A 115343-nucleotide genomic window follows, 5' to 3' on the forward strand; every position below is an offset into this window, starting at 1 on the left:
TGTCCAAGGCCGATTCCGGTAAGAAGGGCAGTGACAGCCAGACAAATGACGTCAAAGCTGATCTTGATCTTCGGGTAGGTGATGGAAGTGATCTGGGACAGCTCTCTTGGAAAAAGGTCTGTAGGCACGATTGGCATCTGGCAGCGGTTGGAAAGTGCGATCCCGATGCAGATCAGTATGTAGCTTGCCACAAAGTAAAGCACGCGCCAGCCGATGGCGGTAGGCAGAACATTGATCCACATTTCGTGCACATCCAGCAGCTCGCCGAACACAAATCCGACCACGAAGCTGAACAGGTACTGAGGAACAAATTTTTTGCGCAGGATCATCAGTGTCAGCACCAGAAGTCCCTGGAAAATATAGGTCCAGGTGCCAAGTGTGACTGCCGAAAATACGCAGGAAAATGCGTAGGGAACACTGGAGATCGCGGAGATTCCAGTTCCGGAATACAGCATCAGCACAACGCCGAAGCTGTTGATCGCAACTGCAACTAAGAGTGCAAGCTCGCCCCGAAAAACAGGGAGAGATTTTGATGTAGTTTGGGTATTCAAGACAAAAGCCTCCTGTTAAGTTTTTTGACAGAAAATAAGAGGAATATGTATGAATAGACATGTCCAATATTTCCTGCAAACGGTAATTATTATACTACGTATACATGAAAATACAATTGTGTTTTTATTGAAAACCCAATTTTATGGAAAAAAATGGAAAGAAAAATAAAGATGTTGTCAAAGCAACAGAATTTTGGGGGCAGCAGTGGTATAGTTACAGCATATTATGAAAAACTAATATATTAGGAAATTCATTTTCACTGAATCAGCTACAACAGGAGGTTTATACTATGGATAAGAGGTGGGGAAAATTAAGCGCTAAAAAGCCCTCCCTCGCCAATGAAAAATATTATCATTTAAATCTCTTGCCAACTCACTCTGATTAGTGTATACTAACCAAAGAGTTAGGAATAGCTAACCTAACGGTGTAAATCATTTGGACTCCTTTTTATTATGACAGAAAGACCGCTGGCATAATAAAAAAGGAGTTCCTTTGAAAAACGAAAGGAGTATACATACCATGGATTACTTAGAAATTGAGAAAGTCATTGGAAGAGAGATTATGGATTCCAGAGGAAACCCTACTGTAGAGGCTGAAGTTTACCTGGTAGACGGAACCATCGGCAGAGGAGCAGCACCAAGCGGTGCATCTACAGGAGAGTTCGAGGCTCTGGAGCTTAGAGATAATGATAAGAGCAGATACCTTGGAAAAGGCGTTACAAAAGCTGTTGAGAACATCAACACCTCCATTAACGATGTGATCGCAGGAATGGACGCATCTGACATTTATGCAATTGACAAAGCAATGATCAAGGCAGACGGAACAAAGGACAAATCCAACTTTGGCGCAAATGCCATCCTTGCTGTTTCCATCGCTTGCTGCCGTGCAGCTGCAGCCTCCCTTGACATTCCGCTTTACCGCTTCCTTGGCGGCATTTCCGGAAACCGTATGCCAGTGCCGATGATGAACATTGTAAACGGCGGCTGCCACGCACTTTCCTCCGGACTTGACGTTCAGGAGTTCATGATCATGCCGGTTGGTGCACCAAGCTTCAAAGAGTGCTTAAGATGGTGCGCAGAAGTGTTCCATGCACTTGCAGCAATCCTGAAATCCAGAGGACTTGCTACCTCCGTTGGTGATGAGGGCGGATTTGCTCCGGCATTAAAATCTGACGAAGAGGCCATTGAGACCATTCTCGAGGCTGTTAAGAATGCAGGCTATGAGCCAGGAAAAGACTTTATGATCGCTATGGACGCTGCTTCTTCTGAGTGGAAGACAGGCAAGCTTGGTGAGTACAAGCTTCCAAAGGCTGGTACTGTTTATACATCTGATGAGCTGATCGACCACTGGAAAAAGCTGGTTGACAAATACCCGATCATTTCCATCGAGGATGCCCTGGATGAGGAAGACTGGGAAGGCTGGAAGAAGCTTACCAAAGAACTTGGCGACAAGATTCAGCTGGTTGGCGATGACCTGTTTGTAACCAATACGGAGAGACTTTCCAAGGGTATTTCTCTTGGATGCGGAAACTCTATCCTGATCAAGCTGAATCAGATTGGTTCTGTTTCTGAGACCCTTGAGGCAATTAAGATGGCTCACAAGGCTGGATACACTGCAATTTCTTCCCATCGTTCCGGTGAGACTGAGGATACTACAATCGCAGACCTTGCAGTTGCCCTTAACACCTGCCAGATCAAGACTGGGGCTCCATCCAGAACAGAGCGTGTTGCCAAATACAACCAGCTTCTCCGCATTGAGGAAGAGCTCGGCGATGCAGCTGTTTACCCGGGAATGGGCGCATTCAATGTAAAAAGATAAAGAAAAGCTACGTATTCGATATACCTTCATATAATGCAAACAAAAAAACACCTCCTGCCAGGAAGCATATTTCCTGTCAGGAGGTATTTTAGCTTAATGCTATAAGAATACGTATTTCAGAATAAAGATAACAGCCAGTGCGTACATAAGACCGCTGATCTTTTTATCTTTTGCTTTTCCGGTACATACATTGATGATTACATAGGAGATAACGCCAAGTGCGATACCTTCGGAAATGCTGTACAGGAACGGCATTGCGATGATTGTGATAAATGCCGGAAGAGCTTCTGTAAGGTCATCAAAATCGATCTTTGTAACAGAAGTAAGCATCAAAAATCCAACCACGATCAGAGCCGGAGCAGTTGCAAATGATGGGATTGCAAGGAAGATCGGGGAAAGGAACAGGGAAAGGGCGAACAAAAGAGCGGATACTAAAGAGGTAAGACCTGTACGTCCGCCTTCTGCAACACCGGAAGCACTCTCAACAAATGTGGTAACAGTAGAAGTACCGCACATAGCACCAACTGTGGTACCAACTGCATCAGAGAGAAGAGCACCCTTAATCTTCGGAAGCTTGCCATCCTTATCCAGCATATCAGCCTTGGATGCAACACCGATCAAGGTTCCAAGTGTATCAAACATATCTACAAACAGGAACGCAAACATGATAACAACAAAATCCAGTGAGAACACCCCTGCGAAATCCATCTTCATAAAAGTAGGTGCCATGCTTGGTACGGAAATTCCGTTGGAGAAATCCGGGAGAAGGCTGAAGAAGCCAGCATCTGGATTTGGCACATAAAGTCCTACAAGCTGGCAGAGGATTCCAAGGATCCATGTAATCAGGATACCCCAAAGGATACCGCCCTTTACATTCTTAACAAGAAGAATGGCTGTGATAAGAACACCAAGAAGAGCCAGAAGAACAGTGATTCCCATGTAATTGAAGGAACCGTCTGCAAGAGAGCCCTTAAAGGAAAACATGCTTACCAGTGTGGAATCATTGTTTACAACGATTTTTGCGTTCTGCAGACCGATGAAGGCAATGAAAAGACCAATTCCTACGGAAACAGCATGCTTCAATGTCATAGGAATGGAGTTGAAGATCGCTTCACGCACGTTGGTAAGGGAAAGCAGAATGAAGATAATACCTTCTGCAAATACGGCAACCAGAGCCTGTTCCCAGGAATATCCCATGCCAAGGACTACGGTGTATGCAAAATAAGCATTCAGACCCATTCCAGGAGCAAGGACAAACGGATAATTGGATAACAGCGCCATCAGGCAGGTTGCGATAAAGGAAGACAGGGCAGTTGCGGTAAATACTGCGCCTCTATCCATTCCGGCTGCGGAAAGGATGTTCGGGTTGACTGCAAGAATGTAGGCCATGGTCATGAATGTGGTGATTCCAGCCATTACCTCAGTCTTCACGTCAGTTCGGTGTTCCTTCAGGTGAAAAAGTTTTTCTAGGTTCATAAATGTACCCCCTTCTTTTTACGGCACTTTGTGCCGGATTTTACATTTTAGTGTGCTTGTTAATATATTTCGCCTTATACTTAGAATATACAATAGTCTGATCTTTATACAGTCCGTAATATCCGGAAGCAGCATAGCTGATGGACACTGCGATCAGATAGAAAGAAACGCCCTTAAATCCAAACATTTCAAATGCGATCAGAATCGAAGTAATAGGGCAGTTGGTCACGCCGCAGAATACAGCCGCCATTCCGCAGGCTGCACAAAGAGACGGGGAGAGTCCCACAATCTGTCCCGCCATACATCCAAAGGTCGCTCCTACGCAAAAGGACGGCACGATTTCGCCTCCCCGGAAGCCTGCCCGCATAGTAAGTGCAGTAAGGATCATTTTCCAGAAGAAAGCCATGTAATCCGTCTCTCCGGTCTCAACAGCCTTCTCGATCAGCTCCGCGCCTGCGCCCATGTAATCCGTTGTTCCAAGAAGCAGTGTGATCACAATGACCAGAGCGGCACCAGCCACAACCCGGATGTATTTGTTTGGGAAAAATTTCCCATATAGTCTGGCTGTCTCATTTAAAATAATGCAGAATACAATGCTGATCACCGCGCATCCCAGTGCTGCCACGCCCATTTTCAGCCCGGTTTCCAGATTGAACGCCGGAATGTTCACCACATGGAAGGATTCCGGTGTAACACCCATGCCCGCTGCAAAACGGGAGGCAATCAAAGACGCGATCATACAGGGCATCAGCGCCGTATAGTACATTACTCCCACGCTGACCACTTCCATGGAGAAAACCGCTGCAGCCATAGGCGTGCCAAAAAGTGCGGAGAATGCGGCGCTCATACCGCACATCACGATCACATGACGGTCCTCCTCGTCCAGATGGATCCACCGTCCCAGAAGATTGGCAATGCTTCCTCCAAGCTGGATGGCTGCGCCTTCACGTCCTGCGGAACCTCCTGTCAGATGGGTCAGTGCAGTGGAAACAAAGATCAGCGGTCCGGAAAGCCAGGGCACATCGTCCTGGGAACGCACCGTGGAAAGCACCTGGTTGGTGCCCCCGTCGTCCTTGCCAAGCTTGTCATAAAGAAATACAATGCAAAGGCCGGAGAGCGGCAGCAGATAAAAAATACACTGATTGGCCTTGCGGTAACTGGTAACTGCCTTTAACACAAAGGAAAACAGTGTGCTGAATGCCCCTGCCACATAGCCTACGATGGCAGCAAGAATCAGCCATTTCAGCAGGTTTCCCATGTCACGGCGAATAGCGCTGGAGTAATAATGAAGCTTGTCCTCCGGTGTCTGTGTATTCTTTTCCATAAGTCTCTTTCATCCCCTTGTTATAAGTAATTTCATTATACTATATGTATGCAGAAAAAGCGACAAAAATTTTTGAGAATTTCAAAAATTGTCTATAAATTTGACGCAGATATGAAAATGCAAACATAATTTATTATAAGCTTTCTTTTTATTGGGGGAAATGATGGAAAAATCCTTTTATACGGGAAAAGGAGTCGGCGTTTGCATCCTGGATACCGGGATTTATGAGCATATAGATTTTGCAGGCAGGATCTGGGCGTTTTATGATTTTCTTTCTTTTAAAAGACGTCCTTATGACGACAACGGGCACGGCACTCATGTGGCAGGCCTGGCGGCAGGGGATGGCACTGCGTCCATGGGAAAATACAGGGGAGCGGCACCGGGATGCGGGATCATTGCCCTGAAGGTGTTGGACCGCTACGGAAACGGAAGCCAGGAGGACGTGCTGCGTGCCATCCGCTGGATCCGGGAGTACCGGCAGCAGTACCGAATTCGGGTGGTAAACATTTCCGTTGGCACCACCTGCAATTCCAAAAAGGATCATGTACGGCTTGTGGAAAGCGTGGAGCAGCTTTGGGATGAGGGCATGGTGGTGGTCACCGCGGCGGGCAACCAGGGTCCAAGGCCTGGCAGCATCACAGCACCAGGCAGCAGCAAAAAGGTGATCACAGTAGGCTCCAGCGACCTTCTGGAAGGGCGGAGCGCCATCTCCGGAAGAGGGCCTACCACAGAGTGCGTCTGCAAGCCAGATATCGTAGCGCCCGGAAACCGGATCATGTCCTGCGTCCCAGGCAAGCCGTTTTCCTACGGGGTGAAAAGCGGCACTTCCATGTCCACACCCCTGGTCACTGGCGCCATCGCCTGCGCCTTGGAAAAGGATCCCGCCCTTACCAACACGGATATCAAAACCATGCTGATGAACAGCGCAGACGACCTTGGCCTTCCCAGAAACCAGCAGGGCTGGGGACGGTTTAACCGCCGCCGTTTTCTTGGAATGTGAGGAGAATTGTACCGAGCCTGATAAAGAATTATCACTTTACAGTATAAAAGTACTTGACTGAATCACTTTAATTGAGTAAAATGGACAGCAAGTATAGTTTCAGAGCCGCTTTTTACAAAAGAAAAGTCAGGCTCCAGCCAACGAGGAGGAAATATCAATGGAAAACAGACGTGTTTCAATGAACCGCCACACTAATCTGCTTCAGTTAGAGGAGCATATGTACCCGCTTGTGGATGTTACCACTCCTAACGTATTCCGAAATCTTTTTCCATATTCCGAAGTACCGAAGATTGCGTTCAACGACAGGGTTGTACCGCATCATATGCCAGATGACATCTGGATCACAGACACCACATTCCGTGATGGACAGCAGTCCAGAGCACCGTACAGCACTGAGCAGATCGTAAGGATCTACGATTATCTGCATAAGCTTGGCGGACCGGAAGGAAGAATCCGTGCTTCCGAGTTTTTCCTTTACAGCAAAAAGGACAGGGATGCAGTAGAGAAATGTATGGAGAGAGGCTACGAGTTCCCGGAGGTTACCAGCTGGATCCGTGCCAACAAGAAAGACTTCCAGCTTGTCCGCGATATGGGTATGAGAGAAACCGGTATCCTGGTAAGCTGCTCTGATTATCATATTTTCTATAAGATGAAAATGACCCGTAAGCAGGCCATGGAGCATTATTTAAGCATTGTCAAGGAGTGCCTGGAAATCGGCGTTTCCGTGCGCTGCCACCTGGAGGACATTACAAGAGCAGATATCTACGGTTATGTCATCCCATTCTGCCTGGAGCTGATGAAGCTTCGCCAGCAGTACGGCATTCCGGTTAAGGTTCGCTGCTGCGATACCATGGGCTACGGCGTCAACTATCCTGGTGCCGTGATCCCACGTTCCGTACCTGGTATTATCTATGGTATTATGGTTCATGCGGGCGTGCCTTCCGAGCTGATCGAGTGGCACGGACACAATGATTTCTACAAGGCAGTGAGCAACTCCACCACAGCATGGCTGTACGGTGCCTGCGGCGTCAACACTTCCTTATTTGGTATTGGCGAGCGTACCGGAAATACACCTCTTGAGGCTATGGTATTTGAGTATGCACAGCTTCGCGGAAACCTTGGCGGCATGGATACCACGGTGATCACCGAGCTGGCAGAGTACTATGAGAAAGAGATCGGCTACCACATTCCGGAGAGAACACCTTTCGTAGGCAAGAACTTCAACGTAACAAGAGCCGGCATCCACGCAGACGGTCTTCTGAAAAACGAGGAAATCTACAACGTATTTGACACTGAGAAATTCCTGAACCGCCCGGTTGAGGTCGCCGTATCCAACACCTCCGGAGCAGCAGGAATCGCCCACTGGATCGACAGCCACTACCGCCTGAAAGGGGAGCAGAAGGTTGACAAGAACAGCGAGCTCGTGAAGATGATCAAAGCCTGGGTAGACAAACAGTACGAGGAAGGACGTGTGACCGTGCTCTGCGACGAGGAGCTTGAGAACATCGTGGCAGAGACTTGCACACGCCTTGGAATTACGTTAAAATAAAATGAAATGAGTGTCAAAAAGGCTTTTGCCACTCATTTGATACCCCGGATTGCTCCGCCGCTATGCGGCTCCCGCAATCCTCCAAATATGAGAAATCCGCTGATTTACTACGTAAATCGCTACTTTCTCATATTTGGCGTGTCGCAAGTTCAAACGCCTTATCGTGCAAGCACGAACGGCTTTTTGACCTTTTGACACTGGTATCATTAAATTACACTTCATATTTAGGAGGATATAATGGGAAAAATTCAGATGCAGACCCCTCTTGTTGAGATGGACGGGGATGAGATGACCAGAATTCTGTGGCAGATGATCAAGGATGAGCTTCTTCTTCCTTTTGTAGATCTGAAGACAGAGTATTATGATCTTGGACTGGAATACAGAAATGAGACAGACGACCAGGTTACCGTAGACGCAGCAGAAGCCACCAAGAAATACGGCGTAGCAGTCAAATGCGCGACCATCACCCCCAACAAGGCCAGAATGTCTGAGTATGACCTGAAGAAAATGTATAAAAGCCCCAACGGAACCATCCGTGCTATCTTAGACGGAACTGTTTTCCGTGCACCCATCGTGGTAAAGGGCATTGAGCCATGCGTCAAGAACTGGAAGAAGCCAATTACCATTGCACGTCACGCTTACGGTGATGTTTACAAGAACACAGAAATGTACATCGACAAGCCAGGAGATGCCATGCTGGTATTTAAAGGAGCAGACGGCGAGGAGAGAAGCGAGCTGATCCATCACTTTTACGCTCCGGGTGTGATCCAGGGCGTTCACAACCTTGACAAATCCATTGAAAGCTTTGCAAGATGCTGCTTTAACTACGCACTGGATACCAAACAGGATTTGTGGTTCGGCGGCAAGGATACCATCTCCAAGACCTACGATGGCAGATTTAAAGAGATTTTCCATGACATCTTCGAGGCAGAGTTCAAGGAGAAATTCCAGGCAGCAGGCATCACTTTCTTCTACAGCCTGATCGATGACGTAGTTGCCCGTGTTATGAAAGCAGAGGGCGGATTTATCTGGGCATGCAAGAACTATGACGGAGATGTTATGAGCGACATGATCTCCTCCGCATTTGGTTCCCTTGCCATGATGACCTCTGTTCTGGTTTCCCCGGACGGCTACTATGAGTATGAGGCTGCACATGGAACTGTTCAGAGACATTATTACCGTTATCTGAAGGGAGAGGAAACCTCCACCAACTCCGTTGCCACTATCTTTGCGTGGACAGGAGCACTTAGAAAGCGTGGAGAGCTGGACAATAACAAGGAGCTTATGGAGTTTGCCGATAAGCTTGAGAAGGCAACCCTTTCCGTGATTGAAGGCGGTCAGATGACCAAGGATCTGGCACTTATTACTACCTTAAAGGATGTAAAGGTTCTCAACAGCCGCGAATTTATTGTGGCAATCAGAGAGAAGCTTGAGAATATGTAAAAAGAAAACAGGAGCAGCTTTGGAAAATGAATTCCAATTCTGCTCCTGCTTTTCTTTGTATAAAAGGAGACTGGCAGTTTTACGCCAGCTCCTCCCATCTCTCATAAAGCCCTTCCAGTTCTTCTGCAATTGCCGCTTTTTCCCTGCTTAATTTGGTGCATTCGGCTACATTGGTACAAACATCCGGAAGAACCATAGTCTCGTCAATTTCCTTGTCCCTGGTTTCCAGCTCCTCAATGCGAGCCTCCACCTTCTTAAGCTCATTCTCACGCTTACGCTTTAGAGCCTGCTCCTCTTTTTGCTGTTGCCAGGTCAGCTTGGTTTCAGAAACCGCTTCCTTTATCTCTTGTGCAGCAGTTTCCTGTGCAGGAGCATAGATCTGGGTCATTTCATCCTTCTTTTCCAGATAGTAATCGTAATCCCCAATGTAATTTACAATGGCCTGATTGGTCAGATCCATGATCCTGGTAGCTGTCTGGTTAATAAAATAACGGTCATGGGAAACATACAGCACCGTACCGGTATAGCTGTTCAGTGCCTCCTCAAGGATCTCCTTGGAAGCAATATCCAGATGGTTGGTAGGCTCATCCAGGATCAGGAAGTTCGCCTCGGAAAGCATAAGCTTGGCAAGGGAAACACGACCACGCTCGCCACCGGATAAAGAAGAAATCAGCTTAAACACATCATCCCCTGTGAAAAGGAAGGCTGCAAGCATATTGCGGATTTCTGTCTCAGTCAGAGTCGGATAGGTGTCAGAAATCTCCTGGAAAATAGTTTTCTCCATATGAAGCACATGGTGCTCCTGATCATAGTATCCGATCTGCACCTTGGAGCCAAGGGCAAAACGACCTGCATCAGCCTCCACGATTCCGTTGAGAATCTTCAAAATGGTGGTCTTGCCAGTTCCGTTGTTTCCAATAAGAGCCACACGCTCTCCACGCTTGATCTCAAAGCTGATATCCGTAAACAGGATCTGTCCCGGGAATGCCTTGGAAAGACCTTCTACAGTAAGCACATCATTTCCGCTGATAAATCTTGGTTCCAGGGAAATGCGCATCTGGTTGTCAATTTCAACAGGCTTTTCGATCCTCTGGATCTTATCCAGCATTTTCACACGGCTCTCTGCTCGCTTAATGGATTTCTCCCGGTTAAAGGAGCGCAGCTTTGTGATAACTGCTTCCTGATGCTTGATTTCACGCTGCTGGTTCAGATAGGCCTTGTACTGGGCATCGCGAAGCATGGCCTTCTTAAGGGCGTAGGCGGAATAATTGCCATCGTACATGCGCATCTGTCCGGCTTCGATCTCCACGATTTTGGTAACCACCTTATCCAGGAAATAACGGTCGTGGGAAACGATAAATACGGCTCCTGGATAGTTGAGAAGATAGGTTTCCAGCCAGGCAATGCTCTCCATATCCAGATGGTTGGTAGGCTCATCCAGAAGCAGGATGTCCGGCTTGGAAATCAGAAGCTTGCCAAGAGCCACACGGGTTTTCTGACCACCTGAAAGGTTCTCAATCTGCTTGCTGTAATCCTCTTCCTCAAAGCCAAGACCCTTAAGCACGCCTACGATCTCGCTTTTGTAGGCGTAGCCGTTCTCCAGCTCGAACTGATGGGTCAGACGGGTATAGCTGTTCATAAGGCTCTCCAGCTTTTCTCCGGCCACATATTTCATTTCCTGCTCAAGGGTACGGATCTTCTCCTCCATATCCAGAATGTACTGCTTGGTGGTCAACAGCTCTTCGTAGATGGTGTGATGGCCGTGAATGTCCTGATACTGGGCAAGATAGCCGATCTTTTTGTCCTTTGCAATAACCACATTACCGGAATCTGCGGAAATCTCCTGCATGATAATGCGAAGGAGAGTGGTCTTTCCGGCACCGTTATTGCCGATCAGGGCAGCCTTTTCCCGTTCTTCTATGTGAAAAGAGGCATCCTGCAAAATGACCTTCTCCCCAAAGGATTTGCAGATGCTCTGACATGATAAAATCATAAGTTCCTCCTTAACTGTAGGTGCTGGATGTGGGCAGATATAATCATTCCTGCCGTCATCCAGACCCTTATTCTTAATATTATACTTGAAATCCTGCATTTTTGAAAGAATAATTGTCGAATTACAAAAAAATATGCAAAAATTTGTAAGACTGCACAAGTAATCCCATGAAAGCACTGAAAAATATAGCATTTCTGCATTTTCTGCTTATTACAAACTTATCGCCATTTATCGTAAAATATCGTATTTTGATGTTAAATTGGTGTAGTAATTGGTACAGTAACGGAAAATCAGATAGCTTTTATGCTCTTTTTTTGTCCTTTTTTCTAAATTACACATGAAGTTTATGTGATAGGCAAAAAGTTATCTATGAGAAAATTAGCTTTAAGCGATGAAAATTTGTATAAACAAAAAGTTACACAAAATATAAGCACATTTAGAAATATAATATTAGCAATAATTGTATGTACTGAAGATAGGTAGGTCTGTTTAGGATTGCCCTTTATAGAATTAGAAATTGAAGAATTTCCACCTGTTTTTATAGGGAGACATTAATTATGGAAAATCTAAATGCTTTTCTTTGACACAGTTTATCGCGCAAACCTATGGGATTATGCCAGGGTACCACATGAATAAGGCGCATTGGATATCTGTGATATTAGATTGCTCTGTTGGAGATGGTAAAACGCTGGATTTTTTAGATATGAGTTATGATTTAACTGATACGGGAAGAAAATAATTTTTTTAAATACCCTTTAGGAATAGAAATAAACCTAAAGGGTATTTTCCTCTTAAGCGACATACAAGGGAGGGTTTGGTAGTTTCTATCTTAAGAGGGAAGCTTCCTGGTTGCAGTAAATACATCTGTATTTTCCACTGGAGGACAATTTAAAGATGTGCTCACAGTTTGCTTCCGTACTGGTAATGCAGCGGGGATTTTTGCATTTGATTACATTTTTTAAGGTTCTTGGCGGAACAGGGTGGTATTTTTTTACCACCTTTCCATCACAGATCACGATCAATGTGACACCCTCATTTAAGTAACCAAGGACTTCAAGACGCTTAGGCTCTGTAAGTCCTTCTATTTTAATCAGATCTTTACAGCCATATTTTTCACTTCTTACCGACTGCAGAAGAGCAACGGACTGCTTCTGGGAGTCCAGTTCCAGGAGCTTGTAAATATCCATTCCTTTTCCAGCCGGGATATGGTCGATCACAATTCCGTTTTGGATAGATTCAATCTTTAACATTACAGCACCGTCCTTCCTGTCAGCGGATCCGGGACTTCAAGCAGAGCCATGATCAATGCCATACGGATATATTTTCCGTTCTGCACCTGGTCAAAATAAGCGGCTCTTGGATCCTGGTCCACGTCTGTGGCAATTTCGTCCACCCTTGGGAGAGGATGGAGAACCGGCATATCCGGCTGTGCCAGATTTAACTTTTCCTGGTTCAAAATATAGGTATCCTTTAACCGGACATAATCTTCCTCGTTAAAGAAACGCTCTTTTTGAACCCTTGTCATATAGAGCACGTCCAGCTTTGGAAGGGTTTCCTCCAGACTGGTGACTTCTTTGTAAAAAGACTGGTTTGGCTTTAACGTTTCTTCAACTACGTAATCCGGAATCTTAAGCTCCTCCGGGGAGATGAAGTAGAACTCATTTCCAGGATGACGTACCAGGCTGTTTACCAGGGAATGCACGGTTCGTCCAAATTTCAGGTCACCGCAAAAGCCTACTGTTAAATGATCCAGATGCCCTTTTCTCTGGCGGATGGTCATAAGATCAATCAGTGTCTGGGTAGGATGGTTATGTCCTCCATCACCGGCATTGATAACAGGTACTGTGGCGTACATGGATGCGCGAAGGGGTGCACCTTCCTTGGGATGGCGCATTGCAATGATATCTGCATAGCAGCTTACCACCCGAGCGGTATCCGCTACCGTTTCTCCTTTTGTGGCACTGGACTGTTCAGCCCCGGCAAAGCCAAGGGCTTTTCCGCCAAGGCTTAGCATGGCAGATTCAAAGGAAAGACGGGTTCTGGTACTTGGCTCATAAAAAAGAGTGGCAATCTTTTTCCCATCTGCCACATGGCTGTACACTTCCGGATTTTCTGCAATGCGGTCTGCCAAATCCAGAACTTTTGTAGTTTCTTCAAGGGTAAAATCAAGTGGATCGATCAAATGTCTCATAACCAGGCTCCTTTTGTTAAAAACTGATCCCGTCTGGCTCCGACGGAAATAAACTGGATCTCATGGTTCAAAAGCTGTTCCAGAATACGGATGTAGGATTTGGCCTTCTCCGGAAGCTCATCATAAGTCCGGCAGCTGGAAATATCGCAATCCCAGCCCGGGAGCATTTCTATTACCGGCGTATAACTTTCCAGTTCCTCCATAGGATCAAAGTCCATTACTATAACTCCATCCTGTTTGTAGCCTGTAATCACAGGAATCTCTTTCATGGAACTTAACACATCCATTTTGGTCAGTGCAATTATATCTGCATTCTGGCATTTTAATCCATAACGGCTGGCTACGGCATCAAAGGGCCCAACCCTGCGGGGACGGCCTGTGGCAGCACCATATTCGCCGCCCGCTTTTCGAAGCTCTTCTTCCCAGGCATCGGACATTGCTTTTTCTGCTACAAAGGGACCGGCACCAACACAGGTAGAATATGCTTTTAAAACGCCCACCACATGATCCAGGGATTTTCCTGGAATTCCGGCACCGATAGGGCCATAGGCAGAAATGGTAGAGGAACTTGAGGTATAGGGGAAAATACCATAATCAATATCCCTCATGGCGCCAAGCTGGGCTTCCAGCACTACCTTTTTGTCCTCTGACAGTGCCTGTTCCAGAAACTCACCCGTGTCTGCAATATAGGGACCAAAGAGTTCAGCCTGTTCCTCACACCAGGTAAGAAGTGCAGGGTAGGACATGGGCTCCTGATGGTAGCAGCCTGCAAGCTCCAGGTTCTTTGCCTCCAGCATGGTTTTTAATCTGGCTTTTACGGAATCCTCTTTTAAATGCAGCAGATCCCCAAGACGAAGGGTTTTCTTACGGTACTTGTCACTGTAGGCATAGGCGATTCCACGGCGGGTAGAGCCAAAGGCGCTGTCGGTTTTTGCCAGCCGGTTTTCTTCTAACTCATCCTGTACCTTGTGCCATGGCATGGAGATCGTGGCACGCTTTGAAAGCTTCAGATGATCCGGTGTAACCCGGATTCCTTTTTTCTCTATTTCATGGATTTCCCGGGAAAGATGTTCCAGATCGACTACCATTCCGTCCCCGAGGACACATACCACACCTGGATGTAAGATACCAGATGGGAGAAGATTTAAGACAAATTTACCCTGGTCGGTGACCACTGTGTGACCTGCGTTGTTGCCGCCCTGGTAGCGGACGACCACATCTGCCTGCTCCGCTAAAAGATCGATCACACGTCCTTTTCCTTCATCGCCCCAGTTAATACCGGTTACTGCTGTAAGCATTTGTTCCTCCTTTGAAAACTGTCCGGGCTGCCATATTACAATGAACAGCTTTTGGCCCCGTCACAGTGTTCTTTTTTATTCGGGTACATAATACGCTTGACGCAGGAATAAGTAAAAACTATAATTGATATAGTTGGAATAAACATATGATATGTCAAAAGAAAAGGAAAAATATTATGGACGTAAATTTCGAATATTACAAAATTTTTTATTATGTGGCAAAATACCACAACTTTACCAAGGCAGCCCAGGCTTTAAACAACAGCCAGCCTAACATCACCCGGGCCATGAACTGTCTGGAACAGCAGCTGAATACCACTTTATTTATCCGTACTAACCGTGGGGTACAGCTTACCCCGGAAGGAGAACGGCTTTATACCCATGTGCTTGGTGCAATGGAGCAGTTCCAGGCTGCAGAAGAGGAGCTGGCGGACAGCTCCGGGCTTTCCCACGGAAGTGTAGCCATTGGCGCCAGTGAAACTGCCCTGAATATTTTTCTGTTAGACAAATTAAAAAACTTCCATATGACTTATCCGGGAATCCGGCTGAAGCTTTATAACCATTCTACCCCGGAAGCCATTGAATCCGTAAAAAGTGGAAAGATCGATTTTGCAGTAGTTTCCACTCCGGCAGAGGTGGATTCCCCGTTGAAACAGATCATGCTCATGCCCTTCCAGGAGATCCTGGTTGGCGGTACCACGTTTACCGCCCTTGGAAGCCAGGAGCTTTCCCTTCGGGAGGTAAAGAACTATCCGCTGATTTCTCTTGGACGGGAAACTATGACCTATAAATTTTACAACAGTGTATTTTTATCCCATGGCCTGGATCTTTCCCCGGATACGGAAGCCGCCACTGCGGACCAGATCCTGCCGCTGGTAAAATGTGAACTTGGCCTTGCCTTTTTGCCCCAGCCAATGGCAGCCCCATCCCTTCTGAAAAAAGAAATCGTACAGATCCCACTAAAAGACGAAATCCCGGAGCGTCAGATCTGTCTGGTGTATGACAGCCAGCATCCTATGGGCGCTGCGGCAAGGGAATTAAAAAACACAATTGTAGCTGGGCGGGTTTAAAACCAGCGTATGGAGAAAATTTTAGTGAGTTGTAAAAAACTTGGAGGAGGTATCCTATGGATTACATCAAAGAAGCAAAAAAACTTGGGTTTTCAAATGCGGCAATCATGGATACACAAAAACTTGTGTTCAAACCGGAATATCGAAAGTTTTGTGAAGAAAATCAGTGTGGATGTTACAACGTGAATCCCGCCTGTCCACCTGAATGCGGAACAGTAGAATCTATGAAACAAAGGGTATTCGCCTATGAAAAAGCGCTTATTCTCCAGACGATACAAAACAAGGATATGGACTACAAAATGGCGAAGCTTGCGCACAATAAACTCACCGAACAGCTGGCCTCTAAAATAATGGAATCTGGAAATACAGACCTGCTAATCATGTCCGCTGGTCCTTACAGGCACCATTCCTGCATGTCCGCCTACTGTGTTGATGCCCAGGAAATGGCAGATGCGGTGGGAATGATCTGCTGGGGGACCGATGATAAGATACGGTATTTTTCACAAATTTTATTTCATGGAAACTTGTAATGGAAAACACATACAACGGTCAATGATATGGCAGACATAAAAATATGATATGAAAGAGAAAACTTTCATTCTATTGCGGTATGACTATAACAATGCTATAATCCCTCCTGAAAAGAGATAAGTACAGCTCTCATCATGATCCAAACAGAAAAAGAGGCGTTTTAGTATGAAAACAGTTTTACCAAGAGAACATGCTGTAGAAGATATTTTTTCCAAAATCCTGGCTTCCCCGGAGGCATCAAGAAGACTTCGTGAAGTGTTTTACCAGTATCTGGATGATGAACATATGCTGGTGGATGAGGATCCGGACCACTTTTTGCAGGTACTCTTTCACGCTTACCAGAACGGGGATGTAAGTGCCCTTCTTCTGGAATTGTGCGGAAAAAGTATGTTTGATCTGCTCCGCGAAGCCTATCTGATCCCAAGAAAATTCCACGGAAAGGCAGGAGAGAATCCGGTCCTTCTTACCAATGTGGAAGGAGAGCTTCTTAAAGATGCTGGAAAGATGGTTTCCGCCCATGACTATGGAAAATTTAAGGAAACCTTTGACCGGCATGAATGTGTACCAAGATCCAGACTTTACCTGGCAGATGGATATGACATTGTACGCTCTTACACGGATGGGCTGGAAATTAAAGAGGAAAAAGAAGAGCGCCAGCGTGGGATTTTAATCCTCTATGCACTTCCGGATACCTGCAAGCTGGGGCTTACAGAGGCGCAGGCCTATGCGGTTGTATGGAAGACTTTCCAGGAGATCCAGCAGGCAGCACCCCGTGCAGTGGTTTTTTATGGACAGGAGACCGGCGTAAAAAAAGAAAATCCAGAGAAACCCTTTGATGAACTTGGCGTTTTGCTTCCCATCCATGAATTTGAAAAGAAAATGCTCCAGCATATGGAGGAAATTGACGGGATCGTCCTTGCCTGCAGGGAGCGGATGATGGAACTTGCAGGAAATGACAGCCTGAAATTATAAAGGGACTTTTCGGAAGGAAGTGGGCTTATGCAGCCAGAGATGGTCAGAAAAAATCATATGGACGTGGAGTGGCATGAATACACCGATGCAAATGGCCAAAATACCCCCGTTATAAATGCAAGCATCACCGAAAAGGCTTCCATTATCGGACGTGTGGGGATCATGTTTTTATCCTGTGGGACTGGAGCCTGGAGGGTCCGAAGCTCCATGAATGCCCTGGCCGAAGCAATGGGAATTACCTGTACCGCAGATATCGGACTGATGTCCATTGAGTACACCTGTTTTGACGGGGAAAACGGCTTTACCCAGTCTTTATGCCTTACCAATACAGGGGTGAATACGTCAAAGCTGAACCGGCTGGAGCATTTTATCCGTAACTTTGAAACAGAGGGAAAAAACATGTCCGGGGAAGAGCTTCACAGCTATCTGGATGAGATTGAAAGGATCCATGGCCTTTATTCCCCGGCAGCCCTGGGACTGGCTGCCGCCATTGCATGCTGTGGATTTACCTTTCTTTTAGGCGGAGGACCAGTAGAGATGTTTTGTGCTTTTATTGGAGCAGGACTTGGAAATTTCCTTCGCTGCAAGCTGACCAAGCATCATTTTACTTTGTTTCTGGGTATTGTTACATCTGTCTCCCTGGCATGCTTTGTATATGCAGGATTATTAAAATTAGGGGAAATCCTGTTTGGGATTTCCATTCAGCATGAAGCAGGATATATCTGTGCCATGCTTTTTATCATCCCTGGCTTCCCCTTTATTACCAGCGGAATCGACCTGGCAAAGCTGGATATGCGTTCTGGTATGGAAAGGCTTACTTATGCACTGATTATTGTCCTGGTAGCCACTATGTCTGCCTGGATCATGGCCATGCTTCTTCACTTACAGCCGGTGGATTTTATAAAGATCCATATGTCTGCTGCAATGTGGATTCTCACACGGCTTATTGCAAGCTTTTTCGGCGTGTTAGGTTTCTCCATCATGTTTAACAGTCCGGTAAGGCTTGCCTGTTCTACGGCAGTACTTGGTGCAATTGCAAATACCCTGCGGCTGGAGCTTGTGGATCTCGCCACCTTACCTCCGGCAGTGGCCGCATTTATCGGAGCTCTGACAGCTGGGCTTCTGGCCTCCCTTCTGAAAAATAAGGTGGGCTATCCAAGGATTTCCGTGACAGTGCCTTCTATTGTGATCATGGTACCGGGGCTTTATTTATACCGTGGATTTTATAACCTTGGAATCATGTCCTTATCCCTTTCCGCATCCTGGTTTGCAGCTGCGCTTCTGATCATTGCAGCACTTCCGCTGGGACTGATCTTTGCAAGGATTTTGACAGATAAGGCGTTTCGGTATTGTACCTGACTTGAATTGCAAACAGGTGCAAGCTGCTAAACCGGTCCGGCAAAAGGAGGTGGCTGATATGTTAAGTATGATTTCCTATGCTGAAGAAAACGGCGAAAAAAAGGCGAAAACCGCTTAGGGACGCTTATGAATATGATAGAGAAGTATATTGCGGATAAAATAACATCTTTATGTGAAAAGCGTGATATCAGTAAATACAGATTATCACAGTTTTTTCAGGAAGGTAATTCGGAGAATCTGACAGAAAAACAGAAAGAAGTTCTAAGGGTTTGAAAAATCATTCCTGCAATCTGCACGCCCCACTTTGCGGTATATTTCACCCGAATTCGGCCTACGTAGTCCGGATGTTTTCCTTGTGCAAAGCGGAGTAAGGGGGTATAATAAAATCAGTTTTTTGTATAATTTTAAAAGCTATAATAAGGAAATCGGCAAACCAGATGAAAATTTGGGACGCAAAGCTACAGGACCTGTAAAATGGTAGCCAGTTGCATAAAGTGAGGTGCACTGTCTGTTTGGCAGTGCTTTTATTATAACATGAATTATTAATAGTACATGATAGGTAATTGCGAAACAAGTTCGCAATCCTGATTAAAAAGCGGTAAGAATCCTGCAACGCAGAATTCTTAAGATGAAAAGTAGGTGCTTTTAAATTTAGACATGACTAAAAGACTTCCCAGATAAACTGCGAAGTCATGAGATGGATGCTTTTGTATCTCTGGAGGAATCCATCTGGTCTGAATAGGGAATATCTTCGGTTACTACTATTGGCAAATCGGGCATATATTTTGCAATAAATAAAGAGTCCTTTTTTTAAGGCAGATCTGTATAAGAAGTACTTTACGCTTGAGTATAATCGGAGTCTTACAGGCGGAGAAAAATCCTGGGTGAAAGAAAAACTTACGGGTATGCTGGCAGAATATATCTCTTATGCCAAAGACTGTCTGGGGAATCAGACACTGAAATTTAAGATACAGGACTGCAATGATTATGATGAAATGCTTCAGGCACTGATATATGATAACGATCAAGACTTCAAGAGTGTTCCACTTACAAATATACTCGTACTTTTAAGAAAGGCAAGAAAAGCAGAAGCTGTCGCAAAATGTCATCGGGAACTTATGATCTGATACTTATGGATATCCAGATGCCAAACATGGATGGCTATCAGGCAACCCAGTGTATCCGGCATTTAAATGATAAAAAGAAGGCAGAGATCCCGATCATTGCCATGACAGCAAATGCTTTTGAGGAAGACAAAAAAAGAGCATTTGATGCGGGCATGAATGAACATATAGCGAAACCCATTGATATTGAGAAACTGAGAGCGGCCATTCTTTCTGTATTGAATAAACAGAAAAACTGACAGACTGGGAAGAACAACAGCAGGATAATAAAGATGAAAAGAATAAATAAAAAGATAGGAAAAAATAAGAATAAAAGATTATGTTTGAGCATTTTTGCAATTATTATGCTGCTTTTTGTATCAGCTTCTGTTTATGCGTCGGAGATAAAAAGTGACGGGGAAACAACTCAGGCAATGGAAGAAGAAAATAAAACCGTGAGAGTCGGGTATTTTCCATATTCCAATTTTCAGGAAGGCGGTTCCGGGGAACACAAGCAGGGAGCAGGCTATGAGTATCTTCAGAAAATTTCTTATATAACCGGCTGGAAGTATGAATATGTCTATGCTTCCTTTAAAGAGTGCCTGGATATGCTGGAAGCTGGAGAAATAGATATACTTGGAAATGTCAGTTATACACAGGAAAGAGCAGAAGCTATCAATTTTTCTTCTTATGAGGAGCTAACGGAACGATACTGGATCTATACCAGGGAGGACCATGCGGACCTTACGGATGGTGATCTAAAGCAGATAAATGGCTGCCGTATCGGTGTTGCAGATGGAAGCTATCAGAAAGAACTTCTGGAAAAATGGCTGGACAGCAATCAGATCCAGGCAGAGGTTGTTGCCTGTAAAGGCTATGATGAAATGATAGAAAAACTGGATGCAGATGAACTGGAGGCTCTTGTGATTCCGGCACTGTCTGTCAACAGCGATTTTATTGCCATTGTCAATATCGGGGCAAGTGACTGTTATTTTGGTGTATCAAAATCCAGACCAGATCTGTTAAAGGAATTAAATTCTGCCCTGGAAGAAATCAACAACACAGAAACGGACTACAGCAGTAAGCTGTATGCCCGTTATGAAGGAAAAGCGGTCATAAATTATGCACTCAACAAGGAAGAAAAACAATGGCTGGATGCACATGAGAATACAATCCGTGTGGGATATCTAAAGGATAATCTTCCTTTTTGCGGTGAAGAAAATGGGAAACTGACAGGAATCCTTGGAACCGTTTTGGACACTGTCCAGGAAAAATATGAAATCACGATCAAGGCAGTTCCCTGTTCCACGGGAGTGCAGATGAACGAGGCATTGCAATCTGGTGAAATAGATATTGCCGGTCCTATCATTCAGGATCTTTATATGCAGGAACAGTTTCAGGTGGTTTTGACGGATGTAATCTTTGATATTACGCCGGTTGTTATTTACCAGGGGAAAGACTATAGCAGCAGTCTCTCTGCAATCGCAGCGACAGAGACCTCACTGTATTCGGAATTGATGGTGTCCCTTCTTTTTCCAGATGCAGAGATCAAACAATATGACACACAAGAGGAATGCCTGGAGGCAGTAGCAAAGGGAAAAGTAGGAGCAACGGTTATTCCCTCTTCAAAAATCAATCTTCTTAATGAAAGTCCACTGACCAAAAGTCTGTCATTTGCAGAAATGGCAAAACGGCAGGAATTAGCGATGTTTACAACGAGAGGAAACAGAAGAGCAGCTACCATTATCAATAAAGCAATTGAGCAGTCATCCAATATTTTAAATGGCGTTGTCCTTGCGCAGAATTCCGTTTCAGAAAAGAAAATGACCTTGCAGGATGTCCTTGCAGAGTATGCCGACTTTGCGATCGGAATTTCATTTGTGATTATTTTTGTACTGCTTCTACTGGTCTATTTCCTTTCCGTAAGCAGGCAAAAACAGATGGAAGCGTTGAAAGAAGCACAGAATGCAAATGCGGCGAATATTGCAAAAACAACATTCCTGAACCATATGTCCCATGACATCAGGACACCAATGAATGCAATTGTCGGATTTACAGATATTGCCCTGAAGAGGAAGCCGGACGAAGAAGTGGAGAATTGTCTGAAAAAGATCAGGCAGAGTTCCGAATATCTGATGACACTGATCAACGATGTGTTGGATATCAGCCGCATTGAAAGTGGTAAACTGGAATATAAACCAGTACCGGTAGATCTCAGGGATATGATAAATACTGTTTTGTCGATTGCAAGGGGATATATGGAAAACCGTGACCTTAATTTTTATGTTTCAGGAGAAGAACTTAAAAACCCCTATGTGATGGCAGATGAACTCAGAATCAGGGAAGTATTGCTCAACATTATCAGCAATGCAGTCAAATTTACAAAAGACGGAGGCACTATTTCATTTATTGCAGAAAACAGTCTGGGTAATGATGAGCACCATATAATCGTGCGCTATCGTATATCGGATACCGGAATTGGTATGAGTGAGGAATTCCAGGCAAGAATATTTGATGAGTTCAGTCAGGAAAATGATGGAGCAAGAACCAGTTATAAGGGAACCGGACTGGGAATGGCCATTGCCAAACAGTATGTAAATCTTATGGGTGGGAAAATTGAAGTCAGCAGCAGACAAGGTATTGGCTCAACCTTTACGGTAGAAATCCCCCTGCTTATAGCAGAACAGGTATTGACTGAAAAGGAAGAAAATTTAAGGAAAGATATGGATTTACAGGGTTTGCATGTTCTTTTGGCAGAGGACAATGATTTAAATGCGGAGATAGCAGTAGTTTTATTGGAAGAAAAAGGGATGGTTGTAACCAGGACTGTAGATGGCAAATCTGCTCTGACACAGTTTTGCAATACAGCTCCCGGGACTTTTGATCTGATCTTGATGGATATTATGATGCCGGAAATGAATGGATATGAATCGACAAAAGCCATCCGAAATCTGCCGGACCGTCCGGACGGAAAGAAAATACCTATTATTGCAATGACGGCAAATGCATTTGCAGAGGATGTACAGGCTGCTTTGAAAGCCGGGATGAATGATCATGTGGCCAAGCCAGTTGATATGGAGATTCTGATATCTGTCATCACAAAATATATAGAACGATGATTCAGGTGTTAAAAATGGATTGAAAATTTCACATGGAATGGAGCTTGAATATTTGGTACTAAAAAGTGGACGATTTCGATCATTTAGTTGCGATAGTAATAAAATATATTGAAAAAAGTAGGAGAAATTCAGTTGTTAGAGAAAGCAGTTCAGTCTGCAATATATGAAAAAGCTCTTAAAAATCATTATATAGAAATTCTGTATATTGATTTTGAAGATACAGGAAAATGCATAAAGCTTCATCAGGATACGAAGCTGCGTAGTGGTGAAAACATTTTCCCAGAGTCGGATGAGCAGATGTTTGAGGATTATATCTGTGAGAAAATTATGCGTTATGCATCTGGTGATACAGAGGATCTTAACCGGGTAAAGCAGCAGATGATGCTGTTGCAGAAGAATGAAGAATTGTCAAATGCACTTCATTATAGCCAAAAACGGGATGAAGAGCTTACAAAGGCATTGGAGACGCCGTACCATAGAAGCAGCCAGTTTCAGCTTTGACTCTTTTTTCTGCCACATACGATATCCCAGAGGTACAGACAGATAGAGTGCATGGACATGGTTCTTTACCGGGATACAAAGCATGATACTTACAAAGCAGTGACCATTAAGGCAGCTGGAACCATTATGTGCTGCGTGGTCAAAAAGTTTTGTGATTTTGCACAACTTTGATTGACAAGAAAATAACATTTCGGTATAATTGACGTAGTGTATCGCGGAAAAGTATAGGCAGCGGGAACAAGGAGGGGAACATTTTGGAGGCGAAAGAAATCTCAAAGGCAGTGGTTAAGAGACTGCCAAGGTATTATCGCTATCTGGGGGAACTGATGGAAGAGAAGGTAGAGCGTATATCTTCCAATGATCTGAGCAAGAAAATGCACGTAACTGCATCCCAGATCCGTCAGGATCTTAACAACTTCGGCGGTTTTGGACAGCAGGGATACGGATACAATGTAGAATATCTTTACACAGAGATCGGCAAGATCTTAGGGCTGGACACCATCCATCCCATGATCATTCTGGGTGCAGGTAATCTGGGACAGGCACTTGCCAATTATGGGGATTTTGAGAAAAGAGGATTCCGCCTTGTAGGAATCTTTGACGTGAATCCGGTTCTGGAAGGAATTTCCGTTCGCGGCATTGAGATCCAGATGATCAGCCGGCTTCCAGAATTTATGAAGGAGAATCAGGTAGAGATCGCCATTCTGACACTTCCCAAGAACAAGGCCAAGGAGATGGCGAAGATTCTCATTGAGAACGGAATCAAGGCAATCTGGAATTTCGCACATACAGATCTGGACGCTCCGGAGGACGTAATCGTGGAGAATGTCCATCTTTCCGAGAGTCTGATGGCTTTGTCCTACAATTTAAGCCAGTATCGGAATGAACATACAGAGAAATAGAAGTTAAAGAGGACTGCTGCTTGTCTCACTGGAAGATTTACAGGAGACCGGGCAGCAGTTTTGCATATAGACGCGAAAGGAAATGATTTGTTGCCTGACGCGTCAGATGAGGAGCTGATCATGAAAAAAGTTGTGACCTGCAGCCAGATGAAGCTTCTGGACCATGAAACCATTCACAGCATGCACGTACCGTCACTGGTGCTGATGGAGCGCGCAGCCCTGGCTGTCAGAGATGAAATCGTGAAGTACCTTCTGGGGAAAAATCCCGATGGCAGCTGGCAGCATGAACGTGTCCTGGCAGTCTGCGGTTCCGGCAACAACGGCGGCGACGGCATTGCCATTGCAAGGCTGCTTCACTTATCCGGGATCCATACGGAGATTTTTCTTGCAGGAAATCCGGACAAAATGACCGAAGAAACCAGACGCCAGTGGGAAATTGCCGCCAGCTATCAGGTGCCGGTAACGAATAACCCGGTATGGAGTGAATATACTGTTATAGCAGACGGGATTTTCGGCGTGGGGCTTTCCCGGGAAATTGCGGGAAAATACAGAGAAATCATCGACTGCATGAATCAGGCAGAAGCCTGCAAGGTGGCAGTGGACATTCCGTCTGGCATCCATGGTGATACAGGAGCCATTCTCGGCGTGGCTTTTAAGGCAGACATGACGGTAACCTTTGCATACCGGAAACGGGGACTGTGCCTTTACCCAGGAAGAATGTACGCGGGAAAGGTTGTGACAGCAGACATTGGAATTTACGACCGGGACCCGAAAGGCATCCAGATTGCAGAAAAAGCAGCCTGTCACATGGAGCAGACAGACCTGGCAGAGCTTCCTTTAAGAGCCCCCTGGGGAAATAAAGGAACCTTCGGGAAAGTCCTCCTTATCGCAGGCTCCCCTGGAATGTGCGGCGCCGCCTGCCTAAGTGCCAGCGCAGCCCTTCATGGCGGAGCAGGAATGGTGAAGATCCAGACCGTGGAGGAGAACCGCGTTCCCCTTCAGACCCTTCTTCCCGAGGCAATGGTAACCTGTGAATTTAACGAGGAAGCCAACCAAAAGAACCTAAGCTGGTGCGATGTGCTGGTGATCGGCCCGGGACTTGGAACAGACGGAGTGGGCAGAGAGCGAATGTTCTGGTTTTTGAAAAACGGGGCGGCAGCGAAAAAGCCTGTAGTCATAGATGCGGACGGGCTGAACCTTCTGGCTGAGCATCCGGAATGGCAGGAATTTATAAATGAAAATACAATTCTGACCCCGCATATGGGAGAGATGAGCCGTCTGACAGGCAGCAGCATTTCTCATTTGAAAGAGGATCCGGCAGCCGCGGCCTTTGAATTTGCAGACAGAAGCGGGGGCGCCTGTGTGCTGAAAGATGCCTGCACCGTAATCGCAGACCAGGAAGAACACCTGTATTTCAATCTTTCCGGCAATTCGGGAATGGCAACTGCGGGAAGCGGGGATGTACTTTCCGGCATAACGGCTGCAGTGCTTTGCATGTATCACAGCCAGGAAGAAAAGCCGCCGGTTTCTTATCAGGCAGCCATGGCCGTTTATATCCATGGCCGTTGCGGGGATTTTGCCCTCAGGAAAAAAGGAACCCACGGCATGACCGCACAGGATCTGATCGAAGCACTTCCAGAAATATTGAAGCTTTCGGAGGGGGGAAATTAGAGCGTACTCCCAAAGCGGAAATGATTTTTTAAACAGGTTACATCGGTGAACAGTAACGAGGAGAACATTATGGAAAAATATAACAGAATTAAGGCGTTGATTTCCCTTGATGCCGTGAAATATAATTTTGAACAGATGAAAAAGAACATAAAAGAAGGGACGAAGATCATTGCCGTGATCAAGGCAGATGCATACGGACATGGCGCAGTCCCCATTGCGGCCATGCTGGAGAATTTGGATTACATCTGGGGCTTTGCCACTGCGACTGCCCAGGAAGCCCTGCAGCTGCGCCGGGAAGGAATCACCCGGCCGATTCTGATCCTGGGACTTGTGTTTGAAGAGTACTACGAAGAGCTGGCAAGAGAGGATGTGCGCATGGCAGTCTGTGATTATGAAACTGCCCGCAAATTTAGCGAGGCGGCAGCCTCCTGCGGCAAAAAGGCGCTGATCCATCTTGCGGCAGACACCGGCATGACAAGAATCGGATTCAAGGACAGCGAAGAGAGTCTGGAAGAGATCCGCAGGATTTATGAGCTTGACAATGTGGAAGTGGAAGGCCTGTTTACCCATTTTGCAAGGGCAGATGAGTATGACCGCACCCCGGCCATGGTACAGTTGAAGCGCTACCTTGACTTCGCGGACCTTCTGGAGAAAAACGGCATCCATATTCCCCTTCACCACTGCTCTAACAGCGCCGGAATCATCCGTGTGCCGGAGGCAAACTTAAACCTTGTCCGCGCCGGAATCACCATTTACGGCATTTACCCGTCCGAGGAAGTGGAGAAGGATATTGTGAAGCTTCAGCCGGTAATGTCCTTAAAGAGCCACATTTCCTATGTAAAAGACGTGGAGCCGGGAACGGAGGTAAGCTATGGCGGAACCTACACCACAGACCGCGTCACCAGACTGGCTACCATTCCGGTGGGCTATGCAGACGGATACCCAAGAATGCTCTCCAACAAGGGCTGGGTGCTGATCCACGGCAAAAAGGCGCCGATCTGCGGAAGAGTCTGCATGGATCAGTTTATGGTAGATATAACCCACATTCCGGATGCAAAAACAGGGGATGAGGTGACACTCCTTGGCACAGACGGAGAGGAAGAGATCACAGCAGACACCATCGGGGATCTGTCCGGCCGCTTTTCCTATGAGTTTGTCTGTGATATCAGCAAGCGCGTTCCAAGGATCTACATCAGGGACGGAGAGGAATGCGGAGAATTAACGTATTTTGATTAAATAGTAAAACACCACACATGTATACACAGGAAAAAAGTTGGAAATACTTATTTTCAGGAGTGAAAAAGTTAAAGTAAAACGGAGTGTGAATTGTGTGGTAATTAAAAGAGGGGATATTTTTTATGCGGATCTTCGCCCTGTGGTGGGAAGCGAGCAGGGAGGCATCCGCCCGGTACTTATTATTCAGAACGATGTGGGCAACAGGCACAGCCCCACTGTGATCTGTGCAGCCATCACATCCAAGATGAACAAGGCGAAGCTGCCTACCCATATTGAGATCGATGCGTCCGCCTACGGAATCGAAAAAGACTCGGTAATTCTTCTGGAACAGCTTCGTACCATTGACAAGAGAAGGCTTAAGGATAAGGTATGCCACCTAGACGGCCCCATGCTTGACAAGGTAAATCATGCCCTTGAGATCAGCCTGGAGCTTACATTCTCTTGACGAAAAGAAAGTTTAGTGATATAGTTGTTAAGTCTCAGCGGCATTTGCAGCCGCATTTTAACCAAATAGCAAGGCGGATGGTGAAGATCCCCTTGACTGGTTTTATACGGAGGAACAAAGGGTTTATTTATGGAGGACGGCAGTAGTATGCCCCTGGCGGGCGTTATTATTTTATTGTTGCTGCTGTGGCTGAACGGTATTTTTTACGGGTTCTCGGCTGCAGTACACAATCTGAGCGGAAGCGAGGTTGAGAAGCGGGCGCAGGAAGGAGATAAGAAATCCACTTATCTGTTATCCCTGATGAACAGTCCCATGACGTTTGTCAATGCGATTCCGCTGATTGTCATGGCTTCCGGCGTGAGCTTCGGAGCATTTATCGTTCCGTGGGTTACGAAGACCTTTCATCCCTACATAAAGCATCTGGCAGCAGTGATCCTGGTGCTTGCACTTGTGGTGATCCTGCTTGCATCTCTTGGCATCCTTACGTTTCGAAGGATCGGAACCTACCATCCGGAGAAATATGCCTACCGCTATCTGGGAGTTGTGGGATTTTTTACCAGGATCTTATATCCTTTTACCATGTGCGTTACCTTTATCGCCAAGCTGGCGGCACGCCCCTTCGGAGTGGCCTTTAACCAGGCAGAGGAGCCTGTGACAGAAGAGGAGATCATTTCCATGGTAGATGAGGCCCATGAGCAGGGCGTCATCGAGGAAAATGAAGCCGAGATGATCCAGAACATCATGGAGTTCAATGACACAGAAGCCAAGGATATTATGACCCACCGCAAGAATGTGATCGCCTTTGACCAGGAAGAGAATCTGCAGTCTATTGTGGATACTATGCTGGAGGAGGGCAATTCCCGTTATCCGGTATATAAGGAAACCATTGACAATATTGTGGGAATCATTCATTATAAAGATGCGCTGAAGTTCCTTACCCGGAATTCCTGGGCCAAATTTAAGCCCCTTAAGGATCTGCCGGGACTGATCCGGGAAGCTTCTTTTATTCCGGAGACCAGAGGAATCAGTGATCTGTTCGGCTCCATGCAGGTGAAGAAGATCCATATGGCAGTGGTAGTGGATGAGTATGGACAGACTTCCGGAATCGTTTCCATGGAGGATATCCTGGAGGAGATCGTAGGGGACATTCTGGATGAATATGATGAGGATGACAGCACCTTCCGCACACAGAAGGACAACAGTGTGATCATTGACGGGCTGGCTTACCTGGAGGATGTATCCGAGGAACTTGGCATCGACTTCGGGAAGGTGGAGTTTGAGACCCTGAACGGTTATCTGACCAATCTTCTGGGGCATATCCCCACAGAGGATGATCTGGATAAAGAAATTGTGGTAAACGGCTACCGTTTCAGAATCCTTTCCCTTGGAAACAAGACTATTGGAAAGGTACGGGCCGAAAAGATAAAAAAAGAACCAAAAGGAGAGGATAAGAAATGTCAGGACATTCAAAATTCGCAAACATAAAGCACAAGAAAGAAAAAAACGACGCTAAAAAAGGTAAGATCTTTACCATCATCGGCCGTGAGATCGTAATGGCTGTTAAGGCCGGCGGTCCGGATCCAAGCAACAACGGCAAGCTTCGCGATGTTATCGCCAAGGCGAAAGCAAACAACATGCCGAACGATACCATCGAGCGCGGTATTAAGAAGGCAGCAGGTGCTGACTCTGCTGACAGCTACGAGAAGGCAGTATACGAAGGATACGGCCCCAATGGTGTTGCCATCATCGTTGAGACTCTTACTGACAACAAGAACCGTACAGCCAGCAATGTAAGAAACGCATTTACAAAGGGTAACGGAAGCATCGGAACCCAGGGCTGCGTATCCTACATGTTTGACCAGAAGGGTCAGATCATCATCGATAAGGAAGAGTGCGAGATGGACGCTGACGAGCTGATGATGACCGCTCTTGACGCAGGCGCTGAGGATTTCGCAGAGGAAGAGGATAGCTATGAGGTTCTCACAGCTCCGGATGATCTTGGTGCAGTACGCGAGGCTCTTGAGGCAGCAGGCGTTCCGCTTCTTGAGGCACAGGTTGCCATGATCCCGCAGACCACTGTAGAGCTGACTGATGAGAAGGCTCTGAAGGATATCCAGAGAATCCTTGATCTTCTGGATGATGATGACGACGTTACAGATGTATGGCACAACTGGGCTGAATAATTTTATAAGAATTGCAGATAATACCTTCATACAAGAATGTGTGGAGGTATTTTTTTTATGCTGGAAATAATAGAGGAAAACCCATTAGAATCAGAAGAAAACATGGGGAAAGGCCAGGAAAAAGCAGGGCAGAAGAGCTCTGTAAAAGGAGAAAAGCAGGAAGAAGAGCCGCAGAAAGAACAGCAGCAGGAAAAAGCAGAAAAAAAGGAAAACCTGGATCAGGAAGAGCAGCAGAATAAACAGATCCGGGATATGGGACAAGTGACCCTGCATGAGAATTCCAAAAGATACAAGGTGGAGCTTCTGACCATCATCGGGGAAGTGGAAGGCCACGAGTCTGCCCCGTCCCACAGCAAAACTACCAAATATGAGCACGTTTTGCCCAAGCTTGCCATGATCGAGGATGACGAATCCGTGGACGGCCTTCTGGTTCTTCTGAACACCGTAGGAGGTGACGTGGAAGCGGGCCTTGCCATTGCGGAGATGATCGCTTCCTTAAGCGTTCCTACCGTTTCTCTGGTTCTTGGAGGCGGACATTCCATCGGCGTTCCCATGGCAGTTTCCGCAGATTATTCTTTTGTGGTCCCAAGCGCTACCATGGTGATCCATCCCGTGCGCTCCAACGGCATGTTCATCGGCGTGGCCCAGTCCTACCGCAACATGGAAAAGATCCAGGACCGGATCACCACCTTTATTTCCACCCATTCCCATACTTCTCAGAAGCGGCTGGAGGAGCTGATGCTGGACACCACCCAGCTGGTAAAGGATGTGGGAACTATGTTGGAAGGCCCGGAGGCAGTAAAGGAGGGCCTGATCGATGAAGTAGGCGGAATGCGGGAAGCTCTGGGAAAGTTATACCAGCTCATTGGTGAAAAAAAGGAAAAAAACAGCTGATCTGGCATTTTTTTGAAAAAATATAAGAGAAACTGTAGAATTTCATTTTACTAACCCATCTTTTTGTGCTATAGTGGTATAGGATATGACTAGCGTACATGTGTCCTCACTGGGGACGCACATTTTTAGCGCTTGTTAAATATAGTACTTCAGGAGGGAACTATGTATAAGATTCTCAACGCAGAGAAACTTTCTGCAAATGTTTTTCTTATGGACGTGGAAGCACCCCGCGTGGCTAAGCATTGTCTGCCTGGTCAGTTCGTCATCGTAAAGATGGACGAAGTAGGCGAGAGAATTCCGCTTACTATCTGCGACTATGACGCAGAGAAAGGAACTGTAACAATCGTATTCCAGCCGGCTGGCGCATCTACCACCAAAATGGCTGAGCTGAAAGCCGGAGATTACTTCGAAGATTTCGTCGGACCTCTTGGACAGCCATCTGAGCTTTGCTCTGAGGACTTAGAGGAGCTTAAGAAGAAAAAAATCGTATTCGTAGCCGGCGGTGTTGGTACAGCACCTGTATATCCTCAGGTAAAATGGCTTCACGAGCACGGCATTACTGCTGATGCCATTGTTGGTGCCAAGACAAAGGATCTCCTTATCCTTGAGGACAAGATGAAAGAAGTATGTAATCTGTATGTAACTACAGATGATGGTTCTTATGTACGCAAAGGTATGGGTACTGACGTACTTCGCGACCTAGTACAGAACCAGGGCAAAGAGTATGATCTGTGCGTTGCGATCGGACCGATGATCATGATGAAATTTGTCTGCCTGTTAACCAAAGAACTGAATATTCCTACCGTTGTCAGCATGAACCCGATCATGGTAGATGGAACTGGTATGTGCGGTGCCTGTCGTCTGATGGTTGGCGGCGAAGTAAAATTTGCCTGCGTTGACGGACCGGAGTTTGATGGACACAAAGTTGACTTCGACCTTGCCATGAAGAGACAGCAGATGTACAAGACCGAAGAAGGACGTGCGCTTCTGAAGCTTCAGGAGGGCGATACCCATCACGGCGGATGCGGACAGTGTGGAGGTGACAAATAATGGCAGATGTATTAAAGAAGGTACCAGTCAGAGAGCAGGCTCCTAAGGTACGTGCTACGAACTTTGAAGAGGTTTGCCTTGGTTATAATAAAGAAGAGGCAATGGAAGAAGCGAACCGCTGCCTTGGCTGTAAGAAAGCAAAATGTATGGAAGGATGTCCGGTTTCCATCAATATCCCGGGCTTCGTTCATGAAGTAAAAGAAGGAAACTTCGAGAAAGCATACCAGATCATCGGTGAGTCCAGTGCTCTTCCGGCTGTCTGCGGACGTGTATGTCCTCAGGAGACACAGTGTGAGGGAAGATGTATCCGCGGTATGAAGGGCGAAGCTGTTTCCATCGGTAAGCTGGAGCGTTTCGTTGCTGACTGGGCGAAAGAGAACGGCATCAAGCCAGTTCCTGCAGCACAGAAGAACGGACACAAGGTAGCTGTAATCGGTTCAGGTCCTTCCGGACTTACCTGTGCCGGAGACCTTGCAAAGATGGGCTATGATGTAACTATCTTCGAGGCTCTTCACAAAGCAGGCGGCGTTCTTGTTTACGGTATTCCGGAGTTTCGTCTTCCGAAAGACAAAGTCGTTGCTGCTGAGGTAGAGAACGTAAAATCTCTCGGTGTTAAGATCGAGACCAACGTTATCATCGGTAAATCCGTAACTATCGACGAGCTTCTTAAGGATGAGGGCTTCGAGGCTGTATTTATCGGATCCGGTGCCGGACTTCCTATGTTCATGGGAATCCCGGGTGAGCAGGCAAACGGCGTATTCTCCGCTAATGAGTATCTGACACGTAACAACCTGATGAAAGCATTCCGCGAGGATTATGATACCCCGATCGCACACGGCAAGAAAGTTGCAGTTGTAGGCGGTGGTAACGTTGCCATGGACGCTGCAAGAACTGCACTTCGTCTTGGCGCAGAGGTACATATCATCTATCGTCGTTCCGAGGCTGAGCTTCCGGCACGTAAAGAGGAAGTACATCACGCTAAGGAAGAGGGCGTACAGTTTGATCTTCTTTGCAACCCTGTTGAGATCCTTACCGATGACAAAGACTGGGTAACCGGAATCAAGTGCATCCGTATGGAGCTTGGCGAGCCGGATGCATCCGGAAGAAGACGTCCTGTTGAGATTCCTGGTTCTGAGTTTACCATCGACGTTGATACTGTGATCATGTCCCTTGGTACAAGCCCGAACCCGCTGATCTCCTCCACAACCATCGGCCTTGATGTAAACAAGAGAAAATGCATCATCGCTGACGAAGAGTTCGGTAAGACATCCAAAGAGGGCGTATACGCTGGCGGAGATGCTGTTACAGGTGCTGCAACTGTTATCCTTGCAATGGGAGCAGGTAAAGCAGGTGCCCGAGGTATCGACGAGTACATTAAGAGCAAATATGCGAAATAAGTAATACTCCTTTGAGTATGTTTTCCCCGTCTGATTTTCCATTATGGGATTTCAGACGGGGATTTTTTATGCGCGGAAATGCTTAGTTTCATATTTCCCCATAAACAGCTGTTCGATTAAAAGTTGTATCTTCTGCGGGTTTGTGATATAATGGGAATAATTGGTGGGCTTTTGCCTGCCGGATCTTAACAATAGAAAAGGAATTGAGTGTTATGTCAGTTTTACAGGCAATTTTATTGGGAATCGTGCAGGGAATCACGGAATTTCTCCCTGTCAGCAGTTTTGGACATCTGGCAGCCATAGAGAATGCCATGGGAATTACCAGGAATACGGCAGTGCTTTTTGAGGTGCTTCTTCATGTGGGAACCCTTGCGGCGATTTTTTTCGCATTTCATGAGGATATCCGCAGGATCGGCGAGGAACTTTTGGGAATGGTTATGGACGTGATCGGCAATCTGAACATCTATTTTCATAACCGCAGGACAGGAGAGCAGCTTGGGTATGCCCGTTTGGTGTCCGGTACTTACCGGAAGCTTACGGTGCTGATACTGGTATCATCTATTCCCACAGCCATGCTTGGCTACATCTGCAGAAGACTGGTGACCAAGGCGGCCATTTCCCCGCTTCTTCCGGGCATCTGCATTCTGATCACCGGAATTTTTCTTCTTGTGACCGATCTGAGCAACATCGGCGGAATTAAGACACCGAAGGACGCAACCTACGATCATGCCATGTGGATCGGCATCTGCCAGGGAATCTCTGTATTTCCAGGACTTTCCAGATGCGGTATGACTCTCTGCGCCGGTATGATGTGCGGCTTCAGAAGGAAATTTGCGGTGAAATATTCTTATCTGATCAGTGTTCCGGCTGTAATTGGCTCCTTGATTCTGGAGCTTGGCCAGTTTACCACACCGAAGATGACGGTTTCACTTGGATTTACATATGTTCTTGGCATGGTTGCGGCAGGAGTAGTAGGCTATTTTATGATCCGCTTTCTGCTTCAGATCGTGCAGCATACGAAATTGCGCTATTTTGCATTCTATTGCTTTGTGGCTGGTGCGGTAGCGCTGATCAGTAATTTTGCCTGATGAAGGGGGAGCTTTTAAATGGCAGCGTCAAAAACGCAGAAATCTAATACGAGGAAAAAATCAACCGCCAAAGGGAATGTCTCTGGCAAAAAGAAAACCGCCGGACGGCCTTCCACCAGGAAAAATGTAAATACCAAGCAGTCCATATCCAGCGGTTTCCAGACAGAGATCGTGATTCTTGTGCTGATCGCAGCTTCCATTATCCTGATGGTAAGCTGCCTGGGCTTTGGAGGCAGTGTGGGTGGAAGCATCAGCAGGGCACTGATGGGAGTGATGGGGCTGATGGCCTATGCATTTCCATTCGTTTTGTTTGGGGTGTCCGTGTTTCTGATTTCCAATAAGGGTAATGTGCTTGCCTATAAGAAGACCGCGGCAGCAGCTGTTCTGTTTCTGGTGCTCTGCGGCGTGTTCCAGCTGTTGACAGAGGGGTACGCAGAGAGCACCACTCTGGCAGAGTACTACAAGGTTAGTTCCCAGTATCACACGGGCGGAGGCGCCATTGGAGGAGCCATCTGCATTTCTACCATTTCCGCATTTGGAACGGTAGGAGCCTATGTGATCATTGTGCTTGTGATCTTAGTCTGCCTGATTTTGATCACCCAGCATTCTTTTCTGGGATTTCTCTATAAGCTTTACGATAAGCTCCTGGAGATGCTGAAGGGAACTCATGAGCGTTACCAGGAGGGAGCACCGGAGCGGGAGTTAAGACGTCAGGTGAAGGCCCAGCAGCGCCAGATGGCAGCCCAGGAACGCCGGGAGAGAAGAATGAAGGAGCTGGAGGCTGCGCTGGCGGAAGAGGATCTGGATTTGGAAGAGGAAGAATTGGAGTCAGAAGACGGTTCGAAGAAAACTTCTTCCATCTTTGGGAAAAAGAAGCAGAAAAACAGAGACAGTTTGACAGAAGCCAGCCAGCCGGTGAGACGCCAGGCAAGAAGAGGAGCAGAGGCAGAGACCACTGGATTTCTTGTGGGAACGGATCTGTTCAGTGATATGGAGGCTTACGGGGATGGAATGGATGACCAGGTTTCCCTTCCGGAGGATACAGGACTGGATTTTGCCATTCACAGATCAGAGACTGTGGATACGGAAGAAGTTTTGCCAGAGACTGTGATGGAAGAGAAGCAGCAGTTGGCGCATTTTGGAGAAGAAATGCAGCCTCAGGCAGTGAATCCAGTGCAGGATGCAGAAGATGAGGACAGCTACGCTGGCGTAGATTTCAAGGAAGCCATGGCAACTGCCAGAACCATGCAGGCAACAAGTGCCGGCGGTTCCGGCACGGGAGCTGATGTTTCAGGTTCTCATGGCTCTGGAGGGGCTGCCAGTACTTCTGGTTCGTCTGGCACAGCTGATGGTTCTCATGGTGTCGCCTCTGCAGGAGAGGAGAGAGCATCCCGCCAGCCTGCCAAGAATCCCAAATCCTCCAGGCAGGAGATTGAGAGCGGAATCGTCAATATCCAGCACGAGATCAGCACCCAGGAAGCAGCCGTGAAGCGGGAATATCAGTACCCGTCTGTGAATCTTCTGAAGAGGGGCAACGGCAAATCCCAGGGAGATTCCGATGCTCACTTAAGGAAGACAGCGCAGAAACTTCAGGAGATTTTATACAATTTCGGCGTTAATGCCAAGGTAACCAATGTAAGCTGCGGACCTACCGTCACCCGTTATGAGCTTCAGCCGGAAATGGGCGTGAAGGTCAGCAAGATCGTAGGCCTTGCTGATGATATCAAGCTGAATCTTGCAGCGCCGGACATTCGTATTGAGGCACCGATCCCCGGCAAGGCGGCCGTTGGAATCGAGGTTCCCAATAAGGAGCACAGTGCCGTGATGCTCCGCGATCTGATCCAGTCACCGGAGTTCCAGAATGCCAAATCCAAGCTTGCTTTTGCAGCTGGCAAGGACATTGAGGGCAAGACTGTGGTTGCGGATATCGCGAAAATGCCTCACCTTCTGATCGCTGGTTCCACTGGTTCCGGTAAATCCGTATGTATCAATACGCTGATCATCAGTATTTTATATAAAGCCAAACCGGATGAGGTGAAGCTGATCATGATCGACCCCAAGGTGGTGGAGCTTAGTGTCTACAATGGAATTCCCCATCTGTTTATTCCGGTTGTCACAGACCCGAAGAAGGCAGCTGGTGCTCTGAACTGGGCGGTAAATGAGATGAGCAACCGTTACAATACCTTTGCAGAGTATGGCGTGCGTAATCTGGAGGAGTTCAACCGCAAGCTGGACAAGATGACCTTCCCGGAAGGTGAGCAGCGCCCGGAGAAAATGTGTCAGATCGTCATTATCGTAGACGAGCTTGCCGACCTGATGATGGTGGCACCTGGAGATGTGGAGGATGCCATCTGCCGTCTGGCACAGCTGGCCCGTGCAGCAGGCATTCATCTGGTTATCGCAACCCAGAGACCCTCTGTCAATGTCATCACAGGTCTGATTAAGGCGAACATGCCGTCCCGTATTGCATTTGCGGTTACTTCCGGCGTGGACTCCAGAACTATTCTGGATATGAACGGTGCGGAGAAGCTGCTTGGTAAAGGAGATATGCTGTTTTATCCGCAGGGCTATCAGAAGCCTGCCAGACTGCAGGGAGCTTTTGTCTCGGATGATGAAGTCAGTGATATTGTGAACTTCTTAGCAGACAAGAACCCAAGGACTGACTATGACAGCAAGATCGAGCAGCAGATGAACAATGCGGTTCTCACAGCAGGAGGAAGCTCCGGCGGGGAGGAACGTGACGTTTATTTCGAGCAGGCCGGCAAATTCATTATCGAGAAGGAGAAAGCGTCCATCGGAATGCTGCAGAGAATGTACAAGATCGGCTTCAACCGTGCCGCAAGGATCATGGACCAGCTCTGCGACGCCGGAGTCGTAGGCCCCGAAGAAGGCACCAAGCCCCGTAAAGTCCTGATGTCCATGGAAGAATTCCAGACCTATGTGGAAGAACATTTGTAATGGAAACGGGTAAAATCTAATAGTAAAGGAGAAGAGAAACATGGTAAAACATATGGTAATGTGGTCATTTAAAGAGGAGATTCCGGAGGAGAAGAAGCCGGAATTAAAAGCACAGATCAAAGAGCACTTAGAAGGTCTTGTAGGCGTAGTTCCAGGCCTGATCAGCGCAAAGGTAGTCACCGATCCCCTGACATCCAGCTCCCGTGACCTGTGCCTGATCACAGAGCTTGAGAGCGCCGAGGCACTTGCTGCCTACGCTGTAAACCCAAATCACGTAAAAGTTGCCGACACCTACGTAAGACCAAACACCTGCGACCGCGTGGCAATGGATTTTGAAATGTAATCTGCTATGGAAATTCGTATTCTCACAGTTGGAAAAATAAAAGAAAAATACTTAAATGACGGGATCGCCGAGTACGCCAAGCGCCTTAGCCGCTACTGCAAGCTGAACTTCATCCAGGTGCCGGACGAGAAAACCCCGGACAAGGCCTCCGATGCCCTGAACCGTCAGATCAAGGAGACAGAAGGCAACCGTCTTCTTTCCCACATCCGGGAGCAGGACTATGTGATCGCCCTTGCCATAGACGGCAAAATGCTGGATTCCGTAGAACTTTCCGACCTGATCGCCAGATTAGGGGTACAGGGAAAAAGCAGCATCGTCTTTGTGATCGGCGGCTCCCTGGGCCTTTCCGATGCAGTGTTAAAGCGCGCCGACTACAAGCTTAGCTTCTCCAGAATGACCTTCCCCCATCAGCTGATGCAGATGATCCTCCTGGAGCAGATCTACCGCGGCTACCGCATCATGAACCACGAACCCTACCACAAATAATTTAGAGTGTGTCTCCAAAATCTTTCCGCAAATTGTAACGTACATCTTGCAGAAGGCCTTTTGCAAACATGCTCTGGAAACAAGAAAGGGCTTTTTATAACTTGAATGAGTTATAAAAGCCCTTTCTTTTCTTGAGTTATTTTGGATTTTGGTACTTATGTTTGAATGCACAAACCAAATATGAGTCAGAAAATTTTATGCCTTGTGGATTGTGAGCCTGGTTTCGAGGTTCAAATCTGTAATGGAAAACTCCCTTCCTGCTGGCTGTTTTTGGCGGTTTTTTATGCATTAAATTCCGCTTGTACGGATTGCCTCAACCGCCTCTTTGATTTTCTCAGGCGGAAGTACCAGTGCGAAGCGCACATATCCTTCCCCGTGAGGTCCGAAGCTTGCGCCTGGGGTGACGATGACGCCGGCTTTTTCCATCAGTTCCATGCAGAATGCCATGCTGTCTGTGCGGCCGCCTGGGATGCGGGCCCATACGAACATGGTTCCCTTGCCGTTTGGTTTTTCCCAGCCGATGGAGGCAAGTCCGTCACAAAGGGCATCGCGGCGTGCCTGGTACTGGATGCACTGTTCCTTCACGCTGTCAAGAGGTCCTTCCAGTGCGGCAATGGCAGCTTTCTGGATGGGCAGGAACATACCGAAATCAATCTGGCTGCGCAGCTTCTTAAGGGCAGCGATCACTTCCGGCTGTCCGATGAGAAAGCTGATTCTGGCACCGGTTACGTTGAAAGATTTGGAAAGGCTGAAAAATTCAACACCCACTTCCTTGGCTCCAGGAGTGGCAAGGAAGCTTCCGCCTTTTACGCCGTCGAAAATAATGTCGCTGTATGCGTTGTCATGGATGATCAGAATGTCATATTTTTTTGCAAATGCAATAACTTCTTCATAAAGTCCGGGAGTAGCAATGCTTCCTACCGGATTCGCCGGAAGGGAAACTACCATGTAGCGTGCTTTTTTTGCTACGTCCTCCGGGATATCTTTTACATAAGGCAGGAAATCATGCTCTGCAACCAGCGGATAGTAGTAAGGCACTGCGCCGCCCAGCTTGCTTCCCGCTGCAAAAACCGGATAGCAGGGATCCGGAAGAAGCACCACATCTCCCTCATCACACAGGGTCATGCCCAGATGTCCCATACCTTCCTGGCTTCCGTAAACAGACATTACCATATCCGGTGTAATGTCCACCTGGAAACGCTTCTTGTAATAAGCACAGACCGCGTCCAGAAGTTCTGGCAGGTCACGGAGGCTGTAACGCCAGTTCTGGTCGTCCGCAGCTGCGTCCATAAGTGCTTTCTTAATGTGGTCCGGTGTGTGAAAATCCGGGGTTCCCACGCTCATGTTGTATATTTTCTTTCCCTGTTTCTCAAGCTCAAGCCGCCTCTCATTCAGCGCAGCGAAAATTTCATCTCCAAATAAATCCATTCGCTTGGAAAATTTCATCTTTTTGTATGCCTTCTTTCTGTCAAAATAACCTTCCCTTCCAATTACAGGAAAAGGTTCTTTTGCATTTTAGCACGGCAAAGTATAGGTGGCAAGAGAAATTTGCCAGGAAACTGTATTTTCTGGGAAAGACATATGTATTTGTGAAAAATATAGTACTTTAAGGTCTGTGATGGAATAGATGATGCTTATCTGGTTATATTTGAGATATACCATACTTTTTTATACTTTTACACGGAAATGTGTTGACGAAGACGGTGGTTAATGGAATAATATGTGATAGAGCAATTTAGAGCGTGTTAAAAAGCTCTGGGGGAATTATTTTTTGCCCCTAACATCATTATGCTTGGAGGTGCTGAAATGTTTAAAGTAAATCCATACAGACCTGGTGCAGGATTGATGCCTGTTTATCTGGCTGGCCGTGACGAAGATATAAAAAATATTGAGAATTTATTTGATGGGCTGATGCTGAATATTCCCACACAATCCGTGATTTTCAGCGGACTTCGCGGTGTGGGGAAAACTGTTCTGATCAACAGGCTTCAGACCGTTGCGGAAGAAAAAGGGATTTTCTGCAGACATATAGAGGTAGAAGAGCGGAATGACTTTATTTCTCAGATTGCAAGCTGTTCCCAGGCCTTTTTAAGGAAAATAAGTACAGTTGAGAAATTTAAACATTTGATCCAGAAACCGTTGGATGCTATTAAAGCTCTGGTGGTGTCTTTCGACCCTGGTGAAAATACCTTTTCCCTTTCTGTGCAGGAAAGAGAACTGTATACAACCGTTAATCTGACCCAGAGCCTGACGGACGTTTTTTGTACCATCGGGGAAGCCGCCGGCAAAGCGGAAACACCCATCTGTTTTTTCATAGATGAAATTCAGTATATGAAATCCAATGAGCTTGGCGCACTGATTGCGGCGCTTCACCGGGCCAATCAGCTGGGCTATCCGGTAATGATCGTGGGAGCAGGACTTCCGAAGATCTATTCCATGCTTTCCGAGGAGAAATCCTATTCGGAGAGATTATTTGTTTACAAAGAAATTGGCTCATTGGAAGAAACACAGGCGAGAGAGGCAATTGAGAAGCCGGCGGAGAAGATGCATGTTCGTTATACAGATGACGCAGTAACAAAGATTATCAGGCTTACCAAAGGGTATCCGTTTTTTATCCAGCAGCTATGCCAGATCGTTTACCAAAATACCAGCACAGACGTAATTGACGGAAAATGCGTGGAAAAAAATGTAGAGGAGTTTTTGAAAACGCTGGATAATGGTTTTTTTAAAGTCAGGTATGAGCGGTGCTCTGAGGCTGATAAGAAATTTATTTTTGCAATGACAGCCTGTGGGGAACTTCCCTGTACGATTTCCAGTGTGGCAAAAATAATGAACAAGACGGTAAACTCTATTTCTACCTCAAGGGCCCAGTTGATCAGCAAAGGAATTATTTATTCCGTGCGGTATAAGGAACTGGATTTCACAGTTCCGGAATTTGATGCATACGTGCGAAGACTGGAAGAATACCGGGAATGGAAAAAGGAGAACAAAATCCGCTGATATTGAGGAATCAGCCATTGTCTAAAAAGATAGAAACGTGTATAATTGGTTTTATGAAAATTTCGTTCCCAGTGGCTTTTGTGCCCTACAAATTTCAGAAATTAATACATGCGAGGACTTAAATGAAAGATTACATGGCTCCCATGGAGGGAGTGACCAATTTTGTATACCGACGTGCCTACCACAGGTTTTATCATCCTATGGACAAATACTTCACCCCGTTTATTTCCGCCAAACCCAAGAAGAACTTAAGCTTCCAGGAAATCTGCGAGGTGTCGCCGGAACGGAACGAGGGGATGTACGTGGTTCCCCAGATCCTGACCTGCAATGCAGAGGACTTCATCCGCACAGCCCAGCTTTTGAAGGAGGACTACGGACACCAGGAAGTGAACTTAAACCTTGGCTGTCCCTCCGGCACTGTAACCGCCAAAGGCAAAGGTGCCGGATTTCTGGCAGAGCCCCAGAAATTAGACGCCTTTCTGGACGAGATCTTTAGCAAACTGGACATGAAGATTTCCATCAAGACCAGGATCGGCACCCATTACGAGGAGGATTGGGATTACCTTCTTGCCATCTACGAGAAATATCCCATCCACGAGCTGATCATCCACCCCAGAATCCAGACAGATATGTACCGGGGCGTCCCCCGTCTTGGTGCTTACGAAAAGGCAGTCAGCCGGCTGAAAATGCCCCTGTGCTACAATGGCAACCTGTTTTCCACAGCAGATTATAAGCGCATTACCCAGCGCTTCCCGGACACAGACTGTTTTATGTACGGCAGAGGCCTGATCACAAATCCAGGTCTGGTAAGCGAGATCCGGGATGGCGTACAGCCGGGCAAAGCAGTGCTCTGCCAGTTCCACGACTGTCTGCTGGAAGAATACAAAGAGCTTTTATCTGGCGAGCGAAACGTGCTTTTCCGCATGAAAGAGCTCTGGAGCTACATGGCAGTCAGTTTCACAAACTACGAGAAATACGCAAAGAAAATCAAGAAATCCCAGCATCTGTCCGACTACCAGGCTGCCGTATCCAGTTTGTTTGCAGAGCAGGAGCTGGCTGATTAAATACAAAGAGGAACAACATGTTAGACACAAATCGTTTTGAAGAATTTATATCCCAGTATCCCATTTACGAATACCGCGTGCTGGATGCTGCTGAAATCCAAGTGCGGGAGCGGGTGCGTACCATCTGCAAACAGGAGTGCGAGCGCTACGGCACCACCTGGGCCTGTCCCCCTGCGGTAGGCACCCTTGAGGAATGCGCCGCCCGGATCCACAGCTACAAAAGCGGCATCTTTTTTTCCAGCGTGGCAGAGGTTTCCGACCTTATGAACATGGAAGAAATGCTGTCCACCCGGGACGCACACGAGGAACTGACCTGTGAGGTGGCGAAATTCCTTCAGGGTGAGGGCTTTGAGACTTTCACCCTTTCCACAGAATCCTGCGACCTGTGCGAACACTGCGCTTACTTAGACGGCAAGCCCTGCCGTTTCCCGGAAAGAATGCACCCCTGCCTGGAAAGCCACGGCGTAGTCGCCAACGAGCTGGTAGAGAAACATTCCATGGAATACAATCTTGGCGGAAACACCATACTCTGGTTTTCCCTGGTACTTTTCCGGTAAAAAAGATTATGATTGTCAAAAACAATAGTAGCGTCTGAAAAAAATTCAGGTCAAACGCCAGGTGTTTGTTTCTGTGTGGATACCTGACGGGGCTGCTTCGGCATAAAAAAAATCCTCCCGCATAAGCTAGTTATAAAGGCCGGGAGGATTTTTTTATGTCTGGAAAAAGAGTGCGCAAAAATCCTGAGAAAGAGAAGGATTCATCCCGAATTCCCTACACTTTCCGGGAAAACATCCTGACCGCCATGCAGGTTCCCGGCGATCTTGCCTGCAAGGACCCCATCATCACCCTCACAGGTCCATCCAGGGCTGTGATCGAAAACTATAAAAGCATCCTTTTTTATTCCGGCGAAAAGCTGATCATCCTGACCTGCAAAGGGAAAGTGATCCTCCAGGGGGAAAATCTGGAGATCGCCAGCTACAGCCCCATGGAAATGGAAATAAAAGGATTCATTTCCTGTGTTTTGCTGGAGCGTGGATGAGAAAGAATGGAACGTCCAAAATAAGAAAGGAGCCTGGAAGCATGGAAAGTCCCGAAAAATTCGTCCGCGGCTCTGTGAAAATTTCCGTATCCGGGGAGCAGATAGAGCGTTTCCTAAACCTGTGCCGCGCCAGAGGCCTCCTTCTGGAAAATGTCCGTCTCCCAGAAGAGAAGAAACTCACCGCCCGCATTTCCATAGCAGATTTCAAAAAGCTGGCGCCCATACATAGCAAAACCCATGTCCGCATCCACATTCTGGAAAAAAGAGGGCTGCCCTTTTTCCTGTATAAAAGCTGGCGAAGAAAGTGTTTTCTCGTGGGCATCCTGCTGTGCGCCCTTCTGCTTTTCTGGCTTTCCGGCCGCATTTGGAACATTCACATTGACGGAAACGTGAAAAATTCCACACCCCAGCTACTGGAATTTCTGGACCAGCAGGGCGTGATCCATGGAATCAGCAAAAAGAACGTAAACTGCTCCGAAATCGCAGCCCTCCTTCGGAAAAATTACCCGGATATTACCTTTGTTTCTGCCAGGGTGCAGGGAACCCGGCTGCTTCTTACCATTCAGGAGGAGGTATTGGAAGAAACCCTTCAGGAAGAGGCGGTGCCCTGTGATCTGATCGCAGATTTTGACGGCGAAATCGTAAGCATGACCACAAGAAGCGGCGTCCCCAAAATGAAAACCGGTGACACCTGTCAGAAAGGCGACCTTCTCATATCCGGAATTGTAGAGATTTTAAACGACAGCCAGGAGGTGGTGCGCACCGAGTACGTTTCCGCAGACGCAGACATCTATGTCCGCCATCAGATCCCATACTACCAGGAATTTTCCCTTTCCTATCAGAAAAAAATCGCAGACGGCAAGCCGAAAAACAGCTGGTATTTTCACATAGGAAACTGGATCCTGGGCGCGGGCAGCGCGTCCCGGGAGCAGCATATCACTTCCGTGGAAGAAATCCCCTGGCAGGTCACCGAAAATTTTGCCCTCCCTATTTCCCTGGGAAAAATCACCCGCACGCCCTACCAGATTGAAAAGGCTGTATACACCAAAGAACAGGCCGAAGAAAAAGCCGCCCGGCAGCTAAAACTCTACGAAAAAAATCTGCTGGATCAGTACATCACCATTGTGGACACCAGTCTTTCCATCACCGTAGACAAAACCTGCTGCATCACCAAAGGAACCTTGACCGTGGATGAAAAATGCGGGGAGAGGAGAAGTGTGCAAAAGGGAGAGGAAACTTCGTGAAATTTCAGCGCTTTTTGGAAATATTCTGAAAATAATTTGGTAAAATAATGTAGACGGAAATTATGATATTTGTTATAATATGGGATAAATAAGTAGCGATATAGAAAGAACGCCTTTGCAGGATGAAACGCGGAGACGAGGTGAAGCATGGCAGGAGTACTAAAGATCAATCCGGGAACGAAGCTTCGAATGGCATTTGATGTTCCCATCGGTCAGGAACCGAAATTCAATATGATATGTACTTTTAATAAATCATTAGACGAATCTGCTTTTCTGGTATCCATCCCTATGGTTGGGGGAAAAGCACTGGAGCCTGACGAGAATCAGAAGCTGTTGTTTGAGTACGGCGACGGAGAGGAAGCGGGCATTATTGCCGGATATGTAGACGATACCGTGAAGGTTGGAATCCGCCGTTTCTGGAAGGTACGTCGTGTAACAGAACACAGACAGTTTATCAAGCGTGTGGATGTACGTATGAAGGTGGCTCTGCCGGTGAAATACATGCAGGATACCTGGGCACTGAATTCAGACGGAGAGATCGATCAGGAGCTGGGCGAGACTATGGATATTTCCAACGGCGGTCTTGCAATTTATATGAACCGCTGGTTTGATGTAGGAGAGACCTGCATTTTCACCCTTCCCAGAATCGGAACTGCCGCCGCAGGAGTTCCGGAGCACGAGGTGGCTGGCGTGATCTGCTGGATGAGAGAGGTACCCAAGGGCGGAAGCTTCCGCTATGTAGCCGGTATCCAGCTGCGTTTTGCAGACCCTGAGGAGAAGGCCGCTATGCAGAACTATGTAGCCTATGTGAAGAAGAGATACAGACTGTAAGAGTATGAAGAGAAGGAAGAACAGGCAGGAGGAAATCCCTGCCGATATTTCAGAAAACCAGGAAGAGAAAAAGCCCAGGAAGCGCTTTGGCAGAAAGAGAAAGACAGATCAGATTATCCGAATCGAAGAACTGGAAGAGCTGATGAGCAAATACGGCGAGGGAGCAGACCCTGAGGACGTTGTCAGCATGTACATTCCCCACCGTAAGCGCCGTAAGATCGGAGCAGCACTTCTGCAATTAGATAGAATGCAGCTTTTGCTGGTGGGACTGCTTCTTCTGGTAGCAATTTTGTTTATCACCGCATTTATGCAGGAGAAAATGGGTAACTTCACCATCAACCTGAACCGTCTGGAGCTGTACCGAAAGGGAATCAGTATTTCCGAGACCGGAGATTTCAAGGACGCAACGGCAAGGCTTACCGCAAGTGCGGTGCAGGATGCCACCAATATTTCCATCGAGGATCTTCCAGACAATCTGGATGAAGAAGAGGGAGACCATAACGGCAAGAACTACATGGCGTACACCTATTACGTGCGAAACGCAGGCAAGGAGGATCTTGGCTACAAGGCAAGGATCACTTTGGACTCCTGTGCCAAGGGCGCGGAGGATGCGGTTCGAGTGGCAGTCTGGCGGAACGGAACCCGCGTGGTATATGCGGAGCCGGCAGCAGACGGCGGCGATGAGAGCGGCTGTACCAGTTTTGAGTCCGATGAAGTGGTTTGCACCTATGACGAACCGAATTTCCTTGTTGGGAACGTAGACCGCTACACCATTGTAATCTGGATGGAGGGAGACGATCCTGAATGTGTGGATTCCATCATCGGAGGAAGCGTCCAGTTCAGCATGCATATTGATGCTGACTATGACGATGAGACAAGCCTTGTATGGAAGTTCATCACAGATATCAAGGATACCCTGACAGGCGACAAGCCCATCAATGCGTCTGGTAATGAAGCGCCCAATGACAGCTACTATTCAGACAGAGAGATCACCTGGGACACCAGGCGCAACAAATAATGATATGAGCAGTGCCACAACCACTGTTTATATAAATAAACCCTTTTTATGAAGGGGCATATCTTTTGGCAGAAAAAGAGGAAAACGATTTTTTAAACATGCACTACAGACACGCTCTAAAGTGTGGTTTATTACATATCCTGCTATGAGCTGATATCCTCACCGGAAACGGTTTGAGGAGAATCTCTTTTAACCGGGCCCGGTGAGAGCATGAACTGATGGCAGGGGAGTGAAAATTACTTATCACTTTCAGTCGTTTTGCTTTTGGGAAGCCAGAAGAAAGTAAATGGGAGGAATAATATGACAGAGACAAAAAGTGTGAAAACACTAAAGAAACAACTGGGCGCAGCGATTGCCATGGTATGCGTTGCCGCTGTAGCGCTGGGATCAAGTACATATGCTTGGTTTGTAACGAATAATAATGTTAAAGCTGATAACATGACTGTTATGGCAAATTCAGATGTAGAGTTCTTGGAAATTGCTAATGTAGGAACTAATTTTGATGGAAAAACCATCGCTGTAAATGCAGACAATTCAGGTGCAAATTTAAAATTAAATCCTGTAACACCATTAAAAGTTACTGCAATGACGAAAGATGGTACTGAAGGAACAGACTTGGATTTTAAAACATCAGGTACTTTAGGAACAGAAGGTTATGCAGAAGGACTTTCTTGGAAATGGACTACTGCTCAGGTAGGTACAGCATCTGCAAAAGGTAATGAAGCAGCATGGCAGTATGCCAAAACAGCTGCTGATGCAGAAGAAAAATATTTCTTATTAAATAATTTTAAATTCCGTACAACAGTTAGTGGTGTCGAAACAGATAAACTTTATGCATCTACTGTAGATCTCACAAACAATGTTACTAAAAATGCAATGGACGAAGCTGTTCGCGTATTGATTATTGGAGCAAATGGTAGCCAGATTTATAATGTTGGCACACAGCAGTGGAGCTATTTTGATAAAGACGGTAAATCCGTTGCAAAAGATAATTTTGAAGGTTTAATTACAAAGGTTGTTTATGGTGCAGATAATAGTGAAAATCAATCTGTAAAAGTATTCCTCTACTATGAAGGTGCCGATGCTGCTTTATATACAACCAACCTGAACACAATGCAAGGTGTAACAGCAAATATTACATTCTCTGTTGATCCGACAGCATTTGGTGCATAAAAATATCAAGCTAAATAATAAATAGCTTTGTGCGTAAAAACTCCCCAGATGGTTGTGGCGTCTGGGGTTTTTTCTACCCTTTTTTCTTTGCTATGTCTACTATCCCCAATTTCCTTCCCACATTTTTCAGTACATCTGATGAATTGCTATTTTCCCGACTTCTGGTATAGTCATGTAACTGAAAAGAGAACTTCAGAAGGGAGAAATGCAATATGCGAAAAAAGCAGGACATCATGTGGGAACAAAGTACACTATGGGAATCGATGGAGAAATGGGTGACTAAGTATTTGAAAAAGAGTCATTCAGAATATCGTGAACTCCAGGTGAAAGCAATGAGAATTGTGGAAGAAAATCCAGCACTGCGGATATTGATGAATAGTATGGAAGGTATAGTGTTAACACCGGAAGATCACAAAGCCTTACATAAATAAATCAAGGGTAAACCAAGGGGACAGGAAAAGTGGTTTTTTTATTGTCCCCTTGGCATTCTGGATTTCCAAGAACTTAACATCTGCTGTTGCAGTTACATTCATTTTTTCAGCTTTTGCACTATTGTTGCTTGTAAACCACGCATACGTACTTGATCCCAGCGCGATAGCAACCACGCATACCATGGCAATGTTTCTTACTGAATGATGATACTTTTTCGCACATATCCTATAAAAACAACCATTTAACGATTTTGTTGTCGCTTACTTTCATAAGGCTTTCGGAGCGTATAGCCGTATGCTAGAGCGTGTTTGAAAAATCATTCCCACAATCTGCACGCCCCACTTTGCGGTGTATTTTGCCCGAATTCAGTTGCCGTAGCCCGCTACGGCGCCCTCATCAGGACAAAATCCCCCATAAATTGTGACGCACATCTTGCAGAAAGCTTTTTTCAAACACGCTATAGCTTGCATTGTCAAGGGTTAGTGGTAATTTATCTGTTTTTTCAATAAAAAAGACACATACTCTTATATGAGCTGCGCCTTGTATGTTCGTGTATTTTTATTGTTACTTGTTCAGACAGTCAAATAACACCGTAGTTGTATTGGTTGCGATATGTACCCGTTCTTTTTTCAAAATACTTCGTGGGCGCTGGTTTTCACGGTAGTCTCGCTTCGTCTGCATAAAAACAGAGCTACATACGAAACCGCACACGGGAAGCCAAGGGGACAATAAAAAAACCACATTCCCTGTCCCCTTGGTTTCCTAGACTTAATTTTGGCTATTTTGCGCATTGATTTTTTTATCTGTTATACATATAATAATTTTAACAGGACTCCCCACACCTCTCAACGATGTGTCCCAGGGGAGACATTTTTTTATACGGAGATATTTTATGAATGAAGTAAAACCACACTTATCCTACGAGGGACAAATAAATAAGCTGCGTGAAAAGGGATGCATCATAGACGATGATTCCTTTTGTAGAAATGTTTTAGTCAACATCGGTTATTACAGGTTGTCTGCTTATTTTTTACCATTCAAAAGTTTTGATGGAACCTATATGGACAATCTTTCATTTAAAAGAGTATATCGAGTTTATGAATTTGACCGAAAGCTCCGCAATTTATTATTCTCTGCTATTGAAGTCATTGAGGTGAGCCTTCGCACAAGACTTGCACATTTTCACTCAGAAAAATATGGTGCTCTTGGATATTTGGATGCTTCTTCATTCAATTCAAAACATAATGCTGATAAATTTAAGCTGAACATTGACCGTGAAATTGAAAACAACAAGAAAGTTCTGTTTGTAAAGCACCATATAGATAATTACGATGGTCAGTTTCCGTTATGGGTAATATCTGAATTATTTACATTTGGTATGCTTTCGTATTTTTATAATGACCTGATAACCGCAGATAAGAAAGCATTTGCAGGTGCTGATTATAGAAATATGATTAGTTGGATGCGCTGTTGCACCGATCTACGGAATATATGTGCACATTATGGCAGACTTTATTTTAGAATTTTCTCTGCAATGCCTTCCGGTTTTCAAATCTCCGAAGCTGCAAAACGAAGACTCTGGGGTGCAATACTTTCTGTAAAAGCATTATACCCATCTGCTGAAAAATGGAATTCTGAATTTATGCCAAGAATAGAAGCTCTTTTTGAAGAATACAAAGAGGATATTAATCTATATCATTTAGCTTATCCAAGAGACTGGGCAATACAATTGAAGAAATAATATAAAGTAGAATTATGACGAAGAACTGAAACGTTTACCACGAGCTGACTACAATCTTTGTTGCTCCCTCTTTTCAATGATTCTCCGAGAAGATTATTTCAATAGCGCGGCTTTTGCAAAACGCAATGAAGCCGGAGAGGTACTTTCTGTTTTGAACCGAATGCTACTATATACAATAATAAATGAGCTCGTTGTATGAGGCTGCTCCAATTGCAGCCTCATTTTATGCAACTTTGCCTTTTGTGTAACCCTCAACCAAAGTTTGCCCCGGCAAAAGTTCAATTCCATAGTCTGCTGCCTTTGCCAATTTTTCTGGTGAAGCTTTCCATCCCTCATGAAGTTTTCGAATATGGTAACTCACATCAAAAGGCTCTTTATACTCCCTGTGCATCGGAATCACAACACTTTCAATACTACTTACCTGTTCTGTGATTCTTGGATTCTCAGTCTTTATCGGTATTTTCGGATCATTATTCTTTAATGTATTCCAGAAAACTTTCATTGTCTCTTTGTTTTTAATACCTAAAACAAATCCCACCAATGCAGTGATACTTATTCCTGCAATGGCAATTTCCTTTTTATGCTCTCTGATCCATTGAATAAGCGTTTTCTGTTCTTCTTGAGTTTCTTCACCCATTTTCATTTTTTTAGCTTCATCCATGCTCCTATCCTCCTTGTGTTTTCTATCTAAACCATAACACATTTCAGAATCTCTGGCATTCGCACTTCGCGTACCTACACTCAAATCTCAAATACTGTAGTCAGAAACTGAATCGCATACGGATTTCCCAATTCTGCGTATGCCACCAGCATTTGGTTACCAATTGCTATATTGAATTCTGTGGATAACTCGGTATCAATCATATCAAACAGAAATGTAAGAGCCAAATAATAATCACCTAGCTCTGCCCATTTTGTATCCGATTTTAATGACTTTATTGCCTCAGTAATCATCTCTTTAAAATCCTGAAGAAAGGCTTGTTTCTTCTCACTCACTTCAGTAGATCTCTGGGTCTCCTGATATTCCTGAATGCACCCTTTCATATCAATCCGATTAGACTGCAGTTTATTCTGCAAAGCTAACATTTTCTGTATATCATTAATCTGTGACCACCAAAGAAATATAGCCCACATCAGATTGGCTACAGCTTCCGGTGCTTCTGTTTCATCTATTGCATGCAAAAAGCAATCCAAAATATCAACTACAATATGCCCATTCAAAATTTCACCTTTCGTAAACGCTTCCAGTACCTTCTCACAAAGATGATATGCACTCCTGAACCTGTTATTTCTCATGGTTTCCTCCGATGAGAATAATGGAAATATTTTTCTGTAAATCTCTATGATATCTGCAACAGATTTATCATTGATGTCACTTGCTTGTATCTCTGTTAAATCCGTATGTAAAAGTTCATCAACAGTCTTCCCAAAGTGCTTTGCTATAACAACCAGTTTCTCAAAATCAGGTTTTCTTCTTCCCGACTCATATCCACTGATGGTCGTTTTGCTCAAAAACACTTTACTTCCAAGATCTTCTAATGTTTCCCCATTTATTTCTCGAAGATGCCTTATATTTTTTCCCAGCTGATTCTCCACTATACGGCCCTCCTGACTACACATCTTTAGTTATTACCAGTTTACCACGTTCGCATTAAATATGCACCTGACTTACTGGTTCAAAACCGCATTCTTGTAACCATTTTCCTTGGAAGCGTATCTGTCATTTCCTGCCTGCTTTTTACTTCCGCTTCACTGTTCTCTTCTTCCTTGATGCAGTTTTGATATTCTTCACTTTCATCCAATAGCTGTTTTTCCAGTTCATCTGAACGAATACTGGTAAGCAATTCAATCAAATGCGTGGATGCCCCGGAATCCTCATTTAGCATCTCATTCTTTAGCTGTGCTAACATTCTTCCATAAAAGAATGTCATTATCTATCCAGCAAGATAATAGTATTCATATTCGAATATTGTCATCTCATCCTTTGTTTCGATGTATTTATGTAAGGCTTTGTGATCTTCCGGTGTTAACACTATACCTTCCATACTATTTATCAATATCCGCAGTGCTGGATTTTCTTCCACAATTCTCATTGCTTTTGCCTGGAGTTTACGATATTCTGAGTGACTCTTTTTCAAATACTTAGTCACCCATTTCTCCACCGATTCCCATAGTGTGCTTTGTTCCCACATGATGTCCTGCTTTTTTCGCATATTGCATTTCTCCCTTCTGAAGTTCTCTTTTCAGTTACATGACTATACCAGAAGTCGGGGAAATAGCAATTCATCAGATGTACTGAAAACGGATGGAATATACTGGGCATAGTAGATATAAGAAAAGCCATGGCAAAATTCTATTCGCCATGACCTCTCCAGATATATCTATTTAATTTCCAGTTGCAACACCAGCCAATTTCACTGTTACATCATATGTAGATGGGTCATTTTCAATTGACTTTCCGTTCACACAATCCGAATCTGTTCCTTCCATCCAGATATAAACATGAACAACAATTCCATCATATCCGACATTTTCTGCAATTGCTTCCGAATTCTCTGGCACTGTAAAATTATCGCCTTCTTTTGTTGCTGCCCAGTTTTTCGTATTAGGTGCTTTTTGATCCGTATAGTTTCCGGCATATACATAAGGATATGTCACATGTTCGAGCTGCGGCGTTCCATTTACATTTTGAATACTTGTCCAACCGTCTTTTGCTGTGCTATCGTTTCCTTTTCCAGTTTCATTATTAAGTGCATACACCACACGAACTGTTTCTGGTCCTGTCGCAGAATGCCCGTCTGCGCCAACTGCCTGCGTTGTGATAGCAACACGCATGGAACCCGTAACAGTTTCCGATCCTTCACCATTTTTTACTGTAATACTAACTGGAGGTTTATCATCCTCAACGGCAAGATAAACATCTGCAGTACCTGTTTCCGTAATCGTATAGACAATATAATCACTTCGAATAAAGGCATAGTAGTCTTTGCCATCTGCTCCTTTGTAATTACCTGGTTTTACATCTTCGCCTGTCACAAATGGTGGTATAGAATAATTAGTAACAAACCCTTGATTATCCCAACTCTGGCAGACATACCAATGGTTGAAATCATCAGTAGAAGCCGGACTTAAGGTTGCTCCTGTCGAGAAGGCTTCCAAAGATTTTTGCTCACCACCGTGCTGTGCACCTTCTTCCAATTTTGCAATCTGCAAAATAAATCCATTTGTTGTCGCACTTATTGTTGATGTCGTTCCTGTAACAGTACTATTCGATATAAACCATGCATATGTCGCTGATGACAAAGCAACTGCCGCAATCATTAGTGAAACAATCGCAGCTACTAACTCCTTTTTTAACTTTTGTACTTGATTCATCGCATATTCTCCCATATATAAGACATTTTAAAAAGTAGAAACAAATGTCATTTTCTGCTCTTTAAAATGTCCCCCACGCCACAACCGTGGGGCGCATTTTATAAGTTTATATTAGTTACGGGCACCAACACCAGTGTTAGAACCAGTTGTACTTACAGCCTCTGCTGTGAATGTAACGGTTGCACCAACATCATGAAGACCCTTCAGGTTATTTGTGAAGATATTAGCATCTGCTCCATCATAGAACATATAAACATCAATCTGAACCTGAGAGTTTGCATCAATCTTGTCTGCAAGAGCACCATTGCTAGCAATCAATTTTGTTCCGCTTAAAGTCTGAGAACCGGCAGTTGTTGTATATGTTGTCGTGGAAGCATTGCCATTTCCCCATACCTGCCAAGCACCAGTAGTATGATTTACAAACAGAATGCGGACAGCATTTACCATCTGGGTCTTTTCCTGTTCACCAGTAACTGTCTGTGTTTGCTTTTGAGCATCCTCATATGTATAGCCATTCCATGTTGCGTTTTTATCTGCTGCAACAGAAACGCTTTCAACCTTTAAGTTTGCAAAAGAACCTGCTTCTGCATCATCAGAACCGATCCAGAAAGATTCCATGTAAGCATACTCGCCGATAACAGCTGCTGCCGGATTACCAACAGTAAAACGTGTGTCACCTTTCTCAGTTGCTGCAGTTGCTGCACTGGCATATGCGGACTGGAATTTTACATCATTAGCCTTTGCTTTATTTGCAGTTACTTCATCGTCTCCATCTGCGAATTCACCAACAACCTGTGCTGGATACAAAACGCTTACAGCAGACTTACTGAATTTGCTTTCTGTTCCTGCTGTTGCAAATGATTGCTGATTATCAATTTTCAGGAACGGTGCATTAGACTGTGCACTAATTGTGCTTGTCGTAGCTGTTACCTGATTATTACTTACAAACCAAGCATACGTACTTGATCCCAGCGCTACAGCGGCAACGCATACCATGGCAACCTTTGTTTCGCCATTATTTTCTCGTCAGATTTTTCTTATTTTGTTATGCTATATGTGCAAGAGATTTCACAGAAGAAGGAAGGAGCGTATTATGACAGAGAAAACAAAAAAAGAGAAAAAAGTGATAGTGATTCCGGCGCGGGAGGATCGTAATTCAGAAAATGGGCAGGAGAAGAATAAGCGCCGTGTGGCGGCGTATGCCAGAGTAAGTACCAATAAAGAAAGCCAGCAGACAAGCTATGAAGCACAGGTCCGGTATTATACAGATTATATAAAAAAACAGGCAGACTGGAGCTTTGCCGGGATGTATGCGGAAGAAGGCGTAACGGGCACCTCTACACGGAAACGGGTGGAATTTCAAAGGATGATCGATGATGCTGTTGCAGGCAATATTGATCTGATTATAACGAAATCAGTCAGCCGTTTTGCGAGAAACACAGTAGATAGTCTGACTGCGATTCGTCAGCTGAAAGAGCATGGAGTCGAGTGCTATTTTGAAAAGGAAAACATCTGGACCTTTGACACAAAAGGAGAACTTCTGATAACAATCATGAGTTCTCTGGCCCAGGAAGAAAGCCGCAGCATTTCCGAAAATACACGCTGGGGAATGCGCAAGGCTTTTCAAAACGGAAAAGTGTTTGTGCCATTTCGACATTTCCTTGGATACGATCGTGGTGCGAACGGAGAGCTGCAGGTGAACCTGGAACAGGCAGAGACTGTGCAGATGATTTACCAGATGTTTTTGGATGGATATTCTTTTTATAGAATTGCTGCTGAACTGACAAAAAGAGGAATTTCCACACCCTATGGGTTGCAAATCTGGAATGGGCGAACAGTAAAAAATATTTTGCAAAATGAAAAATACAGGGGTGATGCATTGCTTCAGAAACGGTATTCCAGAGACTTTCTTGACCGTGAAATGCGTAAAAACGAGGGCGCAGTTCCTCAATATTATATTGTTGGAAATCATGAAGCAATCATTGATACAGAGATGTTTCAGAGAGTGCAGGAAGAACTGAAAAGAAGAGAATCCAGGCATGGAAAATAACAAAAAGCTGAGGGTCGCAGCGTATGTGAGGGTTTCTGAAGAGACAAAAGAAACACAGCATTCTTTGCAGGCACAGGAAGAATTTTACCGGAGGCAGATACATGAAAAGGTAGAATGGGAGCTGGCAGAAATTTATAAGGACAACGGAATCTCAGGAACCGATATAAAAAGAAGAGAAGGCTTTGTCAGGCTTATAAGTGATTGCAAAGCCGGAAAAATTGATTTGATTCTTGTGAAATCAGTCAGCCGGTTCGCAAGAAATACTCTGGATTTACTTAGGATAGTCCGATATTTAAAGCAGCTTGGTGTTTCTGTGCGGTTTGAGGAACAGAACATTGATTCCCTGACAGAGGAAGGGGAACTGATGCTGACATTGATAGCATCGGTGGCACAGGCAGAAAGCGAATCTATCAGCGAAAATATAAAGTGGGCAATTCATAAAGCCTTCCAGAATGGAATCGGAAATACAAGACGCAGAACCCTCGGCTATCACTGGGTGGATGGAAAGCTGACTGTGATCCCGGAAGAAGCCGAAGTGGTCAAACGGATTTTTACAAATTTCCTTGCAGGTGGTTCCCATACGAAAACAGCCGAGGAACTGACCGGGGAAGGAATCACATCTATCAATGGAAAGCCGATCTCCGTCAGTGCAATCGGCAATATCCTGCGGAACATCACTTACACAGGGAATACCCTTCTTCAGAAGACTTTCATCCAGGATCCGATTTCAAAGAAGAAAGTGATGAACACCGGGGAACTTCCACAGTACTTTGTGCAGGATACTCACGAAGCAATCATCGACATGGATACTTTTGAACAGGTGCAGGAGAAACTTGCCCGAAACAAAGAGATGGGACGTTTTCCTTATAATCATACAGGTAAGAAGTACCCTTTTACAATGAAGGTAATTTGTGGCTGCTGCGGACGGCACTATACCAGGCAGCTTTGGAATACCAGTGAGAAGGGAAAAAAACGCCCAACATGGGTTTGCACAGGGAAGAAAGCAGAGAAGTACAGAAGGTGTGATTCCAAGAATATTCCAGAAGCAAAGCTCATGGAAGCCAGTGCAAAGGTGCTAGGTATTTCTGAATTTGACGAGGATATCTTCTTTGATAAAGTGGAATCCATCACAGTACAGGGAACACACGAACTGCTTTTCTGCCTGAAGGATGGCGCAGAGGTTACCCAGCACTGGGAGCATACGGCACAGAAAGCATCGTGGACACCGGAACGAAAAGCCAGACACGCTGCAAACCGCACCGCTTCCCCGGCAAAGACAAAAGGGGCTTCCTGCATGACAGGCAGAATCCGGTGCGAGCTTTGCGGAATGAATTATAACAAGCAGACAAGAAAGGTAGCCAGGGCTGGGATGGTGACCTTTTGGAAATGCAGGGGCATCGGAAACGGCGGTTCCTGTGCATCCGAACAGATCACGCATGACCACCTGAACAGCATTCTGGCAGAAGCCCTGGGCGTTGCTCAGATGACGGACGAAATTTTCACCGGGCAGATTGACCACATCGGGATGTGTGAGCCGGGTAAGCTGATTATTTATAAGAAGAATGATGGCACGATTCCTGGCAGTTATGAACTGCTTCCAATGGAAAAACGACAGAAGCCATACAGACCAAGGAATAGAAAGGGGAATGTCAGAAGCCAAGGGGACACATAAAAAGCCACTTTCCCTGTCCCCTTGGCTTTCTTTTTTATTGACGAATACACAAAAATAAGGATATAATCCTTACTAGAAGATTGACGAGGAGAAGTTGAATGAGTCAGGACATTATTAATAATCGTTTTTTGGAAGAGTCGGTATTTGCTATTGCGGATGGGTACTGCGTGATCAATCTCACAAAGAATATCGTACGTGGTTCCATGTATCAGGTAGTTAATGGAAAAAAATATAATCTGAATGAACAATTAGGTTTGCCGGAGAATTCAAGCTTACAGAGTCTGGTGGCTGCATGGGCATTGACCATACCTGAAGAAGGTCTTAAAGATTTTCTGCACGAGTTTGACAGAGAACGATTATTAAATCGGTTTGAAAATGGTGAACGGCATATATCGTTCCGATACTGGACCAGGACTGCTACTTTTGAGCCCATGCTTGCAGAAGATCACATGGCCCTGTACCGTGAAGAGAAAACTGGAGATGTCATTGCAGTTAATTATGTTCTTGACCGTACAGAACATTACCGCTTAGAGGAAAAAGAGCGGGCACTGGAAAAATCAAACAGAGAGTATGCGAAGCTTCTGGCAGAAGAGAAAAAGCATACGGCTATGATCGAGGAATTGACAAAGAAACTGCAAAGTCAGCTGGAGTTATTTACCGTATCCATCCCTGGCGGCGTCAAAATCAGTAATGATGCCCCGGAATACTCTTTCAAATATGTTTCAGAACAATTTGCAAATATGCTCGGTTACGCAACACCGAAGGAACTGATGGACGCTTCTGGCGGTAATATTATCGGTCTTGTTCATCCAGATGACGTGAAGGACGGACTTGCAGATGCATTAAATCAATATACTCATTCCGATCATTATGCTACTATTTACCGGATACGCTGTAAGAACGGCACATACAAATACATCGAGGATCGTGGACAGAAAGTAATAAAGGAAGACGGAACCATTGAACATTGGAATCTCATGCTGGATAAAAATGACTTCATGCACAAATCAATTGCCTTGGAAAGTGAAAAGAAAGCAAATAAAAGCAAGTCTGATTTTCTCTCCAGGATGTCTCACGATATGAGAACCCCGCTGAATGGAATTATCGGATTGCTGAAGATTGCTGAGAAACATTTTGATGACAGGGAATTGGTCCTGGAAAATTTCAGAAAAATGCAGGTAGCTGCAGACTATCTATTGTCTCTGATTAACGATATCCTTCAGATGAGCAAAATTGAAGATGGAAATGTACCTCTGACACAGGAAATCATCAATTTTGAGGAATTAAGTCAGGATGTTCTGACTATCATAGAACAGCGGGCAAAAGACAGAGGAATCCAGATGCAGTTCCGTGCAAAAAAGGAAGGGCTTCGATATCCTTTTATTTATGGAAGTCCGGTGCATTTAAGACAAATTTTTCTTAATATTTATGGAAACTGTATTAAGTATAACCGAATTGGCAGAAAGATAACAACTGTGTTAGATTATGCAGAAGCTGTTGACGGAATTACGACATATGAGTGGATAATTACTGATACTGGCATTGGTATGAGCAGGGAATACCAGGAGCATATATTTGATCCGTTTTCGCAGGAAAGAGAGGATGCAAAAAGCACACTTATTTTGACGCAATTCTGATGGATATCATGATGCCTGTAATGGATGGGCTTACTGCGACAAAAACAATCCGGTCACTGAAACGTCCAGATGCTGAAACAATCCCGATTATTGCCATGACAGCAAATGCATTCAGAGAAGATAAAGAAAAGTGTCTGGCAGCAGGAATGAATGCTCACTTGGCAAAGCCTATAAAAATTGAAAACGTAAAGAGAATTTTGTGTGAATATTGTGTGTAGTGGTTGCAACTTCTCAAAGCCAAGGGGACACTTAAAAAACCACTTTCCCTGTCCCCTTGGCTTCCCACGAAAAGGTATTAAAAGGTATAAAAAGGATTTAAAAAGGATATAAATATGTTATAATACAAATAAATCCATGTGGAGGTGAAAGTAATGACAATGAGAGCAGAAAAAGTATTTAAACCTGGCGCATACCCGACATATACATATGTATCACGTCATTATGAGGATACAGATATATCCTATGAATTACGATTAAAACAAGCATTGCGGACCGCTGGATGTCTGACTTCTATTATTGGTCCGTCAAAGATGGGAAAGACGATATTATGCGAGAAAGTTATTGGATTAGATAACATAGTTGAAATTTCAGGAGCAGATTTTAATGAAAATACAGATTTTTGGGCAACAGTAGCGGCTAAGGTTGAGTTGCCTTATATGGGAGAAATAACGACCGAGAGATTTTCAAAGACCGAAGAAATAACAGACAGAGATGGAAAAAATGAAAAATATGTTCTTTCAAAAGATAAAATTATTGAATATTATATCCAACACAATAAAGTCTTGGTTATAGATGATTTTCACTATGCATCGCCAGAGATGCAGATAAAAATAGCGCAACAATTAAAAGATGCAATACGTAGAGAATTAAAAGTTATAGTTGTTTCACTTCCTCACAGATCAGATGATGCAATTCGTCAGAATGCCGATTTATCAGGGCGTTTGAGTTTGATTACTATTGATACGTGGAAAGAAGAAGATCTGAAAAAAATTGCGCTAATGGGATTTGAAAAACTCAATATTAATATTACTGATGCTGTTGCTGAAAAACTTGCTGTTGAATGTCTGACATCACCACAACTGATGCAGTATATATGTTTAAGCATTTGTACTTTATTAGAAGATGAAAATAAACAAGAAGTAACAGATGAAATTCTGGAAAAAGCATATAAGTTTACAACTGTGAATTTCAGCTATGCCGATGTAGTTAATACGATGGGAAAAGGCCCCAATCAGCGAGGACAACAAAGAAAAATGTATGAAACAACAGATGGGAAGCTGTTAGACATGTACGGTTTGATTGTTGAATCACTTGCTAAAAATCCGCCATTAACAGAGATTTCATTTGAAACATTTTATAGTAGAATTATTCAACTGATTAAGCTGTCAGCAAATGAAAAGAATCCTGAGAAATCAATTGTTAAAGAGCATTTAAGAAAATTACAAAATGTCTTGGAAGCAAAAGAAGAAATTTACAGGGCAATTGAATGGAAAGATGGAAAAGTATATGTATTGGATCCACTTTTTTTATTTTATTTGAGATGGGGAAGAAAAAATGGATAATTGGTTGAAGCCATATATTGAAAAATTACAAAATATTTTTGAAATTAATGAGTATGATCAATTTGTTACAGACTTATACGAAATACTAATGAGCAAAGAGTATCCAAATGATATTATTGTTCAAATCAGAAAAAGAGCAACTTATTTAAAGAATTGATTTTCAGATGAAGCAAATAGAGAAAACATGTTGATGGCAAAGATTAAATTAACAGATTATTTATCCGCATTGACACAGGAAGAATATCAGAATCCGGATTTAAAGAATCTTGAAATATATTTGGAAAATTTTTATCTTTTTTTAGAAGCACTAACAGAATATTTACCTGATAAAAGAGCAACAATTAGATATGAAAATTTGAAGAAAATAATGATACAAAATGAATATGATTTGCAGCATTTATTATATGCGGCATTAAAACCTCTTTATCCGGGAATAAGAAAAGAAGTCTCAAAGGATTCTGGTATTGGAACAGTGCGAGAAGATATATTTATTCCAGATTTAGATGTAGTTTTAGAAGCAAAATGCACCCGCGATTCAATGACTTTGAAAAAATTAATAGAAGAAATAGAAGCAGATATTGTTCATTATCAGGAAAAAAATATTTTCTTTTATGTATATGACAAAAAGAAGATTATAAAAGAAACTAAGAATTTTAATGTTTATTTTAATAAACAATTTGATAGGAAAACAGTGAAACTGTTTGTATTGCAACCAGTGAAATTGTAAAATGCCAAGGGGACACCTAAAAAGCCACTTTCCCTGTCCCCCAGAGTGAGGAGTTTTATAAAATGGAAAATTATGAAGACAAAATCTATTCTTTAGATGAGACTGTAACGGGACAGACACAGGCCCTGTCACAGGCAGTACAGAAAACACTGGAAAATAATGGCGGGGTAGGTATAATGACAGGATCTTATGACCAAAACCTGTCTATTTTGTCTGTGAATAATCTGCTGTTGCATAGTACAGGATATACATTCGATACTTTCATGGAACAGACAAAAGGCTCATTGAGAAACTTCTTTTATGACGAGGAAGATATACTGGAGCGAGACCGTTTTTTGCAGCTTCACGGAACAGGGGAAGCACAGATCCTTGCAGCAGACGGTACAGTGAAAAATGTACGGCTTTGTAAAGAGGATGCGACAGATGAGGAGGGCAGACAGATCTGGGTTATGTCCGTACAGGTCAACTGGGACCATGTAAATTTGACACTGCTCAATGAGGCTATCTGTTCCGGCTTCTGGTATTTTGACTGTGACGAAAACAGTGAGATTGTGAATGCAAACTGGAGTCATGAATTTAGAAAAATGCTTGGCTATCATGACACTCTGGACTTTCCGAATAAACTGGAATCCTGGTCAGAGCTTCTGCATCCACAGGATAAAGAAAGAGTAATGGTGCAGCTTCAGGCGGCAATTAAGGATAAGACGAACCAGATAAAATACCAGGTAGAGTATCGTATGAGAATGAAGGATAATCAATACCAGTGGTTTCGGGCATCGGCAGAAGTAATACGCCGTCTGGATGGTTCTGCCAGCAGGATTGCCGGGATTTTTATTAACATTGATGGGGAGAAAAAAGAAACCATGCAGGCACAAAAATCTGCTGCTTTCCACCGGGCTTTTACGAAAGCAGATTTGTGCGAGTATTATGTGAATCTGGAAGCGAATACTTTTGATACCTTTAAGGTTGAGCCGTCCCTGATGACCGTCTTTGAACAGAGTCATACGTGGGATGAATTGATCCGGCATTTTGTGGATTCCTATGTTGTGGAGACAGATAAGAAGGCGGTATCCTCTTTTTACGACCGTGGTTATATTGCAGAAAGGCTGAAGGGTCTGGAAACCGAATTGGCTTTGGAGTGCCGTATCACTCTGAATGGAGAAGAACGATGGGTCCGCAATGTGGTCATACGCGGCGAGATAGAGGATTCAGAATATGCCATGATCTTTCTGCGTGATATCACAGAGGCAAAGGTAGAGAGCGCACGGCATATGCAGATGGCATCGGATAATGCTTCCATGGAGCAGCTGATCCAGAGCATTGTGCGTCTGGTTGACCGCTTTGTTGTCTGTGATTTGGAAAATGACAGATATGAATTCTACAATCTGAATGGACAGATGATATATAAACCTCTGGGATTTTATCATGATTTCCAGATGCAGGTTCTTAAAAAGTATAAGACACTGGAACCGCTGGAAGCTATCGACATCCTGATAACACCGGAAAATATTCGGAAGAATCTGAAAAGTGAAAATGATATTTATAAGTTTGAGTACTGCAGCCTGGATGAAAAGACTTATAAAATCGCTTCTTATATTCCCTTGGAATGGAAGAATGGGAAACTGGTAAAAGTATTGCTGGCATCCATGGATGCGACACAGGAGAAGAAAGCAGAGATTGAGTCCCGTCAGGCACTGAAAGAAGCTTACCGGTCCGCAGAAAATGCAAATCGTGCGAAAACAGAATTCCTTTCCAATATGTCCCATGATATCCGGACACCGATGAATGCCATTGTGGGTCTGACTGCAATTGCAGGAGCCAACATTGAGAGTCAGGACAGAGTTATTGAATGTCTCAGTAAGATTACAGAATCAAGCCGTCATCTGCTGGGACTGATCAATGAAGTGCTGGATATGGCACGTATTGAAAGCGGAAAAATGACGCTGGCACAGGAAGATTTCAATCTGTCAGAGCTGGTGGATAATCTTATTACGCTTACGAAACCGGTGCTTGATGAACATAAACATAATTTTGATATACACATCAATCATATTGAACATGAGGCTGTCTGTGGTGACAGCTTGAGGATTCAGCAGGTGTTTGTGAATCTGATGAGTAATGCGATCAAGTATACACCGGATGGCGGGAATATTATTTTTTCCATAGAGGAAAAGCCAAATGGATTTTCGGAACTTGGATGCTATGAATTTACGATTGAGGATAATGGGATCGGTATGTCACCGGAATTCCAGAAAATCATGTTTGATCCTTTCAGCCGCGCAGATGACCATCGGACAACCAGAGTCCAGGGAACTGGTCTGGGAATGGCAATCAGCAGAAATATTGTGAACCTGATGAATGGTAATATTAAGGTGGAAAGCATCTTGCATAAGGGAACGCGAATCACGGTAACAATTTATCTGGAGCTTCAGGAAAAAGAAAAAAAGCAGGACAAAGATCTGATAAATCTGCCGGTTCTGGTTGTGGATGATGATAAGACATGTTGTGAAAGTACAGTTGCCACATTGAAGGAGATTGGGATTACAGGCGAATGGGTCCTCTCCGGCAGAGAAGCCGTTGAGCGCTGTTATGCACGTCATGAGCTAAAAAATGATTACTTTGCTGTTATTTTAGATTGGAAAATGCCGGATATGGACGGAATTGAAACAGCCAGACAGATCCGGAAACGGATAGGGAAAGAGATTACCATTATTGTACTGACATCTTATGAATTCAGTGAAATCGAAGAAGAAGCAAAGGCTGCAGGAGTAGATGCTTTTATTGCAAAACCGCTATTCCGTTCCCGGCTGACAGCAACGCTGCGGCAGTTTACTTCAGGCAGAAAAGAAAAAACAGCAAGAAATTATCTGGATGAGCTGTCAGAAGCAGATTACACAGGAAAAAGGATTCTGCTGGTTGAGGATAATGAACTGAACAGAGAAATTGCTGTTGAAATTCTGCAGATGACAGGGGCAGAAGTGGAAACGGCAGAAAATGGGAAAATTGCAGTTGAAAAAGTGGAGGCTTCTCCGAAAGGCTTGTATGATCTTGTTTTTATGGATATCCAAATGCCTGTCATGAATGGTTATGAGGCAACCGCAGCAATCAGAAGCCTTCCTGGTGAACAGGGAAAACTGCCGATTGTTGCCATGACTGCCAATGCTTTTGCAGAAGATGTACAGCTGGCAAAAAATACAGGCATGAATGGACATATTGCAAAACCGCTGGATATGAATAAGCTGAATGATGTTCTGGAGAATTGGCTGTAATTGCAAGCCAGTACTACCCTGATTATGCTTACAACTATCCGCTTTTTTCAAAAGGGATGAATATATATAGTGATTCCAAAGTATCAGATCTGCTTCAGTCTATGACAGAGGAAACAAGTTTGTAATTATGGTAAAAGGAATGTATGATCTGGTAAACCGATTGATCTTGGAACACAAAGGGACATTTGAAAATAAATGGGCAAAGCATATTGAAGAGAATGATGTTTACGGGACAACGGTTAAACGTAAGATGTATGTAACAGATGAAAAAGAACGGCATATTCATATATATCACAGCATTAGTAAGGAAAGCAGTGAACGTACCCTTCTGGCAAAAAAGCTCCGTCAGATGAAATGAAAAAACTTGAAAAAAGACCAAACTTTATGACGGTTCCTGCGGCATTGAAAGAACTCGAAAAGATAGAATATGATACAGCAGTTAAAGATTTACAGAAGCTTCTGGATAAAAGTGATGCACAACGAAAGGATACACTTTGGAAAGCAATCCTGAAAAGTGAAAAAACATATGATGAGATTCTGAGTTATATAGAGTCAGGTGATGGAGTCGCTGATGAGTAATAAAATCCGTGGAAGTTAAGAGGAAAGCTGAATAAGCAATAGAGCAGTAGTGAAAAATACTTCTTGAGAGTATTTTCCTGATAGGAGCGCAGGTATTCCATTGTCGAATACCTGCGTATTGTTTTGCAAAAATATGTATTGTTCTCTTGGAAAAGGATAAAGAAATACGTTCAATTGAATTCTTTGGGAGAAGAAAAGACTGGTTACAGAATTATAGTCTTTATAATATAACAGTATACATCATTTAAAAGTACAAGAATAGAAAAGCGAATAACAATATTGTTTCAAAGAAAAAGCTTATATGAAAACAGTATGAAATATTTATGTAACATCATTATAAAAAATGAAAATATTTTGTCAATTTATTTTCTGGGAAAATTAAAAGATTATCGCGAAATGGTATTTTCATAAGTAATAATACACTCTAATACAACATATAAATATATATTAAATCAAACCCATTAATAAGTAATTTTGTGAATTTCTCATGAAACAGTGAAAAATCAGGGGCGTTTTGTTGAAAAAGAATAGTTGTGGTGCTATAATCAACTCTGAATAAGTCTGTGCAAATATGCCATTGATCTGTTATGATAAGTGAATTGTTCGACAGACAAAGAAAGACGGGAGTGAAAATAGTGGCAGGAAACAGTCAGAAACCGGCTTCCAATCATCAGCCGAATCCTCATAATTCATTTGATGACAATCAGCAGAAAATAAAAACCTATAAGAAAAAAGTAGCCAGAAGCTTCATCCTTGCCTTTACCACATTGATTGCAATTATTGCAATCTGTATTGCCTGGTTTGTAGCCAATAACCGTGTATCTGGCACCAATTCCAGTGTTTCGGCACAGAGTTCCATTCCCTTTGAACTGGCAAGTATGGGAGTGAGACAGGAGGCGGAAGAAAAAGCGTTGTCTGGAAGTCTTTCCGCAGGGACATCAGAACAATATGAGAAATATATAGATGCAGAAACTGGAACGGAAGTACCGCTGACTGCTATGTTTTATATCGGAACAAATAGTCTTGCCTGGCATTTAAATGGGCAGGAAACATTGGCGCCAGGAGCAAGTGGCGATTTAGTATTTTATTTGATTCCCAAGGTAGATGGATTAAAAACAGCAGATGTAATACTTGATTTAGCAGGATATGCAAAGACAGATGGTTCCTCTAATGCAGAACAAATAAAGGATACGCAATTACAATCCTTGATAAAAGGTCATATTTTAATATTTAAAAATCTGGATGACGAGAAAGGATACAGTAATTGGATAGGTAAATATAACAAATCGGAATACACGTTTTCAAACTCCTTTACTGTAAAAGCACCAGAAAAGAGTGGTTTTCAGAAAGGAGTTCCCTATAAGGTGACTTTACACTGGATATGGCCGAGATATTTTAGAAATTATATATACAATCTGCGAAGTACAGAAGAAGATTTGTTCGCTGGTACGTTAGAGGGAAATGAAACATATCAGGCAATTAATAATTTTGTAAATGCTCAGGCGTCAGTATCAATGGATAATTATAATTATTTGTTTGCAAAAGATAATAATTTTAAGATAGATGGTTCCATTGGTGTCAATATGTCGGATGCAGTATTAGATTCTTGCAGCAAATATTATAATAAAGCGGATGAATATATTGGAAAAACAGCAGAATATGTCTATGTGCAGATTGTTGTGAGGTAATTTAGCGGAGCCGAATGAAGGATTGACAGATGAATAGAGAATATAATTCAAATAAAAAGAAAAATTCAAATAAAGGAAAACTGCTCAAATCAGTTATTGTTCTTCTGGCAGTAATAGCCTTGATATTTGGTGTTACATATGCTTGGTTCTTTAATCAGATGGATATGGCAACTTTGTTTACAGTGCAGTCGCCATCTGATATTTCCATTCTTGGCCCTGGGGGTTCAGAAATGGCATCCCTGGATTTGAAGTATACTGCTAATGAGAAAGTTGAAAATAAGGTAACGATTCGAAGAGTAATTTGTGTGCAAAGTGCGGCAGAACTTCATCAGCTGGAAATTGTTCATACAACGAATATGAAAGATTTGACGTTTAATTTATATCCGGCATCGGCTGTTGATGACACTATGGTGAATACAACGGTGACAGATGGTGGCTTTTCTTACAAGTATAATCCCGATCATAAAATTTCAGGAAAATACATTAATGTCAATAATATGAATAATGGTTATAATTATGCATCAGCTTCCTATCACGAAAAAAATTATGAAGAATATAAAAATGTTCAGTCTCATGCGGAACCAGTATATTGGCTGGCTTCAAATAAACTGCAGGTGGATAAAAACAATAAAGTTGCAGTCAATGAAACTGAAATGTATCGGACTTACTATGTATGTGAAATAAGCTGGACAGAAACCACAAAAGAAACGGATATTTTTTATATTCTCGCACAGAATGCTTCATGATATAAATTTTCAGAGGATAAGACATGAAATTAACAGACAGACCGAAATGGAAAAAAATAGTGATTGCTGTTGTTTGTATAGCGGCGCTTTTGGCAGCAGTAAGCAGTAGTTATGCTGCATATACCAGTCAGGCATATAAGCGAGGTGTGGCAAGAAACAGAGATAATGAGACCGTTCGATTTACTTCCAATTATCTTCAGAGCTGTGCAGAAGAAACCCAACCATCAGAATATGCTGGAAGAACAATATTATTTGAAGAATCAGAAAAAGAGAAGGATACATTAACTATTAATCTGGATATATATAATTATGCAAATGGAAATCTGAATCTGGTAAGCCAGAAGGATATCACTTATAATTTGCAGGTCTCTTTTAGCGGCGGCGATGGAAACGGATATCGCGTAACTTATGAGAACGGTAGTGCTACAACAACAGATTCTGTTACTTACACGATAAATAATCGGACTCTGACGGGCCGTACGGCAAATCAACATCATTATGTATTGTCATTTCCGGGAAAAGAACTTGATAAATTGAAAATTACGGTAAAGGCAACCCCTGTGCCTGTTTCTGTTAACAATGGTCAGATCCTAGCAGCGGTTATTGCACCATGTACGGGATCCTCTATAAATGCTTTTAGTTTTGAAGGCAAATATACAGATGAAAGCGAGAGTACTACACCGCAGGATTATTCTGGATTTAACTATGAAATTTCAATTTCCAGTGGTAGTGCGACTGCTACTTTAAAATGGGAATCAGATGTACTGGAAGTTGATCAGTTTTTTATAACAAAAATTGCAGGCAGTATAATTAAGCAGGCTGATGGAAGTCTTACATTTACCATGGATCAGCCAAATGGAACAGGAGATTATCTGATACCTTTTTATATAAAAGATAAATCAAAAGTCCCAGATAACTGGGCAGGGATGAAGGAGTTAATCACATTCAGTGCAAAACAGACTGAAACAGCCGCAGCAAACTAATCTTGAAAATATAAAATGAATTTCGATTCCGGAGGAGTGGTGTTCGTGAAAATAATTAAAAAAATCCTGGCAATGATTTTAGCAATGAACTTAATGATTGGTATATTACCGATAAATATACTGGAAATCAGTGCCAGTTCGGAAGAGCAGAACGAAGAATATGTGGAAACCGAAGAGCAGACGCCTTCGGAGACGGAAGAGGGATTTGATGACTTTACCAGTGATGGAAAAAGTGAGACGGAGGATGAATCTGGGATTACTTCTTCTGACAATGCTGATTTTTTTAGTGAGGGCAGTACTGAAAATACAGATAGTCTTTCAGGACAAAATTCTGATGAAAATGGCTTCTTTTCTGAAGAAGATGGAAGCGCAGAAATAGAAGAAAGCAATACAGATCCTCAGGTGAGTGAAACTGCGCTTGGAACTACCCTGGATTTAAATAAGTTTTCAAATTATAATGCTAATACAAATACGATTACAATAGACAGAGAAAAAGAGGATTTTGCGAGGCTTTTGATACTATTGTCTAATTGTGACCCAAATCAGATTCAAAAACTTAACATCATTATCAGATATAGCGGTGATGCAGACGTTACAGAAACAAACAAAATCCCTGCAAATTATGATATTTCTTCTTTTTATAAAGGAGATAGTGTCCAGTCTGTGGCAGATGATACCGAGGAAGTTACAGATACGGATTCCCAGGATTTTTCTGATGAAAGTTCTTCAGAGATTTCTGGGGAAGATGTAGTTCCGGAGAATATAGAGGATGCGATTGAAGAGATAACTACAGATTTAGGTGGTTCGGAAACAGTCCCTGATGGAGGAAATGAGGAGAACGTTGCGGTTAATAGTGGTTCGACCAGTGAGATACAGGATATTGTGCCAGAAGAGAATCCAGTAGAAGCACAAAGCGCTGTTTTAACATCTCAGGAATACACTTTTCAGGGAATTGGAACTGCTGATGTGCCTTTTGAGGGAACAATAACAGGACAGATTAACAGCCTGAAAATTGACCACGCATTTTTTGGTGGATTATCTTCAAAGGCAACGGTTTCTTTGGGAAATGCAGTATTGGAGTGGTGTGGAGATGGTACTCAACCTATGATTGTAGGGGTGTATCAGTTTGCCAGTAGTGGCGTACATAGCTTGCCGATTGCGGTCAAATATGGCGATAAAATGACATCTATGGGCAGTCTGATTGGTATTGTACAGGCAAGCAGCGGATTTGAAAATGAGACATTAAATATTGGTAATTCAATAGTTAACTATGGAAGCAAAAAAGTGGTACTGTCATCCGCTACTGGTAATGCAGGTATTATCTGTAATACATTAAAAAGCGGAAATATTTGTCTGGATGGCTATGTATTTCCGTCAATAGGATATTCGGTAGCTTCTACAGCTGAATATAATTCAGGTGATGCATTGGCAGCAGGAAATGCTGGCGGTGTAGTTGGTGTGATGTGTGAGAATACAGCATTAACAGTGAAGCAGAGTATCACTGTGCCAGATAATATAGAAATTACGTCTGCAAACGGAAATGCCGGGGGACTGGTGGGCTTGATGGGAAAAGGAACCCAGATTATTACAGCAGCAGGTGTAACACTTACAATGACTGGACCAATTGTTAAGGGGGGTATTTCAGCCGGGGGCATAGCTGGTACTGCGACAAATGCGACGTTTACAGGGGATTCTGTTGCCTGGGGTGTAACATCTCCTGTGGCGGCTGGAAGTACCAGTCAGGCCAATGCTGGTGGCTTTATCGGACATTATATATTGGAGGGGACAACTGACTCTACAATGGAAGATAGTTTTCCAAGCTGCATCAGTTTAACTGGCCCTCATGCCGCTGCAAAAGGTAGAAGTGGGAATGCCGGTGGATATTTTGGATACCTGGAGATTTCGGGACAGGGACTTGTGACATATACAATTGCTGGTACAGATAAAGATAACAAACAGACAATTGATTCAACCCATGATAGCGATTCCGCTCAGGGGAATGCGTATGGTGCGGTAGCAGGAAAAATAACCAGTGACAACATTGCAAGTACAATATCCATTAAAAATGTAATTATAACATCTTCTTATAAGGATAAGGTGACTTACCACGGCGGTTTGGTAGGAGAGCTTGGAACTGTTGACAAGAAGGAGAAATCTGTATATTTAGATGCGGAAAACGTTGACATTACAGTAACAAATCCTTATGGAGATGATGGTAAAGTTGGTTTTGGAGGTCTTGTAGGATGTCTGGAACAGGGAAGTATTTTGAAGGCACATGGTGAGGTAAAAGTAGTTACAGCAGGAACGGATCCATGTATCTGGCAGGGAGGCGGTGTTATAGGCCGTGCTGAAGATGGAAGTGTATTGGAACTTTCCGGGCTGACAGATTTGTCCGGTGCCAACTATGCAGGAAATCGTCCTAATGTTGGATGGCTTGTGGGATATCAAAGTAATGCTCTTATCTATGCCAGAGGTGATGGTATTGGTAGCGGGTGGACTTATAAACGCGGCTCTGATACGAAAAAAAATAAAGAATACGTTAATGATATTGCCAATTACGGTCAGGTTATTCGTCTGAATACTCAGGAAGATATAAGTGAAAATGGTTCACATTTAACTCCTGCTCTTATTACAATAGAGGATAATCATACTGTAAAACTGAAAAAGCCTTCTACGCCTTGGAAAGGTATTATTACGTTAAGTTCTGCTGATGATTTTGCATTATTATCTATTATGTGGAATTCAAGAGGGATTTTCTGTGCAGATTCTGAAATTAGAGCTTGGACTGACCTTGGAAACAAGACAATAGAAGTTTCAGCGGATATTGATTTGACAGGAAGCGGTATTGGCGGATTGTCCCGAGATACATATAGTGATACGGCTTATGATGTGTTTTCAGGAACATTTAAGGGAAATGGTCATAAGATCACACTGGCAATTGGTGAAACCTTTGGCTATAAAAAAGATAAAAAGGCTTTTGAAAATCAGGCTGGGTGTGGTATCGTATATGCAATGAGAAACTATCATGCTGCGCAGGGACTTTTTGTAAAGACCAATAAGGCAACGATTCAAAACCTGATAATAGATGGAAAAATTAATTTCAGTAATGCTGTTTCTTCAATAAAAGCCGGTGGCATTGCAGCGTATTCGTTGAGTACAGAAAACAATCCGACTGTTTTAAGCCAGGTAACTGTACAGGAATCCATTTATGCGGAATGTGCAGGAACTAACCTTATGGCTGTAGGCGGGATGTATGGAATTGGAGCTTCAGGAAGCTTGGAATTGAAAACGGATAATAATCTTGTCAATTACGCTGCACCCCAAATTACATTAAAAAATGTTGCAAATCGAGGATCTTACGTACATGCTGGAGGAGTTCTGGGTGAAATTAACTCAGGCTTCAAATTAGCTGTAAATGGCCTAACCGTAGGCAATAGCGAAACAGAAAGCGAGAAGCAAAGCTTCATAACCACAGATGCAAACGATTATGCTTATGTAGGCGGCCTTGTAGGTGTTGTACAGGACAGTAGTAGTGTGAATCACTGGATGGAGATTCGCAGATTAGTGTTTGATGGCTTCAGAATTGAAGCAACCGAAGCTACAGAAGCATGTGGTGGTTTGTTCGGTGGACTCTGGGCAAATGTTGGTGTTTACTTTATGGGGGAAAACGATGATGCGGATGGTGAGTACACCAATACCAAATTAATCGTAAAGAATTCTGTTATCAACGCACCAAATACTTCTGGCGTAGGTGGACTGGCCTATCGCTCCAGTGGAATCTGGGAAATTAGAGATAAAGGAATTGATATACAGGGATTGGAAATTCATGCTAAAAGTGATGTAGGATTGTTGGTTTGCCATGGAGAAGGTGGAAAAGCAAGTATAAGTGGTTCTGATATTCCATTTGGTGCATTGTATCTAAATACTACTAAATATTGGGAAAATTCTTACTTGCTTGCAACAGACAATAATATTTCTGTGTCGCAAGGCGGTATATTTGATGAGTTCGTAGCATACACAGCAACCAGTGCAAATGAGATTACAGCCAATGGCAAAAATGGAGTAATTTCTCTTGCAACGACTTCCTCTGGTAATGGACGTGTTGGAGTAGAAGAGGACAGCCCTAATTGCACAACTTATAAAAACAGAACTGTATATGGACAATCTCATAAGGCCAATGGATGCAGCCGTTATTATTATGATTTGGATCAGTGTCTGTCTGATGTGAAAAGCTCGGGTAATGGCGATAATAGAATGGTTGACACCCAACAGGAATTGTTGCTGTGGAGTGTATATCGTTATGCTAATGACAATATAAAGAATTATTTTGCAAAGAAAAGTGATAACGCACAATTTGGAGACATCAGTAATACAAGGACAGTTGCGGTAATTGGCACCAATCTGAGCAGTACTGAACTTAATTTGGATATGAGAAAGTATAGTTATTATCCAATTAATCTTAACAGTGGAGTCACGATACAGAACGCTAAAATTACATTTTATAATCAGGAAATTGAAAGTGCGGAAACTACAGTAGGAAATAAAACTACACAGGGAATTGAAACTGACCATTCACAGCATTATACGATGCATTGTGGTTTGTTTTTGAGTCAGACTTCTGGTGATACAACAGTATCTGTGGAGAAAGTCTCTTTTTCTGGAAGCATTGGAAAAGTAAATAATAGCAGCAGTGGAATGCTTTTTTCAGGAACAGTTTTCGGTTCTGTTGACAATACCACTCAGCATATTGCTGCGGTATCATTGAAAAAAGTCACATTGGATGGCTTGAAAGTTAATAATTGTGGGGATGACTATGCACCACTTTTAATTAACAGTATGAACAGTTATTCTACTTTGGACGTGGATACTGTTAAGACAGTCAATTATACGTTAGGAACAGCTGTCGCATCCAGCTTGTTTGGAAATATCGGTTCCACAGATTCCAAGCAGATGAACCTTTCTTTTCGAAATATTCTGTTACCAGATAAAAAAGCAGGGGGAAATGATGGTATTTTTTCCCATGCGACCCTGTTGGAGTCTTTTGTACACGATGGAGCATCTTCTGTAGCAACCTATAATTTCTATATGGGTGATGAGTGGAAAAACGGAACATATGCACATGAGGTAACATATGGAAAAGAGATAACGGATTCTACAGAATATGGCGGTATGCAGTTATGGTATTACGATGAGGAAAATTATGGAACTGACAGCAACAGAGTCCATACGGAAACCAATAATTTAATCGGGTTTTCTTCCAGTTCCTATCTGCCTTATGTGTGTAAAGGGTATAGTGAAAATGACAAAAGCCATGAAATTAAGGTGAATCAGCGTGTAGCAGATATTACACATGGCTGTGGTACTTATGGACATCCATATAAAATCACGACAGAAAGGGAAATGACCATTCTATCTGAATATATGGCAACTGGTAAGCCCAGTCAGGATTGGCGTGTTACAATTACCGGCAATCAGTCTGCTCAGCATACTGGTTATACAGACTATGACTATACTGGGGACAAAACCTATCAGTTTGATGGTACCAGATGGGTACAGGTAAAAAATGATAAAACAGATGGCAAAGATAACTGGCAAAAAGTTCTGGATTCAAGTAATAATGAGATAACTCTGGATAAAGATTTTATGCGCCAGTATTTGCTGAATGCATACTATGATCTACAGGGAACAGAGGTTACACAGGGAACGGAAACAGTTCATCAGTTGAACTTAACAAATTTTGGCGGTTTTGGTATTGCCACAAATCCTTTCCGTGGTGTCCTTACCAGTACGACAAATACTACAGTTGTTTTAAGTGGTCCAAGTACCAGCAATGGACTGATTCCTTACAGTTATGGCAGTGTGGTAAAAAATCTTACTGTTTCTTATAAGCTAAGTGAAGGAAAGGGAAAGGAATTAAGCTATGATGGAACAAATAGTTTTGTTTATTATCCGTCTGTTTCCTTCGGTGGAGTAATTGGTTGTGTGCTTGGTGGAGATAATATCATTGACAATGTAACCGTAAATATAGATGCTGGCTGGCTGACAATTTCCGGTGCTAAAAAACATCTGATTCAGGTCGGCGGCTATGTGGGATCTGTCAGCGGTGGTGGCGTGATCTTCCGAAACATACCTGCAGGAACCGGATTGGATACTGGAAAGGTTGAGGGTATTACTGAGGGCAATGCTTATGCCAGCATGTATGTGAATCCATATGTAGGACGTGTGCTGGACGGTTTCGCATTTTATGAAAAGACTTCTGCGAACAACAGCGAACTTGCATCTCTGGAGAATACGGATAAAAATTACAAAATTAATACATTGGAAACAGCAGATACTGGTTGTGTAACATATTCAAATAGTGCGGTAACGGTAAATGATGCACAAGGTCTCTTGATTTTATCAGCAGCTATAAACAGTGGAGCAACATCGGTCGGTAACAATAATGCATACAGTAAAACTCCCAATACGCCTTACGAGACAAGTGACAAAAGTGCAACCTATACTTTTGCGGGAAGTTACGGAAAAATACGAAATGCTGCTTATAGCAATATTGGAGGGGATGTACCAGGAAATGAAGCGACATCTGTAAATAAGGATGAGCTGACAGTGCCTGGTTCCAGTAATTTGCCATATCTGATTCAGAAATATTGCAGTGCAAATGGCTCTGTGTTCAATTTGTCAGAGAGTTCTGGGAAAAGTATCGTGCTGAATAACGGAACCTATGATATGACCATTTATGGAAGCGGATATCAGGGATTGACAGCACGTTACGCTTCCAGTGCAATTTTAAGCGGAGCATCTCCCAATGCGAAAGGGATTGTACCGGAATTGGCTTCTTTTAATGGGAACGACAATACAATTATATTGAATATGCAGGTAAATGAGTATGTTGATGACGATTACCATGCAGCATCTGTCGGTGGTGTATTTAACCTTTTACGTGTGGGAAAAAGTGGATGTTCCGTCAGCAATTTGACAATCAATGGAAATTCCACAGGTTTCGTATCTCTCAGATATTACACAAGTGGAGGAGCAGAAACTCCTGCAGATGAAAACATACTATATAAAAATAGTGTAGGTGTAGGTGGATTTGCCGGTGCTACATCCAGTATTTCTGCTGGCAATGATAAAGATTTTTCGGCAAGTGCGAAATTTGCTGGAATTTCTATACAGAAATTAAATATTTATGGCCCACAAAATGCAGGCGGACTGTTGGGAAGTGCTAAAAAAACGGTAAGAACAAATAAGAATATTGCTGCAACGGGTATAGTTCTTTTGCTGGAACCAGATTCTAAAGCGGCATCAATAGGAAGCCAAATTGAAAATTCTTCATATAAGAATATATCTGTTACAGCACCAACGGCAGCTGGTGGATTTGTGGGATATATAGATAATGATGCAAAGAGTTCTCTTATGAATACAGATACAACAGAGATGATTGTGGGACAGGCTTCTCAAATTGGAACTACAGAAAAAGCACCTACATATGCTGGAGGTGCTTTTGGATACATAAAAGCATCATTATATGTAAATTCTGGTACAGATACCAGTGGAAGTTATAAAAATATGAAACTGCAAACGGTAAAAGCAATTGCAACACAATGTGCAGGTGGATATATCGGCAAAATTGAAGGTACATCTAATATCAATCAGGCCATTTACGAAGGACTGGGTGACAGTTCAGTAAAGGATATTTTTGTAAATTCGAGTAACTATTATGCTGGTGGAATCTTGGGACATTCATCTGGTAATTGTACGATTTCAAAGTGTCAGATAATTCAGGCAAGAATAGAGTCGCATGATAATTCGGACAGTGGAGGTATTATTGGAAAAACTGAAGGAAATAACAATAGCAGTACGATTACAGAATGTACGGTTCAGCAGGTAAGCATTATAAGTGGAAAGGCGGGAGGAATTGCCGGAAGTACTTCAAGTAATCTTACGGTTCAAGGGTGTATGGTACAAGGATCGGATGATGTTGTCTATGAAATTTCGGGACAGCAGACTGCCGGAGGTATTATCGGATTTTCCACTGCATCAGGAAAAAAAATCAGTATAAAGCAATGCAAAGTGAAAAAAATGAAAATGGATTCTTCTTTCTGGGGATGTGGTGGTTTGCTTGGAGACGTGGACTGGAATGCAGGGCTTGATACATTGTTTGTATTTGATTGTGCGATAGAGTCTTCTGAAGTTCATGGAAAAACCAATGATGCAACGGCTGGTGGAATGGTGGGAGATATCCGTGGCAAAATGATTGCGTCAAATCTGTTGCTCAATAATGTGAAAATCCATTCTAATCTTAGTAATAAGGTAGGTATGATAATTGGACTGGTGGATACTAAAACTCTTAATATAGAAGTAGCTGGTATAAGTATTCAGGGAGCAAGTGCATATTACGGCAACACAGAAACTCAATCACTGTCACAGTTATATGGTGTAGTTGATAATAATCAAAGTGTTGCAAATAGGATAAAGGAAAATAGTTATTTTGCTTTTTCTGATTATTCTGGTTCGTCTCTCAACAGTACTACTGTTGGTAATAATTCAGATCTGTTGGTGGCGAATACAATCTTGGACATCGCAGATCCATATGTTGTAACCAGCCCCAAAAATTCTATATCGGTATATGAAAACGATAACGCAACAGCAGAATCGAAATATCTTTATGGTGACGGGGCATCGTGGACGAAAGCAGACGGTGAGGGTGTTACAACGTACACGGTGAAAGCAGAAGAAATTTGGGATAATCGCTCAAAAGACACAGAAGGCCATTATGCATATCGTAATCTGTCTGGTATAAGCAAGTTTGATTTCAAATCTGCGCTCTCTACGTATAATGCGAATCAGACAACGAAAGCCAAAACTGATTTTCCGGTGCTTCAGATTACAGGTGGGGACACAGATAATGTGGTGAACTATCTTGATATTCTTACAAATGGAGGATTTTCTGATGCAAATGCATTGAATACAGCTTCAACTCAACGCGTTACTGTGACTGCAGATGTGTATAAACATAAAGTAGACGGGCAGGGGAATGATAAATTTGTAAAAAATGAAAATGAAAAAGCGGCGCTTGAAGTAAAGGAAGATAGTAAAAAGCAAATCAGTTTTTCAACTACAACGGATTATGATAATGAAAAAGATCGTTTTACATTGCTGACTGTAACATTTACAGAGTTGGAGGCAGATGGAAAAACGGCACATAATTACAGAGTGCTTGTTCCTATTCTTGTTCGCCGTATGCTTGAAATTGATTTTACTGCAACGTTGACTTACGGTACAGATTTCAGAAGTGAGGATTACAGTGAATTAGACTCCCATGTATTGGAAAGCTTTGGAAGCTCTATTACCGGATATCTGACCTATACGTACAATAGTGCGGAGGGGAAATATACGGATTATGGATGGGAGAGTTATATCAATGCTGGTGGTAATGTGGCAGATTCTATGGAGAAATCTGTGCGTTTTACCATGAATACTCCAGCGGCTCTTCCGAAAGGAACTCAGCTGACGCTTGTGGAAGGTTCGACAAAAAGGGCATATTATTATACTGCTGACGGTTCTGAAAAAAATGATGGGAAAGGTATTAATGTTCCAATGAGCAGTTTTACAGATTCTTCAGGAGAAAAATATCAGGCACCAAGCATCGGTGAGTTGATGAATGTAACTGCAACCTCTGGAGACAATAATATTTTTGTGAAAGTGGATGAAACTGGTAAGCCTGAGGAAAGTCCAAAGGATGATGTGACCTATTCAAAACCAACAGTAAAAGTCAAGAACCACAAAGGCGAGTATGAGTATTATCGTCTGGCAGATTCTAAGCTGGGTGAGAAAGGTGCGTACACAATAAAAATTGATGAGAGCGGTCTTAAAGATGATACAACAAGCAAGGTAAAGGAAACCTATTATCTTGTGATCACCGTACCGGAAGGTGCCGGCTCAACATGGAATGGTTCCATACAGACAGCAATGACAAGCAAAATACCATATCAGCTGCATTATCGTACTTTAAAAGATAATAAGGAAGATGGCCATGGTAATACCGCCAGCACTTATGTGATTTCTAGTGGTTATCAGCAGACATTGGAAGAGGTAAATGTAAATGCATTTTCGAAAAAAGTCAGTGCGGCTGATTCAGTTATGAAAGTGGATGTAAGAGATTCCGTTATTTTCCCCAATGATCAGGTATACAATGATTCGGATGAGTTATATCTGAGATTTGTTGGAGGTTTACAGAAAACAGTTGACAAGAGGTCTTCTACAGAGCAGTTCCCAAGTGGAACTACGGGGAAAGCATATTTTTATGTTTATAAAGAAAATGAAAAATCCAGGACATACTATCAATATAAAAGTGGAACCTGGAGTGAGAAGGGAACAGAAGAAGTAGCTGCAGTAAGTTATACTTGGACATCTACCGGGGGAAATATGGAGTTGCCATTGTCAACTGATGGAACGATAAAAAATGCAATTAGCCTACAGGCTGTCCGTAAATTGGTGCAAGGTAACCAAAACACTGGTACAAGTAATTTTTATGTAGAAGTTCGAATGGATGCATCAATTCCAGCTTCAGGACTGGATGTAATTCCAGAAGCTAAAATGAGTGAAAACAGTGGTCTGCCAAACGACTATACGAAACTGCTATATTCCTCTCAGATTTCTACAGAAAGTCAGAGCATTACTTATAGTACAAACCGAAGCATTGTGCCACATACAACGACGGCATATTATCGTGAGGAACCTGCTGGTGCCAAGCTTACTTATGACGCAGATCAGATTGGACAATTGGGAATCAACCTGTTAGATTTGCAGTATTTAGATGGATCCAAAACGCACTCCTTGATTGATACCACTGCAGTTTATGATCTGTCAGCAATGAAAAACCTGGACGAAGCATTGAAAAATTCCAGTGGAATTAAATTTACTTTAAGTCTTTTGCCAAAAAATAAGGAAAGTAGTTTTGAAGATTACCAGACTGCGGCTGAAAATGCTAATGCTTATCTGGATGTGGAATTAAATTCCAAAGAATCAGGAATTGTAAATTATGCAAAGGGAGTCTGGTCCTGGATTGTTCCGCAATCAAGCTACTGGGCCAATAATAATGTGGTAAAAAGTTCAGTTTTTGACGGAAGCCTTTTGACACAATTGATTCGGTTAAAGGTTAATATAAGCAATGTACAGTCAGACGGGCATTATTATTCAAATTATAAAGTTGTACTTAGCGCAGAAATTTTGAATAAAGATGATAATACAATAACAGATACCCGCCAAACAGATAACATCATCTATACCCTTGCACGAATCAAACCGGAGTTTGTACTGCCGTAAAACAATACTGTGAATTGATCAGTTACGATGAGAAACAAAAGCAGGGAAATTGAAAATCATATTCAGAGAAGAATCCTCAGTCAGGATAAGTTGAATTAACAACTTTCTCCTGCCTGGGGATTTTTGTCAGTGGAAAAGTATTGTAACAAATCCTTTCTTATGCTATGCTGTAAACTGGTATTAGCTTAGAACCCGATGTCTTGTACAGCGAGTTTTAACTGATTCAAGCAAGTAGCGAATCGGATTGCGAATATCTGCTTGATTTGTTGCCATCACATATTCTTTTTCTTATCTGTTTTCTTGAAAATCTCCTCTGGAACTGTTATAATAAAACCTACGAATTTACGGAAAAGGTAAAATATGTCAAATAAAGTAGAAATCACTAGAGCCTTTTTCAAACAGGCTCTAAGGGAGGGGGATTTCCGTCTAGCGGCTTCTGATATGAATTACGAGAACAATAGAAACCCAAAAGATACAAATTTATCTTCAGCCGAGATTACGCCGATCATGGTCAGCAGGGTATCCCGCGAGAAGTCTCGTCAGCTTAAGCGGCGGTTCGCGACTGCTATTATCGCGTTATTTTTGACTTTTCTTGCAGTAGCATCCGCTACATATGCCTGGTATATCTATAATACCAGCCGTCATACTACCAATGTACGTATGGCTGCCGGTGCAGGTGTGAATCTTCAGATTAGCAATGCTTATAATGGGACTTACGGTTCCGCAGCAGTTCTGGACAGCTTCGCGGGACAGCTGGTACCTGTATCTACGAACCGGATCACTGGCGGCTTTCAGAAGGTGCTTGGCTTCACGGAAGGCAATAGCCAGTCTGGTCTTGTTGCCAGTATTTTCGGATCGGGGGAGCAGACAGATTATTATCATACCAGTTTATTCCTTCGGACAAATGGTTCTTCTACCGATATTTATGTTTCTAATATCGGCTATGAAGACAGTGATGAAGCGAATCCTATTTCTTCAGCAATCCGTGTTGGCCTGGTGGTTCATCAGCCAGGACAGAATCAGTCCGTAGCTGGGGAATATATTTTTGAAATCAGTGATAAGAAAAATCCGGAAGCGGATTACAATACCGCAACAGGCGAGGAAGGATATGTTCTTAACAGTTCCAGCACGGATGGAAGTACAATATCCTTTTCCCCATATACATCAGCTTCCTACTGTGAATACGATCAGAGTACTGGAACCGTTACGCTGAAAAATAATTCTCTGAAGCTGTGTAACATTTCCGGAGCCGAAGATGGAACCGCCGGAACTCCGGTGGAGATTGAAATCTATATCTGGCTGGAAGGCTGTGATGAGGATTGTACACTTAATCTTTGCAGCCAGACATTACGAAATCTTGCAGTTTCTTTTGCAGGAGTAACAGAGCAATAGTACAAAAGAAAAAACAGGAAGGTGATGCCCGTGAGCGATGATATTAAAAATTTAAAAAAATCCTTTCATTTATCTGTTTTGTGGATTCTTTTGCTTATTGCAGTATTTACAGGTTCCACTTATGCATGGTTTTCTCTTACAGGGCTTTCTTCCACAAATGTAACACCTATGGCTGGAACCATTGGTACAGGAGACACAGTTCTCCTTATTTCTTCCAGTCAGAGCGGTCCCTTTGAAAAAAGCTGTGATCTGATCCTTTCTGGAAATCCGTCTTCTCTGAAGCCTGTTTCCACAGCAGATCTGGAGCACTTTTATAAAGGAACTGTCCAGAATAAAGAGGGGATTACCGTTCTTTATACAAGTGCGGATTCCCGGGTAAATCAGGATGCATTTCATGGCACCGTGTATCTGCAGTGCCAGAATGCATCTTGTAATGTATATTTTGACAAAGAAAAGCTGAATCTTGGAAGTGATGGACAGGCGTTGGCAGCTATGCGACTTGGACTGAAAATCACTACCGTAAAAGGAACTCAGAAACTGATTTTTAAACTGGATGCTCTTGGCTCCACCGGCAGTGCGCAGACCAAAAGAACCATAGCACGAAGTCAGGCGGTTGTTTCTTCTGTGTCTTCCGCAGGGGAGCCATCTTATACAGACGATCCGTCTGTAAATATTTCAGATTATATGGCTCAGGCGGGAGCAAATGAAAATGAATACAATGCGGGAAACCAGTCATTGATGATCTTGGAAAAGGATGAAGTGGCTACCGAATATAATGAAGGTACCAGACCCCGGTAAATATTTCTAAATAGTCTAAAATTTTTATGAATAATACCGTGTAGAGGAGTTGCTTCTCTGCACGGTAAAAAGAAATACTTATCGAACTCTTTTGCAAACTGGCTTGAGTTCCTGTAGAGAGTTGTTTCATATTGTGAAAAAGGCTCAAGTTGGAATGCTTTTGCAAATTAACGCAATGAAGCGTTTGCCATAAAAAAGAAAGCAAGAGAATTTCCCGCTATCTGACCGGGAAGTTCTCTTGCTTTCTTTTAATTATGGGTTTTATTCAGCTTCCGATACGTCTCCCATTCCGTCTCCGGAATTCCGAGTGCAGTCATTGCCTGCTCCATTTTTATTGAGTTGATTATTCGGACTGTGGGATCTATACATACCGCGTAATGCCGATATACATGGGAAAGAAGAAAGCTGACAGGGTATTTAAGCGTCTGCGGAAGAAAAAGGCAGCGAGAGAACCCTGGGATGAATCAGATTTCGCACAGCTTTCCCTGACTCCGCTCATGGGCGGTAACAATGACAAGACTCGGACTGATGATTATGGATGATGGAATTGAGCTTGGGCGAGAGCAGTTGATGAAAGAGTTGGGGATAAAATAGAACCAAATAGCATTGGTGCCAGTCCACAGTACCTATTTCTCAAGCAAGAGAACAACTTGCTGTGTTTGATCAAGGTGTTCTCTTGCTTGCTCTTTTAGTTGTGGGTAAGTAAATATGTTCCAGAACTATCAAATGAGGCTGGTAGAGGGCAGAGTTCTCTGGCAGTTCTTTAGATACACCCGAAAATGCCGGAAAACTCCCTTCCTCCTACTGGTTGATTAGTCTTATATAAGAATCCAATTGCTTCTCTTCCAAATCGGCAATTAAATCTGTAAAAGGAACTAAATTCTCATTTACAGCATACTCTTCCAACGCACTATAATAATTCAGCCTGTTTTCTTTGGCAATCGATATAGGTAGAAAATCATTGGCCATCAGCTGGTAATTCATAAGCAGCCTTGATGTCCTGCCATTTCCGTCAATAAACGGATGAATTCGGACAAATTCTGTATGTGTCCAGGCGGCATATTCAATTGGATTTAACACTTTCTTTTTCCATTCAAGGTCTGCATAGAAATTTTTGATCTGAACATACATTGCATTTCCAGCTGGCGGAGTATGTCCAGCCCCACTGATTCTCACCTCCTGATTTCTGTAAATTCCACCTATCATAATATTCTCTGTTAATATAGCATGTATCTCTTTTACAATACTCTCATCCAGAGTTTTTCTATCATTTATACAGCTTCTTATATAGCGGTAGGCTTTCTTGTGATTTACCACCTCATAAATTTCTCTTAGAGCCTTGCCTCCCACGGAAATCCCGTCTTCAAGAACCACCTTTGTTTCCATTAAAGTAAGCGTGTTTCCTTCTATGGCCGTAGAATTATGGGTATATGTCAACTCAAAATCTTTCTCATAGGAAGACAGTGTTACAGAATCAATTTTGGCTTTCCCTCGATTGTATATGTTTTTCTTTTGTAGCAGTCGGTTTAATTCCATATTTCATGTCACCTCGCAATAAAAACGGATTATCTTTTTGCTTTAACAATATCATACCATATGTTTTATTAATAAGCAAAAATAAAAAAGACTTTTATATCTAAGTTAGCAACCACCAGTTCAACTGGTGGTTGCTAACTAGAAAAATGTCATTCTTTTATTAACAAAAATATCGAAATAATATTGACATATTAGAAAAGAAATGATACAATAAGTTTACACATCTGGGAAAGTTCTTAACAATTCTGTTGCTTAATCCCCACATGTCGAATAAAAATATGACGTGGAGCCGGATCAGAATTCTGGCTCAAATAAAGTGAGAGTACTTCCAAAGAGAGTGCGTTACTATCATGCAATCATCGATGATCGCAGTCTGAAATCGGGCGAAGAACCGAAGAATCTGAAAAACGTGATTGTAATTTTCATCTGCTCTTACGATCCCTTTGGGCGGGATCGGATCTGGTATACGGTTCAGAACCGATGTATAGAAGAACCGGATGTTCCATACGATGATGGAGCGAAAACGATTTTTCTATACACTAGAGGAACAAAAGGTCAGGTGTCAGTAAAGTATATGAAACAGTTTGAGAGAGATAATATGATGCGAGCTGAGGGAAGAGAAGAGGAGCGAAAAAATACGGAGAGAGAACATGCCCGGGCTGAAAGGGAGTGTGCTCGTGCAAATGCATTGGAGGCAGAACTTAAGCGGTTGAAGAGTAAAATGCTGTAGAGGTTAAGAAAATTCTATAAAGATATGCTGTGAAAGAATATACGTAGATGCCGAAATGTGGTTATCTGCGTATATTTTTTAAAATGAAGGTACCAGACCTCGGTAAATATTTCTTGCCCAGTACGTGTCAAAAGTAAGAACATACAAGAAAACGCTGAGTTTAAACGAAACGGTAGAAAAAGCAGTGGAAGAATTGCGCGCTGACAATGCAGAAAAGGAACTTTTGGTTCTGAGAGAAAAGCTTACTTTGCTGCAAAACAAGTAGAAAATTATAACATTGGATTGTGATTAGGACAGTCATTGCCTGCTCCATTTTTATTGAGTTGATTATTCGGACTGTGGGGTCTATACATACCGCGTAATGCCGATATACATGGGAAAGAAGAAAGCTGACAGGGTATTTAAGCGTCTGCGGAAGAAAAAGGCAGCGGGCGAACCCGCCCGGGGCTTTCTTTTGTTACGCTATTTTCTTTTTCCAATTTATTGAAAATACTCCCCGGAACTGCTATAATAAAATCTGTGTATTCACGAAAAAATAGAATAAGGTCGAAATATGAATTACGATAACAATTTAAACCCGAATGATACAATTTCATCCCTGGATAAGGGGATGGCGTCAGGGGGCGGTGTTGGGAAGCAGGAGAATCCCAGGCAGCTGCGGAGGCGGTTTACAGCTGCGATGGTGGCTCTGCTCCTTACTTTTCTGGCGGTGGCATCGGCGACTTATGCGTGGTATATCTATAATACCAGCCGCCACACTACCAATGTGCGTATGGCAGCAGGAGCCGGTGTGAATCTGCAGATCAGCAATTCCTACAGCGGCACTTACGGTTCTGCGGCAGTTCTGGACAGCTTTGCGGGACAGCTGGTTCCGGTATCTACCAACCGGATCAGCGGCGGCTTCCAGAAAGTGCTTGGATTTACAGAAGGCAGCAGCCAGTCCGGACTTGTGGCAAGCATTTTCGGTTCCGGAGAGCAGAACGATTACTATCACACCAGCCTGTTTCTTCGCACCAACGGCACCTCCACGGATATCTATCTTTCCGATATCGGCTTCGAGGACAGTGACGAGAACAATCCTATTTCGTCAGCCATCCGCGTAGGCCTGGTGGTCCATCAGGCAGGACAGAACCAGTCTGTGGACGGGGAATATATTTTTGCAATCAGTGATAAGAAGAATCCTCAGGCAGATTATAACACTGCCACTGGCCGTGAAGGCTATGTGCTGGACAGTTCCAGGACAGACGGCAGCACAGTGGCGTTTTCGCCGTATACGACGGATGCCTACTGTGAGTATAACAAGAACACTGGAACGGTAACATTGAAAGATAGTTCCCTGAAGCTGTGTACCATCACCGGAGCAGGAGATGGGGCGGTGGGAACACCGGTAGAGATTGAGATCTACATCTGGCTGGAAGGCTGCGATGAGGACTGCACCGCGAATTTATGCAGCCAGACACTGCGCAACCTGGCAGTTTCCTTTGCAGGAGTTAATAATGAGTGAGTTCCATGAAATCCCTCAGGGAGGTGACGCCCGTGAGCAATGACCATGACGTCAAAAATTTAAAAAAATCCTTTCATCTGTCCGTTTTGTGGATCCTGCTGCTTCTGGTAGTTTTCACAGGGTCTACCTATGCATGGTTTACCCTTTCAGGGCTTTCCTCCACCAATGTAACGCCTATGGCAGGAACCATCGGAACTGGAGATACCGTTCTTTTGATTTCCAACAGCTCCAATGGCCCCTTTGACAAAAGCTGTGAACTGGTTCTGGATGGAAATCCAACTTCTTTGAAGCCCATTTCTACAGCCAATCTGCAGAATTTTTACAAAGGCACCACCCAGACCAAGGAGGGAATTACGGTGCTTTATGCAAGTGCAGACTCCGAGGTAAATCAGTATGCCATTCACGGCACCGTATATCTGCAGTGCCAGAACGCTGCATGCGACGTATATTTTGAACCCAAGAATCTGAACCTTGGAAGCGATGCGCAGGCCCTTGCCGCGATGCGCCTTGGCCTGAAAATCACCTCTTCCACAGGAACTCAGAATCTGATTTTCAAACTGGATGCTCTTGGAAGCACAGGCAGTGCACAGTCCAGGACCACCATATCCAGAAGCTCCGCGGTTGTTTCCTCTGCGACTTCAGCAGGAGAGCCCACTTACGTGGATGATCCCTCCCTGAACATTTCCGATTATATGGCGCAGGCGGGAACCAATGAGAATGAATATAATGCAGGAAGCCAGTCTTTACTGACCCTGGAAAAGGATGAGGTGGCTTCCGTTGAATATTGGCTGTATCTGGAAGGCTGCGATGAGCAGTGCTACGACCCGGTACAGAATAAAGATTCACAGATCCAGCTTGCCTTTGCAGGCGTGGACGTGAGTGCAAACCAGTAGGATTATCGCCTGCTGAAAAGCAGCGGAAAGGAGAAGCATAATGAAAAACGTCTTCAGGTCCTGGTTCCTGGGCATTACTACCATATTTGCCCTTCTGGCCTTTGGGGCAGCCACCTATGCATGGTTTACATCCAACCGGGCGGTTTCCACAAGCACGGCCACAGCAAGGACAGGAGAGGAGACACTGGAGCTTCAGCTAAGCAGCCAGGGAGGAAGCAGCTTCCAAAGCGTGGAGACCGCTGCCATCACCCAGGTGAACCAGACTACAGCCACCCAGCTGATGCCGGTTTCCACCGTGAATCTCTCTGATTTTGTTTATTCCCCTGCCACAGTAGATGGAATGGCATCCGCCTTTTTGCAGGTGGAAAATGAGCAGTACTATTATCATGGAAGGCTTTATATCAGGGCACAGGGCACAGGCTGGTCCGATGGAACCACTGTGAATCTTTATCTGGATCAGAGCGACGGGCTTCTTGGAGAGGCATCCAGCGGAGCGCTTCTTACCGCCTCCAGGCTGGGCCTTGTGTTTGACGGGGCCACTTCTTCCGCCGTGATCCTTCGGCTTACAGAGGATGAGAGCTCCCAGAGCCAGCAGGTTTACAACACGGTAATAAACGGCCAGACTCTTGGAAGCAACCAGGTGCTTCAGTACCAGAACGGCACTGTAAGCGCTGCCACGGATCCAAGCCAGCCGATCGCGGACTACACCGTTTCCTTTACAAGCGACAGCATCAGCCTTCCGTCCCGACCGCTTCTTACCATGAATCTGAACCAGATCTACACGCTGGATATTTATTTTTACCTGGAGGGCTGTGACCCGGACTGCTCCGACGGAATCAGCCAGGATATGGCGGACATCCACCTTGCATTTTTCGGGGCACTGAACCAGGGGGAGGTGTAACGGATGAAAAAGAATAAAGTAATCCGAAGCCGTTTCTACACCTCAGTGCTTCTGGTGCTGATGGCTCTGGTTGCGGTGACGGCGGCAACTGTGGCATGGTTTTCCATTGCAGACAACACCAGGGTTCGTTCCATGAGCCTGGACATTGTGTCGGATGTGGATCTGCGAATGGACCTGGATGCCCACAGAACCATTGGCCAGTATGTGAAAACCCTGTCCTTTGAGTCCATTGCGGCAAGGATCCTTCAGGAAAAAGGCTTTTCCATGGAGACAACGCCTATGAAGCCTGTAACCACCTCGGACTGCAGCACGTTTACCTTTGAGAACGGCAGTGCAGCAGATGCCGCAAGCGGCGTTTATCTGGAATTTACCCTGCACTTTATGGCAGAAAAGGACATGATCGTCCATCTCACAAGTGCCAACAGCAGCAGTAGCGCAGAGGATGGAACCCTGATTTCTTCGGGAAACAGCCAGCTTCCCCAGGCTATGCGCATCTCCTTTACCGCGGATGGCCAGAACTGGGTGTATGATCCCGGCATGGGAGATTCCCTTCAGAACAGCGGCACGCTTCGCACCTTTGGCATTGGAAGTGCCTCTGCCATGCGCATTTCCGATAATAACGCCATGTTTTCCCTGAAAGAGGGGCAGGACAAGGCGGTTGTGGTACATATCTGGATGGAAGGCACAGACGAGGCCTGCACAGACGAACTGCAGTCTGCGGATTATTCCATCAGAATGCGTTTTACAGGTACCGATGAAAATGGAAATACGTTCTCCGGGCAATAGTTGGTATTGACCTTGAGAGGACTTCGTAATAAAATAAAAACATACATTTTTCGTTAAGAGGGAGAAAACAAATGAAAGTATTAAAACGTATCGGAACCATCGTAATCAGTGTGCTTCTGTGGGTGGTGATCCTGGTAGCTGCTCTTTATGCATTCACTACCATGGCATCCAGGGACAACCAGAATGTGGCCAATCTTTTCGGCTATACACCGCTTACCGTACAGTCTGATTCTATGGCTCCTACCTTCAGCGCAGGGGATCTGATCTTTATCCATACATGTGATCCTTCCACTTTGAAGGAAGGGGATATTATCTGTTTCCACACAATTATTGATAATGAATATGCACTGAATACCCACCGTATCCAGAGTATTGAGACAGTGGGAGATGCCAGAAGCTACACCACCATCGGTGATAACAACAACGGCATCGCCGATCTTCATGTAATTTCAGACGGAGATATTGTTGGTAAATATGTGGGACACGTAACCGGACTTGGCAAGGTAATGGATTTCCTTTCCAGCAGCATGGGATTCCTGGTTGTGATCGTGCTTCCTATGCTTTTATTCTTCGTATACCAGATCTATCATCTGATCATGATCAGCATCAGCCTGAAGCGTGCAATGGCGGTTGAAGCTGCCAAGGAAGAGGAAGCGATCCGCATGGCAGCAAGAGAAGCTGACCAGAAGGATCAGGAGCAGGCACAGAAGGCTAAGAGCGAGGCGGAGGCAGCCCTTGAGGAGGCCAGACGTATGCGTGAGGAAGCTGAGGCGCTTCGTGCGAAGGCACAGGAGGAGCTTGAGAAGGCGAAGAAGAATGACCCGGATGGGAGGGTATAAAGACTGTGAGTGAATTCCTGAAATTTGCCTATGAGCTTTTGTCTCAGGTTGTTTATAACATTGTGACCTGGCTGGTGGCTTTTCTGAAGCTGTTTATTACAGGCTGGGCAGAGTATTTCCTGATTTTCCGTACATATTTTCCTACACTGGAAGTGTTTGCCAAGATCCTGTCAGTGATCCTGATGATCATTTTGTTTGCCATTCCGGTGCTGCTGGTGATCATTCTGGTGCGCCATATGATCCTGCGTCATCAGCTGAAGGCAGACAAGACAGACAATGCAGCATTATATAAAGAAATCGGACGTCTGAACAAGCAGGTCCTTTCTCTGATGGAAGAGAAGAACAGCATTCTGGCGCTGAAGGTCAATGCCATGGGCGGCACCAAGCGGATTCCTTACGTTGGGGCGTCTGCCCTGACCGATGATGTGCTTCCCACTGTTGGCGAGGTTACAAGCGGCAAGGGACTGGCTGAAGCAGCTGCTACTGCAGCAGGTGCGGGAGCTGTGGCTGCCGGTGCTGTGATTACTGCCGCAGAAGGCGGAGTGGCTGGTGCTGCGGGCGTGCCGTCAGCAGCTGCAATGGCGTCTGCCCCGGTTGTAAACGCCGTTATTTCTGAAGCGAAGAAGAATATCGGCCATCGTTTCCCCAAGCTTACCCTTGTGGACGAGAAGTATGCCAACTATCAGATTCCCGAGTACAACAACGATATCACACTGGAAGAGTTTGCAGAGGGCTACCGCCTTTTTGCAGCAAGCCAGCTGAAGCTTTACTATACACCTGAGATCGTCCGCAGATTTGTTGCCGGTATGGCAGCAAGTAAGCTTCTGATCCTGGAAGGTATTTCCGGTACTGGTAAAACTAGTCTTCCTTATTCCTTCAGCCGTTATCTTTACAATCCGGCGACCATTGTTTCCGTGCAGCCTTCTTACCGTGACAGAAGTGAGCTGTTAGGATATTTCAATGAGTTTTCCAAGCGCTTCAATGAGACTGAGTTCTTGAGAGCGCTGTATGAAGCGAACTACCGTGAAGAGCCGACCCTGATCGTGCTGGATGAGATGAACCTTGCCCGTATTGAGTACTATTTTGCAGAAATGCTTTCCGTACTTGAGATGCCGAGCAAGGATGAGTGGGTTCTGGATCTGGTTCCTACTGCATGGGAGGGTGATCCTGTGAAAATGGATGGCGGTAAGATCCATGTTTCCGATGCCACCTGGTTTGTGGGTACTGCGAACAACGATGATTCTACCTTTACCATTACCGATAAGGTTTACGACCGTGCTATGCCAATCGAGCTCAATGAAAGAGCCGATGCCTTTGAGTGCGACCCGCAGCCGGCCTGCTATGTGACCACCGAGCATCTGGAATATCTGTTCCAGAAAGCCAAGGTGGAGCACCCGATCAGCGACGATCTTATGGATAAGATGCAGAAGCTTGACAGCTATCTGGTTACCAGATTCAAGCTTTCCTTTGGTAACCGTATTATGAAGCAGATGTATGATTTCATTCCGGTTTATGTAGCCTGCGGCGGTACAGAGCTTGACGCCATGGATTACATTGTGGCACGTAAGGTTCTGAAGAAATTCGAAAGTATGAACGTCAGCTTTGTAAGAGATGAGATCACAGGCCTGATCAATTACATCGAGAAGACCTTCGGAAAAGCAGGCATGGAGGACAGCAAGTCTTACCTGAGAAGAATCCAGAATCTGTATTAAAGAGTAACGGTTCAGCAGCCGCTGTTTTGCGAAGGTGCTGAACCGTTGCATTAAGAAGTAGTTAAGGAGAACGAAGATGGCAAATACGATAGGCGACTTATATGCCAAATATACCACCCAGGTCGGGGAGACGCTGGAGGATGACAGGTATTTCCAATATCTGTTCGAGATGGTTCAGGCAGGAGACAATACCCTGCAGCAGAAGAACCGGATTTTGCATAAGGTTGTAGATGAGCAGTGGCTGACTGTTGTGGAGGAAGGTATTGAGTCCATTTTCAATATCGTAGATAAGCCCAGAAGGTTTATTGCCACATCTGAGGAGGTTGTGCCCGTTGCCCTTGCCAAGAAAATTACGGCAGACAGCGTGCGCCACTTAAGTCAGAATACCCAGTTTATTGCGTCCAATGAGAACGGGGAGATTCAGCCAACCCGTATTCTTAATGTGACCACAGAGGAGAGCTATGATCTGTATGAGAACCGTTTTGTTTATCATCTGATCCAGAGGCTTTTCTCATTCGTTGATAAACGTACGGATGTCATCTTCTGGTCTACAGGGGATGAGACCTGCAATACCATGAGCATGGAGAGCAAGATTGACGATGCTTATGAGGAAATTTCCTATAAAATAGAGATGACCATCAAGAACCGTCAGAGCTTTGTGGAAAATGACAGCGACAATATGGACGTCTTCAAAAGAATTGACCGTGTGCGAAGAATGGCCAGAACCTTAAGGAGCAGCTCTTTCTGTGACATTATGAACGGCTGTGCCAAGGTGCGAAGCCCCATCCAGCGTACCAACCTGATGATGAAGGATCCGGATTACCGTACCTGCTACAAGCTTTGGCAGTTTATTGAAAGCTATGATGAGGTGGGATACACCATCGAGGAGCGGGATTCCGCTCTGGAATTCGATGAAGAGTACCTGCTGCAGATGTACACCAACCTGATCACCAACTATACCGTATTTAAGAGTCTTCTGGAATCTGATCCTCGGAAAATGTCCGAGATCGCCAGCAAGCATCCTGCTCCCGTGAAGCCCAAATTCATCAAGGAAATCAAGGAAGAGATTGTAGAGGATTACAATATTCCGGATGTGGAAGTGCGCAAGGTGATCATTGAGGAAGTGACTCAGGCGCAGCTAGACGCGGAGGCGAAGCTGGAGGAAGAGACTGCCCGCTGCAAGGAAATCGAGGAGCAGAAATCCCAGCTGGAGGATTCCCTCAATGATCTTCAGTGGCAGATGCAGTCTTTGATGGACCAGATGGAAGCCTTAGAAGAGCAGAAGTCCCAGCTGGAAGCACAGCGGACTACTCTTGAGATCCAGTTAGAAGACAGCGAGGAGACCTTAAAGGCAGCCCAGAGTGCCCATGAGGAGACTTGCAAGGCTTTGAAGGAAGCAGAAGAGAACGGCCGCAAGGCGGAGGAAGCCCGCTGGCAGGCAGAGGAGACAAGCCGCCAGAGTGAGGAAGCCCGCATCAAGGCTGAAGAAGAGAAAGCTGCTGCCCAGAAGGCCAGCCAGGAAGCACAGCAGACCATGGAATCTGCCAGAGAGCAGATGGCACAGGCCAAAGAACGCGCCGACCAGCTGGAAGAGAGTACCCGTCTTGCAAAGGCAGAAGCTGACCGCATGATCGCAGCTGCCAGAAATAAGGCACGTACCGATGTTTCCGATGCCCAGAAGAAGGCAGATCAGGCGGTGAAGGAAGCGCAGTTAGAAGCGAAGAAGAAAGTGGAAGCTGCACAGAAGAAAGCCAAGAAGGATGTGGACCGTGTGAAGAAGCAGTCCGCAGAATCCCTGGAGCAGGTGAAGCAGCAGCTTGAAGAGGCGAAGAAGGAGAGGGAAAAAGCAATTGCCAAAGCCCAGGCCAATACTTTGTCCCACTATATCGTGAACGCCCTCCAGGATCGCCGCGACCGTAAGAACAAAGAGGATGACAATTAATCCATGTTGAAAAAAATAATATACGGCATTGTTAATTTTATATCAGTAGTGATCATAGCAGCAGCCATTGTGGTGCTGATCATGGTCTTGCTGACCAAGCCTGGAAAACCGCCCAGTATAGGCGGTTTTACTCTGCTTCGGATCACTACCGGAAGCATGGTGCCTACCTATGATGTGGATACCATGATCCTGGTGCAGGAGACCGATCCTTCCCAGATCAGGGAGGGAGATGTGATTTCTTTTTATTCTTCTGATCCTATGCTGGACGGGGCGGTGAATACTCACCGTGTGGTAAGGATCGAGAAAGATGGCGGTCAGTATGTTTATACCACCAAGGGAGACGGGAATAATGTGGAAGACCCCTATGATGTGAAATCAGAATACCTTGTGGGAAAAGTGATCTGGTCATCTGTGATCCTGGGAAAAATTTCCAGACTGGTTTCCAATCCGCTGATTTTTATCCCGGTGATCCTGGTACCGTTGGCTGTGATTTTGCTGAGCAATTTTTTCCAGACAATTTCCCTTGCCCGCAAGATTGCGAAGGAAGAGGAAGAGGCAGCCATCCGGGAAGCGGTAGAGCAGTTTCGTAAGAAGAAAGAATTGGAGAAGCAGGATAGTATAAAAGAATCTGACGCGGAAAGTCAGAAGCCAGAAGAGACAGAATAAAGTGTGGCGAAAAAGCATTTCTGCAAATGGTGACCCATATTTGGCAGAATATTTTTTGAAGCACATTCAGAAATAAGGAGGAGCAGCATTTGAAATCCGCGAATATAGAGATTGACTCATTAGACATTTTACAGGAGCTTTTCGGTATCAATGACAAGCTGATCAAGGTGATCGAGAAGCGTCTTGGGGTATCTATTACCCAGAGAAATTCCAGTATTACCGTAAGCGGCACCAATGACGGACGGATCCGCAGTGCCGTGAATATTATTGAAGCCATGCAGGAAGCCTTAAGCAAACAGCAGCAGCTTTCTGTGGATATGATCCATCGTTTTCTGGATGAGACGGACGAGGGGGATGACCAGGACGAGGATATTGCAGACAGTACCCGTAAGGTACTGGGGGATGCGGTAACTCTGAATTACAAGAACATTCCCATTCGCACCAAGACCATCGGCCAGAAGAACTACATTAACGCATTGAAAAACAATACGGTTACCATCTGCATCGGACCGGCTGGTACAGGTAAAACCTATCTGGCAGTTGCCTATGCGGCGGAGATGTTCCGAAATGATGAGATTGAGAGAATCATTCTCAGCCGTCCTGCTATTGAAGCGGGAGAGAAGCTTGGCTTTCTTCCGGGAGACCTGCAGGAGAAGGTAGACCCTTATCTGAAGCCGCTGTATGATGCTTTGAATGATGTGTTTGGCCCGGATCAGGCGGCCAAGCTGCGGGAGAGGGGAATCATTGAGGTGGCACCTCTTGCCTACATGCGAGGACGTACTTTGAATAACAGTATGATCATCATCGACGAGAGCCAGAATGCTACGCTTCCTATTTTGAAAATGGCGCTGACCCGTATCGGTGTGGGCTCCAAAATGATTCTTACCGGAGATGTGACCCAGATCGACCTTTCCAAGGAGACCGACTCCGGTCTGCAGAAATGTGCGTCTATTTTGAAAAATGTGGATGACATTGCCACGATTTCTCTGACCAACCGTGACGTTGTCCGCTGTAAGATTGTGAAGGATATTGTTAAGGCATTTGAGAAGGAAGAGGCGAAGGCTGCGGAGAAGACGCAGAAGCGGGCAGTTCGAAGGAGTGGAAGATCTTAAGTGTGCCCCCAGTTTGCTGCCAGGCTGACGGCGAAGGTTTTTGGCTGATGATGGAACTCTGAAAAGGGAAAGTTGTCATTACAGATACGAATTGGAATATTATAAAATAAGTACAACTATTCAGTTCGCTTAGTTTGGAGTATCCCTTTGGATCACTGAAAGGTTGTACATTACACCAGGAGGGAAAGCTTTGGTTACAATAGAATATGAATGTGAGACAGATTTTGACCTGGGCCTGGATTGCCCCGCTCTTGCGAAAATCGTTGCCGAGAAGGTGCTGGACATGGAGAAATGTCCATGGGATGCACAGGTGAATCTGGTTCTTACGGACAATGAAGAGATCAAGCGTGTAAATACAGAGTTCAGGGGAATAGAGAGAGCCACAGATGTGCTTTCTTTCCCAATGCTGCCTTTTGAGACTCCGGCAGATTATTCTGTGGCAGAGGACGATGAGTCCTGTTTTGACCTGGACAGCGGAGAGCTTCTTCTGGGGGATATTATGATTTCCGCAGAGCGGGCAGCTGCACAGGCAGAAGAGTACGGACACAGTGTGAAGCGTGAGTTCTGCTTCCTGGTTGCCCACAGTATGCTGCATCTTCTGGGATATGACCATATGACTCCCGAGGAAGCTGCGGATATGGAGGCAAGACAGGCGAAGGCACTGGATGAGCTTGGAATTACCCGCTGATAGCTAGAGCGTGTTTGAAAAAGGCTTTCTGCAAGATGTGCGTCACAATTTGTGGGAGATTTTGTCCGGATGAGGGCGCCGTAGCGGGCTACGGCAACTGAATTCGGGCAAAATATACCGCAAAGTGGGGCGTGCAGATTGCAGGAATGATTTTTCAAACAGGCTCTAATACGGTAAAAATTAAGACAAGTCAATATAGCAGCTGTTTAATATTCGCCGTATTAGGATGAAGATTTGTTGACAGCGTAAGGAGGAAAAGACATGAAGAAGAAAATGCTGAAATTTCTTGCAGGCGTGCTGATTTCCTGCACATTGGCTGGTTCAGCCGTAAGCGTACAGGCAGAAGACAATCTGGAAATGCAGGTGACAAGCTATCTGACCGGAGAGGATGTGTCTGAGAGCGTTGGAAGAAGACGCCCCATTGCAGTCATGCTGGGCAATGATACCAACGGTGCACCCCAGAGCGGTACCGGAAATGCCGGGGTTATTTATGAAGCACCTGTGGAGGGCGGCATTACCAGGCTTATGGCGGTCATCGAGGATTACGATAATCTGCAGAGAATCGGCTCTGTGCGAAGCTGCCGTGATTATTATATTTTCTACGCCAATGAATTTGATGCCATTTACGCACATTATGGACAGGCTGTGTATGCACTTCAGTATCTGGATCAGCATGTGATCGATAATCTGAACGGACTGACTCTTGGAAATGCCTATTACCGGACTACAGACCGTGTGGCACCTCACAATGCCTACACAGATGCAGCCCACCTTCAGGCAGGAATCCAGAGCCTTGGCTACAGCCAGCAGTATCCGGAGGGCTACACCGGACATTATCAGTTTGCGCCGGAGGGAACAGAGATTACTTTGGATGAAGGAGCACCGGCGACCCTTGTGAAGCTGGATAACTTCTGGGACAATCATCCCTGGTTTGAATACAATGCCGAGACCAAGGAATACAGCCGCTTCCAGTTTAATGCACCTCATGTGGACCAGCTGACAGGACAGCAGCTGACCTGTGACAACATTATTCTTCAGTATTCCGGCTATCAGGCTTATGATGCCAATGGCTATCTGAACATTGATACCCAGTCCGGCGGCAGCGGCAAATACATTACCAGAGGCAAGGCAATCGATATTACCTGGAGTAAGGATTCCCAGTGGGGTACTACCCATTACTATGATTCCAACGGCCAGGAGATCCAGCTGAACCGCGGCAAGACCTGGGTAGAGATCGTGCTCAATGATTCTGTAGGATCTGTGACTTTGCAGTGACAGAATTCATGGCTGCCAACCAGGATTTTTATAGTAATAGTAAATAAGAGAATGGGGGATTTCAGGGACAAGTGTGTGTTTATGCCGCGCCCTGAGATCCCTGTTTTGTTTATATGAGGTTAGAGCCTTTTTCAAACAGGCTCTAGAGCCTGCCCCCAGAAGCATTTATATTAATTTTTTTTTGGAAAATGTGAATTTTTTTTGAAATTATTCATCCATTATCCAAAATTATAGACGAATGAAGAAAAATGATGTAAGATAAGTAGCAAAAAGGTAACTGTGAAGGTGCTGAACAGTTGCCAAAAGGGTTATTATTTTTTTATTACATTAACGATTAACGGAGTTGACTAGAACAATGAATTACCGGGAAAGACTGAAAGAGAAAAAACGTGTGGTAATCAAGATCGGCAGTTCCTCCCTTACCCATCCGCAGACAGGCAGACTGAACCTGCGCAAGCTTGAGGTACTGGTAAGAGAGCTGGGAGATCTTCGCAACCAGGGCAAGGATGTGGTATTGGTATCCTCAGGAGCCATTGCAGTGGGCGCGGCAGCCCTTGGCTTTAAGGAGAAGCCTCAGGAGTCCCGCCAGAAGCAGGCGTGTGCAGCTGTGGGACAGGCCAGGCTGATGATGATCTACCAGAAGCTGTTCGGAGAGTACAACCAGATGGCAGGCCAGATCCTGATGACCAAGAACACCATGGTAAACAATGCCAACCGTAAGAATGCGGAGAATACCTTCAATGAGCTTTTGTCTATGGGTGTAATCCCCATTGTAAATGAGAATGACTCTATTTCCACCTACGAGCTGCAGTCCCTGGAGAAATTCGGAGACAACGATACCCTTTCCGCAGTGGTAGCAGCCCTGATCGGTGCAGATCTTCTGATTCTGATGTCCGATATAGACGGGCTTTTCACAGATGATCCCAATACCAATCCGGAGGCGGAGTTTATTGATACAGTTGAGCAGCTGGATGACAAGCTTTTGAACATGGGAAAAGGCTCCACCGGAAGCAAAGTTGGTACCGGCGGCATGGCCACCAAGCTGACCGCAGCCAGAATTGCCACAGCGGCAGGCTCGGATATGGTGATCGCCAACGGCGGTGACTTCCATAACATCCACCGTATTGTGGAGGGGGATAAATGCGGCACCCTTTTCGTAGGAAAGAAGCAGGAAGAGTTTTACCTGATAGATTATATAGAGAAATTGTTATAAGTGTATTACAGATTATAAATAGAAGAGGAGTATAATATGGACAGTAAAATGATTGATCGGATCAACACCCTTCATCACAAGGCACAGAGTGTTGGTCTTACAGAGGAAGAGAAAATTGAGCAGGCGAAGCTTCGCAAGGAGTATATTGCCACTATCAAGATGAACCTGCGCAACCAGCTTGACAATATTGACATCAAGGAAGCCGATGGTACCATTGTGAACCTTGGAGAAAAATATGGAAGAAAAAAGACTCATTAGAAAACAGATTTTTGCAGCCAGGAAGCAGTGCGCCGATGAGCAGGTGGAAGAATGGAGCCGCCAGCTGACCGAGCGCGTGATCCGGCTTCCGGAATTTTTGCAGGCAGACCGCGTTATGGCTTATGCAGATTACAATCATGAGGTCATGACAAGGTTTATTATTGAGGAAGCCTGGAAATCCGGCAAGGAAGTGGCAGTTCCCAAGGTGGTGGGAAAGGACATGGTCTTTTACCGCCTGACAGATTTCTCCCAGCTCGCTCCTGGATATTTCGGAATTCCGGAGCCTACAGAGGGAGAGACTGTGGACTGGACGGATGCCCTTATGATCATGCCGGGAGTGGCCTTTGACCGTGAGAACCACAGAGTGGGATACGGCGGAGGCTTTTACGACCGTTTTCTGGAGAAGCATCCGGATACTCAGCGGGTTGCAGTTGCCTTTGATTTCCAGATCCTGGATCAGGTTCCCACAGAGCCGACCGATATCTGCCCGCAGATCATTGTGACGCAAAGCAATATTTACAGGAATGCCTTACCGAAGGGAGGACTTATAAATGAATGAAATGCTGCAGACTCTGGGCGAAAATGCCCGGGAAGCGGAAGTGATTCTTCGCAATCTTGGCACTGCGAAGAAGAATCAAGTCTTAGAAGCAGTGGCAGACAGCCTTGTGGCACACGCTGATAAGCTGCTTGCGGCCAATGCCATAGATGTAGAGAACGGCAGACGCAACCATATGCCGGAAGGCCTTGTGGACCGTCTGATGCTGACGGAAGCGAGAATAGAGGGAATGGCAGAGGGTCTGCGCCAGGTAGCGGCTCTTGACGACCCTATTGGGGAAGTAACCGGCATGAAGAAACGTCCTAACGGACTGATGATCGGTCAGAAAAGAGTTCCCCTCGGTGTAATCGGAATCATTTATGAAGCCAGACCAAATGTGACCGCAGATGCTTTTGCCCTTTGCTTTAAGACCGGCAATGTTGTGATATTAAAAGGCGGAAGCGATGCCATCCATTCCAATACTGCCATTGTGGACTGTATCCGCAGTGCCCTGAAAGCCCAGGATCTTACAGAGAATGCCATCCAGCTGATCCAGGACACTTCCAGAGAGACCACCGCAGAGTTTATGAAAATGAACGAGTACGTGGATGTACTGATTCCAAGAGGCGGCCGGGGACTGATCAAGGCGGTTGTAAACGGCAGCACCATCCCGGTAATCGAGACCGGTACAGGCAACTGTCACATTTATGTGGATGAGAGCGCGGATCTTAACATGGCGGCAGACATTGTGATGAATGCCAAGACCCAGAGAGTGGGCGTGTGCAATGCCTGCGAGTCCCTTCTGGTTCATGAGAAAGTGAAGGATGCGTTCCTTCCGGTTCTGGCAGAGCGGCTTCGCACCAAGCATGTAGAAATGCGTGCGGATGAAGCAGCCAAAGCACTGATTCCGGATGCGGTTTCTGCTACGGAGGAGGACTGGGGAACCGAGTACCTGGATTATATTCTTTCTATTAAAGTGGTTGGTTCTGTGGAGGAAGCTATCCGCCATATTAACCGCTACAATACCGGACATTCAGAGGCAATCATCACCCGGGACTACAACAACGCTCAGAAATTCCTGGATGAGGTGGATGCGGCAGCAGTGTATGTAAATGCTTCCACCCGTTTTACTGATGGTTTTGAGTTCGGATTCGGAGCAGAGATCGGAATCAGCACCCAGAAGCTTCACGCCCGCGGCCCAATGGGACTTCTGGCCCTTACTTCTACGAAATATATCATTTATGGAAATGGACAGATTCGCCCATAAGTTTGATTTTTGAAATGAAATATGTTATACTGGACTTCGATGTTAATACTTAATACGGGGGACTCGTTTATAAGGAGGACTTTTTGAAATGAAAAAACAGCAGATTTTAGCGTTGATCATGGCTGGAACTCTTGCTGCCGGAATGGCTCCGGCAACTATGGCGTTCGCAGAGTCAGATGCCCAGACCGTGACAACAGACGATACAGCAGCTGCCGTGGAGTCAGATGAGGCTGCAGAGCCTGTTCAGGATACCGCTGCTCCGGCAGAAGAAGGGGATGCCGCAGCGGAGACACCGGCAGAAGCGCCAGCAGAGGATAACACTGCAGATAATGCCGCCACGCAGGAACCATCCCAGGATCAGACAGATACTCCTGCAGCAGATCAGAGCACCGACAGCAGCCAGGCAGACGGATTCGAAAGCGGAGATGCAGAGACTCAGGAAGCCGGAGAAGCTGGCATTGCCACACAGGCAGAGGAGAACAGCGATGCTTCTGAGGAGACTTCTACTGGCAAGATTTACTTCCAGGATGCAGAGGGCAATCAGACCGAGTGCAAGACTCTGGCAGATGCAATTTTGATGGCACCGGCCAACGCAGATAAGAATGCGGCTCCTTCCCAGATTCTTGTGACAGGTACCATTGAGATTTCCGATACCATCGTGATCTCTGACAGCCGGAATGTGTCCATCGCAGCAGCAGAGAACGGTACTGTGATCAAGCGTGCAGATGGATTCCTGGATGATATGTTTATGGTTCAGGGGGAGAACACCGCATTTCAGTTTGGCACAGGCAAGAATGGGGATACAGTTTTATCTTTGACCGTAGATGCCTCTTCCGCAGATGATGCAACAGGTTCTATTGTTTCTCTTGAGAAGGGATATTTCGGAATGTCTGACGGTGTTACCTTAACAGGCAACCGTACCAGCGCGCCTGGCTCTGCAATTTACAACCAGGGCGGAAGTATTGGTCTTGGCGGCGGTATCATCACGGACAACCAGTCGATGGATAAGGGCGGAGCAATTTACAGTGAAGGTGAAATCCGTGTATCTGGCAATGTGATCGTCAGCGAAAACTACGATGATGGAGTGAATTACGAGAACAGTATCGTTTTGAGCGGTGAGAATGCATATATTGCAGCTACGGGAGTTCTTTCAGATACTGCAAACCTGCAGGTGAGAAGAAGCGATGCAGATGTAGTGAAAGCATTTGTCACAATCGGCAAGGATGCAGATGGAAATGCTTACACCACTATGGAGAATGTACTGGAGCATGTACATTACCTGGACACTGATAAATATACAGTTAATACAACTACTGGACAGCTGGAAGAAGTGAAAACACCAACTGTTGAACGTATGAAACTGAAAGCAGAGTCCCTGGCCTGGAATACAGCGTATGATCATACTGTAGACCTGAGCTTCACTACCAATGATGCTGGTGTGGGCGGTAAATATTACGCAACCTGGGTGAAGAAATCAGAGGATACTCCAAGCTTTGAAGATGTGAAGAACAACAATGTGGCAGAAGGAGATATCGCAACGAAAGTTGAGGTACAGCTTACAGGTGTTGCATATGATACAGATATTAAGGTTGTAGTTTATGGCGTAGATTCCAAGGGCGTGGAGGCTGAGAAACCTCTTGTACTGACTCTGGATGCCAAGGCAACACCAACAGAGGAACCGGCTGAACCGACTCCGACCACACGTCCGGCCCTTACTCCTCCTGTAACAGACAGCAAGGTAACCGGTCTTGAGGAGCCGCTGGCATTCTATCCGAAGACTATGTACAACTTCAAGGTTGTTGGTGCAGGAACCGAGAATACCAATCCGGTTAAGGGAGATACCAAATGGGTACCTTATGGATGGAGTGTGAATAAGGATAATATCCGCAGCGGATATGAGAAGAGTTTCTCTATTGGAAACAAATACGGTATCAAGGATGCCAAGACCTTTACCATGTATATCTTCTTCCAGAAGTACATATACAACGGCACTGACTGGGTAGCTGTTTCCGGCGTACAGGAGGCTCTGGAGCAGAAATTCTACTCCAAGGCAATTGAGTTCACCGTAACACCGTCCGGCACGATTACTCCAACCGGTACAGATGGAAGCGGCAGTGGAGACGGCTATAATGGCGGCTCCGGAGACGGCAGTGATTCCACAGATCCTGAGAACTATAGCGGAGATGACAGTTCTACAGGCTCTTCTTCTGCAAGCAATGCAAGAACAGCCGACAATTCTCCGATTGCAACCATGATGATGCTTGCAAGTCTTTCTCTTGTAGCAGGCGGATATGTTCTGGTAAGAAAGAGAAAAAGAGAGAACTAAGTATGATAAGGCAGGTCATTTTGACCTGCCTTTTTGCATATAATACTATTGCGGCGGGGGACAGGCTGGTACGGAAAATGCAATACTGCCTGAGATTTTCCTCCGCTGCAGGAGGTAGAATATGCGGGCAGAATTTATGCCAAAAGAACAAAATCATACATATGAAAAGCTCTACTACACATTATGGGAGCTTGCTGGCCGTTACAGCGGCTTTTGCCAGTTTCGCGCAGTGGGAAACAGCCATGATGACAGGCTGATTCCTATGTTAGAGGTGGGAAACGGAGCGCAGATGATTTTTTGCGTGGCTGGAATTGACGGAACCCAGAACCTGCTTCCCCGGCTTTTGATTCAGATGGCAGAAGAGTACTGCCGGGCTTATGAATGCGGCTGGCAGCTGGAAGAATTTTACGAGGTGAAAAAATTGCTGGACAAGATCCGGATCTGTTTTCTTCCCCTTCTGAATCCGGATGGATATGAGATCAACCAGAGCGGTTTTTCCATGATCCGAAATCCCATTTACCGGCAGATGCTTCGGATGCAGAGCATTCCGGCGAAAGATTTCGGGTACAATGCCCGGGGCGTGGACATTTGTCATAATTTCCCCACTGTCCACTACATTCGTTCCAGGATGGGAGAGGAGCCTGCCAGCGAGAATGAGACGAAGGCACTGATCCGGATCATGCAGGAATACGGAGGCAGAGGGCTTCTCACTTTCGGACAGGCCGGCAGGGAAATCGTGTATTATCACAGCGAACAGGGGATGGGAGGTCTGCCAAGGTCGTACCGTCTTGCCAGACATATGCAGAAATCCTCGTCCTATCATCTGGAACGGGAACCAGGCTCACAGTCTTCCGGGAAGAAATTCAAAGGGATGGGAACCCCGGAACAATATTATATTCAGACAATAAAACAGCCAGCCTTTCGCATCAAGGTTCCCGCACCCGGGAACGATGGAAAAGCTGGCGAAGAAAGCCAAACGAAAATATATGAAGAGATTCATTTGCTGCCGCTGGAGTACATTTTCTCGCTGGAAAATTAATCAGGCTGTTTCATACTTCTTCCGAATATCCTTCATAACAAAGATATAGGAAACACCTGTAAAGACAGCTGCGGTAAACCAGGCTGCCGGGTCACAGAAGCAGGCAAGCGGGTAGCTTGTGAGAGCCATGGAGATCATGGCAACCACCAGTCTGGCGATCAGCTCGGACACACCGCCCATCATAGGAAGGAAGCCGTAGCCGCATCCCTGCATGGTATTTCGGAATACGAAGATGGTGCTAAGCGGAATATAGAAGATCACGCTTAAGTACACATAGGTTTTCGCCCAGGGAAGCATGGCGCTCATGTCCACATCTCCGGTAAAGAACAGTCCCAGTGCAGGCTTTAAAAGCAGGCACACAAGAATGGCGGCACCGATAGAGTATACGATACAGGCCTGAAGGGCAGCCTTCACACCCTGGCGGATACGGGGGATATCACCCTTGCCGAAGTTCTGGCCGCTGTAGGTGGCCATGGTTTGTCCCATGGCGATCATTCCCTGTGTAACCAGGTTCTGCACCTTGTTGGCAGCTGTAAACGCGGCCACTGCTGTGGAGCCAAACAGGTTAATAGCAGACTGCATCACCATGGTTCCGGAAGCGGTGATGGCAAACTGAAGAGCCATGGGGATTCCCATAGCCAGCTGGTGGCGGCTCTCCTTGCTATGAAGCTTCCAGTGGTGTCTGTTCGGCGCAAGGGCAGGCATTTTTGTGTAAATGTAGACAAGGCAAAGGATCGCGGAGATTCCCTGGGAAAGTATGGTGGCGCTGGCAGCCCCTGCAACTCCCATCTTAAAGTTGATAATGAATACCAGGTCCAGAATCACGTTCAGCACTGCGGAAAAGACCAGGAAGACCAGCGGAGTCCGGCTGTTTCCCACTGCACGCAGGTAGGAGGAAAACAGGTTGTAAAAAATAGTGGCAATGATTCCCGCACTGATGATCATGATGTATGTGTAGGCATCCTGGAAAATATTGTCCGGCGTGTTCATCAATTTCAGCAAACCGTGCATGCTGATCATGCTGAGAGCACTGATGGCTACGGTAAAAATCAGGGACAGAAGGATTCCGTTGGCAACGCTGACCTTCACTCCCTCTTTGTCTTTGGCGCCGAACCGTTGGGCGGTGAGTACCGAGAACCCGGCGGTGATTCCCTGTGCAAAGCCAACTACAAGGAACATGATGGTTCCGGTGGAGCCAACTGCCGCCAGGGCATCGGCACCTACGAAACGGCCTACGATAATCGTGTCCGCCATATTATAAAGCTGCTGAAAAATGTTTCCGATAATAAGCGGAAGCACAAATTTCAGGATCACAGGCAATGGCTTGCCTTTGGTCATGTCTTTTTCCATTCTAAACCCCTTCTTTTTCAAAAAATCTGTACTAAAAGTTTCATATAAAATGGCTTCATTTTTTCTTGTTTTTGAAGCGAAAGTTATTTTATCACACTACGGGTAAGATGTCACCATTTTATTTTGAAAAAATTGCCGAAAGCGAAGGCTGATGCTTGCTATTTTATGGAGCAAATGGTACAATTAAAAATAGTATGTGAAGAGATTTTTTCGAAAGAGAGGCATTCTATAAATGGCAAATGATCATGGAGAACAGATTAGAATCGTACAGGAGACTGTGGCAGGTAAGGAGATTACCTTTGCCCATGTAATGGGAGGCCCGGCACCGATTATTTATCAGAAGTTAGGACTGAATCCTCAGCTGGATTACCGTTCCTCTGCAATCGGCATCATGAATATGACACCGCCGGAGTCCGCAGTTATCGCATCTGACATTGCGGTAAAGAGCGGCAACGTATATCTTGGCTTTGCAGACCGTTTCACAGGAACCCTGATCATCACAGGAGAGATTTCCGATGTAATGTCCGCTATGACAGAGATCGTGGATTATTTCCGTGATTCCTTAGGATATGTAGTCTGCAATATTACGAAGCGATAGGAAGTATGGGCATGGAGCGAATAACGAAGGAAGAACTGCTGGAAATGCTGTTCCATGATGATTATGAGCACCTGAAGGGGAAGAAGCTGCGCATGACCCGCGTGCGTGTTCCCGGCAAGGAGGTTTGCCTGGCCCACGTGATCAGCCCTTCCCAGTCCTGCATTTATGAGAATCTGGGACTTCATATCGGGGTTCATGAGGGGGAGGACCATACAGGGGAAGCCATCGGGTTGATCCGTTTTACCCCCTGGGAGGCAGTTGTGGTGGCAGCGGACGTTGCCATGAAGAGTGCGGATGTGCAGATCGGGTTTATGGACCGTTTCTGCGGCTCCCTGATCCTGACAGGCGGACTGTCACAGGTGCAGACTGCGGTAGAAGAGGTTGTGCGCTTTTTTGACCAGGAGCTTGGCTTTAAGGTGTGCACAGTTCATAAAAGTTAAGTAAAGAGTATAGCTAAAGATAAGGGACGAGATAGATGAAGAAGATTTTTCTGATGGGCAGAAGCGAAGCCGGCAAGACCTCACTGACACAGGCGCTGAAAGGCGAGGAGCTTCATTATATAAAAACGCAATACACCAATTCCAATGATGATACCATTGACTCTCCGGGGGAATATGCGGAGTCCAAGCGGTTCAGCGTGGGACTTGCCTGCTTTTCCTTTGAGGCAGACGTGGTGGCAATCGTGCAGGCAGCAGATGAGCCGTTCAATCTGTTTGGGGCAAGCTGCCGTTCCTTTATCCTGCGTCCCCTTATCGGCATCATCACCAAGATTGATTCCCCCTACGCCAATATCCCCATGGTAAAGCAGTGGCTGATCAATGCAGGCTGCGAGCGGATTTTCATGGTCAACAATGTGACAAGAGAGGGAATTGACGAGCTTATGGAATATCTGCAGGAGGATCCTCCAAGCCTTACCCTGGAGCAGGCCAAGTTTAAACAGAGCCTTGGCTTAAATGAGTGGGATCCTCTTCCTGAGGGAGTCACTTATCCGGAGGGAATCAGATGATGGCACAGACAGAAGCAAAGAGAAGCCCCCTTACCACCTTATGCTATCTGGAAAAGGACGGGCAGTATCTGATGCTGCACCGCATTTCCAAGAAGAATGATGTGAACAAGGGGAAATGGATTGGCGTGGGAGGCCATTTTGAAGAGGGAGAAAGCCCGGAGGAGTGTATGCTCCGGGAGGTTTTTGAGGAGACGGGCTATACCCTTACCTCCTGGAAATTCCGCGGGATCGTCACTTTTTCACAGGAGGGCTACGGCACGGAATACATGTGCCTTTATACTGCAGATGGTTTTACAGGAACCATGAAGGAATGCGACGAGGGGAAACTGAAATGGATTCCTAAGGACGAGATCTGGAATCTGAGATTGTGGGAGGGGGATAAGATTTTTCTGAAGCTTCTGAATGAGGATGTTCCCTTCTTCTCACTGAAATTAAGCTATAAAGGGGATGAGCTGGTAGAGACCGTACTGGATGGACGTCCTCTTGAGAGTCAGTCATACTAACGGATTGCCACATTTGTCATAGACAAATGTGGCAATTTGCTTTATAGGACAGATTTATAGTGTATACTGAAAGTAGCTATTAAGGTATTGAGCAGTTACCTGCTAAGTACAAAGAAAGGAGGACACCAGAATGGCTCGGATCATTTTTTTCATTTTTGCAGTTATGTGCTGCATTACGACAGGAAGCAAGGCTTCTCAAAGCTTACCAGAGGAAAAAAGCACTCTCACCGGAGCTTATCTTTATGAGGTGCCTGGCAGCAGCCAGATGAAGGATATGCAAAAGGTGCTGCCCTCCGAAATAGAATTCAGAAAGGACACGGAAGGATTGTTAACGGTGACGAAGCTTACTTCCCCGGATGAAATCAGGACAGCTGTAGATGCCTTTCTTCAGATTCGGATTGGTGACAGGACAGACATTTTTGTAACGGATCAATATGATGTCATTTCCTTTTTCTTTCCGGATAATACAACGGTATCCTTTCAGCTGAATGGCAGAAGCCTGGAATGGAGGAATCAGGGTAAAACAGAGCTTTATGACTTGGAGAATGCAGAGCTTTTCTGGGAGGAGGTTAGTATAAGGTGACATTTCAGGAGCAGTTGAATTTATATATGGAAGAGCTTTCCTGCAGCGGCAGGGAGCTTGCCAAAAACAGCGGTATTTCCGAAACCATTCTCAGCCGATACCGAAAGGGCGAACGTATTCCCGGTGCAGACAGTGATTATCTGAAAAAGCTTGCAGCAGGAATTGCCCTGACTGCAGAGCAAAAAGGAAAGAAAATAGATCAGGAAAGGGCTTTGGAGGCTCTTTTGGCAGCCTTGAAGCAGGAAGAAAAAACAGAGATTTTTTATTACCAAAAGTTTGATATTCTTCTTCGGGAACTGGAAATCAATGTATCCAAAATGGCATCTGCCCTGCACTATGATCCGTCCTATATTTCCAAGATCCGAACAGGAAAAAGAACACCCTCAGATGTCCGGGGCTTTGCAGAAAATGTATGCGGATATATTGTAAGGAATTTTTCCGGTCAGGAGGAGCTAAGCAAAATTGCTGCACTGACAGGCTGTGACAATGAGACACTGACGCATCCGGAGAATTCCTTTCTCCTTTTGCAGAATTGGCTTTGTGTGGGAAAATTTGAGACAATGGATTACATATCCGGCTTTTTGCAGAAAATGGATGAATTTAACCTGGATGATTACATACGGGCCATTCATTTTGACAGCTTCAAGGTACCTAAGGTACCTTTCCAGCTTCCAGTTTCCAGACAATACTATGGACTGAAGGAAATGCGGGAGGGAGAGCTGGATTTTCTGAAGCACACAGTATTATCTAAATCTATGGAGCCGCTACATCTGTGCTGCGACATGCCTGTGGAGGACATGGCTCAGGATGAGGAATTTGCAAAGAAATATATGTTTGGCCTTGCCATGGTTCTGAAAAAAGGGCTTCACATTCACATTATCCATGACGTGGAGCGGCCTATGAAGGACATGATGCTGGGGCTGGAAAACTGGATTCCTCTTTATATGACCGGGCAGATTTCCCCGTATTATCTGAAGGGGATTCAGAACAAGGTCTACTGCCATCTCCATTACACCTCAGGTCAGGCGGCAATGACAGGGGACTGCATTAGCGGACACCATGACACCGCCCACTATTATCTGACCAGCCGCAGGGAAGAGGTGGAGATCTGCAGGAAAAACACAGAATATCTGCTGAAAAAGGCACATCTTCTGATGGAAATTTACAGGGAGGAAAAAAGAGAAGGTCTTTTCGATTTCCTGGAAAAGGACAGTCACGTGGAGGGCAGGCGCAGAAGGATTCTGGCAGCACCGCCGCTGTTTGTAATGCCAGAGGAGCTTTTGAAAGAGCTTCTTGGGAAGAATCAGATGGAGAAAGCCAAGTGCTCCAGAATTCTTAAAGTATATGCCAGGGAGCGTGAACGGATGGAAACCATACTGGCTCACAGCCCGGTTTCGGATGAGCTGTCCCAGGTGACAAAAGAGGAGTATGACAAATATCCGGTGATGCTTCCGCTGGCAGAGTGTTTTCTGGAAAAGGATGTTGTGCTTACCTATGAGGAATATATGACCTGCGTGGAAGCGGCAAAGGAATATGCCAGGACGCATGAAAACTATCAGTTTTCTTTTACAAAGGTCAAGGGCTTTCATAATATCCAGATTACCTGTCACCAGGAAAAATGGTGCATGGTTTCCAAGAATAAGGCACCGTCCATTCACTTTGTGATCCATCATCCCAAGCTGCGATATGCACTGGAAAATGTGGTTCTTCCAATCCGGGATGAGGGGCTTATTTAATCCATATATCATATAACATATAACATGAAGGAGGCGTGTAGAAATGAAAAAATCATGGAGAAAGACAATTACCGCAGTTTGCATGGGAACCATGCTGTTTTCCGGCAATGTTTACGGGGCGGACAGCTCCCAGGATCTGATGGCGTATACGGATAACGTGCTGTCGGACGGATCCCTGATCTATTATTTTGAGGAAGTTGCAATTACCCTTCCTGCTGACTGGCAGGGGAAATTTGAAATTGTGACAACGGACAATTCTGCCGCCTTTTATCACAAGGCAAGCCATGAGAAATGGCAGGAAAAATATGGGGAGGACGGCGGCAAACTGTTTACCTTGTCCTGCACCATCAATCACGATTTTTCCGAGCTGCCGGATTTTACCTATATCGGATTCAGTGAGGATTCGGTGATGAATTATTTCATGATCTTCCCCACTGATTTCCAGGCCTACACAGAGGACGAAGCCGTGGCCGCCGAATTTCAGCAGATGAACGCAGAAATTGATTTTGTGAAGCAGAATGCTTATATGTTAAGTGAGGGGGCACCTGTGGGGGTTCCTGCATCTGGAAGCTCTGCAGACATTGGAGCTGCCACAACTGTACCGGGGATTCCGGGAGGAAATGGAAGTTCTGACACCTCTGATTTCCAGGAGTCCCAGGCGGGATACACAGGAAGCTGGGTTCAGGTGAGAGGGAAATTTGAGCTGTATCTTCCATCGGATTGGGAATCTGTGGATTTGGACGAGGAAGATCAGGCAAACGATATTTACTTCGCCGCAATGTCCTCCGACCAGAATGCCATCCTGGTTGCTATGTCCATGAACCTGACAGATGGTTACACCCAGGAGGAAATCGACGCGGAGCTTGCCGAGGGCAATTACAGTTCTTTATTTGAGGTGGCACAGGATGCCATGGCTCAGCAAGGCTATACCGTAGAAAAAACAGAAACCATCAATGACATTCCCTGCGCCTTCTTTTCCAATGAAGACGATTACGGAATCGTATTTATGGACCAGAGCGATTCGGTAATGGAAGTGGTCTATCTTACAGGAGGAGATGTGCGTAATAACGATACGGTGCAGGCAATGCTGCACTCTGTAAGATGGGCAGGGTAAGCAGGAAGCTTTGCCCATCTTGCAGGTGGAGACAGTGACTACACAAAGCATGTAGATAGTACCCGTTCTGTAACCTCAGATACAGCTGCCTCAGACCCCATAGAAGATATTGAAAGCACTGTAAGCGATGTACTAAAGCAGGGCGGAGCAGGAAATGACACTGCTTCCGGCGGTACTGTGGGAAATATCGGCGGTGTTTCCTCCAGCGTGGAGGATGGGCAGACAGGTGCAGATTCTTCTGACGGCAGTGGGGATGGTACACAGATGGGAAGCATCACGTTTTCTCAGGACACTGTGGGATATGCGGGAACCTGGGTTCCTTTTGAGGATGGTTTTCAGCTGTATCTGCCAAGTGACTGGGATGTGTACAATGTGACGGAAGAGCAGAGCCAGCAGGGTGTGCTTTATATTGCAGGAGATTCTTCCGGTGCTGAGACTGCGCCTGGAATTTCCGTAGTGTGGGCTTACAGCGACGGAGCCGAGACCATTGAAGAGGTTGCCGCTGCCATCGGACAGGGTGGGTACCAGGTGGACGATATCGTTTCCATCAACGGAATCCCCTGCGTTTCCTACCGAATCGAGGAAAGCGACTGCAGCGCTATCATGTTTTTCCATCCCACCAACAGGCAGTACCTGTTCTGCGTAACAGGCGTGGGATACGCGGCTAACGTGGATACGATCTGCTCGATCCTGACCTCCGTAAGCCTCACCTGATAAATACAAATCATTTTTTTCTCTTAAACAAAAAAGCCGTTTTGCACTGCTATATTTTTCTAGAAGTACAGCACTGCAAACGGCTTTTTATATTTGCTGAAACGTGGGGCAGAGTACAGGGAACTATGAAACTGCCTTACGTTGGGGTTGCTTATTCCAGCAACACAGACAGGCATTATAATAATTTTGGCTTTTTGTACAGCAGTGACAGACATAAGCTGATAAAAATGGCACCTGTATTTGACGAATGCCGGAAATAAGAGCCAGCCAGATCGCAGAAACCGTACAGCGCAAGTTAGAGTATCTTCAGCTTTTTCAGGAGGGAAAGAAGATTTGGAAAAAGGAAAAGCTGGGAAAAATTTTGTTTTCGTAAAAAACGGGCATTTTTGAACTGTTTTATTGCCGTTTCCTATATTCTCGGGGGCTGCAACCCTTTACCTTGGCGAAAACCTTGGAGTAATAATTAGAATCGGAGAAGCCTGCGTTTTCTGCCACGATGCTGATCTGCGTTCCTTTGCAGAGATCCTCCAGACTTCGCTCAATGCGGTATTCCTGAAGATAAGTAAATAAGGTGGTATTCATGTGCCGCTTAAACAGCCGGGTACATTCACTTTCACAAAGGTGGATGTGCCCGGAAATGTCTTTCAGGGTAATGGGGTGGCTGTAGTTTTCCTCAATATAGGAAAGGATCTTCTTAAGCCGGTCGTAATCCGGACTGTTTTCCTGGGTGTCCTGGGGTTCGTAGGTAATGTGGGAGAGAAGCAGCCGCCACATCATCTGCAGATGAATGGTGATATCCAGCTCATAAAATTCCGGCTTTTTCTGATCCAGGGAAATAATTGCAAGAAGATGCTTCCGGAATGCACTGTGCCAGGTTTCGCTCTGATCAATGCAGACAGCAGGCAGGCGGGGATCCTGGATCACCGGGTCCACATATTTGCTGTTTATGGTGCTTTGGAAAAATCCGTAGATCAGCCTGGGGTCGAAGGTCACCGGAATGTAGGAGCAGTCCTGGTGGTTTTCCATGGCACCGGAGTGCAGGGCATTGGAATTGTTGAACACGATATCCCCTTCTTTCAGATGGTAGGTTAGGTTGTTCACCTTGTAGCACATGGAGCCGGTCTGCACATAGGTGATTTCGATCTCGGGATGCCAGTGCCACATGAAAGCCCCGGATTCATATTCAGAAAGCTTCTGGTAGCTTACCAGGAAGGGGAAATGCTCGCTGCCGTGCTGTTTTAATTCTTTTTGAAACTGGTTGGTGATGATCTGCGCCATGGTGTGTGCCTTTCTTTTTTAATACATTGTAAAAGCGCAGCGATTGTTTACTGGCAGTGTGCCTAGAGCCTGTTGCCGGACACAGAGTGAACAGTGATGAATCGCATAAATTTACCTGTAAAGTACTTGTATTATACACTATAAAGTCTTAAAAACGCAAGATATTACTGATACTGCGCAAATTATTTAAGGTATTCCATATTGGATGCGATATAATAAGAGATATATTACATAAGAGACACCATATCAACCTAATTATATTATTTACACATAATATCATAAAGAAGGAGAATCCCTATGAACTTACCAGAAAAAGCAAGCTTTGAGAAAATCTACGGAGAAACCGAGAAATGTACTGAACGCTTCCAGGATCTTGCAGAGAAATTTGCCAAGATCTACAAGCATGACCATGCAGATTTCTTCACTTCTCCGGGAAGAACCGAGATTATCGGAAACCATGTAGACCATAACGGCGGCAAGGTAATCGCAGGAAGCATCAACCTTGACACCATCGGCGCTGCAGCACCAAACGGCACCAATGTGATCCACATCACCAGCGAAGGCTACAGAGACGAGATCGTAGTAGACCTTGACCGCATCAGCAGAGCCAACTACCCGAAAGGAACCTTCGCCCTCCTTGCAGGAATGATGGAAGGCGCGAAGAAAAACGGCTTCAAGACAGCCGGATTCGATGCTTATGTAAGCACCAACGTAATCGCAGCAGCAGGCGTAAGCTCCTCCGCATCCTTTGAGATGCTGATCATGGTTATCATCGACTATTTCTTCAACGACAGCAAGATGACCTACACCGACTATGCAAAGATCGGCCAGTACGCTGAGAATGTTTACTGGGACAAGGCATCCGGAATGATGGATCAGATGGCATGCGCAGTAGGCGGACCGGTTCTTTTTGACTTCGCAGACCGAAACGACCTGAAATACAGCAAGCTTGATTTCTCCTTTGGAAAATTCGGCCACAAGCTGGTAATCGTAAACACAGGAAAAGGCCATGCAGACCTGAGCCAGGAGTACTCTGAGATTCCGGGAGAGATGAAAGCAGCAGCCAAGGTACTTGGCGCAGAGCTTCTTCATGAGACCACCCTTGAGAATCTTCTTGCACATGTCAATGAGATCAAGGACGACAGAGCCATCCTTCGTGCCATCCATTTCTTCGAAGAGACCTCCCGCGTAGAGCGCGCAGCCGATGCCATCGGAGAGGAGAACTACCAGGAATTCCTGAAGCTGATGGATGAGTCCGGAAGATCTTCCTGGGAGCTGCTTCAGAACTGCTACTGCATTAAGGACTGCCACGAGCAGAAGATCCCTCTTGTACTTGCCCTGACCCAGCTGTTCCTGAACAAGATCGGCGGCGGTATCTGCCGAGTACACGGCGGCGGATTCGCAGGCGTTATCGCAGCCATCGTTCCGGAAAAAGAGATGGACAATTATGTAGAGTATATTGCTCAGTATGTAGGCAGAGACAATGTATATCCAATGGACATCCGTGCCGTAGGCGCAGCCCATATCGGTTGAGAAATGAGTGAATTCAAACCTGAAAAAGGCGAAAAAGCCAAATCCTTGAGGGAACCGCACCTACCAAGAATCCGTGCGTTCCGATTATTGCAGTTCCAACTACAGCAGGTACTGCAGCTGAGGTTACCATCAACTACGTTATCACAGATGTTGAGAGAAAGAGAAAATTCGTATGTGTAGATCCTCATGACATGCCGATCATCGCAATTGTTGACCCTGAGATGATGTCCTCCATGCCAAAAGGACTTACCGCATCCACAGGTATGGATGCCCTGACACATGCCATCGAGGGATACACCACAAAAGCTGCATGGGAAATGACAGATATGTTCCATCTCAAAGCCATCGAACTGATCTCCAAATCCTTAAGAGGTGCTGTTGAAAACAGCAAAGAGGGACGTGAGGGCATGGCTCTTGGACAGTACATTGCAGGAATGGGCTTCTCTAACGTAGGACTTGGAATCGCACACTCCATGGCACACACCTTAGGTGCTGTCTATGATACTCCTCACGGCGTTGCCTGCGCACCAGGAAACCCGAAAGACGCAAGCGTAGAAGACCTGACTGCTCTGTTCAGAAAGATTATGTAAGAAGTGCCTGAATATCTGGGCAAATAAAAAAGCTGTAAAAGTAAATCCGGATGATAAGTTCATATCTTATGTGTGACTTATCATCCAGAAGCTTTTACAGCTTTTTGTGTAAAATGCTGGTATTTGGAAAAGGCACCGCCGGATTATTCGTCCAGCTTGATCTTTTCTTTCAGAACTACGCAGCCTGCCATATCACCAATAACATTGACGCAAGTAGCACCCATATCGCAAAGGGTATTGATGCTGATGTACACGCCCATAACGCCTGCCGGAAGACCTGCCATGGTGGCAAGGGCTGCGAAGGAAGCAATGGCGCCTCCTGGGATTCCCGGTGTTCCCACAGACAGAAGCACGTTGGCCAGAAGGATCACGATCATCATGGAAATGCTCACATTGATTCCGCAGGCATTTGCAAAGAACATGATCATAAAGGACATGAGAATGGAAACCGCGTCCATGTTTACGGTAGCGCCAAGAGGAATGGCAATACTGGTGATCTTGTTGGAGACGCCCATCTCATCCTCCATGCACTGCTTGCTGATCGGGATGGTAGCAGAACTGGAGCAGGTTCCAAATGCGTTTAACGCAGCCGGAAGCATTGCCTTAAAGAACTTCACCGGACTTTCCTTACCGATGAACCTCACAGCGCCGCCGTACACAATAAAGGCAAATCCAAAGAATGCAAGGTACAGGATTACAAGCTGGGTAGCCAGTGAGATAATAGTCTCGGTACCGTTGGCCTCCACAACCGGAACGATAGTACAGAAGACACCGATTGGGGTAAAATACATAACTGTGCTGATGACCTTCAGACATACCTCATTGCAGGAGTCGATCACCTTCAGAAGGGCCGCTCCCTTTTCCCCGATGGCGATCAGGGTGAAGCCTACGATCACGGCAAACACCAGGACCTGAAGCATGTTTCCGTTGGCAAAAGCAGCCACCGGATTGGACGGGATCAGGTTCTTGATGGTATCCAGAATGCTGGTCATCTCTGTAGCCTGAATGTCAGAGGTTGCCATCTCAAACTTAACGTTCTTGCCAAGGTTGATCAGTCGCGGGATGATCAGTCCTGCCAGGCTGGCAAGGGCAGTGGTGCACAGGAAAAAGATCATGGCACCTGCAGTGATCTTACCAGTGGTGCGGGCACTTCCAATACTGGTGATACCCATAATAATGGAACAGAATACCAGCGGGAAGATCATCATGTTCAGGGCGTTCATGTAGATGCTTCCAATCAGGCTGGTAACAGTCAGTACAGGCTCGAAGCGGTTCGCCAGAAAAAGTCCGGTGAGAATACCAAGGATCAGCCCGGTAAAAATTGCGGTTGTGATATGTTTCTTATACCACGCATAAAAACTCTTCATTTGTTCCCTCCTTAAAATAACCCAGAATATTTCAACATTTTACCATAATCTCACATTCTATATGTTACAGTAATAAAACTGATGTGTTACAAATACATTACGAAGCAGCAGACGGGCTAAGAATGTATTTTCACAGGTACAGACAGGGGAAAAACGTCGAAATAAGCAGAAGAAACTGGACATATTTCACACATGCGTGCTATACTGAAATAAAACAGAACTGCTGGAGGATAGCAGGAATTTCGTGACAGCAATTTTCCTGATGTTTTCCGGAAGCCTACCAGCTGGTGCCATACATCAGAACCTGCCAGGCCAGGAGCAAGTACCATATTTACGCCAGGGAGCTTCAGGCCTCTGCCAAGGTGTTCACCCAGTGGGACAAATACAAATATTTAAAAGGTGCCAAGGGCGATTACATTGCAGTCCGGGAGGATGACCTTTCGGATGTTTAT

General features: G+C 44.9%; 101 protein-coding genes, 6 pseudogenes and 1 riboswitch (2 of these 108 cut by a window edge). Of the genes and pseudogenes, 86 read left to right on the forward strand and 21 right to left on the reverse strand.

The window, feature by feature from the left end; translation table 11 throughout:
- Window positions 1-551: the 5' portion of a DUF6198 family protein gene (locus tag DWZ38_RS02635; protein WP_117849735.1), read on the reverse strand. Its footprint begins 127 nt before the window's first position; 551 of the gene's 678 nt are visible here — the first part of the coding sequence; it begins with the start codon at window positions 549-551; its stop codon lies off the left edge, out of view.
- A gap of 520 nt (window positions 552-1071) precedes the next feature.
- Between DWZ38_RS02635 and eno the strand changes: the two genes are divergently transcribed.
- A complete protein-coding gene (gene eno / locus DWZ38_RS02640; RefSeq protein ID WP_021924542.1) occupies window positions 1072-2370 on the forward strand; it encodes a phosphopyruvate hydratase in 1299 nt (432 codons plus the stop codon).
- Window positions 2371-2469: 99 nt separating this feature from the next.
- Here the strand turns inward: eno and DWZ38_RS02645 are convergent, their stop codons facing one another.
- Both DWZ38_RS02645 and DWZ38_RS02650 read right to left on the reverse strand, forming a co-directional pair.
- Window positions 2470-3846: an NCS2 family permease gene (locus DWZ38_RS02645; protein WP_021924541.1), complete on the reverse strand. Its 1377-nt coding sequence runs from the start codon at window positions 3844-3846 to the stop codon at window positions 2470-2472.
- A gap of 40 nt (window positions 3847-3886) precedes the next feature.
- Entirely contained in the window at window positions 3887-5170 is a 1284-nt protein-coding gene (locus DWZ38_RS02650) for a chloride channel protein (RefSeq protein WP_117849738.1), read from the reverse strand.
- Window positions 5171-5330: 160 nt separating this feature from the next.
- Between DWZ38_RS02650 and DWZ38_RS02655 the strand changes: the two genes are divergently transcribed.
- The 3 genes from DWZ38_RS02655 (at window position 5331) to DWZ38_RS02665 (ending at window position 9162) form a co-directional block, all read left to right on the forward strand.
- Window positions 5331-6170: a S8 family peptidase gene (locus DWZ38_RS02655; protein WP_243000148.1), complete on the forward strand. Its 840-nt coding sequence runs from the start codon at window positions 5331-5333 to the stop codon at window positions 6168-6170.
- A gap of 157 nt (window positions 6171-6327) precedes the next feature.
- Window positions 6328-7719 carry a hypothetical protein gene (locus DWZ38_RS02660; protein WP_021924538.1) on the forward strand — a complete coding sequence of 464 codons (1392 nt, stop codon included), beginning with the start codon at window positions 6328-6330 and terminating at the stop codon, window positions 7717-7719.
- 237 nt (window positions 7720-7956) lie between these two features.
- The gene (locus DWZ38_RS02665; RefSeq protein ID WP_117849741.1) at window positions 7957-9162 is read left to right on the forward strand and encodes an NADP-dependent isocitrate dehydrogenase; all 1206 of its coding nucleotides are present in this window, start codon (window positions 7957-7959) and stop codon (window positions 9160-9162) included.
- A gap of 79 nt (window positions 9163-9241) precedes the next feature.
- On the opposite strand, the gene abc-f is transcribed toward DWZ38_RS02665, so the two are convergent.
- The gene (gene abc-f / locus DWZ38_RS02670) at window positions 9242-11155 is read right to left on the reverse strand and encodes a ribosomal protection-like ABC-F family protein (RefSeq protein WP_117849743.1); all 1914 of its coding nucleotides are present in this window, start codon (window positions 11153-11155) and stop codon (window positions 9242-9244) included.
- 580 nt (window positions 11156-11735) lie between these two features.
- Here abc-f and DWZ38_RS22645 point away from each other — a divergent pair.
- Window positions 11736-11894, forward strand: a complete 159-nt coding sequence (locus tag DWZ38_RS22645) for an MmcQ/YjbR family DNA-binding protein (protein WP_330385697.1) — start codon at window positions 11736-11738, stop codon at window positions 11892-11894.
- Between the two features lie 85 nt (window positions 11895-11979).
- Here the strand turns inward: DWZ38_RS22645 and DWZ38_RS02680 are convergent, their stop codons facing one another.
- From DWZ38_RS02680 to DWZ38_RS02690, 3 genes are read right to left on the reverse strand one after another with little or no spacing between them, the layout of a single operon-like run.
- Window positions 11980-12405 (reverse strand): aspartate carbamoyltransferase regulatory subunit, encoded by a 426-nt coding sequence (locus tag DWZ38_RS02680; protein ID WP_117849746.1) that lies wholly within the window; start codon window positions 12403-12405, stop codon window positions 11980-11982.
- Complete coding sequence (pyrB, locus tag DWZ38_RS02685; protein WP_117849748.1) at window positions 12405-13346, reverse strand: aspartate carbamoyltransferase; 942 nt, start codon at window positions 13344-13346, stop codon at window positions 12405-12407. The genes DWZ38_RS02680 and pyrB overlap by 1 nt, the downstream gene beginning before the upstream one ends.
- Complete coding sequence (locus tag DWZ38_RS02690) at window positions 13343-14644, reverse strand: adenylosuccinate synthase (RefSeq protein ID WP_117849750.1); 1302 nt, start codon at window positions 14642-14644, stop codon at window positions 13343-13345. The genes pyrB and DWZ38_RS02690 overlap by 4 nt, the downstream gene beginning before the upstream one ends.
- 176 nt (window positions 14645-14820) lie before the next feature.
- Between DWZ38_RS02690 and DWZ38_RS02695 the strand changes: the two genes are divergently transcribed.
- The 4 genes from DWZ38_RS02695 (at window position 14821) to DWZ38_RS02710 (ending at window position 18576) form a co-directional block, all read left to right on the forward strand.
- Window positions 14821-15714: a LysR family transcriptional regulator gene (locus DWZ38_RS02695; RefSeq protein WP_117849752.1), complete on the forward strand. Its 894-nt coding sequence runs from the start codon at window positions 14821-14823 to the stop codon at window positions 15712-15714.
- Between the two features lie 56 nt (window positions 15715-15770).
- On the forward strand, window positions 15771-16244 hold the full coding sequence (locus tag DWZ38_RS02700; RefSeq protein WP_117849756.1) for a DUF2284 domain-containing protein: 474 nt from the start codon (window positions 15771-15773) through the stop codon (window positions 16242-16244).
- Window positions 16245-16410: 166 nt separating this feature from the next.
- Window positions 16411-17217 (forward strand): DUF4866 domain-containing protein, encoded by an 807-nt coding sequence (locus DWZ38_RS02705; RefSeq protein WP_117849759.1) that lies wholly within the window; start codon window positions 16411-16413, stop codon window positions 17215-17217.
- A 27-nt stretch (window positions 17218-17244) separates the two neighbouring features.
- Window positions 17245-18576: a threonine/serine exporter family protein gene (locus tag DWZ38_RS02710; protein WP_117849762.1), complete on the forward strand. Its 1332-nt coding sequence runs from the start codon at window positions 17245-17247 to the stop codon at window positions 18574-18576.
- 215 nt (window positions 18577-18791) lie between these two features.
- Here DWZ38_RS02710 and DWZ38_RS23250 read toward each other — a convergent pair.
- Window positions 18792-18905, reverse strand: a pseudogene (locus tag DWZ38_RS23250) (DUF6783 domain-containing protein); the annotation flags it as partial.
- A gap of 88 nt (window positions 18906-18993) precedes the next feature.
- Window positions 18994-19069: riboswitch (cyclic di-GMP riboswitch) on the forward strand.
- Window positions 19070-19460: 391 nt separating this feature from the next.
- Between DWZ38_RS23250 and DWZ38_RS22650 the strand changes: the two are divergent.
- From DWZ38_RS22650 to rlmH, 17 genes are all read left to right on the forward strand, one after another.
- On the forward strand, window positions 19461-19703 hold the full coding sequence (locus DWZ38_RS22650; protein WP_021926635.1) for a hypothetical protein: 243 nt from the start codon (window positions 19461-19463) through the stop codon (window positions 19701-19703).
- The gene (locus DWZ38_RS02725; RefSeq protein WP_117849764.1) at window positions 19679-19939 is read left to right on the forward strand and encodes a response regulator; all 261 of its coding nucleotides are present in this window, start codon (window positions 19679-19681) and stop codon (window positions 19937-19939) included. The genes DWZ38_RS22650 and DWZ38_RS02725 overlap by 25 nt, the downstream gene beginning before the upstream one ends.
- Before the next feature lie 84 nt (window positions 19940-20023).
- Window positions 20024-22798, forward strand: coding sequence for a transporter substrate-binding domain-containing protein (locus tag DWZ38_RS02730; RefSeq protein ID WP_178105252.1), 2775 nt, complete (start codon window positions 20024-20026; stop codon window positions 22796-22798).
- A 132-nt stretch (window positions 22799-22930) separates the two neighbouring features.
- Entirely contained in the window at window positions 22931-23299 is a 369-nt protein-coding gene (locus DWZ38_RS02735) for a hypothetical protein (protein ID WP_021926632.1), read from the forward strand.
- A gap of 254 nt (window positions 23300-23553) precedes the next feature.
- The gene (locus DWZ38_RS02745) at window positions 23554-24201 is read left to right on the forward strand and encodes a redox-sensing transcriptional repressor Rex (protein WP_021926631.1); all 648 of its coding nucleotides are present in this window, start codon (window positions 23554-23556) and stop codon (window positions 24199-24201) included.
- A 120-nt stretch (window positions 24202-24321) separates the two neighbouring features.
- Entirely contained in the window at window positions 24322-25872 is a 1551-nt protein-coding gene (locus DWZ38_RS02750; protein WP_117850394.1) for an NAD(P)H-hydrate dehydratase, read from the forward strand.
- A 69-nt stretch (window positions 25873-25941) separates the two neighbouring features.
- Window positions 25942-27108, forward strand: a complete 1167-nt coding sequence (gene alr, locus DWZ38_RS02755; RefSeq protein ID WP_021926629.1) for an alanine racemase — start codon at window positions 25942-25944, stop codon at window positions 27106-27108.
- A gap of 94 nt (window positions 27109-27202) precedes the next feature.
- Entirely contained in the window at window positions 27203-27553 is a 351-nt protein-coding gene (locus tag DWZ38_RS02760) for a type II toxin-antitoxin system PemK/MazF family toxin (RefSeq protein WP_021926628.1), read from the forward strand.
- 129 nt (window positions 27554-27682) lie between these two features.
- A complete protein-coding gene (locus tag DWZ38_RS02765) occupies window positions 27683-29038 on the forward strand; it encodes a hemolysin family protein (protein ID WP_117849769.1) in 1356 nt (451 codons plus the stop codon).
- A complete protein-coding gene (locus DWZ38_RS02770; protein WP_117849772.1) occupies window positions 29008-29736 on the forward strand; it encodes a YebC/PmpR family DNA-binding transcriptional regulator in 729 nt (242 codons plus the stop codon). The genes DWZ38_RS02765 and DWZ38_RS02770 overlap by 31 nt, the downstream gene beginning before the upstream one ends.
- A 57-nt stretch (window positions 29737-29793) precedes the next feature.
- A complete protein-coding gene (locus DWZ38_RS02775; RefSeq protein ID WP_021926625.1) occupies window positions 29794-30630 on the forward strand; it encodes an ATP-dependent Clp protease proteolytic subunit in 837 nt (278 codons plus the stop codon).
- Between the two features lie 162 nt (window positions 30631-30792).
- A complete protein-coding gene (locus DWZ38_RS02780) occupies window positions 30793-31680 on the forward strand; it encodes a sulfide/dihydroorotate dehydrogenase-like FAD/NAD-binding protein (RefSeq protein ID WP_117849775.1) in 888 nt (295 codons plus the stop codon).
- The gene (gene gltA, locus DWZ38_RS02785) at window positions 31680-33077 is read left to right on the forward strand and encodes an NADPH-dependent glutamate synthase (RefSeq protein WP_117849778.1); all 1398 of its coding nucleotides are present in this window, start codon (window positions 31680-31682) and stop codon (window positions 33075-33077) included. Before DWZ38_RS02780 ends, gltA begins: the two co-directional genes overlap by 1 nt.
- 212 nt (window positions 33078-33289) lie before the next feature.
- On the forward strand, window positions 33290-34165 hold the full coding sequence (locus tag DWZ38_RS02790; protein ID WP_117849780.1) for an undecaprenyl-diphosphate phosphatase: 876 nt from the start codon (window positions 33290-33292) through the stop codon (window positions 34163-34165).
- 18 nt (window positions 34166-34183) lie between these two features.
- Window positions 34184-37123, forward strand: coding sequence for a DNA translocase FtsK (locus DWZ38_RS02795; RefSeq protein ID WP_243000130.1), 2940 nt, complete (start codon window positions 34184-34186; stop codon window positions 37121-37123).
- Between the two features lie 40 nt (window positions 37124-37163).
- On the forward strand, window positions 37164-37466 hold the full coding sequence (locus tag DWZ38_RS02800) for a Dabb family protein (RefSeq protein WP_021924383.1): 303 nt from the start codon (window positions 37164-37166) through the stop codon (window positions 37464-37466).
- A gap of 6 nt (window positions 37467-37472) precedes the next feature.
- Window positions 37473-37952 carry a 23S rRNA (pseudouridine(1915)-N(3))-methyltransferase RlmH gene (gene rlmH, locus DWZ38_RS02805; RefSeq protein WP_021924384.1) on the forward strand — a complete coding sequence of 160 codons (480 nt, stop codon included), beginning with the start codon at window positions 37473-37475 and terminating at the stop codon, window positions 37950-37952.
- Between the two features lie 288 nt (window positions 37953-38240).
- Here the strand turns inward: rlmH and DWZ38_RS02810 are convergent, their stop codons facing one another.
- A complete protein-coding gene (locus DWZ38_RS02810) occupies window positions 38241-39398 on the reverse strand; it encodes an aminotransferase class I/II-fold pyridoxal phosphate-dependent enzyme (protein ID WP_117849783.1) in 1158 nt (385 codons plus the stop codon).
- Window positions 39399-39758: 360 nt separating this feature from the next.
- On the opposite strand from DWZ38_RS02810, the gene DWZ38_RS02815 reads away from it, so the two are divergent.
- The 9 genes from DWZ38_RS02815 (at window position 39759) to DWZ38_RS02855 (ending at window position 47752) form a co-directional block, all read left to right on the forward strand.
- Window positions 39759-40952, forward strand: a complete 1194-nt coding sequence (locus tag DWZ38_RS02815) for an ATP-binding protein (RefSeq protein ID WP_117849785.1) — start codon at window positions 39759-39761, stop codon at window positions 40950-40952.
- 122 nt (window positions 40953-41074) lie between these two features.
- On the forward strand, window positions 41075-42016 hold the full coding sequence (locus DWZ38_RS02820; RefSeq protein ID WP_117849788.1) for a tRNA-dihydrouridine synthase family protein: 942 nt from the start codon (window positions 41075-41077) through the stop codon (window positions 42014-42016).
- A 17-nt stretch (window positions 42017-42033) separates the two neighbouring features.
- Window positions 42034-42573, forward strand: a complete 540-nt coding sequence (locus DWZ38_RS02825) for a DUF2284 domain-containing protein (protein ID WP_021924388.1) — start codon at window positions 42034-42036, stop codon at window positions 42571-42573.
- A 155-nt stretch (window positions 42574-42728) separates the two neighbouring features.
- Entirely contained in the window at window positions 42729-43055 is a 327-nt protein-coding gene (locus DWZ38_RS02830) for a YabP/YqfC family sporulation protein (protein ID WP_117849790.1), read from the forward strand.
- A 41-nt stretch (window positions 43056-43096) separates the two neighbouring features.
- Complete coding sequence (locus DWZ38_RS02835) at window positions 43097-44299, forward strand: sporulation protein YqfD (RefSeq protein WP_178105253.1); 1203 nt, start codon at window positions 43097-43099, stop codon at window positions 44297-44299.
- A gap of 147 nt (window positions 44300-44446) precedes the next feature.
- A complete protein-coding gene (locus DWZ38_RS02840; protein WP_117849795.1) occupies window positions 44447-45130 on the forward strand; it encodes a PilZ domain-containing protein in 684 nt (227 codons plus the stop codon).
- A 4-nt stretch (window positions 45131-45134) separates the two neighbouring features.
- Window positions 45135-46148, forward strand: a complete 1014-nt coding sequence (locus DWZ38_RS02845; protein WP_117849798.1) for a hypothetical protein — start codon at window positions 45135-45137, stop codon at window positions 46146-46148.
- Between the two features lie 300 nt (window positions 46149-46448).
- Window positions 46449-47321 carry a hypothetical protein gene (locus DWZ38_RS02850; protein ID WP_117849800.1) on the forward strand — a complete coding sequence of 291 codons (873 nt, stop codon included), beginning with the start codon at window positions 46449-46451 and terminating at the stop codon, window positions 47319-47321.
- 212 nt (window positions 47322-47533) lie between these two features.
- Window positions 47534-47752, forward strand: coding sequence for a hypothetical protein (locus DWZ38_RS02855; RefSeq protein WP_117849803.1), 219 nt, complete (start codon window positions 47534-47536; stop codon window positions 47750-47752).
- On the opposite strand, the gene DWZ38_RS22435 is transcribed toward DWZ38_RS02855, so the two are convergent.
- On the reverse strand, window positions 47741-47935 hold the full coding sequence (locus DWZ38_RS22435) for a hypothetical protein (protein ID WP_117849804.1): 195 nt from the start codon (window positions 47933-47935) through the stop codon (window positions 47741-47743). The two genes, DWZ38_RS02855 and DWZ38_RS22435, sit on opposite strands and share 12 nt — an antisense overlap.
- Window positions 47936-48019: 84 nt before the next feature.
- Window positions 48020-48184, reverse strand: a pseudogene (locus tag DWZ38_RS23255) (DUF6783 domain-containing protein).
- Here DWZ38_RS23255 and DWZ38_RS23260 point away from each other — a divergent pair.
- Window positions 48122-48262 (forward strand): annotated as a pseudogene (locus tag DWZ38_RS23260) (DUF6783 domain-containing protein); the annotation flags it as partial. The pseudogenes DWZ38_RS23255 and DWZ38_RS23260 sit on opposite strands and share 63 nt — an antisense overlap.
- Window positions 48263-48645: 383 nt before the next feature.
- Window positions 48646-49494: an Abi family protein gene (locus DWZ38_RS02870; protein WP_117849808.1), complete on the forward strand. Its 849-nt coding sequence runs from the start codon at window positions 48646-48648 to the stop codon at window positions 49492-49494.
- A gap of 223 nt (window positions 49495-49717) precedes the next feature.
- Here the strand turns inward: DWZ38_RS02870 and DWZ38_RS02875 are convergent, their stop codons facing one another.
- The 6 genes from DWZ38_RS02875 to DWZ38_RS02900 form a co-directional block, all read right to left on the reverse strand.
- Complete coding sequence (locus DWZ38_RS02875; protein WP_117849810.1) at window positions 49718-50155, reverse strand: hypothetical protein; 438 nt, start codon at window positions 50153-50155, stop codon at window positions 49718-49720.
- Window positions 50156-50235: 80 nt separating this feature from the next.
- Window positions 50236-51090, reverse strand: a complete 855-nt coding sequence (locus tag DWZ38_RS02880) for a helix-turn-helix transcriptional regulator (RefSeq protein ID WP_178105254.1) — start codon at window positions 51088-51090, stop codon at window positions 50236-50238.
- An 80-nt stretch (window positions 51091-51170) separates the two neighbouring features.
- Complete coding sequence (locus DWZ38_RS02885; RefSeq protein ID WP_147342961.1) at window positions 51171-51404, reverse strand: hypothetical protein; 234 nt, start codon at window positions 51402-51404, stop codon at window positions 51171-51173.
- 24 nt (window positions 51405-51428) lie between these two features.
- Window positions 51429-51707, reverse strand: a complete 279-nt coding sequence (locus tag DWZ38_RS02890; protein WP_117849818.1) for a hypothetical protein — start codon at window positions 51705-51707, stop codon at window positions 51429-51431.
- Window positions 51708-51879: 172 nt separating this feature from the next.
- Entirely contained in the window at window positions 51880-52869 is a 990-nt protein-coding gene (locus DWZ38_RS02895; protein ID WP_147342962.1) for a hypothetical protein, read from the reverse strand.
- Between the two features lie 111 nt (window positions 52870-52980).
- Entirely contained in the window at window positions 52981-53865 is an 885-nt protein-coding gene (locus DWZ38_RS02900; protein WP_117849823.1) for a hypothetical protein, read from the reverse strand.
- A 97-nt stretch (window positions 53866-53962) separates the two neighbouring features.
- Here DWZ38_RS02900 and DWZ38_RS02905 point away from each other — a divergent pair.
- The 17 genes and pseudogenes from DWZ38_RS02905 to DWZ38_RS22065 all read left to right on the forward strand — a co-directional run.
- A pseudogene (locus DWZ38_RS02905) lies at window positions 53963-54898 on the forward strand (recombinase family protein); the annotation flags it as partial.
- A gap of 10 nt (window positions 54899-54908) precedes the next feature.
- Window positions 54909-56591: a recombinase family protein gene (locus tag DWZ38_RS02910; RefSeq protein WP_117849828.1), complete on the forward strand. Its 1683-nt coding sequence runs from the start codon at window positions 54909-54911 to the stop codon at window positions 56589-56591.
- 98 nt (window positions 56592-56689) lie between these two features.
- Window positions 56690-58228, forward strand: coding sequence for a PAS domain-containing sensor histidine kinase (locus DWZ38_RS02915; protein ID WP_117849831.1), 1539 nt, complete (start codon window positions 56690-56692; stop codon window positions 58226-58228).
- Window positions 58228-58446, forward strand: coding sequence for a response regulator (locus DWZ38_RS02920; protein WP_117849833.1), 219 nt, complete (start codon window positions 58228-58230; stop codon window positions 58444-58446). The genes DWZ38_RS02915 and DWZ38_RS02920 overlap by 1 nt, the downstream gene beginning before the upstream one ends.
- A gap of 153 nt (window positions 58447-58599) precedes the next feature.
- Window positions 58600-59790, forward strand: a complete 1191-nt coding sequence (locus DWZ38_RS02925; RefSeq protein ID WP_117849836.1) for an ATP-binding protein — start codon at window positions 58600-58602, stop codon at window positions 59788-59790.
- Window positions 59783-59947, forward strand: coding sequence for a hypothetical protein (locus DWZ38_RS22060; protein WP_178105255.1), 165 nt, complete (start codon window positions 59783-59785; stop codon window positions 59945-59947). Before DWZ38_RS02925 ends, DWZ38_RS22060 begins: the two co-directional genes overlap by 8 nt.
- Before the next feature lie 33 nt (window positions 59948-59980).
- Window positions 59981-60517 carry a hypothetical protein gene (locus tag DWZ38_RS02930; RefSeq protein ID WP_117849839.1) on the forward strand — a complete coding sequence of 179 codons (537 nt, stop codon included), beginning with the start codon at window positions 59981-59983 and terminating at the stop codon, window positions 60515-60517.
- Window positions 60518-60579: 62 nt separating this feature from the next.
- The gene (locus DWZ38_RS02935; RefSeq protein WP_117849842.1) at window positions 60580-63786 is read left to right on the forward strand and encodes a response regulator; all 3207 of its coding nucleotides are present in this window, start codon (window positions 60580-60582) and stop codon (window positions 63784-63786) included.
- Window positions 63787-63913: 127 nt separating this feature from the next.
- Entirely contained in the window at window positions 63914-64144 is a 231-nt protein-coding gene (locus DWZ38_RS02940) for a hypothetical protein (protein WP_117849844.1), read from the forward strand.
- Window positions 64141-64365, forward strand: a complete 225-nt coding sequence (locus DWZ38_RS02945) for a hypothetical protein (RefSeq protein WP_117849847.1) — start codon at window positions 64141-64143, stop codon at window positions 64363-64365. The genes DWZ38_RS02940 and DWZ38_RS02945 overlap by 4 nt, the downstream gene beginning before the upstream one ends.
- A gap of 767 nt (window positions 64366-65132) precedes the next feature.
- Window positions 65133-66053, forward strand: coding sequence for a hypothetical protein (locus DWZ38_RS02950; protein ID WP_147342963.1), 921 nt, complete (start codon window positions 65133-65135; stop codon window positions 66051-66053).
- A gap of 29 nt (window positions 66054-66082) precedes the next feature.
- Window positions 66083-66799 carry a hypothetical protein gene (locus DWZ38_RS02955; RefSeq protein WP_117849852.1) on the forward strand — a complete coding sequence of 239 codons (717 nt, stop codon included), beginning with the start codon at window positions 66083-66085 and terminating at the stop codon, window positions 66797-66799.
- Between the two features lie 23 nt (window positions 66800-66822).
- The gene (locus DWZ38_RS02960) at window positions 66823-67782 is read left to right on the forward strand and encodes a hypothetical protein (RefSeq protein ID WP_117849855.1); all 960 of its coding nucleotides are present in this window, start codon (window positions 66823-66825) and stop codon (window positions 67780-67782) included.
- 45 nt (window positions 67783-67827) lie between these two features.
- Window positions 67828-79107, forward strand: coding sequence for a hypothetical protein (locus DWZ38_RS02965; RefSeq protein WP_117849858.1), 11280 nt, complete (start codon window positions 67828-67830; stop codon window positions 79105-79107).
- A 360-nt stretch (window positions 79108-79467) separates the two neighbouring features.
- On the forward strand, window positions 79468-80499 hold the full coding sequence (locus DWZ38_RS02970; protein ID WP_147342964.1) for a hypothetical protein: 1032 nt from the start codon (window positions 79468-79470) through the stop codon (window positions 80497-80499).
- A gap of 30 nt (window positions 80500-80529) precedes the next feature.
- Window positions 80530-81297 carry a hypothetical protein gene (locus DWZ38_RS02975; protein WP_117849862.1) on the forward strand — a complete coding sequence of 256 codons (768 nt, stop codon included), beginning with the start codon at window positions 80530-80532 and terminating at the stop codon, window positions 81295-81297.
- Window positions 81298-81686: 389 nt separating this feature from the next.
- Entirely contained in the window at window positions 81687-81839 is a 153-nt protein-coding gene (locus DWZ38_RS22065) for a hypothetical protein (protein ID WP_178105256.1), read from the forward strand.
- 259 nt (window positions 81840-82098) lie between these two features.
- Here DWZ38_RS22065 and DWZ38_RS02980 read toward each other — a convergent pair whose 3' ends face one another.
- On the reverse strand, window positions 82099-82833 hold the full coding sequence (locus tag DWZ38_RS02980) for a Fic family protein (RefSeq protein WP_117849865.1): 735 nt from the start codon (window positions 82831-82833) through the stop codon (window positions 82099-82101).
- Window positions 82834-83149: 316 nt separating this feature from the next.
- Here DWZ38_RS02980 and DWZ38_RS02985 point away from each other — a divergent pair, with 316 nt between their 5' ends.
- The 19 genes and pseudogenes from DWZ38_RS02985 (at window position 83150) to DWZ38_RS03070 (ending at window position 102519) form a co-directional block, all read left to right on the forward strand.
- Window positions 83150-83563: a hypothetical protein gene (locus DWZ38_RS02985; protein ID WP_178105257.1), complete on the forward strand. Its 414-nt coding sequence runs from the start codon at window positions 83150-83152 to the stop codon at window positions 83561-83563.
- 553 nt (window positions 83564-84116) lie between these two features.
- Window positions 84117-85067 carry a hypothetical protein gene (locus tag DWZ38_RS02990; RefSeq protein ID WP_117849869.1) on the forward strand — a complete coding sequence of 317 codons (951 nt, stop codon included), beginning with the start codon at window positions 84117-84119 and terminating at the stop codon, window positions 85065-85067.
- A gap of 32 nt (window positions 85068-85099) precedes the next feature.
- Complete coding sequence (locus DWZ38_RS02995; protein WP_117849872.1) at window positions 85100-85960, forward strand: hypothetical protein; 861 nt, start codon at window positions 85100-85102, stop codon at window positions 85958-85960.
- Between the two features lie 40 nt (window positions 85961-86000).
- A complete protein-coding gene (locus tag DWZ38_RS03000) occupies window positions 86001-86861 on the forward strand; it encodes a hypothetical protein (protein WP_117849875.1) in 861 nt (286 codons plus the stop codon).
- Between the two features lie 3 nt (window positions 86862-86864).
- Window positions 86865-87647 (forward strand): hypothetical protein, encoded by a 783-nt coding sequence (locus DWZ38_RS03005; RefSeq protein WP_117849877.1) that lies wholly within the window; start codon window positions 86865-86867, stop codon window positions 87645-87647.
- Window positions 87648-87718: 71 nt separating this feature from the next.
- Window positions 87719-88486: a signal peptidase I gene (locus DWZ38_RS03010; RefSeq protein WP_021927001.1), complete on the forward strand. Its 768-nt coding sequence runs from the start codon at window positions 87719-87721 to the stop codon at window positions 88484-88486.
- Between the two features lie 5 nt (window positions 88487-88491).
- Window positions 88492-90198, forward strand: coding sequence for a hypothetical protein (locus DWZ38_RS03015; protein WP_117849880.1), 1707 nt, complete (start codon window positions 88492-88494; stop codon window positions 90196-90198).
- A 76-nt stretch (window positions 90199-90274) separates the two neighbouring features.
- Complete coding sequence (locus DWZ38_RS03020; RefSeq protein ID WP_021926999.1) at window positions 90275-92140, forward strand: DUF2357 domain-containing protein; 1866 nt, start codon at window positions 90275-90277, stop codon at window positions 92138-92140.
- Between the two features lie 3 nt (window positions 92141-92143).
- Window positions 92144-92806: a signal peptidase I gene (locus DWZ38_RS03025; protein ID WP_021926998.1), complete on the forward strand. Its 663-nt coding sequence runs from the start codon at window positions 92144-92146 to the stop codon at window positions 92804-92806.
- 89 nt (window positions 92807-92895) lie between these two features.
- On the forward strand, window positions 92896-93918 hold the full coding sequence (locus DWZ38_RS03030; protein ID WP_117849882.1) for a PhoH family protein: 1023 nt from the start codon (window positions 92896-92898) through the stop codon (window positions 93916-93918).
- A 190-nt stretch (window positions 93919-94108) separates the two neighbouring features.
- Window positions 94109-94606 (forward strand): rRNA maturation RNase YbeY, encoded by a 498-nt coding sequence (ybeY, locus tag DWZ38_RS03035; RefSeq protein ID WP_021926996.1) that lies wholly within the window; start codon window positions 94109-94111, stop codon window positions 94604-94606.
- A gap of 35 nt (window positions 94607-94641) precedes the next feature.
- Window positions 94642-94836: pseudogene (locus DWZ38_RS23265) on the forward strand (DUF6783 domain-containing protein).
- Window positions 94837-94867: 31 nt separating this feature from the next.
- On the forward strand, window positions 94868-95881 hold the full coding sequence (locus DWZ38_RS03040; protein ID WP_117849886.1) for a DUF3048 domain-containing protein: 1014 nt from the start codon (window positions 94868-94870) through the stop codon (window positions 95879-95881).
- A gap of 355 nt (window positions 95882-96236) precedes the next feature.
- Complete coding sequence (gene proB, locus DWZ38_RS03045) at window positions 96237-97094, forward strand: glutamate 5-kinase (protein WP_117849888.1); 858 nt, start codon at window positions 96237-96239, stop codon at window positions 97092-97094.
- A gap of 36 nt (window positions 97095-97130) precedes the next feature.
- Window positions 97131-97352 carry a DUF896 domain-containing protein gene (locus DWZ38_RS03050; protein WP_021926993.1) on the forward strand — a complete coding sequence of 74 codons (222 nt, stop codon included), beginning with the start codon at window positions 97131-97133 and terminating at the stop codon, window positions 97350-97352.
- Window positions 97330-97911 carry a 5-formyltetrahydrofolate cyclo-ligase gene (locus tag DWZ38_RS03055; protein ID WP_117849891.1) on the forward strand — a complete coding sequence of 194 codons (582 nt, stop codon included), beginning with the start codon at window positions 97330-97332 and terminating at the stop codon, window positions 97909-97911. The genes DWZ38_RS03050 and DWZ38_RS03055 overlap by 23 nt, the downstream gene beginning before the upstream one ends.
- Window positions 97904-99154 (forward strand): glutamate-5-semialdehyde dehydrogenase, encoded by a 1251-nt coding sequence (locus tag DWZ38_RS03060; protein WP_021926991.1) that lies wholly within the window; start codon window positions 97904-97906, stop codon window positions 99152-99154. The genes DWZ38_RS03055 and DWZ38_RS03060 overlap by 8 nt, the downstream gene beginning before the upstream one ends.
- Before the next feature lie 88 nt (window positions 99155-99242).
- Window positions 99243-101480 (forward strand): hypothetical protein, encoded by a 2238-nt coding sequence (locus DWZ38_RS03065; RefSeq protein ID WP_117849893.1) that lies wholly within the window; start codon window positions 99243-99245, stop codon window positions 101478-101480.
- A 121-nt stretch (window positions 101481-101601) separates the two neighbouring features.
- A complete protein-coding gene (locus DWZ38_RS03070) occupies window positions 101602-102519 on the forward strand; it encodes a M14 family zinc carboxypeptidase (protein WP_243000131.1) in 918 nt (305 codons plus the stop codon).
- Here DWZ38_RS03070 and DWZ38_RS03075 read toward each other — a convergent pair whose 3' ends face one another.
- Entirely contained in the window at window positions 102520-103890 is a 1371-nt protein-coding gene (locus DWZ38_RS03075; RefSeq protein ID WP_278308845.1) for an MATE family efflux transporter, read from the reverse strand.
- 211 nt (window positions 103891-104101) lie between these two features.
- Between DWZ38_RS03075 and DWZ38_RS03080 the strand changes: the two genes are divergently transcribed.
- From DWZ38_RS03080 to DWZ38_RS23065, 10 genes are all read left to right on the forward strand, one after another.
- Window positions 104102-104467 (forward strand): BMC domain-containing protein, encoded by a 366-nt coding sequence (locus tag DWZ38_RS03080; protein ID WP_021926987.1) that lies wholly within the window; start codon window positions 104102-104104, stop codon window positions 104465-104467.
- Between the two features lie 11 nt (window positions 104468-104478).
- Window positions 104479-104907 (forward strand): BMC domain-containing protein, encoded by a 429-nt coding sequence (locus DWZ38_RS03085; RefSeq protein WP_021926986.1) that lies wholly within the window; start codon window positions 104479-104481, stop codon window positions 104905-104907.
- Window positions 104908-104942: 35 nt separating this feature from the next.
- Window positions 104943-105473, forward strand: a complete 531-nt coding sequence (locus tag DWZ38_RS03090) for a EutP/PduV family microcompartment system protein (protein ID WP_021926985.1) — start codon at window positions 104943-104945, stop codon at window positions 105471-105473.
- Complete coding sequence (locus tag DWZ38_RS03095; RefSeq protein ID WP_117850406.1) at window positions 105473-105976, forward strand: 8-oxo-dGTP diphosphatase; 504 nt, start codon at window positions 105473-105475, stop codon at window positions 105974-105976. The genes DWZ38_RS03090 and DWZ38_RS03095 overlap by 1 nt, the downstream gene beginning before the upstream one ends.
- A gap of 130 nt (window positions 105977-106106) precedes the next feature.
- On the forward strand, window positions 106107-106559 hold the full coding sequence (locus DWZ38_RS03100) for a hypothetical protein (RefSeq protein ID WP_117849897.1): 453 nt from the start codon (window positions 106107-106109) through the stop codon (window positions 106557-106559).
- Window positions 106556-108295, forward strand: coding sequence for a helix-turn-helix transcriptional regulator (locus DWZ38_RS03105; RefSeq protein ID WP_117849900.1), 1740 nt, complete (start codon window positions 106556-106558; stop codon window positions 108293-108295). The genes DWZ38_RS03100 and DWZ38_RS03105 overlap by 4 nt, the downstream gene beginning before the upstream one ends.
- A 43-nt stretch (window positions 108296-108338) precedes the next feature.
- Window positions 108339-109409, forward strand: coding sequence for a hypothetical protein (locus DWZ38_RS03110; RefSeq protein WP_117849902.1), 1071 nt, complete (start codon window positions 108339-108341; stop codon window positions 109407-109409).
- 177 nt (window positions 109410-109586) lie between these two features.
- The gene (locus DWZ38_RS03115) at window positions 109587-110123 is read left to right on the forward strand and encodes a hypothetical protein (RefSeq protein ID WP_021926979.1); all 537 of its coding nucleotides are present in this window, start codon (window positions 109587-109589) and stop codon (window positions 110121-110123) included.
- A gap of 125 nt (window positions 110124-110248) precedes the next feature.
- Window positions 110249-110383, forward strand: coding sequence for a hypothetical protein (locus DWZ38_RS23060; protein WP_262579476.1), 135 nt, complete (start codon window positions 110249-110251; stop codon window positions 110381-110383).
- Window positions 110371-110496: a hypothetical protein gene (locus tag DWZ38_RS23065; protein ID WP_278308846.1), complete on the forward strand. Its 126-nt coding sequence runs from the start codon at window positions 110371-110373 to the stop codon at window positions 110494-110496. The genes DWZ38_RS23060 and DWZ38_RS23065 overlap by 13 nt, the downstream gene beginning before the upstream one ends.
- 23 nt (window positions 110497-110519) lie before the next feature.
- Here the strand turns inward: DWZ38_RS23065 and DWZ38_RS03120 are convergent, their stop codons facing one another.
- Entirely contained in the window at window positions 110520-111401 is an 882-nt protein-coding gene (locus tag DWZ38_RS03120) for an AraC family transcriptional regulator (protein ID WP_021926978.1), read from the reverse strand.
- Window positions 111402-111698: 297 nt separating this feature from the next.
- Here DWZ38_RS03120 and DWZ38_RS03125 point away from each other — a divergent pair, with 297 nt between their 5' ends.
- Window positions 111699-112934: a galactokinase family protein gene (locus tag DWZ38_RS03125; protein WP_117849904.1), complete on the forward strand. Its 1236-nt coding sequence runs from the start codon at window positions 111699-111701 to the stop codon at window positions 112932-112934.
- A 44-nt stretch (window positions 112935-112978) separates the two neighbouring features.
- Window positions 112979-113524 (forward strand): annotated as a pseudogene (locus tag DWZ38_RS03130) (iron-containing alcohol dehydrogenase); the annotation flags it as partial.
- 143 nt (window positions 113525-113667) lie between these two features.
- On the opposite strand, the gene DWZ38_RS03135 reads toward DWZ38_RS03130, so the two are convergent.
- A complete protein-coding gene (locus tag DWZ38_RS03135; protein ID WP_021926975.1) occupies window positions 113668-114891 on the reverse strand; it encodes a dicarboxylate/amino acid:cation symporter in 1224 nt (407 codons plus the stop codon).
- 287 nt (window positions 114892-115178) lie between these two features.
- Between DWZ38_RS03135 and DWZ38_RS21960 the strand changes: the two genes are divergently transcribed.
- Window positions 115179-115343 carry the 5' portion of a hypothetical protein gene (locus tag DWZ38_RS21960; protein ID WP_147342965.1) on the forward strand. 48 nt of this gene lie beyond the right edge of the window, so the window shows 165 of its 213 coding nt (coding positions 1-165); its start codon is at window positions 115179-115181; its stop codon lies off the right edge, out of view.

The sequence above is a fragment of the Ruminococcus sp. AF31-8BH genome (assembly GCF_003460605.1).
In the GTDB taxonomy this organism is placed as follows: Bacteria; Bacillota; Clostridia; order Lachnospirales; family Lachnospiraceae; genus Blautia_A; species Blautia_A acetigignens.

What these genes read in the sequence shown, in the direction of transcription:
- DWZ38_RS02820 (WP_117849788.1), top strand. Translation starts at nt 41,075, where the DNA reads ATGAAAGATTACATGGCTCCCATGGAGGGAGTGACCAATTTTGTATAC.
- DWZ38_RS02765 (WP_117849769.1), top strand. Translation starts at nt 27,683, where the DNA reads ATGGAGGACGGCAGTAGTATGCCCCTGGCGGGCGTTATTATTTTATTG.
- DWZ38_RS02650 (WP_117849738.1), bottom strand. Translation starts at nt 5,170, where the DNA reads ATGGAAAAGAATACACAGACACCGGAGGACAAGCTTCATTATTACTCC.
- DWZ38_RS03020 (WP_021926999.1), top strand. Translation starts at nt 90,275, where the DNA reads ATGGCAAATACGATAGGCGACTTATATGCCAAATATACCACCCAGGTC.
- proB (WP_117849888.1), top strand. Translation starts at nt 96,237, where the DNA reads ATGAATTACCGGGAAAGACTGAAAGAGAAAAAACGTGTGGTAATCAAG.
- DWZ38_RS03100 (WP_117849897.1), top strand. Translation starts at nt 106,107, where the DNA reads ATGGCTCGGATCATTTTTTTCATTTTTGCAGTTATGTGCTGCATTACG.
- DWZ38_RS02915 (WP_117849831.1), top strand. Translation starts at nt 56,690, where the DNA reads ATGAGTCAGGACATTATTAATAATCGTTTTTTGGAAGAGTCGGTATTT.
- DWZ38_RS02945 (WP_117849847.1), top strand. Translation starts at nt 64,141, where the DNA reads ATGAAAAAACTTGAAAAAAGACCAAACTTTATGACGGTTCCTGCGGCA.
- DWZ38_RS03120 (WP_021926978.1), bottom strand. Translation starts at nt 111,401, where the DNA reads ATGGCGCAGATCATCACCAACCAGTTTCAAAAAGAATTAAAACAGCAC.
- DWZ38_RS02890 (WP_117849818.1), bottom strand. Translation starts at nt 51,707, where the DNA reads ATGCGAAAAAAGCAGGACATCATGTGGGAACAAAGCACACTATGGGAA.
- DWZ38_RS22435 (WP_117849804.1), bottom strand. Translation starts at nt 47,935, where the DNA reads ATGGTATGCGTGGTTGCTATCGCGCTGGGATCAAGTACGTATGCGTGG.
- DWZ38_RS02770 (WP_117849772.1), top strand. Translation starts at nt 29,008, where the DNA reads ATGTCAGGACATTCAAAATTCGCAAACATAAAGCACAAGAAAGAAAAA.
- DWZ38_RS02660 (WP_021924538.1), top strand. Translation starts at nt 6,328, where the DNA reads ATGGAAAACAGACGTGTTTCAATGAACCGCCACACTAATCTGCTTCAG.
- DWZ38_RS03110 (WP_117849902.1), top strand. Translation starts at nt 108,339, where the DNA reads ATGAAAAAATCATGGAGAAAGACAATTACCGCAGTTTGCATGGGAACC.
- DWZ38_RS23060 (WP_262579476.1), top strand. Translation starts at nt 110,249, where the DNA reads ATGAAACTGCCTTACGTTGGGGTTGCTTATTCCAGCAACACAGACAGG.
- eno (WP_021924542.1), top strand. Translation starts at nt 1,072, where the DNA reads ATGGATTACTTAGAAATTGAGAAAGTCATTGGAAGAGAGATTATGGAT.
- DWZ38_RS02780 (WP_117849775.1), top strand. Translation starts at nt 30,793, where the DNA reads ATGTATAAGATTCTCAACGCAGAGAAACTTTCTGCAAATGTTTTTCTT.
- DWZ38_RS02825 (WP_021924388.1), top strand. Translation starts at nt 42,034, where the DNA reads ATGTTAGACACAAATCGTTTTGAAGAATTTATATCCCAGTATCCCATT.
- DWZ38_RS03090 (WP_021926985.1), top strand. Translation starts at nt 104,943, where the DNA reads ATGAAGAAGATTTTTCTGATGGGCAGAAGCGAAGCCGGCAAGACCTCA.
- abc-f (WP_117849743.1), bottom strand. Translation starts at nt 11,155, where the DNA reads ATGATTTTATCATGTCAGAGCATCTGCAAATCCTTTGGGGAGAAGGTC.
- DWZ38_RS22065 (WP_178105256.1), top strand. Translation starts at nt 81,687, where the DNA reads ATGGGAAAGAAGAAAGCTGACAGGGTATTTAAGCGTCTGCGGAAGAAA.
- DWZ38_RS02710 (WP_117849762.1), top strand. Translation starts at nt 17,245, where the DNA reads ATGCAGCCAGAGATGGTCAGAAAAAATCATATGGACGTGGAGTGGCAT.
- DWZ38_RS02665 (WP_117849741.1), top strand. Translation starts at nt 7,957, where the DNA reads ATGGGAAAAATTCAGATGCAGACCCCTCTTGTTGAGATGGACGGGGAT.
- DWZ38_RS03060 (WP_021926991.1), top strand. Translation starts at nt 97,904, where the DNA reads ATGAATGAAATGCTGCAGACTCTGGGCGAAAATGCCCGGGAAGCGGAA.
- DWZ38_RS02855 (WP_117849803.1), top strand. Translation starts at nt 47,534, where the DNA reads ATGCGAAAAAAGCAGGACATCATGTGGGAACAAAGTACACTATGGGAA.
- DWZ38_RS03040 (WP_117849886.1), top strand. Translation starts at nt 94,868, where the DNA reads ATGAAGAAGAAAATGCTGAAATTTCTTGCAGGCGTGCTGATTTCCTGC.
- DWZ38_RS02830 (WP_117849790.1), top strand. Translation starts at nt 42,729, where the DNA reads ATGTCTGGAAAAAGAGTGCGCAAAAATCCTGAGAAAGAGAAGGATTCA.
- DWZ38_RS02850 (WP_117849800.1), top strand. Translation starts at nt 46,449, where the DNA reads ATGACAGAGACAAAAAGTGTGAAAACACTAAAGAAACAACTGGGCGCA.
- gltA (WP_117849778.1), top strand. Translation starts at nt 31,680, where the DNA reads ATGGCAGATGTATTAAAGAAGGTACCAGTCAGAGAGCAGGCTCCTAAG.
- DWZ38_RS03095 (WP_117850406.1), top strand. Translation starts at nt 105,473, where the DNA reads ATGGCACAGACAGAAGCAAAGAGAAGCCCCCTTACCACCTTATGCTAT.
- DWZ38_RS02750 (WP_117850394.1), top strand. Translation starts at nt 24,322, where the DNA reads ATGAAAAAAGTTGTGACCTGCAGCCAGATGAAGCTTCTGGACCATGAA.
- DWZ38_RS22060 (WP_178105255.1), top strand. Translation starts at nt 59,783, where the DNA reads ATGGATAATTGGTTGAAGCCATATATTGAAAAATTACAAAATATTTTT.
- DWZ38_RS02700 (WP_117849756.1), top strand. Translation starts at nt 15,771, where the DNA reads ATGGATTACATCAAAGAAGCAAAAAAACTTGGGTTTTCAAATGCGGCA.
- DWZ38_RS03055 (WP_117849891.1), top strand. Translation starts at nt 97,330, where the DNA reads ATGGAAGAAAAAAGACTCATTAGAAAACAGATTTTTGCAGCCAGGAAG.
- DWZ38_RS02870 (WP_117849808.1), top strand. Translation starts at nt 48,646, where the DNA reads ATGAATGAAGTAAAACCACACTTATCCTACGAGGGACAAATAAATAAG.
- DWZ38_RS02775 (WP_021926625.1), top strand. Translation starts at nt 29,794, where the DNA reads ATGCTGGAAATAATAGAGGAAAACCCATTAGAATCAGAAGAAAACATG.
- DWZ38_RS02705 (WP_117849759.1), top strand. Translation starts at nt 16,411, where the DNA reads ATGAAAACAGTTTTACCAAGAGAACATGCTGTAGAAGATATTTTTTCC.
- DWZ38_RS02920 (WP_117849833.1), top strand. Translation starts at nt 58,228, where the DNA reads ATGGATATCATGATGCCTGTAATGGATGGGCTTACTGCGACAAAAACA.
- DWZ38_RS02940 (WP_117849844.1), top strand. Translation starts at nt 63,914, where the DNA reads ATGGTAAAAGGAATGTATGATCTGGTAAACCGATTGATCTTGGAACAC.
- alr (WP_021926629.1), top strand. Translation starts at nt 25,942, where the DNA reads ATGGAAAAATATAACAGAATTAAGGCGTTGATTTCCCTTGATGCCGTG.
- DWZ38_RS02645 (WP_021924541.1), bottom strand. Translation starts at nt 3,846, where the DNA reads ATGAACCTAGAAAAACTTTTTCACCTGAAGGAACACCGAACTGACGTG.
- rlmH (WP_021924384.1), top strand. Translation starts at nt 37,473, where the DNA reads ATGGAAATTCGTATTCTCACAGTTGGAAAAATAAAAGAAAAATACTTA.
- DWZ38_RS23065 (WP_278308846.1), top strand. Translation starts at nt 110,371, where the DNA reads ATGCCGGAAATAAGAGCCAGCCAGATCGCAGAAACCGTACAGCGCAAG.
- DWZ38_RS03005 (WP_117849877.1), top strand. Translation starts at nt 86,865, where the DNA reads ATGAAAAAGAATAAAGTAATCCGAAGCCGTTTCTACACCTCAGTGCTT.
- DWZ38_RS02815 (WP_117849785.1), top strand. Translation starts at nt 39,759, where the DNA reads ATGTTTAAAGTAAATCCATACAGACCTGGTGCAGGATTGATGCCTGTT.
- DWZ38_RS02955 (WP_117849852.1), top strand. Translation starts at nt 66,083, where the DNA reads ATGAATAGAGAATATAATTCAAATAAAAAGAAAAATTCAAATAAAGGA.
- DWZ38_RS02930 (WP_117849839.1), top strand. Translation starts at nt 59,981, where the DNA reads ATGGCAAAGATTAAATTAACAGATTATTTATCCGCATTGACACAGGAA.
- DWZ38_RS03065 (WP_117849893.1), top strand. Translation starts at nt 99,243, where the DNA reads ATGAAAAAACAGCAGATTTTAGCGTTGATCATGGCTGGAACTCTTGCT.
- DWZ38_RS03070 (WP_243000131.1), top strand. Translation starts at nt 101,602, where the DNA reads ATGCGGGCAGAATTTATGCCAAAAGAACAAAATCATACATATGAAAAG.
- DWZ38_RS03085 (WP_021926986.1), top strand. Translation starts at nt 104,479, where the DNA reads ATGGAGCGAATAACGAAGGAAGAACTGCTGGAAATGCTGTTCCATGAT.
- DWZ38_RS03125 (WP_117849904.1), top strand. Translation starts at nt 111,699, where the DNA reads ATGAACTTACCAGAAAAAGCAAGCTTTGAGAAAATCTACGGAGAAACC.
- DWZ38_RS02690 (WP_117849750.1), bottom strand. Translation starts at nt 14,644, where the DNA reads ATGCTTACAGCAGTAACCGGTATTAACTGGGGCGATGAAGGAAAAGGA.
- DWZ38_RS02680 (WP_117849746.1), bottom strand. Translation starts at nt 12,405, where the DNA reads ATGTTAAAGATTGAATCTATCCAAAACGGAATTGTGATCGACCATATC.
- DWZ38_RS02800 (WP_021924383.1), top strand. Translation starts at nt 37,164, where the DNA reads ATGGTAAAACATATGGTAATGTGGTCATTTAAAGAGGAGATTCCGGAG.
- DWZ38_RS02845 (WP_117849798.1), top strand. Translation starts at nt 45,135, where the DNA reads ATGAAGAGAAGGAAGAACAGGCAGGAGGAAATCCCTGCCGATATTTCA.
- DWZ38_RS02695 (WP_117849752.1), top strand. Translation starts at nt 14,821, where the DNA reads ATGGACGTAAATTTCGAATATTACAAAATTTTTTATTATGTGGCAAAA.
- DWZ38_RS03010 (WP_021927001.1), top strand. Translation starts at nt 87,719, where the DNA reads ATGAAAGTATTAAAACGTATCGGAACCATCGTAATCAGTGTGCTTCTG.
- DWZ38_RS02655 (WP_243000148.1), top strand. Translation starts at nt 5,331, where the DNA reads ATGATGGAAAAATCCTTTTATACGGGAAAAGGAGTCGGCGTTTGCATC.
- DWZ38_RS02970 (WP_147342964.1), top strand. Translation starts at nt 79,468, where the DNA reads ATGTCAAATAAAGTAGAAATCACTAGAGCCTTTTTCAAACAGGCTCTA.
- DWZ38_RS02895 (WP_147342962.1), bottom strand. Translation starts at nt 52,869, where the DNA reads ATGAATCAAGTACAAAAGTTAAAAAAGGAGTTAGTAGCTGCGATTGTT.
- DWZ38_RS02810 (WP_117849783.1), bottom strand. Translation starts at nt 39,398, where the DNA reads ATGAAATTTTCCAAGCGAATGGATTTATTTGGAGATGAAATTTTCGCT.
- DWZ38_RS03050 (WP_021926993.1), top strand. Translation starts at nt 97,131, where the DNA reads ATGGACAGTAAAATGATTGATCGGATCAACACCCTTCATCACAAGGCA.
- DWZ38_RS02980 (WP_117849865.1), bottom strand. Translation starts at nt 82,833, where the DNA reads ATGGAATTAAACCGACTGCTACAAAAGAAAAACATATACAATCGAGGG.
- DWZ38_RS02885 (WP_147342961.1), bottom strand. Translation starts at nt 51,404, where the DNA reads ATGTTAGCACAGCTAAAGAATGAGATGCTAAATGAGGATTCCGGGGCA.
- DWZ38_RS03080 (WP_021926987.1), top strand. Translation starts at nt 104,102, where the DNA reads ATGGCAAATGATCATGGAGAACAGATTAGAATCGTACAGGAGACTGTG.
- DWZ38_RS02835 (WP_178105253.1), top strand. Translation starts at nt 43,097, where the DNA reads ATGGAAAGTCCCGAAAAATTCGTCCGCGGCTCTGTGAAAATTTCCGTA.
- DWZ38_RS03135 (WP_021926975.1), bottom strand. Translation starts at nt 114,891, where the DNA reads ATGAAGAGTTTTTATGCGTGGTATAAGAAACATATCACAACCGCAATT.
- DWZ38_RS02900 (WP_117849823.1), bottom strand. Translation starts at nt 53,865, where the DNA reads ATGGTATGCGTTGCCGCTGTAGCGCTGGGATCAAGTACGTATGCTTGG.
- DWZ38_RS02925 (WP_117849836.1), top strand. Translation starts at nt 58,600, where the DNA reads ATGACAATGAGAGCAGAAAAAGTATTTAAACCTGGCGCATACCCGACA.
- DWZ38_RS03000 (WP_117849875.1), top strand. Translation starts at nt 86,001, where the DNA reads ATGAAAAACGTCTTCAGGTCCTGGTTCCTGGGCATTACTACCATATTT.
- DWZ38_RS02840 (WP_117849795.1), top strand. Translation starts at nt 44,447, where the DNA reads ATGGCAGGAGTACTAAAGATCAATCCGGGAACGAAGCTTCGAATGGCA.
- DWZ38_RS02875 (WP_117849810.1), bottom strand. Translation starts at nt 50,155, where the DNA reads ATGGATGAAGCTAAAAAAATGAAAATGGGTGAAGAAACTCAAGAAGAA.
- DWZ38_RS02790 (WP_117849780.1), top strand. Translation starts at nt 33,290, where the DNA reads ATGTCAGTTTTACAGGCAATTTTATTGGGAATCGTGCAGGGAATCACG.
- DWZ38_RS02725 (WP_117849764.1), top strand. Translation starts at nt 19,679, where the DNA reads ATGTCATCGGGAACTTATGATCTGATACTTATGGATATCCAGATGCCA.
- DWZ38_RS02795 (WP_243000130.1), top strand. Translation starts at nt 34,184, where the DNA reads ATGGCAGCGTCAAAAACGCAGAAATCTAATACGAGGAAAAAATCAACC.
- DWZ38_RS02910 (WP_117849828.1), top strand. Translation starts at nt 54,909, where the DNA reads ATGGAAAATAACAAAAAGCTGAGGGTCGCAGCGTATGTGAGGGTTTCT.
- DWZ38_RS02990 (WP_117849869.1), top strand. Translation starts at nt 84,117, where the DNA reads ATGAATTACGATAACAATTTAAACCCGAATGATACAATTTCATCCCTG.
- DWZ38_RS02935 (WP_117849842.1), top strand. Translation starts at nt 60,580, where the DNA reads ATGGAAAATTATGAAGACAAAATCTATTCTTTAGATGAGACTGTAACG.
- DWZ38_RS03025 (WP_021926998.1), top strand. Translation starts at nt 92,144, where the DNA reads ATGTTGAAAAAAATAATATACGGCATTGTTAATTTTATATCAGTAGTG.
- pyrB (WP_117849748.1), bottom strand. Translation starts at nt 13,346, where the DNA reads ATGAGACATTTGATCGATCCACTTGATTTTACCCTTGAAGAAACTACA.
- DWZ38_RS02960 (WP_117849855.1), top strand. Translation starts at nt 66,823, where the DNA reads ATGAAATTAACAGACAGACCGAAATGGAAAAAAATAGTGATTGCTGTT.